This window comes from Geothrix paludis (assembly GCF_022808815.1).
In the GTDB taxonomy this organism is placed as follows: Bacteria; Acidobacteriota; Holophagae; order Holophagales; family Holophagaceae; genus Geothrix; species Geothrix paludis.
In genome coordinates, this window is record NZ_JAKZLC010000005.1 from 112,878 (window position 1) to 224,280 (window position 111,403).

General features: G+C 68.9%; 107 protein-coding genes and 1 tRNA gene (2 of these 108 only partly in view). 70 read left to right on the plus strand and 38 right to left on the minus strand.

The genetic code is table 11. From position 1 onward, the window contains the following. From MLE64_RS13140 to MLE64_RS13170, 7 genes are all read left to right on the plus strand, one after another. On the plus strand, window positions 1–3,095 hold the 3' portion of the coding sequence (locus MLE64_RS13140; protein WP_243318291.1) for a multidrug efflux RND transporter permease subunit. The gene continues 7 nt to the left of window position 1, outside the view; 3,095 of the gene's 3,102 nt are visible here — the last part of the coding sequence; the start codon falls outside the window, past its left edge; its stop codon occupies window positions 3,093–3,095. 231 nt (window positions 3,096–3,326) lie between these two features. Next, entirely contained in the window at window positions 3,327–5,306 is a 1,980-nt protein-coding gene (gene aspS / locus MLE64_RS13145) for an aspartate--tRNA ligase (protein ID WP_243318294.1), read from the plus strand. A gap of 164 nt (window positions 5,307–5,470) precedes the next feature. Then, a complete protein-coding gene (locus MLE64_RS13150; RefSeq protein ID WP_243318296.1) occupies window positions 5,471–6,784 on the plus strand; it encodes an SMP-30/gluconolactonase/LRE family protein in 1,314 nt (437 codons plus the stop codon). Window positions 6,785–6,867: 83 nt separating this feature from the next. Then, a complete protein-coding gene (gene amrB, locus MLE64_RS13155; protein ID WP_243318298.1) occupies window positions 6,868–7,692 on the plus strand; it encodes an AmmeMemoRadiSam system protein B in 825 nt (274 codons plus the stop codon). Beyond that, entirely contained in the window at window positions 7,667–8,248 is a 582-nt protein-coding gene (amrA, locus tag MLE64_RS13160; RefSeq protein ID WP_243318300.1) for an AmmeMemoRadiSam system protein A, read from the plus strand. The genes amrB and amrA overlap by 26 nt, the downstream gene beginning before the upstream one ends. Before the next feature lie 4 nt (window positions 8,249–8,252). Next, on the plus strand, window positions 8,253–9,332 hold the full coding sequence (gene amrS, locus MLE64_RS13165) for an AmmeMemoRadiSam system radical SAM enzyme (protein WP_243318303.1): 1,080 nt from the start codon (window positions 8,253–8,255) through the stop codon (window positions 9,330–9,332). 5 nt (window positions 9,333–9,337) lie between these two features. Continuing rightward, entirely contained in the window at window positions 9,338–9,853 is a 516-nt protein-coding gene (locus MLE64_RS13170; protein WP_243318308.1) for a YbhB/YbcL family Raf kinase inhibitor-like protein, read from the plus strand. 11 nt (window positions 9,854–9,864) lie between these two features. On the opposite strand, the gene MLE64_RS13175 is transcribed toward MLE64_RS13170, so the two are convergent. Continuing rightward, entirely contained in the window at window positions 9,865–10,395 is a 531-nt protein-coding gene (locus MLE64_RS13175; protein ID WP_243318311.1) for a flavin reductase family protein, read from the minus strand. 155 nt (window positions 10,396–10,550) lie between these two features. Here MLE64_RS13175 and MLE64_RS13180 point away from each other — a divergent pair, with 155 nt between their 5' ends. From MLE64_RS13180 to MLE64_RS13195, 4 genes are all read left to right on the plus strand, one after another. After that, complete coding sequence (locus tag MLE64_RS13180) at window positions 10,551–11,009, plus strand: SRPBCC family protein (protein ID WP_243318313.1); 459 nt, start codon at window positions 10,551–10,553, stop codon at window positions 11,007–11,009. Then, a complete protein-coding gene (locus tag MLE64_RS13185) occupies window positions 10,996–11,340 on the plus strand; it encodes an ArsR/SmtB family transcription factor (protein WP_243317071.1) in 345 nt (114 codons plus the stop codon). Before MLE64_RS13180 ends, MLE64_RS13185 begins: the two co-directional genes overlap by 14 nt. A gap of 104 nt (window positions 11,341–11,444) precedes the next feature. Further along, entirely contained in the window at window positions 11,445–11,978 is a 534-nt protein-coding gene (locus MLE64_RS13190; RefSeq protein ID WP_243318314.1) for an SRPBCC family protein, read from the plus strand. Window positions 11,979–12,183: 205 nt separating this feature from the next. Further along, window positions 12,184–12,489 carry a hypothetical protein gene (locus tag MLE64_RS13195; RefSeq protein ID WP_243318315.1) on the plus strand — a complete coding sequence of 102 codons (306 nt, stop codon included), beginning with the start codon at window positions 12,184–12,186 and terminating at the stop codon, window positions 12,487–12,489. Window positions 12,490–12,780: 291 nt separating this feature from the next. Here MLE64_RS13195 and rsmI read toward each other — a convergent pair whose 3' ends face one another. The 5 genes from rsmI to typA all read right to left on the minus strand — a co-directional run bounded on the left by rsmI (window position 12,781) and on the right by typA (window position 18,766). Next, window positions 12,781–13,629, minus strand: coding sequence for a 16S rRNA (cytidine(1402)-2'-O)-methyltransferase (gene rsmI / locus MLE64_RS13200; RefSeq protein WP_243318316.1), 849 nt, complete (start codon window positions 13,627–13,629; stop codon window positions 12,781–12,783). Between the two features lie 72 nt (window positions 13,630–13,701). Further along, window positions 13,702–14,535 (minus strand): hypothetical protein, encoded by an 834-nt coding sequence (locus tag MLE64_RS13205; protein ID WP_243318317.1) that lies wholly within the window; start codon window positions 14,533–14,535, stop codon window positions 13,702–13,704. A gap of 111 nt (window positions 14,536–14,646) precedes the next feature. Beyond that, window positions 14,647–15,348 carry a YdcF family protein gene (locus MLE64_RS13210; RefSeq protein WP_243318326.1) on the minus strand — a complete coding sequence of 234 codons (702 nt, stop codon included), beginning with the start codon at window positions 15,346–15,348 and terminating at the stop codon, window positions 14,647–14,649. Window positions 15,349–15,380: 32 nt separating this feature from the next. Next, on the minus strand, window positions 15,381–16,802 hold the full coding sequence (locus MLE64_RS13215; protein WP_243318327.1) for a hypothetical protein: 1,422 nt from the start codon (window positions 16,800–16,802) through the stop codon (window positions 15,381–15,383). Window positions 16,803–16,939: 137 nt separating this feature from the next. Next, window positions 16,940–18,766 carry a translational GTPase TypA gene (typA, locus tag MLE64_RS13220; protein WP_243294282.1) on the minus strand — a complete coding sequence of 609 codons (1,827 nt, stop codon included), beginning with the start codon at window positions 18,764–18,766 and terminating at the stop codon, window positions 16,940–16,942. A 142-nt stretch (window positions 18,767–18,908) separates the two neighbouring features. Here typA and MLE64_RS13225 point away from each other — a divergent pair, with 142 nt between their 5' ends. Then, window positions 18,909–20,150 carry a type IV pilus twitching motility protein PilT gene (locus MLE64_RS13225; RefSeq protein ID WP_243294283.1) on the plus strand — a complete coding sequence of 414 codons (1,242 nt, stop codon included), beginning with the start codon at window positions 18,909–18,911 and terminating at the stop codon, window positions 20,148–20,150. Between the two features lie 49 nt (window positions 20,151–20,199). Next, entirely contained in the window at window positions 20,200–20,475 is a 276-nt protein-coding gene (locus tag MLE64_RS13230) for an HU family DNA-binding protein (RefSeq protein ID WP_243286548.1), read from the plus strand. A 323-nt stretch (window positions 20,476–20,798) separates the two neighbouring features. Here the strand turns inward: MLE64_RS13230 and MLE64_RS13235 are convergent, their stop codons facing one another. Further along, window positions 20,799–22,238, minus strand: a complete 1,440-nt coding sequence (locus MLE64_RS13235; RefSeq protein ID WP_243318328.1) for a pyridoxal phosphate-dependent decarboxylase family protein — start codon at window positions 22,236–22,238, stop codon at window positions 20,799–20,801. A gap of 45 nt (window positions 22,239–22,283) precedes the next feature. Between MLE64_RS13235 and MLE64_RS13240 the strand changes: the two genes are divergently transcribed. Continuing rightward, window positions 22,284–22,553: a DUF493 family protein gene (locus tag MLE64_RS13240; RefSeq protein WP_243318329.1), complete on the plus strand. Its 270-nt coding sequence runs from the start codon at window positions 22,284–22,286 to the stop codon at window positions 22,551–22,553. 280 nt (window positions 22,554–22,833) lie between these two features. On the opposite strand, the gene asnS is transcribed toward MLE64_RS13240, so the two are convergent. Both asnS and MLE64_RS13250 read right to left on the minus strand, forming a co-directional pair. After that, window positions 22,834–24,135: an asparagine--tRNA ligase gene (gene asnS, locus MLE64_RS13245; RefSeq protein WP_243318330.1), complete on the minus strand. Its 1,302-nt coding sequence runs from the start codon at window positions 24,133–24,135 to the stop codon at window positions 22,834–22,836. A 330-nt stretch (window positions 24,136–24,465) separates the two neighbouring features. After that, window positions 24,466–24,822 carry a response regulator gene (locus MLE64_RS13250; protein ID WP_243318331.1) on the minus strand — a complete coding sequence of 119 codons (357 nt, stop codon included), beginning with the start codon at window positions 24,820–24,822 and terminating at the stop codon, window positions 24,466–24,468. 168 nt (window positions 24,823–24,990) lie between these two features. Between MLE64_RS13250 and pyrR the strand changes: the two genes are divergently transcribed. The 7 genes from pyrR to MLE64_RS13285 all read left to right on the plus strand — a co-directional run bounded on the left by pyrR (window position 24,991) and on the right by MLE64_RS13285 (window position 32,517). Next, entirely contained in the window at window positions 24,991–25,533 is a 543-nt protein-coding gene (gene pyrR, locus MLE64_RS13255) for a bifunctional pyr operon transcriptional regulator/uracil phosphoribosyltransferase PyrR (RefSeq protein WP_243318332.1), read from the plus strand. After that, on the plus strand, window positions 25,533–26,492 hold the full coding sequence (locus tag MLE64_RS13260) for an aspartate carbamoyltransferase catalytic subunit (protein ID WP_243318333.1): 960 nt from the start codon (window positions 25,533–25,535) through the stop codon (window positions 26,490–26,492). Before pyrR ends, MLE64_RS13260 begins: the two co-directional genes overlap by 1 nt. Next, window positions 26,492–26,986: an ORF6N domain-containing protein gene (locus tag MLE64_RS13265; protein WP_243318334.1), complete on the plus strand. Its 495-nt coding sequence runs from the start codon at window positions 26,492–26,494 to the stop codon at window positions 26,984–26,986. The genes MLE64_RS13260 and MLE64_RS13265 overlap by 1 nt, the downstream gene beginning before the upstream one ends. Then, complete coding sequence (gene gpmI / locus MLE64_RS13270; protein ID WP_243318336.1) at window positions 26,983–28,518, plus strand: 2,3-bisphosphoglycerate-independent phosphoglycerate mutase; 1,536 nt, start codon at window positions 26,983–26,985, stop codon at window positions 28,516–28,518. The genes MLE64_RS13265 and gpmI overlap by 4 nt, the downstream gene beginning before the upstream one ends. A 9-nt stretch (window positions 28,519–28,527) precedes the next feature. Continuing rightward, entirely contained in the window at window positions 28,528–30,144 is a 1,617-nt protein-coding gene (locus MLE64_RS13275; RefSeq protein ID WP_243318337.1) for a PAS domain S-box protein, read from the plus strand. Continuing rightward, a complete protein-coding gene (locus MLE64_RS13280; RefSeq protein ID WP_243318338.1) occupies window positions 30,141–30,689 on the plus strand; it encodes an AAA family ATPase in 549 nt (182 codons plus the stop codon). The genes MLE64_RS13275 and MLE64_RS13280 overlap by 4 nt, the downstream gene beginning before the upstream one ends. A gap of 82 nt (window positions 30,690–30,771) precedes the next feature. Continuing rightward, on the plus strand, window positions 30,772–32,517 hold the full coding sequence (locus tag MLE64_RS13285) for an acyl-CoA dehydrogenase family protein (protein WP_243318339.1): 1,746 nt from the start codon (window positions 30,772–30,774) through the stop codon (window positions 32,515–32,517). Here the strand turns inward: MLE64_RS13285 and MLE64_RS13290 are convergent, their stop codons facing one another. Continuing rightward, window positions 32,518–33,210 (minus strand): class I SAM-dependent methyltransferase, encoded by a 693-nt coding sequence (locus MLE64_RS13290; protein WP_243318340.1) that lies wholly within the window; start codon window positions 33,208–33,210, stop codon window positions 32,518–32,520. It abuts the gene before it with no gap. Between the two features lie 135 nt (window positions 33,211–33,345). On the opposite strand from MLE64_RS13290, the gene MLE64_RS13295 reads away from it, so the two are divergent. After that, entirely contained in the window at window positions 33,346–35,130 is a 1,785-nt protein-coding gene (locus MLE64_RS13295; RefSeq protein ID WP_243318341.1) for an acyl-CoA dehydrogenase family protein, read from the plus strand. A 64-nt stretch (window positions 35,131–35,194) separates the two neighbouring features. Here MLE64_RS13295 and MLE64_RS13300 read toward each other — a convergent pair whose 3' ends face one another. From MLE64_RS13300 to MLE64_RS13310, 3 genes are all read right to left on the minus strand, one after another. Next, on the minus strand, window positions 35,195–37,219 hold the full coding sequence (locus tag MLE64_RS13300; RefSeq protein WP_243318342.1) for a DUF6600 domain-containing protein: 2,025 nt from the start codon (window positions 37,217–37,219) through the stop codon (window positions 35,195–35,197). Window positions 37,220–37,320: 101 nt separating this feature from the next. Further along, window positions 37,321–38,016 (minus strand): hypothetical protein, encoded by a 696-nt coding sequence (locus MLE64_RS13305; RefSeq protein ID WP_243318343.1) that lies wholly within the window; start codon window positions 38,014–38,016, stop codon window positions 37,321–37,323. Beyond that, a complete protein-coding gene (locus MLE64_RS13310) occupies window positions 37,992–38,771 on the minus strand; it encodes a TatD family hydrolase (protein ID WP_243318344.1) in 780 nt (259 codons plus the stop codon). Before MLE64_RS13310 ends, MLE64_RS13305 begins: the two co-directional genes overlap by 25 nt. Window positions 38,772–38,845: 74 nt before the next feature. On the opposite strand from MLE64_RS13310, the gene MLE64_RS13315 reads away from it, so the two are divergent. The 3 genes from MLE64_RS13315 (at window position 38,846) to MLE64_RS13325 (ending at window position 43,594) form a co-directional block, all read left to right on the plus strand. After that, window positions 38,846–41,902 carry a sensor histidine kinase gene (locus MLE64_RS13315; RefSeq protein WP_243318345.1) on the plus strand — a complete coding sequence of 1,019 codons (3,057 nt, stop codon included), beginning with the start codon at window positions 38,846–38,848 and terminating at the stop codon, window positions 41,900–41,902. A gap of 73 nt (window positions 41,903–41,975) precedes the next feature. Beyond that, window positions 41,976–43,022 carry a GTP 3',8-cyclase MoaA gene (gene moaA, locus MLE64_RS13320; RefSeq protein ID WP_243318346.1) on the plus strand — a complete coding sequence of 349 codons (1,047 nt, stop codon included), beginning with the start codon at window positions 41,976–41,978 and terminating at the stop codon, window positions 43,020–43,022. Further along, complete coding sequence (locus MLE64_RS13325) at window positions 43,019–43,594, plus strand: NTP transferase domain-containing protein (protein WP_243318347.1); 576 nt, start codon at window positions 43,019–43,021, stop codon at window positions 43,592–43,594. The genes moaA and MLE64_RS13325 overlap by 4 nt, the downstream gene beginning before the upstream one ends. A gap of 40 nt (window positions 43,595–43,634) precedes the next feature. On the opposite strand, the gene MLE64_RS13330 is transcribed toward MLE64_RS13325, so the two are convergent. Next, on the minus strand, window positions 43,635–44,012 hold the full coding sequence (locus tag MLE64_RS13330; RefSeq protein ID WP_243318348.1) for a (2Fe-2S) ferredoxin domain-containing protein: 378 nt from the start codon (window positions 44,010–44,012) through the stop codon (window positions 43,635–43,637). Window positions 44,013–44,298: 286 nt separating this feature from the next. Here MLE64_RS13330 and MLE64_RS13335 point away from each other — a divergent pair, with 286 nt between their 5' ends. From MLE64_RS13335 to adeC, 14 genes are all read left to right on the plus strand, one after another. Continuing rightward, window positions 44,299–44,619, plus strand: a complete 321-nt coding sequence (locus MLE64_RS13335; protein WP_243318349.1) for a c-type cytochrome — start codon at window positions 44,299–44,301, stop codon at window positions 44,617–44,619. A 64-nt stretch (window positions 44,620–44,683) separates the two neighbouring features. Then, window positions 44,684–46,372, plus strand: a complete 1,689-nt coding sequence (locus MLE64_RS13340; protein ID WP_243318350.1) for a DUF3373 family protein — start codon at window positions 44,684–44,686, stop codon at window positions 46,370–46,372. Window positions 46,373–46,452: 80 nt separating this feature from the next. Further along, on the plus strand, window positions 46,453–48,639 hold the full coding sequence (locus MLE64_RS13345; RefSeq protein ID WP_243318351.1) for a molybdopterin-dependent oxidoreductase: 2,187 nt from the start codon (window positions 46,453–46,455) through the stop codon (window positions 48,637–48,639). A 9-nt stretch (window positions 48,640–48,648) separates the two neighbouring features. After that, a complete protein-coding gene (locus MLE64_RS13350; RefSeq protein ID WP_243286571.1) occupies window positions 48,649–49,200 on the plus strand; it encodes a 4Fe-4S dicluster domain-containing protein in 552 nt (183 codons plus the stop codon). A gap of 9 nt (window positions 49,201–49,209) precedes the next feature. Next, window positions 49,210–50,190, plus strand: coding sequence for an NrfD/PsrC family molybdoenzyme membrane anchor subunit (gene nrfD, locus MLE64_RS13355; RefSeq protein ID WP_243318352.1), 981 nt, complete (start codon window positions 49,210–49,212; stop codon window positions 50,188–50,190). Between the two features lie 150 nt (window positions 50,191–50,340). Continuing rightward, complete coding sequence (locus MLE64_RS13360) at window positions 50,341–50,928, plus strand: molecular chaperone TorD family protein (protein WP_243318354.1); 588 nt, start codon at window positions 50,341–50,343, stop codon at window positions 50,926–50,928. 47 nt (window positions 50,929–50,975) lie between these two features. Beyond that, window positions 50,976–52,355 (plus strand): sigma-54-dependent transcriptional regulator, encoded by a 1,380-nt coding sequence (locus MLE64_RS13365; protein ID WP_243318356.1) that lies wholly within the window; start codon window positions 50,976–50,978, stop codon window positions 52,353–52,355. Window positions 52,356–52,366: 11 nt separating this feature from the next. Beyond that, window positions 52,367–52,768 (plus strand): MerR family transcriptional regulator, encoded by a 402-nt coding sequence (locus MLE64_RS13370; RefSeq protein WP_243318358.1) that lies wholly within the window; start codon window positions 52,367–52,369, stop codon window positions 52,766–52,768. A 35-nt stretch (window positions 52,769–52,803) separates the two neighbouring features. Next, a tRNA-Pro gene (locus MLE64_RS13375) sits at window positions 52,804–52,880 on the plus strand. 419 nt (window positions 52,881–53,299) lie between these two features. Beyond that, a complete protein-coding gene (locus tag MLE64_RS13380) occupies window positions 53,300–53,965 on the plus strand; it encodes a TetR/AcrR family transcriptional regulator (RefSeq protein WP_243318360.1) in 666 nt (221 codons plus the stop codon). A gap of 340 nt (window positions 53,966–54,305) precedes the next feature. Then, window positions 54,306–54,965: a TetR/AcrR family transcriptional regulator gene (locus tag MLE64_RS13385; protein ID WP_243318362.1), complete on the plus strand. Its 660-nt coding sequence runs from the start codon at window positions 54,306–54,308 to the stop codon at window positions 54,963–54,965. 72 nt (window positions 54,966–55,037) lie between these two features. Then, window positions 55,038–56,204, plus strand: a complete 1,167-nt coding sequence (locus MLE64_RS13390) for an efflux RND transporter periplasmic adaptor subunit (RefSeq protein WP_480031560.1) — start codon at window positions 55,038–55,040, stop codon at window positions 56,202–56,204. Window positions 56,205–56,216: 12 nt separating this feature from the next. Continuing rightward, a complete protein-coding gene (locus MLE64_RS13395; protein ID WP_243318367.1) occupies window positions 56,217–59,387 on the plus strand; it encodes an efflux RND transporter permease subunit in 3,171 nt (1,056 codons plus the stop codon). Then, a complete protein-coding gene (gene adeC / locus MLE64_RS13400; RefSeq protein ID WP_279343101.1) occupies window positions 59,384–60,841 on the plus strand; it encodes an AdeC/AdeK/OprM family multidrug efflux complex outer membrane factor in 1,458 nt (485 codons plus the stop codon). The genes MLE64_RS13395 and adeC overlap by 4 nt, the downstream gene beginning before the upstream one ends. A gap of 72 nt (window positions 60,842–60,913) precedes the next feature. Here the strand turns inward: adeC and MLE64_RS13405 are convergent, their stop codons facing one another. The 6 genes from MLE64_RS13405 to MLE64_RS13430 form a co-directional block, all read right to left on the minus strand. After that, window positions 60,914–62,287 carry a TrpB-like pyridoxal phosphate-dependent enzyme gene (locus MLE64_RS13405; RefSeq protein WP_243318369.1) on the minus strand — a complete coding sequence of 458 codons (1,374 nt, stop codon included), beginning with the start codon at window positions 62,285–62,287 and terminating at the stop codon, window positions 60,914–60,916. Between the two features lie 27 nt (window positions 62,288–62,314). Beyond that, the gene (locus MLE64_RS13410; protein WP_243286581.1) at window positions 62,315–62,605 is read right to left on the minus strand and encodes a Trp family transcriptional regulator; all 291 of its coding nucleotides are present in this window, start codon (window positions 62,603–62,605) and stop codon (window positions 62,315–62,317) included. A 31-nt stretch (window positions 62,606–62,636) separates the two neighbouring features. Beyond that, a complete protein-coding gene (locus MLE64_RS13415) occupies window positions 62,637–63,329 on the minus strand; it encodes a protein-L-isoaspartate(D-aspartate) O-methyltransferase (RefSeq protein ID WP_243318370.1) in 693 nt (230 codons plus the stop codon). 110 nt (window positions 63,330–63,439) lie between these two features. After that, a complete protein-coding gene (locus MLE64_RS13420; RefSeq protein WP_243318372.1) occupies window positions 63,440–65,818 on the minus strand; it encodes a VIT and vWA domain-containing protein in 2,379 nt (792 codons plus the stop codon). A 66-nt stretch (window positions 65,819–65,884) separates the two neighbouring features. Next, window positions 65,885–66,946, minus strand: coding sequence for a hypothetical protein (locus tag MLE64_RS13425; protein WP_243318374.1), 1,062 nt, complete (start codon window positions 66,944–66,946; stop codon window positions 65,885–65,887). Further along, complete coding sequence (locus tag MLE64_RS13430) at window positions 66,943–67,512, minus strand: RNA polymerase sigma factor (RefSeq protein WP_243318377.1); 570 nt, start codon at window positions 67,510–67,512, stop codon at window positions 66,943–66,945. The genes MLE64_RS13425 and MLE64_RS13430 overlap by 4 nt, the downstream gene beginning before the upstream one ends. A 156-nt stretch (window positions 67,513–67,668) precedes the next feature. Here MLE64_RS13430 and MLE64_RS13435 point away from each other — a divergent pair, with 156 nt between their 5' ends. From MLE64_RS13435 to MLE64_RS13450, 4 genes are read left to right on the plus strand one after another with little or no spacing between them, the layout of a single operon-like run. Next, window positions 67,669–68,802 (plus strand): diguanylate cyclase, encoded by a 1,134-nt coding sequence (locus tag MLE64_RS13435; protein ID WP_243318379.1) that lies wholly within the window; start codon window positions 67,669–67,671, stop codon window positions 68,800–68,802. A gap of 29 nt (window positions 68,803–68,831) precedes the next feature. After that, entirely contained in the window at window positions 68,832–69,593 is a 762-nt protein-coding gene (gene surE / locus MLE64_RS13440) for a 5'/3'-nucleotidase SurE (RefSeq protein ID WP_243318380.1), read from the plus strand. 4 nt (window positions 69,594–69,597) lie between these two features. Further along, on the plus strand, window positions 69,598–69,870 hold the full coding sequence (locus MLE64_RS13445; protein WP_243318383.1) for an acylphosphatase: 273 nt from the start codon (window positions 69,598–69,600) through the stop codon (window positions 69,868–69,870). Window positions 69,871–69,872: 2 nt separating this feature from the next. Continuing rightward, window positions 69,873–70,397, plus strand: coding sequence for an adenine phosphoribosyltransferase (locus MLE64_RS13450; RefSeq protein ID WP_243286589.1), 525 nt, complete (start codon window positions 69,873–69,875; stop codon window positions 70,395–70,397). Window positions 70,398–70,860: 463 nt separating this feature from the next. On the opposite strand, the gene MLE64_RS13455 is transcribed toward MLE64_RS13450, so the two are convergent. Together MLE64_RS13455 and MLE64_RS13460 are read right to left on the minus strand one after the other, a co-directional pair. After that, window positions 70,861–71,811, minus strand: coding sequence for an NAD-dependent epimerase/dehydratase family protein (locus tag MLE64_RS13455; RefSeq protein ID WP_243318385.1), 951 nt, complete (start codon window positions 71,809–71,811; stop codon window positions 70,861–70,863). Between the two features lie 185 nt (window positions 71,812–71,996). After that, window positions 71,997–74,090: a sensor histidine kinase gene (locus tag MLE64_RS13460; protein WP_243318387.1), complete on the minus strand. Its 2,094-nt coding sequence runs from the start codon at window positions 74,088–74,090 to the stop codon at window positions 71,997–71,999. Window positions 74,091–74,128: 38 nt separating this feature from the next. Between MLE64_RS13460 and MLE64_RS13465 the strand changes: the two genes are divergently transcribed. After that, complete coding sequence (locus MLE64_RS13465; RefSeq protein ID WP_243318388.1) at window positions 74,129–75,352, plus strand: DNA methyltransferase; 1,224 nt, start codon at window positions 74,129–74,131, stop codon at window positions 75,350–75,352. An 82-nt stretch (window positions 75,353–75,434) separates the two neighbouring features. Next, window positions 75,435–77,186, plus strand: coding sequence for a B12-binding domain-containing radical SAM protein (locus MLE64_RS13470; RefSeq protein ID WP_243318391.1), 1,752 nt, complete (start codon window positions 75,435–75,437; stop codon window positions 77,184–77,186). Between the two features lie 45 nt (window positions 77,187–77,231). Here the strand turns inward: MLE64_RS13470 and MLE64_RS13475 are convergent, their stop codons facing one another. From MLE64_RS13475 to rpmB, 11 genes are all read right to left on the minus strand, one after another. Continuing rightward, window positions 77,232–77,843: an OmpW/AlkL family protein gene (locus MLE64_RS13475; RefSeq protein ID WP_243318394.1), complete on the minus strand. Its 612-nt coding sequence runs from the start codon at window positions 77,841–77,843 to the stop codon at window positions 77,232–77,234. Between the two features lie 409 nt (window positions 77,844–78,252). Then, window positions 78,253–79,278 (minus strand): cytochrome d ubiquinol oxidase subunit II, encoded by a 1,026-nt coding sequence (gene cydB, locus MLE64_RS13480; protein WP_243318396.1) that lies wholly within the window; start codon window positions 79,276–79,278, stop codon window positions 78,253–78,255. Between the two features lie 11 nt (window positions 79,279–79,289). Continuing rightward, on the minus strand, window positions 79,290–80,609 hold the full coding sequence (locus MLE64_RS13485; protein ID WP_243318398.1) for a cytochrome ubiquinol oxidase subunit I: 1,320 nt from the start codon (window positions 80,607–80,609) through the stop codon (window positions 79,290–79,292). A gap of 35 nt (window positions 80,610–80,644) precedes the next feature. Next, the gene (locus MLE64_RS13490; RefSeq protein WP_243318400.1) at window positions 80,645–81,124 is read right to left on the minus strand and encodes an RrF2 family transcriptional regulator; all 480 of its coding nucleotides are present in this window, start codon (window positions 81,122–81,124) and stop codon (window positions 80,645–80,647) included. A gap of 131 nt (window positions 81,125–81,255) precedes the next feature. After that, window positions 81,256–83,550, minus strand: a complete 2,295-nt coding sequence (locus tag MLE64_RS13495; RefSeq protein WP_243318403.1) for a copper-transporting P-type ATPase — start codon at window positions 83,548–83,550, stop codon at window positions 81,256–81,258. A gap of 92 nt (window positions 83,551–83,642) precedes the next feature. After that, window positions 83,643–84,251: a hypothetical protein gene (locus tag MLE64_RS13500; RefSeq protein ID WP_243318405.1), complete on the minus strand. Its 609-nt coding sequence runs from the start codon at window positions 84,249–84,251 to the stop codon at window positions 83,643–83,645. Beyond that, on the minus strand, window positions 84,248–84,760 hold the full coding sequence (locus MLE64_RS13505; RefSeq protein ID WP_243318407.1) for an RNA polymerase sigma factor: 513 nt from the start codon (window positions 84,758–84,760) through the stop codon (window positions 84,248–84,250). The genes MLE64_RS13500 and MLE64_RS13505 overlap by 4 nt, the downstream gene beginning before the upstream one ends. A gap of 119 nt (window positions 84,761–84,879) precedes the next feature. Then, window positions 84,880–85,338 carry a hypothetical protein gene (locus tag MLE64_RS13510; protein WP_243318409.1) on the minus strand — a complete coding sequence of 153 codons (459 nt, stop codon included), beginning with the start codon at window positions 85,336–85,338 and terminating at the stop codon, window positions 84,880–84,882. A 106-nt stretch (window positions 85,339–85,444) separates the two neighbouring features. Further along, window positions 85,445–85,867: a GNAT family N-acetyltransferase gene (locus tag MLE64_RS13515; protein ID WP_243318411.1), complete on the minus strand. Its 423-nt coding sequence runs from the start codon at window positions 85,865–85,867 to the stop codon at window positions 85,445–85,447. After that, window positions 85,864–86,562, minus strand: a complete 699-nt coding sequence (tsaB, locus tag MLE64_RS13520) for a tRNA (adenosine(37)-N6)-threonylcarbamoyltransferase complex dimerization subunit type 1 TsaB (protein WP_243318413.1) — start codon at window positions 86,560–86,562, stop codon at window positions 85,864–85,866. Before tsaB ends, MLE64_RS13515 begins: the two co-directional genes overlap by 4 nt. A gap of 80 nt (window positions 86,563–86,642) precedes the next feature. Continuing rightward, window positions 86,643–86,834, minus strand: a complete 192-nt coding sequence (gene rpmB / locus MLE64_RS13525) for a 50S ribosomal protein L28 (protein ID WP_243286606.1) — start codon at window positions 86,832–86,834, stop codon at window positions 86,643–86,645. A gap of 132 nt (window positions 86,835–86,966) precedes the next feature. On the opposite strand from rpmB, the gene MLE64_RS13530 reads away from it, so the two are divergent. From MLE64_RS13530 to MLE64_RS13550, 5 genes are all read left to right on the plus strand, one after another. After that, window positions 86,967–87,824, plus strand: a complete 858-nt coding sequence (locus MLE64_RS13530) for a DNA-processing protein DprA (RefSeq protein WP_279343104.1) — start codon at window positions 86,967–86,969, stop codon at window positions 87,822–87,824. Window positions 87,825–87,972: 148 nt separating this feature from the next. Further along, window positions 87,973–90,519 (plus strand): type I DNA topoisomerase, encoded by a 2,547-nt coding sequence (topA, locus tag MLE64_RS13535; protein WP_243318415.1) that lies wholly within the window; start codon window positions 87,973–87,975, stop codon window positions 90,517–90,519. After that, window positions 90,516–91,013, plus strand: a complete 498-nt coding sequence (locus MLE64_RS13540; protein WP_243318417.1) for a hypothetical protein — start codon at window positions 90,516–90,518, stop codon at window positions 91,011–91,013. Before topA ends, MLE64_RS13540 begins: the two co-directional genes overlap by 4 nt. Next, on the plus strand, window positions 91,010–91,351 hold the full coding sequence (locus tag MLE64_RS13545; protein ID WP_243318419.1) for a hypothetical protein: 342 nt from the start codon (window positions 91,010–91,012) through the stop codon (window positions 91,349–91,351). Before MLE64_RS13540 ends, MLE64_RS13545 begins: the two co-directional genes overlap by 4 nt. 578 nt (window positions 91,352–91,929) lie before the next feature. Next, window positions 91,930–92,469, plus strand: coding sequence for a DinB family protein (locus tag MLE64_RS13550; protein ID WP_243318421.1), 540 nt, complete (start codon window positions 91,930–91,932; stop codon window positions 92,467–92,469). Between the two features lie 258 nt (window positions 92,470–92,727). On the opposite strand, the gene MLE64_RS13555 is transcribed toward MLE64_RS13550, so the two are convergent. After that, window positions 92,728–93,255, minus strand: coding sequence for a DinB family protein (locus MLE64_RS13555; protein ID WP_243318423.1), 528 nt, complete (start codon window positions 93,253–93,255; stop codon window positions 92,728–92,730). 595 nt (window positions 93,256–93,850) lie between these two features. On the opposite strand from MLE64_RS13555, the gene MLE64_RS13560 reads away from it, so the two are divergent. The 6 genes from MLE64_RS13560 to MLE64_RS13585 all read left to right on the plus strand — a co-directional run bounded on the left by MLE64_RS13560 (window position 93,851) and on the right by MLE64_RS13585 (window position 99,023). Further along, window positions 93,851–94,441: a hypothetical protein gene (locus MLE64_RS13560; protein WP_243318424.1), complete on the plus strand. Its 591-nt coding sequence runs from the start codon at window positions 93,851–93,853 to the stop codon at window positions 94,439–94,441. Between the two features lie 30 nt (window positions 94,442–94,471). Continuing rightward, entirely contained in the window at window positions 94,472–96,145 is a 1,674-nt protein-coding gene (locus MLE64_RS15855; protein WP_279343106.1) for a tail fiber protein, read from the plus strand. 173 nt (window positions 96,146–96,318) lie between these two features. Further along, window positions 96,319–96,741 (plus strand): Rrf2 family transcriptional regulator, encoded by a 423-nt coding sequence (locus MLE64_RS13570; RefSeq protein WP_243318426.1) that lies wholly within the window; start codon window positions 96,319–96,321, stop codon window positions 96,739–96,741. A gap of 55 nt (window positions 96,742–96,796) precedes the next feature. Next, on the plus strand, window positions 96,797–97,660 hold the full coding sequence (locus MLE64_RS13575) for an SDR family oxidoreductase (RefSeq protein ID WP_243318428.1): 864 nt from the start codon (window positions 96,797–96,799) through the stop codon (window positions 97,658–97,660). 91 nt (window positions 97,661–97,751) lie between these two features. Continuing rightward, a complete protein-coding gene (locus MLE64_RS13580) occupies window positions 97,752–98,207 on the plus strand; it encodes an aminoacyl-tRNA deacylase (protein ID WP_243318429.1) in 456 nt (151 codons plus the stop codon). A 63-nt stretch (window positions 98,208–98,270) separates the two neighbouring features. After that, the gene (locus MLE64_RS13585; RefSeq protein WP_243318431.1) at window positions 98,271–99,023 is read left to right on the plus strand and encodes an SDR family NAD(P)-dependent oxidoreductase; all 753 of its coding nucleotides are present in this window, start codon (window positions 98,271–98,273) and stop codon (window positions 99,021–99,023) included. Here MLE64_RS13585 and MLE64_RS13590 read toward each other — a convergent pair. Then, the gene (locus MLE64_RS13590) at window positions 99,004–99,369 is read right to left on the minus strand and encodes an antibiotic biosynthesis monooxygenase family protein (protein ID WP_243318433.1); all 366 of its coding nucleotides are present in this window, start codon (window positions 99,367–99,369) and stop codon (window positions 99,004–99,006) included. The genes MLE64_RS13585 and MLE64_RS13590 overlap by 20 nt on opposite strands. A gap of 114 nt (window positions 99,370–99,483) precedes the next feature. Between MLE64_RS13590 and MLE64_RS13595 the strand changes: the two genes are divergently transcribed. The 3 genes from MLE64_RS13595 to MLE64_RS13605 are packed head-to-tail and all read left to right on the plus strand — an operon-like array spanning window position 99,484 to window position 101,589. Next, complete coding sequence (locus MLE64_RS13595; protein WP_243318434.1) at window positions 99,484–100,263, plus strand: AraC family transcriptional regulator; 780 nt, start codon at window positions 99,484–99,486, stop codon at window positions 100,261–100,263. Window positions 100,264–100,296: 33 nt separating this feature from the next. Next, complete coding sequence (locus MLE64_RS13600) at window positions 100,297–101,034, plus strand: alpha/beta fold hydrolase (protein WP_243318436.1); 738 nt, start codon at window positions 100,297–100,299, stop codon at window positions 101,032–101,034. 15 nt (window positions 101,035–101,049) lie between these two features. Next, a complete protein-coding gene (locus tag MLE64_RS13605; RefSeq protein ID WP_243318438.1) occupies window positions 101,050–101,589 on the plus strand; it encodes a hypothetical protein in 540 nt (179 codons plus the stop codon). 96 nt (window positions 101,590–101,685) lie between these two features. Here the strand turns inward: MLE64_RS13605 and MLE64_RS13610 are convergent, their stop codons facing one another. From MLE64_RS13610 to MLE64_RS15860, 3 genes are all read right to left on the minus strand, one after another. After that, window positions 101,686–102,528 carry a hypothetical protein gene (locus MLE64_RS13610; protein ID WP_243318440.1) on the minus strand — a complete coding sequence of 281 codons (843 nt, stop codon included), beginning with the start codon at window positions 102,526–102,528 and terminating at the stop codon, window positions 101,686–101,688. Between the two features lie 115 nt (window positions 102,529–102,643). Next, a complete protein-coding gene (locus tag MLE64_RS13615) occupies window positions 102,644–103,258 on the minus strand; it encodes a hypothetical protein (RefSeq protein ID WP_243318441.1) in 615 nt (204 codons plus the stop codon). A 63-nt stretch (window positions 103,259–103,321) separates the two neighbouring features. After that, window positions 103,322–104,551: an MFS transporter gene (locus tag MLE64_RS15860; protein ID WP_279343107.1), complete on the minus strand. Its 1,230-nt coding sequence runs from the start codon at window positions 104,549–104,551 to the stop codon at window positions 103,322–103,324. 62 nt (window positions 104,552–104,613) lie between these two features. On the opposite strand from MLE64_RS15860, the gene MLE64_RS13625 reads away from it, so the two are divergent. The 11 genes from MLE64_RS13625 to MLE64_RS13675 all read left to right on the plus strand — a co-directional run. Next, window positions 104,614–104,919, plus strand: coding sequence for a DUF2164 domain-containing protein (locus MLE64_RS13625; RefSeq protein WP_243318442.1), 306 nt, complete (start codon window positions 104,614–104,616; stop codon window positions 104,917–104,919). A gap of 9 nt (window positions 104,920–104,928) precedes the next feature. Continuing rightward, window positions 104,929–105,297 carry a 5-carboxymethyl-2-hydroxymuconate Delta-isomerase gene (locus MLE64_RS13630; protein WP_243318444.1) on the plus strand — a complete coding sequence of 123 codons (369 nt, stop codon included), beginning with the start codon at window positions 104,929–104,931 and terminating at the stop codon, window positions 105,295–105,297. 8 nt (window positions 105,298–105,305) lie between these two features. Then, window positions 105,306–105,509 (plus strand): hypothetical protein, encoded by a 204-nt coding sequence (locus MLE64_RS13635; RefSeq protein ID WP_243318445.1) that lies wholly within the window; start codon window positions 105,306–105,308, stop codon window positions 105,507–105,509. 101 nt (window positions 105,510–105,610) lie between these two features. Next, on the plus strand, window positions 105,611–107,155 hold the full coding sequence (locus MLE64_RS13640) for a M14 family metallopeptidase (RefSeq protein ID WP_243318448.1): 1,545 nt from the start codon (window positions 105,611–105,613) through the stop codon (window positions 107,153–107,155). A gap of 236 nt (window positions 107,156–107,391) precedes the next feature. Next, entirely contained in the window at window positions 107,392–107,811 is a 420-nt protein-coding gene (locus tag MLE64_RS13645; RefSeq protein WP_243318450.1) for a DoxX family protein, read from the plus strand. Window positions 107,812–107,879: 68 nt separating this feature from the next. Next, a complete protein-coding gene (locus MLE64_RS13650) occupies window positions 107,880–108,218 on the plus strand; it encodes a YciI family protein (protein ID WP_243318452.1) in 339 nt (112 codons plus the stop codon). Window positions 108,219–108,280: 62 nt separating this feature from the next. After that, window positions 108,281–108,706: a YciI family protein gene (locus MLE64_RS13655; protein ID WP_243318453.1), complete on the plus strand. Its 426-nt coding sequence runs from the start codon at window positions 108,281–108,283 to the stop codon at window positions 108,704–108,706. A gap of 44 nt (window positions 108,707–108,750) precedes the next feature. Beyond that, window positions 108,751–109,170, plus strand: a complete 420-nt coding sequence (locus MLE64_RS13660) for a VOC family protein (RefSeq protein ID WP_243318455.1) — start codon at window positions 108,751–108,753, stop codon at window positions 109,168–109,170. A 10-nt stretch (window positions 109,171–109,180) separates the two neighbouring features. Continuing rightward, a complete protein-coding gene (locus tag MLE64_RS13665; protein ID WP_243318458.1) occupies window positions 109,181–109,759 on the plus strand; it encodes a dihydrofolate reductase family protein in 579 nt (192 codons plus the stop codon). A 33-nt stretch (window positions 109,760–109,792) separates the two neighbouring features. Continuing rightward, on the plus strand, window positions 109,793–110,266 hold the full coding sequence (locus tag MLE64_RS13670; protein WP_243318460.1) for a VOC family protein: 474 nt from the start codon (window positions 109,793–109,795) through the stop codon (window positions 110,264–110,266). A 75-nt stretch (window positions 110,267–110,341) separates the two neighbouring features. Then, window positions 110,342–111,403 carry the 5' portion of an RNA polymerase sigma factor gene (locus MLE64_RS13675; RefSeq protein WP_243318462.1) on the plus strand. 213 nt of this gene lie beyond the right edge of the window, so only the first 1,062 of its 1,275 coding nucleotides appear in the window; its start codon is at window positions 110,342–110,344; its stop codon lies off the right edge, out of view.

Consider the following 111,403-nt stretch of genomic DNA (forward strand, 5'->3'; position numbering starts at 1 on the left):
TCTCCACCCCCTTCATCCACCGGCCCGTGGCCACCACGCTGCTGACGGTGGCCCTGGCCCTGCTGGGCGCCATCGCCTACCAGTTCCTGCCGGTCTCGCCCCTGCCCCAGGTGGAGTTCCCCACCATCCAGGTCTCGGCCGGATTGCCCGGCGCGAGCCCCGAGACCATGGCCTCTTCCGTGGCGACGCCCCTGGAGCGCCAGTTCGGCCGCATCGCGGGCATCACGGAGATGACCTCCGCCAGCTCGCTGGGATCCACGAACATCACCCTCCAGTTCGACCTGAGCCGCAACATCGACGCGGCGGGACGCGACGTGCAGGCGGCCATCAACGCCGCGCGCGGCGACCTGCCCTCGAACCTGCCGAACAACCCCTGGTACCGGAAGGTGAACCCGGCCGACTCGCCCATCCTCATGCTGGCGCTGACGTCGAACATGATCCCCCGGGAACGCATGTACGACGTGGCCTCCTCGGTGCTCCAGCAGAAGCTGTCCCAGGTCCAGGGCGTTGGCCAGGTCTTCGTGTGGGGCGGCGCGCTGCCGGCGGTGCGGGTGGACGTGAACCCCTCGGCGCTGAACGCCCAGGGCATGGCCCTGGAGGATGTCCGCCTCGCCATCGCGGCCGCCAACATCAACCGGCCCAAGGGGGACATCGCCAACTCCACCGCCACCTGGTCCCTGTCCACGACGGACCAGCTCATGAAGGCCGCGGACTACCAGCCCCTCATCGTGAGGTACCGGAACGGCAACGCCGTGCGCCTGTCGGACGTGGCCCAGGTCACCGATTCCGTGGAGAACGTCCGCAACCGCGGCCTCTCGAATGGCGTCCCCGCCATCATCATCCCCATCTTCCGCCAGCCCGACGCCAACATCATCGACACCGTGGACCGCGTCCGGGCCATCCTCCCGCAGCTCCAGGCCTCGCTGCCGCCCACCATCGAGCTGAAGGTGCTCATCGACGCCACCCGCACCATCCGGGCCTCGGTGAAGGATGTGCAGCTGGCCATGAGCATCTCCATCGGCCTGGTGATCCTGGTGGTGTTCGTCTTCCTCCGCAGCGTGCGGTCCACGCTCATCCCCAGCGTGGCGGTGCCCATCTCCCTCATCGGCACCTTCGGCGCCATGTACATGCTGGGCTACACCATCGACAACCTCTCGCTCATGGCCCTCACGGTGGCCACGGGTTTCGTGGTGGACGACGCCATCGTGGTGGTGGAGAACATCACGCGCCACCTCGAGGACGGCATGCAGCCCATGGAGGCCGCCCTCTACGGCGCCAAGGAGATCGGCTTCACGGTGGTCTCCATCAGCATCTCGCTGATCGCCGTGTTCATCCCCATCCTGCTCATGGGCGGCATCGTGGGGCGGCTCTTCCGCGAGTTTGCGGTGACCCTCTCCGTGGCCATCCTGGTGTCCATGGTGGTCTCCCTCACCACCACTCCCATGATGTGCTCGCGCCTGCTGCGGCCCCACGCCGAGGAGCGGCACGGCCGCATGTTCATGGCCACGGAGCGGGCCTTCCAGTGGGTCATGCGCCACTACGAGACCTCGCTGGCCTGGGTCCTGCGGCACCAGCGCTTCACCCTGGGCCTGGCCCTGGGCACCATGCTCGCCACCGTGGGCCTCTACGTGGTCATCCCCAAGGGCTTCTTCCCCCAGCAGGACACGGGCCGCCTCACCGGCTCCATCCAGGCCGCCCAGGACATCTCCTTCGCGGGCATGGAGAAGCTGATGACGGGCTACGTGGCCATCGTCCAGGCGGACCCCGCCGTGGAGAACGTCACCGCCTTCATCGGCGGGGGCAACACCGGCCGCATGTTCTGCTCGCTGAAGCCCAACGACCAGCGGAAGGAGACCGCCGATCAGGTCATCGCCCGGCTGCGGGGGAAGACCGCCCACCTGCCCGGCGGCACGCTCTACATGCAGCCCGTCCAGGACATCCGCATCGGTGGCCGGCCTTCCAGCTCCCAGTACCAGTACACCCTCCAGGGCGATGACGCCCGGGAGCTGTTCGACTGGTCCCCGAGGGTGCTCCAGAAGCTCCGCACCGTGCCCCAGCTGGCCGATGTCAACACGGACCTCCAGAACAAGGGCCTGGAGGCCTCGCTGGTCATCGACCGCACCAGCGCCTCGCGCCTGGGCATCACGCCCCAGGCCATCGACAGCACCCTCTACGACGCCTTCGGCCAGCGCTTCGTATCCACCATCTACACCACCCTGAACCAGTACCACGTGGTCATGGAGGTGGACACGCCCTTCATGCAGACCCCCGACGGCCTGCGCCACACCTACGTGCGCGCCACCTCGGGCGACCTGGTGCCCCTCAGCGCCTTCACCCGGCTGGAGCGGCGGAACACGGCCCTCTCGGTAAACCACCAGGGCCAGCAGCCCTCGGTGACCCTCTCCTTCAACCTGCCGCCCGGCGTGGCCCTGGGCGACGCGGTGGCGGCCATCGACGCGGCCCAGCAGGAGATCCGCCTGCCCGGATCGATCCGCGGGAGCTTCATGGGTACGGCCCAGGCCTTCAAGGCCTCCCTGGCGAACCAGCCGCTGCTCCTGGCGGCGGCGCTGCTGGTGGTCTACATCGTGCTGGGCGTCCTGTACGAAAGCCTCATCCATCCGCTGACCATCCTGTCCACCCTGCCTTCCGCGGGCGTGGGGGCCCTGCTGGCCCTGCTGGCCTTCCGCACGGAGCTGAGCGTCATCGCCTTCATCGGCATCATCCTGCTCATCGGCATCGTGAAGAAGAACGCCATCCTCATGATCGACTTCGCCATCGAGGTGGAGCGCCGGGAGGGCAAGACCCCGGAGGAATCCATCTTCCAGGCCTGCCTGCTGCGGTTCCGGCCCATCACCATGACCACCATGGCGGCCCTGCTGGGCGGCCTGCCCCTGGCCATCGGCATGGGCACCGGCTCTGAGCTGCGCCGCCCCCTGGGCATCGCCATCGTGGGCGGCCTCCTCTTCAGCCAGCTCCTGACCCTCTACACCACCCCGGTCATCTACCTCTACATGGACCGCGCCCGGCTGCGGTGGGCACGCTACCGGGCCGGACGGAAGGGTGCGTCACTCCTGGAAAAAGCCCTCCACGAATGACATGAAGGTACCCCAAGGCCACTAATTAGAGCGCTGGTCACGGAAGGCACGGAAGAAAGCTGGAAGACACGGAAAAGGCCTGAGCGCCTGCCTCGGGGCACAGTCCTCCTTCCCGTCTTCCGTGGAATTCCGTGTCTTCCGTGACCAGCCTGGTTTTCCCCTTCGTGTCCTTCGTGGAGATCCGTTCGCCCCGCTTGAGCCTCGCCCCCCAGGGTGCGATCCTGGAAGGCTATGAAACTCGATCGGCTCGGCGACTTCCAACGCACCCACCGCAACGGCGACCTGCGCCTTGACCACGCGGGCCAGACCGTGCGCCTGCTCGGCTGGTGCCGGCGTGTTCGCAACCTCGGCTCCCTCGTGTTCCTGGACCTGCGCGACCGCTGGGGGCTGGTGCAGCTGGTGGCCAACGAGGAGACCGCCGATCCCGAGCTGCTGGCCCGGCTCAAGGCCGTGCGCAGCGAGTTCGTGCTGGCCGTCGAAGGCGTGGTGGCCGAGCGGGAGAGCAAGAACCCCAACCTGCCCACGGGCGACATCGAGATCCGCCTGACGGGCCTCCGGATACTCAACACCGCGGCGCCCCTGCCCTTCCCCCTGGAGGACGAGGGCGTGGGCGAGGATCTGCGCCTCACCTACCGCTTCCTGGACCTGCGCCGGGAGCAGCTCCAGCGCAACCTGGTGCTCCGTAGCGAGGTGGCGAACCTCACCCGGAACCACTTCCGGGAGCTGGACTTCATCGAGGTCGAGACGCCCATCCTCACCAAGTCCACGCCCGAGGGCGCCCGGGACTACCTGGTGCCCAGCCGCGTCCACGCCGGCGAGTTCTTCGCGCTGCCCCAGAGCCCCCAGCTCTTCAAGCAGCTGCTCCAGGTGAGCGGCTTCGAGCGCTACGTGCAGATCTGCCGCTGCTTCCGCGATGAGGACCTGCGCGCCGACCGCCAGCCCGAGTTCACACAGATCGACATCGAGATGAGCTTCGTGCGCCAGGAAGACGTCCAGGGCGTCATCGAACCGCTGATGGTGAAGCTGGCGAAGATGATCGGCCAGGACGTGACCGCGCCCTTCCCCCGCCTCCCCTACCGGGACGCCATGGAGTGGTACGGATCCGACAAGCCCGACCTCCGTTGCGCCATCAAGATCCAGGACGTCACCGGCCTCTTCGCCCAGAGCGGCTTCAACCTCTTCCGGGCCGCCTCCGAGAGCCAGGGCCACCGCCGGGTGCGAGCCCTCTTCTTCCCCGGCGAGGCCGCGGGTTCCCTCAGCCGCAAGCAGCTGGACGAGCTGGGCGAAACGGCCAAGCAGCTGGGCGCCGGCGGCCTGCCCTATGCCAAGTGGGGCAAGGACGGGCTCTCCAGCAGCTTCAAGAAGTTCCTCGAACCCGCGGATGAAGCCGCCCTACGACAGCGCCTCGGCGCGACAGGGGATGGCCTGGCCATCTTCGCCGTGGGACCCGACGCCCAGACCAGCCGCGTGCTGGGCGAGCTGCGCCTCCGCCTCGCCCGCCAGTTCGGGATGCTGGACGAGTCCCGGTTCGACTTCCTCTGGGTCGTGGACTTCCCCCTGCTGGAGTGGAGCGGCGAGGATGACGGGGAGGGCCGCTTCGTGGCCTGCCACCATCCCTTCACCAGCCCGCATCCGGAGGACCTGGACCTGCTGGAGACGGATCCCGCCCGCTGCCGCGCCGTGGCCTACGACCTGGTGCTCAACGGCTTTGAGGTGGGCGGCGGCAGCATCCGCATCCACGATGCAGAGACGCAGCAGCGGATGTTCCGAGCCATCGGCATCGGGCCCGAGGAAGCGCGGGCCAAGTTCGGCTTCCTGCTGGATGCCCTCAGCTACGGCGCCCCGCCCCACGGCGGCCTGGCCCTGGGCCTGGACCGCCTCGTGATGCTGCTGGCGGGTGTGGACAACATCCGCGAAGTCATCGCCTTCCCCAAGACCGCCCAGGCCCGCTGCCTGATGACGGACGCCCCCAGCCCCGTGGACGAGCGCCAGCTCCGCGAGCTGCACCTGATGCAGGAATCCCATCAGACCTACCGGGTGGGCGCCGTGTTCTTCGAGAGCGCCGAAGGCGGAAGTCCGGAGCTGCGCGGCCAGGCCCTCCAGCAGATCAGCCAGATGACGCCCCGCCAGGCCCAGGGCCTCGTCACCCTCGACGCCCAGGGCCAGATCCTCGATGCCCAGACCCTCAGCGGGCCGACCTTCGAGTTCTGAGGCCCTCCGTGGAACCTAACCGGTCGAGCGGCCACCATTCATGGGATCCTCCCGTTCGGCGAGACCCGGTCCACCCTTCCATCACGCTTCGGCCCACAGGGTCTAGTTTTCGGGGAGATTCGATGATCCAGGGATGTCCTAGCCCGGTCGGGGCCGCCGGTTCGATGCGGGCCCGGCTCCTATTCCTCTCCGCCATCCTCTTCCTGAGCCTTGGGGTGGCCTGCTCCGGCCACAAGTCCGCCGACGCCTCCGCCCCGGGCACCCCGCCGGCCATCACCGCCGCCCCGACGAGCGCCAGCACCGTCACCGGCCGCCCGGTCACCTTCACGGTCACCGCCACCGGGGCCGCCACACTGTCCTACCAGTGGGCCAAGGATGGCCAGAGCATCCTGGGCGCCATCAGCTCCAGCTTCACCCTCTTCCAGCCCAGGGTCGAGGATGCGGGCGCCTACACCGTGACCATCACCAATCCCAACGGTACCGTCACCAGCGGCATCGCCACGCTGACCGTGACCGCCGCCGTGATGTTCCCGGCGCCCGTGGGCCTGGCCTACGACGCCTCGGGCAACCTCTTCGTGTCCGACATGAACGACCACACCATCTGGAAGATGGACGCCACGAACCACAAGACCCTCCTGGCGGGCACCTCCGGACTGGCCGGCTCCGCCGACGGCCAAGGCGCGGTGGCGCGGTTCAGCCACCCGGGCGGCCTCGCCATTGATCCCGCCGGAAACCTGCTGGTGGCGGACACGGGCAACCACACCATCCGGCGGATCGCGCCCGACGGCACCGTGACCACCCTGGCCGGTGCCGCGGGACTGCCCGGGACCACGGACGGTCCGGGCGCCCAGGCCCGCTTCAACGCCCCCTTCGGCTTGGCCGTGGACGCCACCGGCGGAGCCTACATCGCCGATACCCAGAACCACACCATCCGCTACCTGGCCGCGGACGGAACGGTCTCCACCTACGCCGGCAAGGCCGGCGCGCCGGGGCTCGTGGATGGGACCGCCACGACCGCCCAGTTCAACCAGCCCAACGGGATCGCCCTGGCGCCGAACGGAACCCTGTACGTGGCGGACTATGGCAATTCCTGCATCCGGGCCATCGCGCCGGGCGCCATCGTGACCCGCCTGGCCGGGCAGGCCGGCACCTACGGCTTCGCCGACGGCAACGGCCTCTCCGCCGCCAAGTTCAATTCCCCCGTGGGGATCGCCCTGGATGCCGCCGGGGTCCTGTGGGTCGCCGACACTCAGAACCACGCGATCCGGCGCATCGGGACCGATGGCACGGTCAGCACCCTCGCCGGGACGGGCGGCTCGGCCGGCAACGCCGACGGCACCGGCACCGCGGCCCTCTTCTACCGGCCCTGCGGCATCGCGATCACCCCCGCGGGCAACCTGGCGGTGGCCGACACGGCCAACCACCTGCTCAGGACCGTGACCCCCGCCGGCATCGCCACGACCTTCCTCATGCCCTGAGCGCGACCCGCTCCCCGCCCTTTCTCTCCGCAACCCCTGGCCCGGTCCGGTCCAGGGGTTATTTTTGCGGCATGGACACGACGATGGATGTCCGTGCGGCCGCGGTGGCCGGAATTTTCTACCCGCGGGAGAGCAGCGAGCTGAGCCAGGCCATCCAGGCGATGTTCGCGGACGCCACCGGGGCCAATCCCTGGCTGGGGCCGCCAAAAGCCCTGATCGTCCCGCATGCGGGCTACGTCTACTCCGGGCCCATCGCCGCCAGCGCCTACGCGTCCCTGCACCGCCTGCGGGGCATCATCCGGCGGGTGGTCCTGCTGGGCCCGGCCCATCACGTGCCCGTGGTGGGCCTGGCCCTGCCCGGCGCCTCGGCGTTCGACACCCCCCTCGGGCGGGTCCCCGTGGATGCTGCGGCCGCGGAGGCCCTCCGGCCTCTGGCCGGCGTGACGACAAGCCCCGCCGCCCACGCGAGGGAGCATTCGATCGAGGTCCAGCTGCCCTTCCTCCAGCTGGCCCTGGGCACCTTCCAGCTGGTGCCCCTGGCCGTGGGCCATGCCACCGCCGAGCGCGTGGCAGAGACCATCGAGGCCGTCTGGGGAGGGATGGAGACCCTGATCGTGGTGAGTTCCGATCTGTCCCACTACCTGCCCTATGAGCGGGCGCAGGCCCTGGACCGCCGCACCTGCGCCAGCATTTCGGACCTGGACCTGCTGGCCAGCCACGACCAGGCCTGCGGCGCCACGGCGGTGAACGGGCTGCTGCTGACCGCCCGGCACCACCGGCTGACGCCCCATCTGATGGACCTGCGCAACTCCGGCGACACGGCCGGGGACCGCGACCACGTGGTGGGCTATGCCGCCTTCGCGTTCGTCCAGGAGGGCGCCCATGACCTATCCGCACACGAGCATTGACTGGGGCCCCACCCTGCTGCGGATCGCCCGCGACGCCATCGCGGAGAAGCTGGGCATGGCGGCGTCGCCGGTCCCGATTGCCGCCTGGCTCGAGGAGCCCGCCGCCACCTTCGTCACCCTCCATCGCCTGGGCCAGCTCCGGGGGTGCATGGGCACCCTGGAGCCCCGGCGGCCCCTCGGCGAGGATGTGGCCGAGAACGCCCGGCAGGCGGCCTTCCACGATCCCCGCTTCCCGCCCCTGGCCCGCAGTGAATTCACCGACCTCCGGGTGGAAGTGTCCCTTCTCTCCGGCCTCGAGCCGCTCCCCTTCAACAGCCAGGCCCATCTGCTGACCCTGCTGCGGCCGGGGGAGGACGGCCTGGTGTTGGAATGGCAGGGGCTGCGGGGCGCCTTCCTGCCCCAGGTCTGGGATCAGCTGCCCGAATCCGAGGACTTCCTGACCCACCTGAAGCGGAAGGCCGGCCTGCCCATGGATTTCTGGGACGACGGAATTCGGATCACCCGGTTCACGGTGACGCGCTTCCACGAGGAGGCCGAGGTGGGCAGTCCGGGGTAACGCCATGGATCCCACCTCCCACTCCGCTCGCTGGTGGCACCGCCTCGACGATGGACGGATCCAGTGCGACCTCTGCCCCCGCGACTGCAAGCTGGGCGAGGACCAGCGCGGTGCCTGCTTCGTCCGGCAGAACCTGGGCGGCGCGATGGTCCTCACCACCTACGGCCGCTCGTCGGGCTTCTGCGTTGATCCCATCGAGAAGAAGCCTCTGAATCATTTCCTCCCGGGCTCGCGGGTGCTGTCCTTCGGCACCGCGGGCTGCAACCTCATGTGCAAGTTCTGCCAGAACTGGGACATCAGCAAAGCGCGGGACATGGACCGCCTCACGGACCGGGCCTCGCCGGAGGGCATCGCTGGGGCTGCCGCCGCCTCCGAGTGCCGGAGCGTCGCCTTCACCTACAACGATCCGGTGATCTTCGCGGAGTACGCCATGGACGTGGCCGATGCCTGCCACGAGCGCGGCCTCCGCACCGTCGCCGTGACGGCCGGCTACATGCACGCCGAGCCCCGGCGGGCCTTCTACGCGAAGATGGACGCCGCCAACGTGGACCTCAAGGCCTTCACGGAGGGGTTCTACGTGCGCCTCTCCGCGGCCCACCTCCAGCCGGTGCTGGACACACTCCTGTACCTCCGGCACGAGACGGACACCTGGCTGGAGATCACCACCCTCCTCATCCCGGGACAGAACGATTCCAGCGAGGAGCTCGCGGCGCTGTCCGCCTGGATCGCCCGGGAGCTGGGCCCCGATGTCCCCCTGCACTTCACCGCCTTCCATCCGGACTACAAGATGACCGATCTGCCCCGGACGCCCGCATCCACCCTCACCCGGGCGCGGGAGATCGCCCTCGCCGCCGGCCTCCGGTACGTCTACACCGGCAACGTGCACGATGCCGCGGGGGGGACGACCCATTGTCCCGGCTGCCAGGCCCCGCTCATCGTCCGAGACTGGTACCGCATCGAGCGGAACCGTCTGGGTCCGGATGGCCGCTGCCCGGACTGCGGCACCGTGATCCCGGGCCACTTCGAGGCCGATCCCCAGTCCTTCGGCCGCCGACGCATCCCCCTTGCCATCCAGGATTTCTGACGCCCATGATCCCCATCCTGCTGCTCCCCGCCCTGCTGGCCATCGCGCCGGTGAAGGAGGCCCGCATGGAACTCCGGATTTCAGCCTTCCCGAACGGCGGCCCGGTCCCCCGCGCCCACACCGCCGACGGCGCCGACCGCTCCCCGGCCCTCCAGTGGGGCGACCCTCCCGTCGGCACCGCCGCCTTCGCCCTGATCGTGGACGATCCGGACGCCCCTGCAGGCACCTGGGTCCACTGGGTCCTCTATGATCTGCCGGGAACGGCCCGGTCCCTGGCGGAGGACCAGCCCCGCACGACGGATCTTCCGGGCGGCGCGCACCAGGGGAAGAACAGCTGGGGCCGCCTGGGCTGGAACGGCCCCTCGCCCCCGCCCGGCAAGCCCCACCGCTACTTCTTCCGGCTCCGGGCCCTCTCGGCACCGCTGGGCCTTCCCGCCGGCGCCAGCCGGGCCCAGGTGGACGCGGCGATGAAGGGGAAGGTCCTGGCCGAGGGCACCTGGATGGGCACCTACGGGCGCTGAGCGGCCCAGCCTCAGGGCTTGCCGGACTTCAACCGGATCGTCTCGCCGTCCACCGCGAAGACGCCATACCCCTGGTGGTGGAGGGTCTTCGGCTTCTTCTGCGCGGGGTCGATCCAGGCCTGCACCACCTCCAGCACGAAGAGGTTGTAGCGGTTCACGAAGCGCGTGTCCGCGACCCGGCACTCCAGGTTCGCGAAGCACTCGGCCACCAGCGGCGCGGCCACCTTCTTCGCCGGCAGGGGCGTGAGGCCGAAGGTCGCGAACTTGTCCAGGTCGCGGCCCGAGGCGTTGCCCACCTTCACCACCTGCTTCACCAGCCCGGCCGCGGGGATCGCGATCACGCACTCCCGCGTCTTCCGCAGGGCCTCGAAGCTGTGGTTGGCGCCGCTCACCAGGCAGCCCACCAGGGGCGGATTGAACTCCATCATCATGTGCCAGGACATGGCCATGACGTTGGCGCGCCCCCGCTGAGCCGTGGTGAGGAGCACCACCGGTCCCGGCTCCAACAAGGTGTACACCTCTGGCAGTGGAAGGGCCCTCATCATGGCGCGTCTCCTTCCCCCGGCCCCCGTCCGGGAGTGACCCGATCCAAGCCTACGCCGAGCCGGAAGGTCCGCATCGGCCCTGGCAAGAAAAAATGCAACCAGGGGGTTGCATCATTCCCCGACTCGCTTAACATGCAACCAGGAGGTTACACGTGACGACATCGAGCACCGACTGCATCCGGAAGGAGATCCATCTCCGTGCGCCCCGGACGCGGGTCTGGAAGGCACTATCGGACGCCGAGGAGTTCGGCACCTGGTTCGGGATGAAGCTGGAGGGTCGCTTCGTGCCAGGCCAGCCGGTCTTCGGACGGATCACCCATCCCGACTACTCGCACATCCAGGTGGAGATGAGGATCGAGCGTATGGAAGCCGAGCGCCTCTTCTCCTACCGCTGGCACCCCTATCCCATGGACATGAAGCGGGACTACTCAGTCGAGCCCATGACCCTCGTGGAGTTCCACCTCGAAGCGGCCGAGGGCGGCACCCTGCTCAAGGTGGTGGAATCCGGCTTCGACCAGTTGCCCCCGGACCGGCGCGACGAGGCCTTCCGCATGAACGATGGGGGCTGGACGAGCCAGCTGGTCAGGATCGAACGCCATGTCACGAGCTGAGGCCCTCTCCCCTACGCGGCTGAAGGATGCGGCCCCGCTCTTCGCCGCCCTGGGGGATGCGACGCGCCTGGGCCTGCTCGTGAGCCTCTGCTCTGGCGGACCGCTCACGGTCACGCGTCTCAGCGGCCAGTTCGACGTCTCCCGGCAGGCCATCACCAAGCACCTCGACGTGTTGGCCGAAGCGGGGCTCGTGAAGAGCAGCCGCCAGGGAAGAGAGCGCATCTGGACCTTCGAGCCCAAGCGCCTCGAGGATGCCCACCAGTACCTGGAGCGCCTGTCCAGGGAGTGGGACGTCGCCCTGGGGCGGCTCAAGGCCTTCGTCGAAACCTGACATCCAGAGGAGGCCCATGCCCCAGTCCTGACCCTATGCAGCCCTTTTCGGGCTCGAGGGACCCGCTGATCGTGCCTGGCGTCATTCCCTTTTCATGTACTGAAATGAACTCGAAACCGATTGATCACCTGCAAATGCGGGTGGAGCGGGCTGTGTCCCGAAAACACAACGGAGGTTCTATGGTCGACATCATTCATCGCGTGGGAATCAAGGCTTCACCGGAAAAGGTGTACTCCGCATTGACGACCCTCGAAGGCCTGGCGCACTGGTGGACTGAAGACACGGAAGGGAATGCGGCGCTTGGCGAAGCCATCAAGTTCTCCTTCCGGTCGCCCGCCGGGGATCTCATCGGAAAGATGGCGATGACGGTCCAGGAGCTCAAGGCTCCCGACGAGGTGCGATGGCTCTGCACCGAGGGGCCTTCGGATTGGTTGGGAACCTTGATCACGTTCCAGCTTTCCCGGCAGGACAATCAGACCATCGTCCTGTTCGGTCACCGGAACTGGGCTGAGTCGACCGAGTTCATGGCCCACTGCAGCATGAAGTGGGCGACCTTCCTCCTGAGCCTTCGCGCCTACGCGGAGGCGGGTGCCGGAAAGCCCTCGCCCGGCGACCTGAAGATCGACAACTGGAATTGAGGGCGGCGAGTGGGGCGTTGAAACCCCGGAATCCGGTGCCGCGGAACCGGGCCCGATCTCTTGATCTGCTCCTACAATCACAAACAAGCCATCGAATCCTCTGGAGAGCAGAAACCTGAACCTCACGCTCCGCCACAAGGCCCAGGCCATCCTCCGAGAGGCGGGATGGGAACTCGCGCCGCCACCTGTGATCTGGTCCCCGCGCATGGCACGGTGCGCGGGGCTCTTCGTGATCGAGAAGGACTCGCGTGGCAAGTGGCATCCGGAGATCCGCCTCAGCATCCCCCTGCTGCGCCGCCGGGACTGGCCCTGGCCCCAGCCGGTCTGCGGGATGAACTGCCACACGCCCGACGACATCCAGCGGCGCATCCTCGAGCACGAACTGATTCACTTCAAGCTCTGGATGGACCGGGAGCGGGACTGGGGCCATACGGAGCGGTTCCGGCAGTTGGCCTGGGAGGTGTTCGGGCACCAGAGCATTACCCACGGCATCGGCTCGGAACCTGATTAGTCCAGCGCGCGAGTTCGGCATGATTCGCTCCTTGTGGGGGCCCCGCTCCGCAGGCTCCCCCGGAGCCTGCTCTGCGACCCACATGGTCAAACTCGCTCCCTGTGGGGCCCCGCTCTGCAGGCTCCCCCGGAGCCTGCTCCGCGACCCACATGGTCAAACTCGCTCCCTGTGGGGCCCCGCTCTGCAGGCTCCCCCGGAGCCTGCTCCGCGACCCACATGGTCGCGACCCACGGCATCGGGCACGAGTCGGGGTGAGGGCTGGGACCGGCCCGCCGGAGGATCCGGTCTTCCCTAGAGGTCGGCCGCCAGGCGGTAGAGCTCGGAGGCGGACACGCCCAGGTGCTTGGCCAGGGGCTTCACCGCTTCGCGGAGGGTCATGCCGCCTTCGCGAGCGGCGGCAAGGTAGGCCTTGGCCCAATCCGGCAGGGTGCCGTCGAACGTCGCCGGCTCGTCGTTGACGACCCGCTTGGCCCCGGCGCCCGCCAGCACCAGCACCATCTCGCCGCGGTCCTCGCGGCCCAGCTGGGCCTTCACCTGGTCCGGCGTGCCGCGGTACCAGGTCTCGTGCAGCTTGGTCAGCTCGCGGCCCAGGGCCATCTCGCGGTCCGGCAGCAGCTCCGCCAGGTCGGACAGGGTCTCGTGGATGCGATGGGGCGTCTCGAAGACCACCACCGTCTCCTCCTCAGCGCCCAGCTTCTTCAGCAGGGTGCGCCGCGGCTCGCTGCGGTTGGGCAGGTAGCCCCAGAAGCTGAAGGCGTGGCTGGGCAGGCCCGAGGCCACCACCGCCAGCAACACGGCCGATGCACCGGGTAGCACGGTGACCTTGGCTCCGGCGGCCCGGGCGGCTCTGGCGATCTCGAAGCCGGGATCATTGATGCCGGGCATGCCCGCGTCGCTGCAGTAGGCCACGGTGCGGCCCGAGGCCAGCTCCAGGCCTATGCGCTCGTAGGCCGCGGCGCCCGCGTGATCGTCGAAGCGCAGCAGGGGCTTCTCGATCCCCAAATGCTTCAGCAGTCCACCGGTGCGGCGCGTGTCCTCGCAGGCCACCAGGTCGGCCTCCGCCAGGGCCTCCTTCGCGCGGTCCGTGAGGTCGCCGAGATTGCCAATGGGCGTGGGAACGAGGATGAGGTGGCCGGCCATGGCTTCATTCTGGCAGGGCAGGCGGAGGGCGCCGCATCCGCAACGCCCCCCCTCCGGTCCGGTTTCCGAGACCTACTTCGCTGCCGCCGCCTTGGGTACGGGCTTGGTCGCCCAGACCTTCCAGAACTCGGGGTCCGCGGCAAGGTCCCCGGCATCCGGGTAGCTCATCTTCGGATCCACGGCCAGCAGCTGGGCGTCCTCCCGCAGGAAGCAGTCGGCGACGAGCTTCGAAAGGCCCTTGAGCTCCTCGAGACCAGCGGATTTGGCCATCTTCTCGTCATCGGCCATGGTCGCATCCGCGTCGGCCAGGCTGTGCAGCGGCACCACCCAGAGGAAAGTGGGGTTGGCGGTACCGGCCACGGCCTGGTACACGGCCCACCGGGGCTTCAGGCCCGCCTTCTCGTAGAGCTCGGCGTATTTCTTCGCGCCGGCCGTGAACTCGGCGTCGTGGCCCGGCTTCACCTGGATCGTGGAGGTCCAGTAGTAGCGGGGCGCCATGTTCCCGATCTCCCGGCTGAGGTCTCCGCGCAGCATGTAGGCCACGCTGCTGTAGGTCGTGATGTACTCGGCATCCTTGACGGCCAGCGCCTCGACCTGGGCCTTGAGGGCCGGGTGCTTCTCCATGTAGGCCTGCTGCGCCTCCATGCCTGCCAGGGAATCGTAGAACCACACCCATGTGGCCTGATTCGCGCCGACGACCGGCACCAGGCCCAGGAAGTGGTAGGGGCTCTTCGCCTGGGCGAAGACCTTGGACCAGGCGAACTCGTTCTTCTGGTGGGCGGCCTCCTTGCCGGGCTTCACGTCCTCCACGCCGATGCGCAGGACCTTGGGCCAGCTCGGGACCGGCGGTTCGCCAGCCACGAGGGTGGCGCCGAGGGAAAGGCAGAGCAGGATCCGGGTGTCCATGGACTCCTCCTTGAGTGAGGCCCATGAGGCTACGCCAAAATGCTCACGAATATATCTTTTTTTAAGATACATTGTCAGCGCCTACACGCGATTCGTGCCAGCCAACCCGAATTACGTTACACGCTTGAGTTGCCGGTCGCTGCGAATCAGGCGGCTGTAGAGCAGGCCCGTGTGGTACCAGTGCAGGAAGAAGGCCTCGAGGGCGGCCCGCCGCCACCACGCCGGGCTTCCGGGCGACGGGGGGCAGCCGGGCGCGGGGCTGCAGCGCACCGCCAGGCCCAGCCCCCGCGCCAGAGCCCCCGCCCGGGCCAAGTGCAGGCCGTCGGAGACCAGAAGGAGGCTCCTCCAGCTCTCGGCCCGCAGCGTCTCCCGCACATGGAACAGGTTCTCGAGGGTGTGCTGGCTCTGATCCTCGGTCCGGAGCGCCTCATCAGGGATTCCCCGGCTGCGCAGCCACGTGCAGCCCGCCTCGGCCTCGCTGATCCGCGCGCGTCCCGTCAGCCCGCCCGCCACGAGGATCCGCGGGGCGAGACCCCGCCGCCACAGGTCCGCGGCGTGGGCCAGCCGCGCTTCGAAGGTCTTCGTGGGGCAGTCCCGCTCCAGCCGCCGGCCCAGCACCAGGATGAGGTCCGAGGGCTCCACGGGATCGCCGCCCGCCCCCCGGAGCACGCGCCGCATCCGCCACCAGACCGGCAGGCCCAGCAGCAGCACCGCCGAACCCGAGGCCAGGAGGAAGGACGCCAGTCCCCCCGGTCCCAACTTCTGCAGGAAGGTGGACCGGGGCGGAGCGGTGTAGGGACGGTCCGGCGCCATGCTTCAGGATGCCATCCCGGCCGGCGCCGGGGTCAGCGGCGGATGGTGGGCGCCACCACAGGAGGCGGCGCGGGGGCCGGCGCAGCGGGTGATGTGGTGGAACGCAGCGCCGGGGCGAGGGGACGCACCGCCTGAACCGGCTCCGGCCCCTTGAACAGGAGCTGAACCGGGACGCTCTTCGCCTTCCCCACCAGCAGGCTCACGGACAGGGGGCCGGGCGTGGCGCGGCGGTAGCGGTCCGGGATCGTGACGTGCAGCACCTTCTCGCCCGCCTGGAGGCTGGCGCCATCGTCGTCCGCGGTCCGGCCCGCGTCTTCGGCGGGAATGGCCATGGCCTCGTCCCCGTTGAACACCACCTTCGGCACCTCCGGCCCAAGGTGCCTGGCATATATCCGGATGCGGAAAGCTGCGGCCCGGTCGCCCACCTTCAGCTCCGTCGGGTTCAGGCGCGTGATCTGCGGCCCAGGGCCGATGATCCCCGGAATCGTGGTGCCCGGATTCGCGGTCCCGGCCTGGGCACCGGGGGCCGCCGTCCGGGCAGCACTCACCGCGGCCGCCTGGGAGAGGGCGGGGACCGCGGGCCGGGCCGAGGTGCGGACCGGGAGGCTGAAGGAGACCACCTTCTCCGGCGTGGCGCCGCTGTCGTCCATCACGGCGATCCGGAGCTGGCCGGGCTTGGCCAGGCGGTAGCGCTCCGGGATGGTCACGTGGATGAGGCCTTCGCCCCCCTTCGTGAAGCTGCCGTCATCGTCGTAGTAATGGACACGGTCCTCCGCAGGCACCGCGCCGTCGCGATCGCCGTTGAAGACCACCTTCAGCGCGTTGGGACTCAGGTGGGTGCCATAGACCTTCAGCCGGTAGGAGGCCTTGGCGTCACCGATCTGGATGTCCGCGGGCACGATGCGCGTGAGGGCCGCCGGGGCGCTGGGCGGAGGCGTCACCACGGGCTTCACCGCGCCTGCCGGCGCCACGTCGATGGTCTTGATGGCGGACCAGGGGCTGGCCATCTGGTGGGACCCGCTGGGATCGTCCGCTCCGTCCGCGCCGGCCGACACCCAGAGCTTCACCTGCAGGTGGCTGCCCGGTTCGCTGAGGAAGCGGGAGGGATCCACGCCCAGCAGGATGACCGTGTCGGTGCAGGCTCCGAGGACCCGGGCCCCGTTGTCCCAGACCGCCGGAACCCAGGGGGTCGCCACGTTCCTGGACGAGACACCGCGCACATAGATGTGCTGGTACCCGCCTTCGGGCCCGGCCGGGTGGCCCATGTCGCGGTCCGGGGGGCCCAGGTTCGCGCCTGTGAGGTAGATGAGCACGCGGCCGTACTCATCCAGCCAGCCCGGGGATCCGGGATAGACCATCTGGGGATCGGCCTTGGCGATGATGGGCATGGGCACCCCCTGGGCGGACCCCAGGGCGGAGAGGGCCAGACCGAGGAAAGCGGCGGCGAGGCGCATGGGGGGACCTCCGGGCCAGAACGCGCCGGAAGGGGTTTGCCCCTCAGCCACGCTCCAGGAAAAAAGGGATGAGCCCTGGAGCATATACGGGAAGCGCCCCGGGACTCAAGCCCCGGGGCGCTTTAGGGTGCCTAATCTCAGGCCTCGGTGCGCTTTTCCGACTTCTTTCGCTCGTTCGTGTCCAGCACGCGCTTGCGCATGCGGATGAAGTTGGGGGTGACTTCCACCAGCTCGTCGGCCTCGATGTACTCCAGGGCTTGCTCCAGGGTGTGCTCCCGGGGCGGGGTGAGGCGGGTGGCCTCGTCGCTGCCGCTGGCGCGCATGTTCGACAGCTTCTTGCCCTTGGCCACGTTCACCACCAGGTCGTTCTCGCGGGCGTGCTCGCCAACGATCATGCCCTCGTAGCAGCGGGTGTTCGGGTGGATGAAGATGACGCCGCGCTCCTCCAGGTTCATGAGCGCGAAGCCCACGGCCTCGCACGACTCCATGCTGATGAGCACGCCGTTCTTGCGGCCCGGCAGCTCGCCCTTGTAGGGGCCGTAGTGGCTGAAGAGGCTGTGGAGGATGCCCTCGCCGCGGGTGTCGGTCATGAACTCGCTGCGGAAGCCGATGAGGCCCCTGGAGGGAATCTTGAAGTGCAGGCGCAGCCGGCCGCCTTCGTTGCCCATGTCCTGCATCTCGGCCTTGCGGTTGCCCATGTGCTCCATCACCACGCCCATGAAGGCCTCGGGGATGTCGATCGTCACGTCCTCGTAGGGTTCCAGCTTCTCGCCGGTCTCGGGATCCGTATGGAGGATCACCTCGGGGCGGCTCACGCAAAGCTCGAAGCCTTCGCGGCGCATGGTCTCGATGAGCACGGAGAGGTGCAGCTCGCCGCGGCCGCTCACCTTGAAGGAGTCGGGGCTGTCGGTGTCCTCCACGCGCAGGGCCACGTTGTGCTGCAGCTCCTTCTGGAGGCGCTCGCGGATGCGGCGGCTCTGCACGTGCTTGCCGTCCTGGCCCGCGAAGGGCCCGGCGTTCACCATGAACATCATGGAGATGGTGGGCTCGTCGATGTCCACATAGGTCAGCGCCACGGGGCTCGCGGCGTCGGCGATGGTCTCGCCCACGCGGATGTCGGGGATGCCCGCCAGGGCCACGATCTCACCCGCGCTGGCTTCCGTCTGCTGGATGCGGGACAGGCCCTCGAAGCCGTAGAGCTGGGTGACCTTGTGCTGCTGGACGCTGCCGTCGCGCTTCACCACCGCCACGGTCTCGCCCACCTTGAGGCGGCCGTTCACGATGCGGCCGATGCCGATCTGGCCGACGAAGTCGCTCCAATCCATGAGGGTGACGAGCATCTGCAGCGGCGCGTCGGGGCTGCCCTGCGGATGGGGGCAGTGCTTGACGATGGTGTCGAAGAGGGGGTCCAGGTTCTCGCTGGCGTCGTTCATGTCCAGCATGGCGTAGCCCTGCTTGGCGCTGGCGAAGACGCAGGGGAAGTCCAGCTGCTCCTCCGTGGCGCCCAGCTCGATGAGCAGGTCGAAGACCTGGTCCTGGGACCAGAGGGGGCGGGCGCCGGGGCGGTCCACCTTGTTGATGACGACAATCGGGCGTAAACCGAGCGCCAGGGCCTTGCGGGTGACGAACTTGGTCTGGGGCATGGGGCCGTCGAAGGCATCCACCACCAGCAGGACGGAATCCACCATGGAGAGCACGCGCTCCACTTCGCCGCCGAAGTCGGCGTGGCCGGGGGTGTCCACGATGTTGAAGCGGTAGCCTCCCCAGTGCAGGGAGGTCGTCTTGGCCAGGATGGTGATGCCGCGCTCGCGCTCCTGGTCGTTGCTGTCCATGGCCCGTTCCTGGACCCGCTGGTTGTCCCGGAACATGTGGGCGCCTTTGAACAGGGCGTCCACGAGGGTGGTCTTGCCGTGATCGACGTGGGCGATGATGGCGATGTTGCGGATCTTCTCGAGCGAGGTCATCTGGCTCCCGGCAGCCCAGGCACAAGCCAGGCAGAACCTTTGATTTTACCAGACGCGAGGCCGATTTCCGAGCCCTGATTGCAACCCCTTCCATTGTCGCGCCAGGGGTCTAAGATAAGCGGACCCTCCTCGGGAGAACCCCATGCATATCAACGAACTGCTCACCGTGGTCTGCGAGCAGGGCGCCAGCGACCTCCACCTCAAGGTCGGCAACCACCCCATCGCCCGCATCAAGGGAAAACTCACGCCCATGACGCAGTTCAAGCGCCTGGTGCAGGAGGACACCATCGCCATGGCCTACGCCATCATGGCCAGCGACAAGCAGAAGGCGAAGTTCAAGGAGAACCTCGACCTCGACATCGCCTATTCCGTTCCGAGCCTCGGCCGATTCCGCTGCAACATCTTCAACCAGCGCGGCACCGTGGGCCTCGTCCTCCGCGTGATCCCCCGGAAGATCTACACCATCGACGACCTGATGCTCCCCAAGGTCCTCAAGACCATCTGCCAGGAGCAGCGCGGTCTCGTGCTGGTGACGGGCACCACGGGATCGGGCAAGTCCACGACCCTGGCCGCCATGATCGACCTCATCAACGCCACCCGGTCCGAGCACATCCTCACCATCGAGGACCCCATCGAGTACCTGCACCGGGACAACCTCAGCATCGTGAACCAGCGCGAGGTGGAGGCGGACTGCAAGACCTTCGCCACGGCCCTGCGCGCCGCCCTCCGCCAGGACCCGGACGTGATCCTCGTGGGTGAGATGCGCGACCTGGAGACCATCGAGACGGCCCTGCACGCCGCCGAGACAGGCCATCTGGTCTTCAGCACCCTGCACACCCTGGATGCCACGGAGACCATCAACCGCGTCATCTCCGTGTTCCCGCCCCACCACCAGAAGCAGATCCGCCTCCAGATGGCGGCTGTGCTCAAGGGCATCATCTCCCAGCGCCTGGTGCCCCGGGCCGACGGCCAGGGCCGTGTGCCCGCCGTGGAGGTCATGGTGGCCACCGAGACCGTCCGCACCTGCATCGAGGACAAGGACAAGACCAAGATGCTGAAGGACGTCATCGCCGCGGGCACGGCCCAGTACGGCATGCAGACCTTCGACCAGAGCCTCTACTTCCTGCTGCGCCAGGGTCTCATCACCGAGGAGGAGGCCCTGCTGCGCGCCACCAACGTGGGCGAGTTCAAGCTGCGGCTCGAAGGCGTCATGGCCACGGCGGACATGGCCCGGGCCAACATGGAGCGCGGCATGTCCATCGCCCAGGGCGGAGGCCGGGAATCCGGCGCGCCGTCGGCCCCGCCCCAGGTCCAGCCCCCCGCCCCGGGCATGCCCATGGCCATGCCTCCGGGCACCGACGTGAAAATCACCCTGGCACGCTGACCGCCCTTCCCCTTATCCTGGCTCTCCCACCCCCGAACCGAGGTCGCCGATGATCAAGATCGACATCGCCAATTCGCTGATGAAGGTTCATCCCTGCTCCCGCGCCACCGCCCTCCAGGTGGTGGACCTCCTCACGGAGCGCCTCAAGGACGCCCTCCTGAACGGGCACCGCATCGAGATCCGGGGCTTCGGCGTCTTCGAGCCCCGTCCCCGCAAGCGCGGCATGGGCCGGAACATCAAGACCGGCGCCAGCGTCCAGATCCCCAAGGGCAAGAGCATCCGCTTCAAGCCGGGAAAGGACCTGCGGGAGATCGAGGTCGGGTAGGCCGCCTTCCGGTGTAGCCCCTGGGGGCAGAAAAAGATCACCACGAAGGACACGAAGGCACCCTGCGGGCTCACACAGACCACGAATGGGTCTCGACACACCTTCGGCATCCCTTTGCGAGCGACAACCATGGCGGCCCTTCAAAGCCGCCTGGGGCCGCCGCCCGCAAAGCCGGTCGCGCTCCCGCGCGCCCGTGGGCGGCAGGCCCGGATGCCCCGTGCCGAAGCCCCGGAACAGACCTTCGTGCCCTCGGTTTTCGCTTCGTGCCCTTCGTGGAGACATTTGAAGGCCCGAACCGCCAGTGTCTGCAGATCAGCGAGGGTCTATCCAACCAGCTCGGAAGCCGCAGCCTGGAGGCGGTCCAGGGCTTCGTCCACTTGGTCCTTGTGGGTGCGGGCGGCGAGGATGGCCAGGCGCAAGTGGAAGGCGCCGTTCAGCTTGGTGCCGCTGAGGAAGACCCGGCCCTCGGCCGTCAGGCGCTGCAGCAGGGCCTGGTTGAAGGCATTGGCGTCGCCGGCCCTGGGCAGGAACCGGAAGGCCAGGACGCTGAGTTGGGGCGCGGGCCCCGGATCCACGCCGGTCATGCCCTGGAGCCGCTCGTAGGCGTACCGGGCCAGGAGGAGCTTCTCCTCCAGGGCGGCGCGGAAGGCCGCCACGCCATGCACCTGGAGGGGCAGCCACAGGCGCAGGGCCCGGGCGTGCTTGCTGAATTCGAGGGTGGTCTCCGAGGGGCTCAGTTCCTCCAGGTCCTCCGGCGGCGAGGGCAGGTAGTCCGCCTGGAAGGCGTGGGCTCGCCGCAGGGGCTCCAGGTGCCGCGTCAGCAGGGCCCCCAGGCCCAGGGGCGCGAAGAGGCCCTTGTGGGGGTCCAGCACCAGGCTGTCGCTGCGCTCCAGGCCCCGGAGAGCGGCCTTCCCCAGGTCCGTCAGAGCGAAGGAGGCCCCGTAGGCACCGTCCGTGTGCATCCAGAGGCCGTGGCGGACGGCCAGGTCTGCGCAGGCTTCCAGCGGGTCCACGGCCCCCGTGTTGGTGGTGCCGGCGGTGGGTACCAGCAGCCAGGGGCGTAGCCCGGCCCGCAGGTCTGCCTGGATGGCGGCCTCCAGGACCTCGGGCCGCAGGCGGAAATAGGCATCCGTGGGGATCTCCCGCACGAGCGCCTCGCCCATGCCGGCGACGCGAAGGGCCTTCACGAGGCAGTGGTGGGCCTGGTCCGACAGGTACACACAGGCCTTCGGATAATCCGCCGCCTTGAGGCCCGCAGCCTCCCGGGCCGTGCAGACGCCCACCAGGTGGGCCATGCTGCCCCCCGCGGCCAGGTTGCCCGAGCTGCCCTCGGGCAGGCCCATCTCCCGGGCCAGCCAGCCGAGAACCTGGTTCTCCATCCGCACGGCGCCGGGCCCCGCGAAGAAGTAGGCCGCATAGCGGTTGGTGAGGGCCGCCAGCAGGTCGCCCAGGGCTCCCGTGAAGAGGGAGGAGGGCGGGATGAAGGCCAGGTGGCGGCCGGAGGCCCCGTTGGCCCCCACGCCATCCACGTGCTCGCCCAAGGCGCTCAGCACCTGGGGGAAGGGGCGCCCCGCCTCGGGGATGGGGAAGTCCGCCAGGCCGGCCCCAGGCCGGTCCTTCTCCACGAACGCAGGGGCCTCCGGCAGGGCCCCGAGGAATCCCTCGGCATAGCCCCGGGCCGCCTCCCACAGCGCCGCCCGCGCCTCCGCTCCGGGGTCCAGCAGCCGCGACTGCGCTTCCAGGTCCTTCAGACGATCCAGCACGGGGGGCCTCCGACCCTCCAGCCTACCAAGGGGTACAATGACGTCATGGAAGCTTGCCGCCGCCCCGAAGTCACCTACCCCAACCGCATCCCCATGAAGATCATCGGGCGCCTGGAGGAACTGCGCCCCGACATGGTCATGGAGCTGATCCTCGCCCACCTGGGGCCCCAGGCCGACGGCGACGAGCAGCACACCGCCGCCTGCAAGGGCGCCTTCATCAGCTACACCTTCTGGGTCACCCTGCCCCACAGCCAAGCCGAGACGCCCCTGCGGGAGGCGATCCAGAAGCTTCCTGGCGTGGTCATGCAGTTGTGAGGGCAGTCCTCAGGGGTCAGTCCTCAGACCTCGGTGGCGTGGGCAGCGCCCGCGCCTGAAAACAAGAACGCGGCCGGAAGGCCGCATCCTTATTCCACTGAAGACTGAGGACTGAGGACTGAGGCCTACGGCCTCAACGTCCCCATCATGCGGGGATACGGAATGGTCTCCCGTGCATGCGGCGAGGGAGGAAGCGGGGTCCCGCCGGCCCGAGTCGGAGCAGGGCCAAGTCCTGCGGAGGCTGCCGTCCGCGAGGAACGAGCGGTGTCGTGGCCGAGCGCTACGGCCTGAGCGTACCCATCATGCGGGGATAAGGGATGGTCTCCCTCACATGCGGCAGCTTGCAGATCCACGCCACGGCGCGCTCGAGGCCCATGCCGAAGCCGGCGTGGGGGACGCTGCCGTACTTGCGGACGTCCAGGTACCACTCGTAGTCGGCGCGACTGAGGCCCTCATGCTCGATCTGGTCTAGGAGGTACTGGAGGCTGGTGGCGCGCTCGCCGCCGCCAATGACCTCGCCGTAGCCCTCGGGGGCCAGCAGGTCGGCGCCCAGGGCCAGGCGGGGATCGAGAGGGTCCGGTTCCATGTAGAAGGCCTTGAAGGCTTTCGGGAAGCGATGCACCCACAGCGGCTTGTCCGTGGCGTTCATGAGCATGGTCTCGTCATCATTGCCGAAGTCCTCGCCCCAGTTGATGTCGCTGCCGAGCGTCTTCAGCTTCTCCACGGCCTCGGTGTAGGTCATGCGGTCGAAGGTGGTGTTCAGGGCCGTCTCCAGGGGCGCCGTGTCGCGCTCGAGGATCTTCAGCTCCTCCTGGCGGCCCTCCAGCACGCGCTGGATGAGGAACTTGGTCATGCGCTCGCCGAGCGCCATCACGTCGTCCAGATGGGCGAAGGCCACTTCGGGCTCCACCATCCAGAACTCGGTGAGGTGGCGGCGGGTCTTGCTCTTCTCGGCGCGGAAGGTGGGGCCGAAGCAGTAGACCTTGCCGAAGGCGGCGATGCCGGGCTCCTGGTAGAGCTGGCCCGACTGGCTGAGGAAGGCCGTGCCCTCGTGGAAGTACTCGGTGCCGAACAGCGTGCTGGTGCCCTCGCAGGCGCTGGGCGTGAGGATGGGCGCGTCCAGCAGCGTGAAGCCGTCGCCGTCAAAGAAGTCGCGAATGCCCTTCACCAGGGTGTGGCGGATGCGGAGGATGGCCCACTGGCGCTTGCTGCGCAGCCAGAGGTGCCGGTTCTCCATGAGGAACTCGGTACCGTGCTCCTTGGGGGTGATGGGGAAGTCCACGCTGCCGCCGACGAGCTCCAGCGACTTCACCAGCAGCTCCGGTTGGCCAGTCTTGGGGTGCTGCTGGACGACTCCGGTCACGATGATGGAGGATTCCTGCGTGAGCTTCCCGGCCAACTCGTAGCTCTCGGGGTCCACCTCGGCGGCGCCGACGACGCACTGGACGAAGCCGGAGCCGTCCCGCAGCTCGATGAAGCGGGTCTTGCTGGTGCGGGCATTGCGGACCCAGCCCCGCAGCCGGACAGTCTCGCCGACCTGGCCGGCGAGGAATCGGACTTCGGTGAAGGGCTGGCTGCTCACGGGGGCTCCTGGGCCTAAACCTCTATTGTGCCCGGGGAAAGGAGCCGGCTCCAGGGCCCCAGGGCCTGTTTTCAAAGTGGGACGCCGCCGCGACGCTGCCCAGCCGCGCTCATGGCAAGGCGACGGCCGAAGGGCGATGCGGGACATCGTTCGAGGCCGGCAACGCAGCCAGGGGTGCGGCTGGTCAGCGTCCCGGAGGGCAAGGGGCGGCGCCCGGCGCGATGCTGCGTCAAGCTCCTCGACGATGGACCCACCATCGCCTTCGTCACTTTCCTTGCCTCGCTTGGGCGGCGCCCCTTGCGCGGCCACGCCCCACGTTGAAAACAGGCCCTAGCCCAACAAGGAGTCGATCTTCTCCCTGAGCGATTCCTGCGTGAACGGCTTCACCACGTAGGTGCTCACGCCGGCCTCGAGGGCCTGGACGATGTCCTGGGTGGCGGCGTGCGTGGTGACCATGAGGATGGGCATGCTAGCGCCCCGGCCCCGCACGGCCCGGGCGAACGCGATCCCGTCCATCTCCGGCATGTCCCAGTCGGTGATGATGAGGTCCACCCCGCCCCGATCCAGCTGCTCCAGCCCGGACCGGCCGTTTTCGCCCTCCACCACGTCCGTATGCCCCAGACGGGAGAGGTTGCCGATGATGATGCGCCGCATGGTCGGGGAATCGTCCACCACGAGGATCTTCACGGAGGCTCCAGGGAAGGGGAGGCGCCCGGGGCGCTCCCGGCATTGTCTCCCAATCAGAACGGTTTGGAACGTCGTCAAATCTGGCCCCAGCGGCCCCCGGTCCGGGATCGGGCTGGGATAGACTGGGTCCCGTGCGCGCGCCCCGCGGGGGCGCACCCCGGAGGTTCCATGCCCGAAGCCCAAGGCCCCTGCCCCATGGACCCCGGCCAGATGGACGCCACCCTCCGGCGGCTGGCCGCAGACCTGGTGACCCGCCTCCGCCCCGAGGAGGAAGTCGTCCTCCTGGGCATCCGCTCCCGGGGCCTGCCCCTGGCCGAGCGTCTGGCCACCCACCTCCGCGCCGCCACCGGGGCCGCGGTTCCCGTGGGCGCCCTGGACATCACCCTCTACCGGGACGATCTCACGGAGATGGTGGGCAGCCCCATCGTCCGGCCCACGGAGATCCCCTTCACCCTGAAGGAGCGCACGGTGGTGCTGGTGGACGATGTGCTCTACACGGGCCGCACGGTTCGGGCGGCGCTGGACGCCCTGCTGGACCACGGCCGGCCCCGCCGGGTGATGCTGCTGGTGCTGGCGGACCGCAGCGGCCGCGAGCTGCCCATCCAGGCCGATCTGGCTGGCCTGCGGGTGGAGGTGCCGCCGGGCCACCGGGTGGCCGTGCGGCTGAAGGAAATCGATGGTGAAGACGGCGTGACCGTGGAGGCCTGCTGATGACGTCCGAACGCTACGTCTTTCCCCATAAGCACCTGCTGGGCATCGAGCCCCTCAGCCCGCAGGACATCACGGCGATCCTCGACCAGGCCCGGGCCTTCGAGGAGGTCTGTGAGCGTCCCAGCATCAAGATCGTGCCGGCCCTGCGCAAGAAGCTGGTGGTGAACCTGTTCTTCGAGAACAGCACCCGCACCCGCAACAGCTTCGAGATCGCCGAGAAGCGCCTCTCGGCGGAGATCATCAACTTCGACGCAGACACCAGCAGCCTGAACAAGGGCGAGACGCTCATCGACACGGCCATGAATCTGGAGGCCATGCACCCGGACCTCATCGTCATGCGCCACAGCGCCCCCGGGGCCCACGCCCTCCTGTCCAGGCACATGAAGGCCAGCATCGTGAACGCCGGCGACGGCGCCCACGAGCACCCCACCCAGGCCCTGCTGGACGCCTACACCCTGCGGAAGCACTTCGGCAGCCTGGAGGGCCTGCGGGTGGCCATCGTGGGCGACATCCGCAACAGCCGCGTGGTGCGCTCCAACCTCTGGCTGCTCACCCGCATGGGCGCCAAGGTCACCCTGGTGGGACCGCCCACCCTGGTGCCTCAGGAGATGGCTGCCACCTGGCCCGGCATCAAGATCAGCCATGACTTCGACGCCGTGATCCCCGAGCAGGACGCCATCATGATGCTCCGGGCCCAGTTCGAGCGCGGCACCGGCGCCTACATCCCCGGCCAGGGCGAGTACAGCCGCTTCTTCCAGCTCAACCCGGCGCGCATGAAGCAGGCGAAGAAGGACGTGGTGGTGCTCCACCCGGGCCCCATCAACCGAGGCCTGGAGATCACCAGCGACGTGGCCGACGGCCCCAACAACCTCATCCTCGACCAGGTCACCAACGGCGTGCCCGTCCGCATGGCCGTCCTCTACCTGCTGTCCCATCCCCACGGAGAGCAGGTGCCCTGATGGCCGCCCCCGTCGAAATCCTCTCCCGCCTGCTCTGGGTCCGTGATGCCGCGGCCCTGCCGGACCAAGCCCTGGCGGATCAACTGGGGCTGGAGACCAAGGCCCTGGCGGCTCTGGTGACCACCCAGCCCGACCGCTTCCCAGAGGCCCTGGTTTTCCACCTGACCGCCGAAGAGCGCCAGCGCATCCCGGACGCGCCTGTGCTGGCCTTCACCGAGGCCGGGGCGGCTCTTCTGGCGGGCCTGGTGCCCGGCCACGAGCCGGCCCTGCTCAAGCTCCTGCCCGCCTTCGCCGAGGCCCGCCACGTGATCACCGCCCAAGCCGAGCTGTCCCTGCGCGTCACGGCCCTGGAGCAGAAGCTGGACACGCTCATCAAGGTCATCCAGGGCGAGGAAGTCGAAGGCGCCCCGAAGCAGCGGCCCATCGGCTTCGTCAACGAAGAAGACCTGCCCCATGGGCTGAAGACCCAGCAGCGCGACAGAAAGAAGGGATGAAGCCCGCCATGATCCCCGGCCCCATCACCCTCCTCATCCTTGACGGCTTCGGCGACGGGCCGAGGAACGCCTTCGACGCCACCTTCGTGGCGGCCATGCCGCTCTTCAATGAGTTGCGGAAGACCTACGCCACCACCCAGCTCTTCACGAGCGGCGAGGCCGTGGGCCTGCCCGACGGGCAGTTCGGCAACTCGGAAGTGGGGCACATGAACCTGGGCGCGGGCCGGGTGGTCTGGCAGGAACTCACCCGCATCGACGCCGCCATCCGGCGAGGCACCTTCCGGGAGAACGCGGCCATGGGCGCCTTGCTGGCCAGCCTCAAGACCTCCGGAAAGCGCCTGCATCTCATGGGTCTGGTGAGCGACGGCGGTGTCCACAGCCACCAGAACCACCTCGTGGCCCTGGCCCAGTGGGCCCAGGCCGAAGGCGTGCCCACCACCATCCACGCCATCACGGACGGCCGGGACACGGGCCAGAAGAGCGCCGACGGCTACCTCCAGTGGCTGACCTTCCAGTTGCGGAACACCCCCTTGGTCACCATTGGTTCCGTCTGCGGGCGCTACACGGCCATGGATCGCGACCAGCGCTGGGAGCGCACCGAGCAGGCCTGGAAGCTCTACGTGGACGGCGAGGCCCCCCAGGCCGCGCCGGACGCCCTGGCCGCCATCCAGGCCGCCTACGGCCGGGGCGAGACGGACGAGTTCGTGGCCCCCACGAAGCTAGACACGTTCCACCCCATCGCCGACGGCGACGGCGTGCTGTGGTTCAACTTCCGGGCCGACCGAGCCCGCCAGATGTGCCATGCCCTCGTCCATCCGGGATTCAAGGGCTTCGCGCCGAAACACCGTCCGGCGGTGAAGCTGGTCACCTTCACGGCCTACGACATCGAGCTGGATCCGTACGTATCCGTGGCCTACCCGCCCCAGAGCCTCGAGCACATCCTGGGCGAGCTCGTCAGCGCGCAGGGCTGGAAGCAGTTCCGCACGGCGGAGACGGAGAAGTACGCCCACGTCACCTACTTCTTCAACGGCGGCCGGGAGGCGCCCTTCGAGGGCGAGGAGCGGCGCCTGGTGCCCTCCCCCAAGGTGGCCACCTACGACCTGCTGCCGGAGATGAGCCTGCCGGACGTGAGCCAGGGGCTCGAGGCCGCCATCCGCTCCGGCCAGTACCGGTTCCTGGTCTGCAACCTGGCCAACCCCGACATGATCGGCCACACGGGCGACCTGAAGGCCGCCATCACGGCCTGTGAGGCGGTGGACGCCGCCGTGGGCCGCATCGTGGATGCCACCCTGGCCGCGGGCGGGGCCCTCTTCATCACCGCCGACCACGGCAACTGCGAGTGCATGCGCGACGAAGGCGGCAACCCCCACACCTCGCACACCCTGAATCCGGTCCCCGCGGTCCTCGTGGCCCAGGGTTTCGAGGCCCGGCAGCTCCGCGGCGGCGGCGCCCTGAACGACGTGGCCCCCACCCTCCTGAAGCTGTTCGGCCTCTCCCAGCCCGAGGTCATGGACGGGAAGAGCCTGTTCTGACGAAACCGCATGACGGATCAGCTGCGTCCTCCCCGGCTCACGCCTCCGACCTTCATCAAGGCCATGGGGGCGCTGCTGGGCCTGTTCAACCTGGTGGCCCTGGTCGCCGCAGTATGGCTGCTGACAATGAACCGCCGCCACCAGGTGGAGCGCGCGGAGTCGGCCACCCGGAACCTCGCAGAGGTCCTGGAAGACAATGTGGCGGACACCATCCAGCGCATCGACCTGGCCCTCCAGGCAGTCCGGGATGAGGAGCGCCACGACCCCACCCATCGGCGGCTGGGGCCTCTGGTCCTGACGCAGTTCCGACGGGTGGAGCTGCTCGCCTCCCTCCAGATGGCCGACGCCGAGGGGAGGGTCCTCCACGCGGCTCCGGCCGGGGCCGGACGGAGCGTGGGCGACCAGCCCTTCTTCCTCAGGCTCAGGGCCGGGACCGGCGACGATCTGGTCATCTCGCCGCCCGTGCGGAGCTCCTCGGGCGCCTGGGTCATCGTGCTGGCCCGCCGGGTGGTCCGCGAAGACGGGCAGTTCACGGGCGTGGTCTTCGCCCAGCTCCCCACCGAACAGCTGGCCCGGGCCATGTCCCGGCTGGACGTGGGCCGGCATGGATCGGTCTCCCTGCGGGGCGCGGACCTGAGCCTCCTGGCCCGCTATCCCGACTTCGAAGGCCAGCAGCGGATGACCGGCGAGACCCAGATCCAGGGGGCCTATCTTGAGGCCGTACGAAGCGGGGCCACCACCTACCACTTCTCCGAGCGCTCGATCCTGGATGGCACCCGCCGCATCTACACCCTGCGCCGCACCGACGATCCCCGGTTTTTCATCCTGGTGGGCCTGGCGGAATCGGAGTACCTCCGGATCTGGCGCCACCAAGTCATCTTCGCGGTGGCCTCGGTCCTGGGCCTGGCCGCCCTCACCCTGGCCCTGGGCTGGCAGGCCCGGGCCTCCTGGATCCGGCAACTGGCGGACCAGGAGCGCCTGGTCGCCCAGGAGGCCCGCTACCGCCTGCTGGCCGAGAACGCCACGGATGTCATCTGGTCCATGGATCCGGATGGCCGCCTCACCTACGTCAGCCCATCCATCCTCCGCCAGCGCGGCTGGACGCCCGAGGAGTTCATGGCGCTCGCCCCCGAGAACCGGGCCCTCTCCCGAAAGGGCAGCGAGATCTTCCGGGAACGGATGGACAAGGCGCGCCAGCTTCCCCCCGGCTCCCAGCCCTTCGAGCAGGACCTGCTCCAGTCGGCCGTGACGCGCAAGGATGGCCGGGAGATCCAGGTGGAAGCCCAGTGGCGAATCGTCTGGAGCAAGGAGGGCCGCCTGCTCGGCTTCCAGGGCGTCACCCGGGACATCACCGAACGCAAGCGCCTGGAGGTGGAGCGCGAGCGCCTGATCCAGGACCTCACCCATGCGCTGGCCGACGTGAAGCAGCTCAGCGGCATGCTGCCCATCTGCAGCAACTGCAAGAAGGTACGCGACGATCACGGCTACTGGAGCCAGATCGAGACCTACCTGTCCGAGCACACCGAAGCCACCTTCACCCACGGCGTCTGCCCCGAGTGCGCCCAGAAGTTTCGGGAAGAGATCCAGGCGCGCCGCGCCCAGAGGACGGAAGGGGACGAGCTTTGAAGATCGCCTTCATCGGCACCCACGGCGTGGGGAAGACCACCCTCTGCTACGAGCTGGCCGCGGCCCTCAAGCGGGACGGCGTCCACGTGGACATCGTGAAGGAGGTGGCGCGCCTCTCGCCCCTGCCCATCAACCAGAAGACCTCGCTGGAAGCCCAGACCTGGATCTTCTTCACGCAGATGGCGGAGGAGATCCGGTCCGGCAGCCAGCATGATGTCGTGGTGTGCGACCGCAGCGTGCTGGACAACTACGCCTACATGATGCTGGCCTTCGGCCGCCAGCTCGCCATCGAGCGCTTCATGCACCACTGGATGAAGAGCTACGACCTGCTCTTCAAGGTCCCCTTCTCCGGCCACCTGGCGGCGGATGGCGTGCGCGACACGGACACGTTCTTCGCCGAGTCCATCGACAAGCTGGTGGACCGGCTCCTGGACGAGCGGAACCTAGTCCACGAGCGCCTGGATCCCAAGGATCGGCCGGGCTGGATCCATCGGGTCAAGGAGGTCGTCCTGAGCCATCCCAAGGGCCAGAAACGGCTGTTTTAGGGAGAATGTGACCCAGGTCCCCCATTCCTGCCTGGAGGGCCCCTGACTCCGGGTAGATGATCAGGAGGTCGGGAGGTCCGTTATGGCCGAGACCAGCATCCTGTCCGTGCGCGGCGGCAGTTTCATGTTCCACCCCGCGGGCACCCTGCCCCAGTTCACCGCCGAGGAGAGCAGCGAGGAGGCCCTCGCCATCGCCGAGGCCGCCCGCGACTTCGTCAGCGGCGAGGTCATGCCGCGCGACGAGGAGATCGATCACCTGGACCTGGAGCTGAACCGCGAGTTGCTGCGCAAGGCCGGTGAGCTGGGCATCCTCGGCATCGAGATCCCCGAAGCCTACGGCGGCCTGGATCTGGACAAGAAGACCGCCCTCCTGGTGCTGGAGGAGATGGCCAAGCAGGCCAGCTTCTCCACCAGCTATGGCGCCCACACCAGCATCGGCACCCTGCCCATCGTCTACTTCGGCAACCACGCGCAGAAGGCGAAGTACCTGCCCAGGCTGGCCAGCGGCGAATGGGTGGCGGCCTACGCGCTGACCGAGGCCGGCAGCGGCTCCGACGCCCTCGGCGCCAAAGCCACGGCCGTGCTGGAGGATGGCCACTGGGTGCTGAACGGCACCAAGGCCTGGATCACCAACGCCGGCTTCGCGGATGTTTTCGTGGTGTTCGCCAAGGTCAACGGCACCCACCTCAGCGCCTTCATCGTCGAGAAGACCGACCCCGGCGTGAGCACCGGCGCCGAGGAGAAGAAGCTGGGCATCAAGGGCAGCTCCACCCGCACCGTCATCCTCGACAACTGCCGCATCCCCGCAGACCGCATCCTGGGCGGCAAGGGCAAGGGCGCCCGCATCGCCTTCGGCATCCTGAACGTGGGCCGCTTCAAGCTGGGCGCCAGCTCCGCCGGGGCCGGCAAGCGGGTACTGGAATACACCCTGAAATACGCCGGGGAGCGCACCCAGTTCGGCAAGCCCCTCACCGCCTTCGGCCTCATCCAGCAGAAGCTGGCCAACATGGCTGTGCGGATCTTCGTGGGCGAGAGCATGAACTTCCGCACCATCGGCTACCTGGACGAGGCCCTGGCCCACACCAGCTGGGAGAGCGAGACCGGCGGCGCCGACAAAATGAAGGCCATCGAGGAGTATTCGGTGGAGGCCTCCATGGCCAAGGTCTGGGGCAGCGAGGCCCTCTTCGCCACGGCCGACGACGCCCTCCAGACCTTCGGCGGGGCGGGCTTCAGCGCCGAGTACCCGGCCGAGAAGATCTACCGGGACTGCCGCATCAACCGCATCTTCGAGGGCACCAACGAGATCAACCGCCTCCTCGTCGCCGGCACCTTCCTCAAGCGCTGCGGCGGCACGGAGGGGCTGCCCCTGGCCGAGGCCGCGGCGGCGGACCTGGACCTGCCCGCGGATCCCCTCCTGGCCACCGTGGCCCTGGCCAAGGCCCGTGCCCTGAAGGTCATCGCCCGGGCCCAGGCCGAGCAGGGGCCGAAGATCCTCGACAACCAGGAGGCCGCGGCCCACATCGCGAACCTGCTGGTGGAGCTCTACGCCATGGAGTCCGCCGCGGTGCGGGCGGGGAAGATGGCCGCCGCCGGCCACCGCTGGGCCCCCCTGGCCCGGGACCTGGCCGAGGTCTACGCCCAGGAGGCCTGGAACCGCGTCCAGTCCGAAGCCCGCATGCTGGCGGGCGAGCTGGCCTCCGGCGCGGCCCTGGACGCCCTCATGGCGGACCTGCTCGCCATGCGCGCCCCGGCCCCGGCGCCCCTCTCCGTCCTGCGGAACCGCATCGCCCTGGCCCTCATGGACCAGGGGCGCTACCCCATCGGATAGCTAGCGAATCCCCGTGTGCAGGGCGGCGATGCCGCCCGTGAGGTTCGTCCAGCCCACCTGCCGGAAGCCCGCGGTCTCCAGCTCGGCGGCCAGGGCCCGCTGGTCCGGGAAGCCGCGGATGCTCTCGGGGAGGTAGGTGTAGGCCGAGGCGTCGCCGCTGATCCAGGCGCCGATGCGGGGCAGCACCCGCAGGCTGTACCAGTCGTAGACTGCCTTCAGCCCAGGCACCACCGGCGTGCTGAACTCCAGGATGGTGAGCTGACCGCCGGGCCTCAGCACCCGCAGGAACTCCCCGTAGGCCAGGGGCCGGACCTCCACGTTGCGGATGCCGTAGCAGATGGTGATCCCGTCGAAAGTGGAGTCCTTGAAGGGCAGCCGCTGGGCATCCGCGTCGCTGGAGGCCCAGATCCGGTCCGCCAGGCCCTTGCGCCGGAACTTGGCCGGTCCCAGGCGCAGCATGGCGTGGGTGAAGTCCGTGCTCACCACCTCGGCGCCGCGACGGGCCAGGGCCACGCTGGAATCCCCGGTACCGGCTGCCACGTCCAGGAAGCGCTTCCCCGGCGCGGCCCCGGCGCGGCGGGCCATGCGCCACCACCACCAGAAGTCCACGCCGCCCGACAGCACGTGGTTCAGGAGGTCGTACTTCCCGGCGATGGCCGAAAACATCTGCTGCACATGACGGCCTTCCGGCATCCAACCTCCTGGGAACCTCCATTGAACCAGAGAGGGGACCTACCTGAGGTATCCCAGGCGTTGACCGAGGGTAGAGGCTAGCCAAGAGCCCTGCGGGCCCCCATCGTGGTCCCTACCCCAATCTGGAGGACAGAGATGAGCACCGCCGCTGCAGAGCAGGTCAAGGGAGGCAGTTTCCTGTTGACCCCCATTGGGGCGCTGCCCCAGTTCACCGCCGAGGAATTCGGCGATGACGCCAAGGAGTTCGCCCGGGCCGCCCGGGACTTCATCGAGGGCGAGGTCATCCCCAAGGACGAGGCCATCGACAAGCTCGACCTCCCCCTCACCATCGAGCTCATGAAGAAGGCCGGCGAGCTGGGCCTGCTGGGCCTGGAGATCCCCGAGGCCTACGAGGGCATGGACGTGGACAAGCGCACCGCCATGCTCGTGCTCGAGGAGATGAGCAAGCAGGGCAGCTTCGCGGTGAGCTACAGCGCCAACACGGGTATCGGCACCCTGCCCATCGTGTACTTCGGCACCGAGGCCCAGAAGAAGGCCTACCTGCCCAAGCTGGCCACCGGCGAGTGGCTGGCGGCCTACGCGCTGACCGAGGCCGGCAGTGGTTCCGACGCACTCGGAGCAAAGGCCACGGCCGTGCTGGACGGGGACACCTGGGTGCTGAACGGCACCAAGATGTGGATCACCAACGCCGGCTTCGCCGATGTCTTCGTGATCTTCGCGAAGGTGGACGGCAAGGACTTCAGCGCCTTCATCGTCGAGAAGACGGATCCCGGCGTGAGCACCGGCGCCGAAGAGAAGAAGATGGGCATCAAGGGCAGCTCCACCCGCACCGTCATCCTCGAGAACTGCCGCATCCCCAAGGACCGCCTGCTGGGTGAGATCGGCAAGGGCCACAAGATTGCCTTCGGCATCCTGAACATCGGCCGGTTCAAGCTGGGCGTGGGCAGCCAGGGCGGCATGAAGCGGATCCTGGAGTACACGATCAAGTACACCGGCGAGCGCTTCCAGTTCGGCAAGCCCATCAACTCTTTCGGGCTCATCCAGCAGAAGCTCGCGGATATGGCCACCAAGATCTTCGTGGCCGAGGCCTTGAACTTCCGCACCATCGGCTACCTGGACGACGCCCTTCATGCCACCAGCTGGGACAGCCCCACGGCCGGCGCCGACAAGATGGCCGCCATCGACGAGTACGCCATCGAGTGCAGCATCTCGAAGGTGTGGGCCAGCGAGGCCCTGTTCAACGTGGCGGACGAGGCCGTGCAGGCCTTCGGCGGCTACGGGTTCAGCGCCGAGTACCCGCCCGAGAAGGCCCAGCGCGACTGCCGCATCAACCGCATCTTCGAGGGCACCAACGAGATCAACCGCCTCCTCATCGCCGGCACGCTGCTCAAGCGCGCCATGAAGGGCGAGCTGCCCCTCATGCAGTTCGGCCAGCAGGTGGCCAAGGAGATCTCCAATCCCATCAAGGCCGAGAGCTTCACGGGCCCCCTGGCCCGCCTCAAGCACGGCGTGGAGCTCAGCAAGCGCCAGTGCATGCTGGCCGCGGGCCTGGCGGTGCAGGTGCTGGGCCAGAAGCTCGTGGACAACCAGGAGGTCATGGCCCGCATGAGCAACATGCTCATGGAGATCTACGCCATGGAGAGCGCCGTGGTGCGCGCCGAGCGCATGGTGGAGTCTGGCCACCGCTGGGCCCAGATCGCCCGCGACATGACCGAGCTCTACGTCAACGAGAGCTGGCACAAGGTCCACGGGGACGCCCGCATGCTCTGCGCGGACGTGGTCGAGGGCGAGGCTCTGCGCCACGCCCTGGCGGGCGTGAAGGCCTTCACCGAGTTCCACCCCACCAGCAGCGCTCGCCTGCGGGGCCGCATCGCCAGCGAGCTGATTCAGAAAGGCTGCTACCCGGTCGAAGTCATCTGAACCAGCGTAGCGGCAGACACGGAATGGGCCCCATCGGGGCCCATTCTGCATTCAGGATGTCGGTTCAGCGCCGGACCTCGCGGCCGCCGCCCCGTCCTTCACCGCCGGAAGGCCGGGAGGGCGCCTGGGTGGGGCGGGACTCGGGAGCCGACTCTCGGCGTTCTTCTCGGGGCGGATCGACCCGCGGCGCGGGGCGGGACTCCCGCTCTGCGGGCCGAGGCGAAGGGTCCGGGCGGCGTTCCTCGCGCTCGATCCGAGGCCGGGGTTCCGCGGGGCGCTCCCGGGGGGCGGCCTCCGGGCGGCGGTCCGGGGCGGAAGGGCGGGACTCGTAGCCGCGTTCCCGGGGCTGGGTTTCCCGAGGCTGGGATTCCCGGGGCTGGGGGTCCTGGCGCCGTTCCTCCACGCGGGGCCTGGGTTCCGCAGGGCGTTCCCGCGTGACGGGCTCCTGGCGCCGATCCTCCGTGCGTCCGCGGGGGTCCGCACCGCGCTCCCTGGGAGCGGGATCAGCCTTGCGGTCCTGGGTGGCGGGCAGCTCGCGCGCCCGGTCCCTCGGCCGATCCTCGAAGCCCCGTTCGCGGGGGGAGGCGGCGGGGCGATCGGCGCCCTGCTGGACCCTCCGGCCGCGGTCCTCGAAGGGCACGCGGGTTACGGCCGCTCCCGGAGCCCCGGGGGCGCCAGCGGTACCAGCGGTGCCCGGTCGGGCCCCGGCCGCGGCGGGGGGCAGCTCCCGGCGGATGATGGTCCGGCCGGTGGTGGCCTGGGCCTGGCGCTCATAAGCCGCGAGGCGCTGGCGGTTCACGTCGCGCTGGAAGACTGGCTGGATCTGGGCCGGGTTGCGGAACTCGGTCGGAGACACCACCAGCGGGGACCGCTGCCAGGGCGCCCGGAGGTCCCGGCCGCCACCGGTCCAGGTGGTACCGCCGGTGGGGCCGTTGAATGTCCGGAGGACGTTGGCGTCGGAGTAGATGCGCCCGCGGACGTTCACGACATTGATGTAGTTCACGGACACCACGTTCCAGGCGTAGCCGCCGCCCCAGGCGCCATAGCCCCAGTGGCAGGGGGTGTTGTAGTAGCCCAGGGGCGCCCAGCCGTAGTAGCCCGGCGTGTAGTTCCAGGCGACCCAGGCGGGACTGTAGTAGATGCCGGGGATCCAGAACCAGCCCACGCCGAGGCTCCAGTGCCAGCGGCCGTGGTGGTAGGCCACGTAGGCCCAGGGCTCGTCGGAAACCCAGGTCATGCCGCCGGAGTAGGGCGCCCAGCGGCCATCGTAGTAGGGCCGCCAGTCCTCGGCCACGCCGGCCGGCTGCCAGACCCAGCCGAACTCGTCGGAGTGGACCCAGCGGCCGTGGTCGTCCAGCTCGTCGGCGTAGTAGCGGATCTCCGGGGGCACCCGGTCCCAGCTCTCGCCGCGCCGGATGACCACGGCCCGCTCGCTCCAGCGGTCGAAGTCGTCGCCGTCATAAGTGTTGAAGTCGCGGATGCGGTCCAGGCGGTCCTGGGGGCTGTACACGGTCAGGCGCTCGCCGGCGGCGATCCGGTTCTCGTCCCGCTCGTTGGCGAAGGAGACGCGGCCGCTGTGGACCTTGAGCCGCACCACGTTGTCACGCTCGGCCTCGATGGTGAAGGAGCCGCTGTCGAAGCAGGTGGCCGTGCCAGAAGGCGTGTCCACCCGGAAGCGCGCATCGGACTGGCCGCCCAGCAGCACGCGCATCCGGCCGTAGTCCAGGCGCAGCAACACCTGCTTCTCACCCTTCTGATTGGTGAAGAGGGCCGCAACGGTGAACCGGGTGGCGCCTCCGAAGGCGATGCGGGTGCCATCGCCCAGTTGCAGAACGCCACGACCGCGGCTTTCCACGACATCGCCCTCTCCGACGGGCGTGCCGCGGCTCAGGGTCTCGTCCACGTCACCCTTGCGGATGTGGACTTCGCCTTCCAGGGCCCGGACCATGGCATAGCGTTCAGGAGCCTCGCCCTGGTAGGTTTCATCGTCCACCGGATTCTGATTGGCGGCCTGCGGAGCGGCGCTGAGGAGGGCGGCAGGAAGCAACAGGGCCGCGGCGTAACGGGAATGGGTGAAGGACGCGTTCATGGGACCTCCGCTGGATTGGATGCCGACTCCCATAGGGTCGGTTCCGGGGGCTACTGAGCCAGGGGCGTGCCAGTTTTGAAAGCCCGACTCTTTTCAGGTTTTCAATCCTTGGGGAAGGGAGCCAGGGCCGTGCCCAGCTTGGGAGCTTCGGCATGGGGTCCCAGGGCCGCCAGCCTCGGCAGCAGGCCCATCCAGGGGATGGACCACTGGCGCGGGGCGCCCTTCTCCACGTCCCCGGCGGCCACCTCGAGGCGATCCGGGAGGAACCGGATCCGCAGGTCGCGCCCCGGCGGCAGGGGCAGATGGACGACCCGGGCCGTGGCGGGATGCACCACGGTCAGGAAGCCTTCGCCGTCCTCCAGCACCCAGAGCAGGCCCCGCAGGAAGGGGCGGAAGTCATCGGCGGCCCAGCGGAGCCCGCCCAGCCCCTGGGTTAGCGGGGAATCCGTGGGAAAGCCCCAGACGCCCCAGGCCGAGGCGAGCGGCACGCCGCCATCCCGCCAGGCCCGCAGGGGTCGCCCGGGCAGCCCCGCCTGTAGGAGGATCAGGCCCCGGGCGTCGCTGACCCGCAGGGTGCCGTCCCCGCTCAGGTGAACGGTCATGGGTCCCTGCGAGGCCGCGGGAACGCCCGGTACATCCGCCGGCGGTGCCCAGGGTTCCGCCTGCCAGGCAAGGGGGGAGGCCTGCTCCCAGGGCAGGCGCGGGTGGCTCTGCGCTCCCAGGGCGGCGGCGGGAGGAAGCTGAGGGGTGGCGGCGGCCAGTGCCGCGCCGGTCAGGAAGAGGGCGCCCAGCCGCACAGGGCCTCCAGGTTACGGGTGGTCAGTTCAGCCAGCTTCAGGGAGGAGATCCCGCGCAGGCCGGCCACGGCCTCGGCGGTGAAGCGCACGAAGCCCGGTTCATTCGGCTTGCCCCGGTAGGGGACCGGCGCCAGGAAGGGCGCGTCCGTCTCCACCAGGATGCGGTCCGCCGGGGCCCAGGCCGCCACGTCCCGCACCGCCTCGGCCTTCCTGAACGTGGCGATGCCCGAGAAGCTCAGGTAGAAGCCCAGGTCCAGGGCCTTCGCGGCGAAGGGCCGGTCCTCGCTGAAACAGTGGATGATGCCCCGCACGGCGTCGGCGCCCTCCTCTTCCAGGATCCTCAGCGTGGCCTCGGGAGCCGAACGGGTGTGGATCATGAGGGGCTTCCGAAGCGCCTTCGCCAGGCGGATCTGGGCGCGGAACACCGCCTCCTGCTCGTCCCTGGGGCTCAGGTCGTAATGCCAGTCCAGGCCCGTCTCGCCCACAAAGCGCACGGCGGGGTCGGCCGCCAGGGCCGCCAGGGCCGGTTCCGTATCCTGAGACCACGTCTTGGCCTCGTGGGGATGCACGCCCAGGCTGGCCTGGACGCCTGGAAGGCGCCGCGCGAGGTCGAGCACCGCGCGGGAATCCTCCAAATCGGTGCCAACGGCGATGAAGCCGGTTACCCCCTCCGCACGTGCCCGGGCCAGGGTGGCCTCCACCTGGCCCTCGGCCAGGTGGGTTCCCGTGAGATGGCAGTGGGCGTCCACAAGCATGCTTTCATAGTCCCATGCCATCCAAGAATCACGTTGCGCGCTTCCGCGCCGATGACTCTCTTGGCCTCGGTTTCATGCGCTCAACACCCCTCGTATTCATCGCCTGGCTCTGGCTGGGACTGGTCGGAGCCATCCTGCCCCTGGCGGGACAGCAGCCCGCGTTCCGGCGTTTCGGGCTGCGGGATGGCCTGCCGCAGAGCCAGGTGACGGCGCTGATCGAGGACCAGCACGGATTCCTGTGGGTGGGCACCAACACCGGTGGCGTCGCCCGGCTGGGCGCCTCGGGCTTCCGGACCTTCGCGGCGCCGCAGGGACTCAAGGCCCTGTTCATCTACGCCCTCATGGAATCCCCCTCCGGAAGCATCTGGGTGGGCAGCCAGGAAGGGGTCTCCGAGATCCGCGGCGACACGGTCCTGAACTACGGCCTCCCCGAAGGAGAAGGCGTCTTCGAGGGTCTGGCCCTCGGCCTGGATGACCGGGATCGCGTCCTGGTGGGCAACCGCCAGGGGCTGTTCCGGCTGGAGGAGGGGAAGTTCCTTCCGGTCCAGCTGCCGGCGCCCTGGCCCGGTGGACCGATCCGGCGCCTGGCCCGGGACCACGCCAAGGGCATCTGGATCCTCGGCAAGGACGGCGCCGTGGCCCGCTGGGACCCGCAGGGCCTCCGCATGTATTCCCTGTCCCCCAAGCATCCAGGCGGCCGGGTCCGCGACCTCCAGGTGGATGTCCGCGGACAGGCCTGGGTGCTGCTCGACGGCGCGCTGCTCCGCATGGACCGGGGCCGGTGGGTGAACGAGCCGCTGACCGGTCTTCCCCGCGTTCCCCGCATGGTCAGCCTCCGGTTCAATGCCCAGGGCGAGGGGTTCCAGATCTCCCTGGGCGGCGATGGCGTGATGGTGCGGGAACCCGATGGGCGCACCCGCATCCTCACCTCCGACACCGGCCTTCCCCGGGACCGGATCTTCGTCGCCATGCGCGACCACCGAGGCGTGCTCTGGGTCGGTTCCGACGGCGACGGGCTGGCGGCCCAGGCGCTGCCGGAGCTGCTGACCCTCGACAGCTCCAGCGTGATCCTGGGCAAGGATCTGGCCGCGGTCTCGGGCATCCTCGAGCTCGATCCCCAGAGGTACCTCCTCGCCGCCAGCACCGGCGTCTACCTGGTCGAGGATGGCCGCAACATCACCGCCCACTGGACCCAGCGCGACGGCCTCCCCGCCACGGAGACATGGGGCATGCTCGCCGATGGCGCCGGCGGTGCCTGGGTGGGCACGGATCGCGGCCTCGCCCGCTGGAGGAACGGCCGGGTGTCGCCCGCGGGCCCGGCGCAGATGTCCAAGGCGGCGGTGCTGACCCTGGTGAAGAACGGCTCCGGCATCCTGGCGGGCACCGACCAGGGCCTGTTCGAGCTGGATGGCCAGGGGCGCCTGCTGGCCCACCACCGCCTGCCCCCCGAGGCCGGCAACGAGACCGTCTCGAACATCCTGCGGTACCAGGGCCGCCTCCTGCTGGCCACGGGCTACGGGCTGTGGGAACTGGCCGGTGGAAAGCTCCAGCGGGCCTTCCCCGACGCGCCCTTCGCCAGTTCCACCGTCACGGCCATGGCCATCGATTCCCGGGGACGGCTCTGGATCGGGACCATGAAGGGCCTCCATCTGTGGCGGGACGACCTGTGGACGAGCTTCGGGCTCAACGAGGGCCTGCCGGACGAGGGGATCAATTTCATCGCCGACGTGGGACGCGGGCACATGGCCTTCGGCCACAACAAGGGCGTGACCCTGCTGGAGGGTCGGAACCTCCACCACCTGAGCCGCAGCCAGGGCCTGATCTCCGAGGAGACCAACCACGACGGCTTCCTGCTGGATTCCAAGGGCCGCCTGTGGATCGGCATGATCGGGGGCGTCTGCATCCTGCAGGACGCCCTGGCGTTCCACAACACGCCCCTGCGGCCCCCCACCCTTCTCGACGTGCGGTGGCCCGGGGGTTCCCAGGCGCTTCCGGACGAAGCGACCGTCCCCCCGCGCCCGGATTATCTGGACCTCAGCTTCGACACCGGCGACCCGCTGGTGCCCTCCCAGCTCCACTACCAGGCCTGCCTCCAGGGCGTGGACGACGGCTGGCAGCCCGTGAACCAGGGCCTCACGCTCCAGTACCGGAACCTCCGGGCGGGCCACTACGAGTTCTACCTGCGCGCCTCCAGCGATGGCGTGACCTGGGCCGAGGCGGCGCCGGTCTCCATCGAAGTCCGTCCCGCCTGGTACGAGCGCTGGCTGATGCGGGGGCTGATCGCCCTGGCCCTGATCGGCCTGCTCGCCTGGGTGCTCTGGTGGCGCGGCCACAGCCTCGCCATGCGCTCCCGCGAGCTCGAGGAGACCATCGAGAACCGGACTCTCATGCTGGACCGGCAGAACCGCGCCCTGGAGCACGCCCACCAGCAGATCAAGCGCAGCCTCGAAAGCCGGCTGAAGCTGCTGGACATGGTCACGCACGACCTCCGCTCGCCCCTCACCACCATCCTCCTCACCCTGGACCGCCTGCGCGAGCTGATCCCCCGCGCCAACCTGAACCTGCTCGACGTGATGGAGCGGGAGGCGAACCGCATCGAGACGCTCCTGCGGAACCTCCTGGACCAGAGCCGCTCCGAGGCGTTGCTGCAGAGCCTCAAGCTGGTGCCCACGGTCCCCTCCGAGGTCACCGAGGGCTTCGAGGATGTGCTGCGCCTGAAGGCCGAGGCCAGGGGCCTCACCTTCCACCTCGAGGTCTCCCCGGACGCCGGGCGGGCGCACATCCTCGCCGATACGGCCACCCTCCACCAGATCCTGCTGAACCTCTTCGAGAACGCCCTCAAGTTCACCCCGGCGGGGGGCGCGGTGGGCGTCAGGTCCTCAGTGGACTGGGAGGCCCGGATCTGGCGCCTCGAGGTCTGGGACACCGGGCGCGGGCTGGATGTCTCGAAGGTCGAGGAGCTGCTCATGCCCTTCCGCCAGACCCAGGCCGGCGACGCCGCCCATGGATGGGGGCTCGGCCTCTTCATCTGCCGGAGCCTCATCGACGCGCACCGGGGCGAGATGAAGATCGACAGCGAGCCCGGCCGGGGCGCCCGCTTCATGGTGGAGCTCCCGCTGCAGGAATCCTGACCCTGTGACCGAGGGCATAAACCCCAGGCACGTCGGGGCCGTTCCGCGCATCCTGGGTGGACCCGGAGACTTTGTGCCCCCCTCTTTCCCCATGCCGATGAACAGCCAGCCCCCCCGGATGCTCAGGCTGAAGGACGGCCTCAAGGATGGCCTGGGCCGGGCCATCACCTACCTGCGGATCTCAGTGACCGAGCAGTGCAACCTGGCCTGCGTCTACTGCAAGCCGAGGACCGGAGCCCAGGAGCGCGCCGAACCCCCGGCCATGAGCCGGAACGAGCTGGTGCAGATCGCCCAGGTCTTCACCAGCCTGGGCATCCGCAAGGTGCGCCTCACGGGCGGCGAGCCCCTGATGCGCCGGGATCTGGAGACCATCGTCGCGGGCATCAGCCCGGAGGTGGAGGGCCGGGTGCACCTCACCACCAACGGCATCCACCTGGCCCGCCGGGCCCGGGGCCTGCGGGACGCCGGCCTGTGCGGCGTGAACGTAAGCCTGGACGCCGCGGAGCGCGGCTCCTTCGAGCGCCTCACCCGCAAGGATGGCCTGTCCCGCGTGCTGGCCGGGATCGAGGCCGCCCGGTCCGCGGGCCTCAAGACCAAGCTGAACGCGGTGGTCCTGAAGGGCTGGAACGAAGACCAGATCGCCCCCCTCGCCCGGCTGGCCCAGGCGGAGGGCATCCAGGTGCGCTTCATCGAGTTCATGCCCTACCAGGGCAATGGCTGGGGGCGGGACCAGTTCATGCCCGCCGGCGAGATCCTGCAAGCCGTCCAGGAAGGCCTCGGGACCTCCCTGGAGGAAGAGCCGGTGGTGGGCCTGGAGGAAGGCCCTGCGCGGATCTTCAAGCTGGCGGGGAGCGAAGGCAAGGTCGGCGTCATCTCGACCCTCAGCGCGGACTTCTGCGACCGCTGCAACCGCGTGCGGCTCACCAGCCGCGGCGAGCTGAAGGCCTGCCTCTTCGGGAACAGGCCCGTGGATCTCCTGGAACCCCTGCGGAACCACGCCTCGCACGAGGATCTCGCGCGGCTCGTCCGCCAGGCCCTCACCGAGAAGCTGGATTGCCACCCCATGCGCCGCGGGGAGGCCCCGGTCCTCTCGAGCGGCATGTGGCAGGTGGGTGGATGAGGTCCACGCGCGCCGGCCTGCTGCTCCTGAGCGGCGGCCAGGGCCGCAGGATGGGCGAGGCCAAGCACGCCCTGGCCCACCCGGCCGGCGGCTCCTGGGGGGCGCGCCTCGTCCAGGTCTTCGAAGCCGTGTTCCCCGGGGCGCCCATCCAGGTGCTGGGGGAGCCTTTGCCCGACCGCCCGGACCTGGCGGTGGTGGAGGATCGCCGCGAGGGTCCGGCCGCGGCCCTCCGGGCCTGGGCCGCGGGGGAGGCGCCTGCCGCCCGCCGCTGGTGGGTGCTGGCCTGCGACCAGGTGCGCTGGACACCGGAGCGCCTGGAGGACTGGATCCGCCGCGCCGAGGCCGCTGACCCCCGGGCCCTCCAATGGGTGATGGCGCGCCACCGCGGCCACCTCCAGCCCCTGGGCGGCTGGGTCGCCAGCGCGCTCCGCCCGGCCATCGCCGCCGCGACGTCCCGCTCGCTCATTGCCCTGGCGGAGTCCCTCCCGCACCTGGTCCTGCCCGCCGAGGGCCCCGAGTGGCTGGACGTGGACACGCCGGAAGAGCGGCGCGCCTTCGAGGATGAGAGCTAAGACTAGGGCTAAGGCTAGGGGCTGGTGACCGCGAAAACGCTCAGCCCAGGCGCTTGCGCACCAGGCGCTCCACGGGCACGCCGCCCTTGAGGTGGCTCTCGATGATCTCGGGCACCTCGGCGGGCGTGACGTGGGCGTACCAGATGCCGTCCGGATACACGAGCACCGCCGGGCCGATGGCGCAGAAGCCCACGGAGCCGCAGTGGATGCACTGCACCTCGCCTTCCCGGTTGCCCTTGTAGAACAGCAGGTTCTCCTCAATCAGGTGGGCCTTGAAAGCCTCCAGGACCGCCTCGGAACCATTGGCCGTACAGCTCTTGCCGGTACAGACCAGCACCTGCCGCTTCAATGCGGGCCCCATCACCGGGGTCACGGCGGCGTCCTGCTCGGGGGTGGGGAGGGGACGGGATGCATCCATGGGGGCCTCGCAACCCTCAAGATAACAGTCCATTCCAGCTTCAATGGCCAGGTTCCAGATCCATGCCAATCGAAGGTTTCGAATCAAATTACTTAGTGGTTATTTAATTATTGGTGACCATAGTCACGTACGACTTGACCTCGTTAATCACCCGTTCATCCTCTATTCAGCGGCGCTCCCATCCGCGCCCGTAGCAAGCTCCCACAGGATCCCCGGGATCCGGTGCCTTCGGCCTGCCTGGCCAGGCGCCATCCCTTCCTCACCCACTCCAGAAAGGACGTGCTCCATGCGGAACACCCTGAAGCTCCTCGCCGTGTTCGCGGCGCTCACGGTGCCCCTCGCCGCTCAGGGCGGCAGCGACACCAAGGGCAAATTCTTCTTCAAGAAGACCTGCAAGTCCTGCCACACCCCCGGCAGCGCCGCCAAGGAGATCACCCCCCTCTCCAAGACCCAGGCCCAGTGGAAGGCCTACTTCGCCGCCGGCAAGCACAAGAAGGGCGCCGAGAAGATCGACTCCGTCGTGAAGCCCGAGCAGGTCAAGGACATCCAGACCTTCCTCGTGAACCACGCCTCGGATTCCCCCCAGCCCGAAACCTGCGGCGGCTGATCCCCGTCCATCCAGCGTTCCTCAGACCCCTACCTCTCAACCCCCCACCCCGGAGACACACACCATGAACTCCAGAATCGCGCTCGCCCTGGTCGCCATGCTGGCGCCCGCGGCCCTCAGCGCCCAGTCCGCCCAGGACCTGCAGAAGCAGATCGAGCAGTTGAAGGTCCAGTTGAAGGCCGTCGAAGAGAAGGCCGCCGCCGCCCAGGAAGTGGACACCCGCCTGACCAAGGTCGAGACCAAGGTCGCCGGCGACAACATCCAGTGGGGCGGAGAACTCCGCACCCGCTTCGACAGCACGCAGCAGCACTTCAAGCCCTACACCCAGTTCATGGGGTTCATGCAGAACACCCCCAGCGCCTCCAATCCGTACCCCTTCGCGCCCATCGCCCAGCCGGTGGGTGCGCAGGATTGGACCAACTCCGTCCAGTGGTCCACCCGACTCCGCCTGAACATGGGCATCACCATCAACGAGAACGCCAAGATCATGGGCCGCCTCGTGATGTACAAGGTCCATGGCGGCGCCGACGTGCCCACCTTCAACGGCACGCCCAACACCATCGCCACGTCCTTCACCACCGGCCAGACGCCCGCTACGGACGCGCTGCGGGTGGAGCGGGCCAGCCTGGTCTACCACTTCAACTCGGTCGCCAGCATCCTGTCCATCGGTCGTCAGAACACCTCCGATGGCCCGCCGTTCGAAGTCCGCGAGGGCGGCGAGCGTCAGGCCACCCCGCAGGCCCTGGCCGTGAACGCCACCATCGACGGCATCGGTTGGAAGTTCCAGCTCGAAAAGATCGGCTTCCCTGAAGGCACCCTGCTGGGATTCTGCTACGGCGTGGGCTACGAGAGCGGGTTCGGCGGCGGCGGCAACGTCAAGTCCAACCAGACCATCGTGGGCATGAACTTCACCAACTTCAACGGGACGAACCCCTCGGCCATCACGCCGGTGGTGGGCAACATCGGGCCTCTGAAGGACACCACGGTGCTGGGCGCCATGTTCGACATGCCCCTGCTCTTCCAGATCGGGGACTCGGTCCAGAGCGCGAACCTGTACCTGGGCTACAACCGCATGGGCAACATGACCGACATCCCCTTCGGGAACACCATCAACTTCCCGATCCCCGGCCAGACGCCTTCGACCCAGTACGTCACCGCCACGGCCAACCTCGGCGACATGGATCAGTTCACGGCCACCTGGAAGCACAAGATCGGTGACACCTTCACCTACTTCGTGAGCGGCGGATATCTCAAGAGCCACCCGAACGGCCAGGTTTCGCAGTACGGCGCCTACTGGACCATGCCGGCCTCCATGGGCGGCAACACCGTGCAGCTGTCCGGCTTCGGCGGCCTGATGGGCGACCCGGTCAACAGCCAGACCGCCACGGCCTATTACGCCGGCGTGCGCTATGACCCCACCCCGACCTTCGGCGTGGGCGTGGAGTTCAACCACGGCTCCCCGCGCTGGTGGACCTACACCCCCGCCACCGGCGAGTACACCGACAAGCTCGGCGCCCGCGGCGACGTGTGGGAAGGCTACATCCAGTGGCGGTTCGCCCACAACGCCGCCCTCCGCCTGGGCTACATCGACTACAAGTACACCACTGCGATGAGCGGCTGGCAGATCGGCCCCTCCGTGCAGCCCGGCCAGGACTGGGTGTCCGCCATGAACCTGGGCAACAACCCCATGCTCCAGTACGCCTACCCGGAGACGGTCAAGAACCTCTACGCCTCCATCGAAGTGCATTTCTAGCACCTGAACCACCCGGGCCGGGGAGGCGACTCCCCGGCCCTTCCTCCACCACCCTTCCTCGCATCACCAGGGAGACCACGATGGGAACGATTCGCATGGATCGCCGGCTGTTCCTGAAAAGCGCGGGCGCCACCGCGGGGGCCGTCGCCGCCACACAGGTGGGATGCCTCAGATACTTCAAGAAGGGGCGCAGCTCCGCCGCAGAAACGAAGGAGATCCCGACGACCTGCGAACTGTGCCCGAACAAGTGTTCGGCCATCGCCGTGGTCGAGGGCGGCTTCGTCAAGAAGCTGAACCCCAACCCCGAGAACCCCAAATCCCGTGACATGCTGTGCGCGCGCGGCAATGCGGCCATCAAGCAGGTCTACGACCCCGACCGCATCAAGCAGCCCATGATCCGCGTGGGCGCCCGCGGCGAGGGCAAGTGGAAGCCCGTGAGCTGGGACGAGGCCTTCGACTTCGCGGCCAAGAAGCTGTCCGAGGTGAAGGACAAGTACGGCCCGCAGGGCACCCTCTGGTCCTCCACCGAGGGCTTCCAGGAGGTCTTCTTCAAGAACCTGGGCCTGGCCTTCGGCTCTCCCAACCTCGTGCGCCACCCGACGCTGTGCCTCGCCTCGGTGAACCTGGCCTACAGCGCCACTTTCGGCACTGTCCCCAGCTTCGACCTGCTGAACAGCAAGTTCGTCATCATGTCCGGCGCCAACCGCTTCGAGAGCATCATCACGCCCGACACCATGGACCTCATCGGCGGGGTGATGGAGCGCAAGGCCAAGCTGGTCTACCTCGATCCCCGCTTCACCGTGACGGCCGCCAAGGCCGACGAGTGGTACCCCATCAAGCCCGGCAGCGACCTCGCCTTCATCCTGGCCATGATCCACGTGATCATCAAGGAGGGCCGCCACAGCAAGGACTTCGTCGCCACCTACACCACCGGCTTCGACCAGCTCGCCGAGCACGTGAAGCAGTACACGCCGGAGTGGGCTGAGAAGGAGACGGAGATCCCCGCCGCGGACATCGTCCGCATCGCCCGCGAGTTCGCCGATGCCGGCGCCCGGGCCCTCTACTACGCGGGCCGCCGGTCCTCGTGGTACCAGAACGACTTCCAGATGCGCCGCGCCCAGGCCATCCTCAACGCCATCGTGGGCAACTGGGACCAGATGGGCGGCATGGTGCCCAACGCCAAGCTGCCGAAGGGCGAGTTCTTGTTCATGCCCTGGGACGAGCCCAAGGCCCCCCGGGTAGACGAGATCGAGACCGCCTTCCCCCTCGCCGCCAAGGGCGACGGTGTCTACCTCAAGCTCCGCGAGAACGTGCTCAGCGGGAAGCCTTACCCCGTGAAGGGCTGGATGGTCTACAAGCAGGACCCCATGAACTCCCTGCCCGACCAGGCCAAGACGATGAAGATGATCGACCAGATGGACTTCATCGGCGTCATCGACGTCCAGATGAGCGACATGGCCTGGTATGCGGACGTGGTCTTCCCCGAGAGCGCCTACCTGGAGCGCACGGACCCCGTGGAGGTGATGCCGGGCATCTGGCCCGCCGTGGTCTTCCGGCAGCAGGTGGTGAAGCCCATCCACGACACCAAGCCGAACCTGGAGATCGTCCAGGGTATCGCCAAGCGCCTGGGCCTCAGCGACTACTTCGACTACACCATCGACCAGTGGGTCGAGGCGGAGTTCAAGGACCTGCCCATCCCCATGGCCGCCGAGCACATGAAGAAGCACGGTGTCTGGGCCGCCAGCGGCCAGCCCAGCTATGGGAAGACCCTGAACTCGGACCACCGCTTCGTCACCAAGACCGGCAAGATCGAGCTCTTCTCGGAGCGCCTCCAGGAGGCCGGCCACGACCCGCTGCCCGTCTACACGGCACAGCCCCAGCCCCGGAACGACCAGTTCCGGCTCATCCTGGGCCGCGTGGGCTACTTCACCCACGCCAACCAGTCCAACAACGTCTGGCTGCACGAGTTCGTGAAGGAGAACGACCTCTGGATCAACCCGAAGCCGGCGGAACGCCTGGGCATCCGGGACGGGGCCTACGTGAACGTCAGTAGCAGCGTGGGCAGCGTGAAGCTCAAGGCCCGCGTCACCGAGGAGATCCGCCCGGACTGCGTGTTCATGCTCCACGGCTTCGGCAAGAAGTCGAAGATGCAGAGCCTCGTCTACAACGTGGGCGCCAGCGATGCCGTGATCCTCGAAACCGCCTGGGACAAGGTCTCCGGGAACGCGGCCTTCCACGAAACCTTCGTCAAAGTCGCGAACGCGTAGGAGCGAGCCATGGCCATCAAGAAGAAGCGCTACGCCCTGGTCATCGACTCCAGGAAATGCATCAACTGCAAGGCCTGCGTCGTCGCCTGCAAGGCCGAAAACAAGGTCCCCGTGGGGAACTTCCGGAACCGCATCAACGAGGAGCGGAAGGGCGAGTACCCCAAGCTGAGCATCAACTTCGAGCCCGAGCAGTGCCATCACTGCGCGGATCCCTCCTGCGTCCGCGTGTGCCCCACCGGGGCCTCCTGGCAGCGCAAGGACGGCATCGTCCTCGTGAACTACGACGAATGCATCGGCTGCCGCTACTGCATGGTCGCCTGCCCCTACGACGCCCGCTACTTCAACGAGGAGGAGGGCGTGGTGGACAAGTGCACCTTCTGCAGCCACCGCGTGGACAAGGGCGACATCCCGGCCTGCGTCGAGACCTGCCCCTCCAAGGTGCGCGTCTTCGGCGACCTGGAGGATCCCACCGCCCGGATCCACGAGCTGCTCTCCACGCGACGCTATCGCGTGAAGGAACCCCAGACGGGCAACGGCCCCCAACTCTATTACCTGCTCTAGGAGGAAGCCATGCACGAGTTCAATTGGGGTCTCCTCATTGTCGTCTACCTGTTCCTGGGTGGCCTTTCCGCGGGGCTCTTCTTCGCCGCGGGCCTGGCGAACTACCTGACCGTCGACGACAAGCCCGTCTACGCCAAGGTCGCCCGCATGGGCGCCCTGCTGGCCCCCTGGCCCGTGGCCATCGGCTCCGGCTTGCTCATCCTCGACCTGGGGAACTGGTACCGCTTCTACAAGCTGTTCCTGCACTTCCGCTGGCAGAGCCCGATGTCCATCGGCTCCTACCTGCTGACCATCTTCACCCTCATCGCCTTCGTCTACCTCTTCGCCTGGCTTAAGGAGGATGAGCGCAAGTGGATCTTCAGCAAGATCCCCGCGACCTGGAAGCAGGTGCACCGCCTGAACGTGGACATCTCCTCCTGGCGCGAGAAGATCGCTATGGTGGGCTTCCCCTTCTCCATCGGCGTGGGCATCTACACCGGCGTACTGCTGGGAGCCGTCTCGGCCCGGCCGTTCTGGAACACCAACCTGGTGGCCCAGATGTTCCTGTTCTCCGCCCTCTCCAGCGGCTCCGCGGCCCTGCTGCTCGCCATGCTGCTGGACCGGAAGAACCCCGTCGAGAAGCACGAGACCAAGTTCCTGGTGACCCTGGACGTGGTGTTCATCTCCCTGGAGCTGTTCATCATCCTGCCCTACATCATCCACGGGCAGCTCTCCTCCCAGGCCGTGAAGGACGCCCTGACCCTCATCCTGGGCGGCCCCTACACCGTGGTCTTCTGGGTGTTCTTCCTCTTCCTGGGTCTGTTGGTGCCCCTGGCCATCGAGGTCTACGAGCTCTTCCCCAGCATCTTCAAGGGCCGCGAGTTCCACGGCAGCCGCCGCATGGCCCTGACCGCCGCGGGCCTCGTGCTCTTCGGAGGCTTCCTGCTCCGGTACATCTTCGTCTACGCTGGCCAAGTGAGCAGCTTCCATCGGATGGGGCTGCTGCGCTGAGGCACGGCTACTGCGTTCAAAGCAACTGATCACCACCAAGCCGCCAAGACACCAAGAACTGCCATTACCTTCGTCCTTCTTGGTGCCTTGGTGTCTTGGTGGTAAATCTTTCTACCCGCTGATTCTGCGTGCTTCAGGAGGAACCTCGACATGTCGCTCGCGCTCCTGGCGGACCTCGCCCAGATCCTCGCCGAAGCCTTCCTGGAGCCCGACGCCGACCTCAAGGAGGGACTGCAGCAGCTGCTGGACGGCTGCGCCAGCCCCTCCCTGGCCTCGCCCCTGGGCCGGATGGCGTCTTCCGTCCTCTCCGCCCAGGACCAGCCCGTGGAATACGCCCGGCTCTTCCTCCACGCCAAGGACACGGATACGGTCCACCTCTTCGAGTCCGTCCAGGCCCGGGGCCACCACATGGCCCCCGAGGTGCTGGAGCCCCTCAAGGCCATCTATGACGAGGCCGACATCAGCCTCCAGGAGGATCTCGGCATCCCACCCGACCACCTGGGCCTGGAGCTTTCCTGCCTCAGCTACCTCCTGGCCCAGGTGATCGAAGGCGACCTGGCGGAGCGCGACCGGTACGTGGAACTGGCCCAGCGCCTGATTCAGGAGCACCTGCGCCCCTTCACGGCGGTGGTGGCCGAGCAGCTGCCCCAGGTGCAGGCCCATCCGTACTACCTGGCCGCTTCGGAATTGGCCGCGGCCCTGCTGCCTGAAACCGGGAAGGCACTGGCGGAAATCTAGGCAACCCCCTGCTGGACAAAGGCTTGCCCCGCGTCCAGCATGGAGCCATGACTGTCCCCACGACCATCCTCCTGGTGGATGACGAGCCGGGCATCCGGCGGTCCCTGGGCGAAGCCCTCAAGGACGAGGGCTACCACGTGGTGAAGGCCGAGCGGGGCGAGCAGGCCATCGACCTGCTCCACAACCCGGATGGCGAGGGCATCCAGCTCATGCTGCTCGATGTCTGGCTGCCGGGCCAGGACGGCCTGGAGACCCTGAAGCAGGCCAAGCAGATCCGCCCCGACCTGCCCGTGGTAATGATCTCCGGCCACGCCAGCATCGACACGGCCCTCCAGGCCACCAAGCTGGGCGCCTTCGACTTCCTCGAGAAGCCCATCGACCTGGACCGCCTCCTGCTGGTGACCGGCAATGCCCTGCGGCAGTCCCGGCTGGAGCAGGAGAACCAGCGGCTGCATGCCGCGGTCGAGGGCGGGCGCTTCTTCCTGGCGGACAGCCCCGCCATGAAGCGCCTCATGGCCGACGTGGCCCTGGTGGCGCCCACGGAGGGCCGCGTGCTGCTCACGGGCGAGAACGGCAGCGGCAAGGAGGAGGTGGCCCGCCTCATCCACCAGCAGAGCGCCCGCAAAGAGGCCCCCTTCGTGGAGGTGAACTGCGCGGCCATCCCCGAGGAGCTCATCGAGAGCGAGCTGTTCGGCCACCAGAAGGGCGCCTTCACGGGCGCCGTCCGTGACCAGAAGGGCAAGTTTCGCGAGGCCGACGGCGGCACGCTGTTCCTCGACGAGGTCGGCGACATGTCGCTCAAGACCCAGGCCAAGGTCCTGCGCGCCCTCCAGGAGGGCCGCGTGGAGCCCGTGGGCGGCGGCGGCGCCGTGGGCGTGGATGTGCGCGTCATCGCCGCCACCAACAAGGACCTGGCCGGTGAGATCACCAAGGGCCGCTTCCGCGAGGACCTCTACTTCCGGCTGGCCGTGGTGCCCCTGCGCATCCCGCCCCTGCGCGAGCGCCCCGAGGACATCCTGCCGCTGGCGGAAGCCTTCATCAGCCGCATCGGCCGCCAGTATGGGCGCCCGCCCCGGCACCTGGGCCCCGAGGCCAAGGACACCCTGCTGCGCCACGACTGGCCCGGCAACGTCCGCGAGCTGAAGAACCTCATGGAGCGCGCCGTCATCCTGGGCCGCGGCGCCGAGATCGGCCCCCGCGACCTGGGTGCCCTGGCCGCCCGGCATCTGGCCGAGACCGATCCCTTCTCCTTCCCCGAGTTCCCCAGCCTCAGGGAGGCCCGCGACTGGTTCGAGGCCCAGTACCTGCAGCGGGAGATGAAGCTCCAGAGCGGCAACATGACCCGCGTGGCCGAGCGCGTGGGCGTGGATCGCTCCAACCTGTACAAGCGCCTCAAGGCCCTGGGCATCGAGCCCAGGGAGAGCTAGGCAGGGTCCCGATGGCGGACAAGAAGTGGTTCAAGATCGGTGAAGCCGCCCTACTCATCGGCGTCGGCCCCAAGGACCTGCGCTACTGGGAAGACGTCATCCCCGACATCAAGCCCCGCCGCAGCAAGGGCAACCTCCGCTACTACCACGTGGACGAGCTGCCCCGCCTGAGGCGCATCAAGGCCTGGCTGGCCGAAGGCCTCACCGTGGCTGACTGCGCCGAGTTGCTGGCCCACGGCCACCTCGTGCAGCGCCTCGACCTCGGCCTCGACGCAGAGGAGCTTCCCGCAGCCCCCGCCGTGAGGCCCAAGCCCACCATCCCCCGGCTTCTGCGGACCAGCTCCGACCTCCAGCCCATCCTCAAGTCCGTGCGCGCCCTGCACGAACGGCTGTCCCATCCAGTCAAACCTTGACCTGAGGCCCCACCCGGTCTAGAGTCAATGATTCACGGCGCGTGGCGCAGCCTGGTAGCGCACTACCTTGGGGTGGTAGGGGTCGGAGGTTCGAATCCTCTCGCGCCGACCAAAACACCAGAGGGGCCCTCGAAAGAGGGCCCTTCTGGTGTTTTGTCCCGTCGGGGCGCGTGGGTTCGAACCTCCGAGTGGGATCGTGGAGGCGCCACTAGATGTGGCGCCGGAGCGAGACCGGCGACTGGCGCAGCCAGGCGCAGTTCGAATCCCGCCCCGATGGGTCGATCCCAACAACGGAGCACGGCCCACCTCCGTGTGGGACCGCCCGAGGCGTGCCTTGATGGCACGCCGAAGCGGGACCGGCGACTGGCGCAGCCAGGCGCAGTTCGAATCTCGCCCCGATGGGTCGATCTCAAATACGGAGCAAGGCCCACCTCCGAGTGGGATCGCGGAGACAGCCCGTGCGCACGCCGGAGCGGGTCCGCCGCAGCCAGACGCAGTTCGAATCCAACTGGGGATATCCTGGGGACCGGTATGGAACCCAAAACCTCAGACACGCGCACATCGCTGCTCCAGGCTGCCCTGGTGTGCTTCGCCGACCACGGATTCGACGGCACGAGCATGCGGATGATCGCGGAGAAGGCGGGCCGGCCCCTTTCGCTCCTTTCCCATCACTTCGGGAACAAGGAGGGGCTGTACCTGGAGGTGTTCAAGCACATCTTCGAAACCTCCGCGCCGCAGCTCCCGAATCCCGCGCTGTCCTCGGGCCTGGAGCAGCGGGACCCGCAGGCGGCCATCCGCCTGCTGCGGGAGCAGATCCACTTCATGTATCAGCAGGCGGCTCCGGATGCGGTCGCGGCCAGGCCTCTCCAGGACCATCGGGCCCGCCTCTGGCTGCGGGAGTTCCGCTCCCCCCGAGCCAGCCTCCGTCCGCTCATCCAGCAGTACCTGGGCCCCGCCACCAACCTGATCCGAGACTGCATCCAGGTGCTCCGCCCCGAGCTGAACGCCGCGCAGGTGGCCTTCCTCGGCGCCACGATCATGGGCCAGGTGGCCGGCCACGGGACGATGTCGGGCCTCAACAAGGTGCTGTGGGGCGAGTACCCACCCTTCGGCAGCCACTTCCAGGAGGCGGAGCTGCTGGTGGATTTCTGTCTGCACGGCCTGGGGACCAGCCTCACGATCTCCCGCGAAGGGTGATGAAGCGCCGCACCCGGCGTCCGGGGTGCCATCCGCGCTTTCCTGGACAGGCCGTGTCGACCTTCGCCATACCGAGGCTGTTCCGGTTCCGATGGAAAGCGGATCTCCGGCCAGCCACGCAGGCTGGCTGGCTGGTAGGTAGAGGTAGTTCAGGCCATCATTCGATTTAGCAGTACGATTGATCAACATTCATTATTGCATTTATCAATACCATGCAATTTTATTTTAATTTACAAATATATTTATTTATTGAATTGAACGTTTTTAAAAATCGGACTTGCCAAAATTGATCAATCGGTTGATTCTATTGGTCGGTCGAACGACTAAGGGTAAATGCCGCATGTGCCCCTCCGATGCCACCCCATCCCCCGACACCCGCGATGCCCTGATCGAGGCGGCCCTGGCCTGCTTCGCCAAGTACGGCTACGAAGCCACCTCCATCCGGCTCGTGGCCTCCATGGCCGGAAAGAACTCCTCGCTCATCTCCTACTACTTCAAGAGCAAGGAGGGCCTGTACCGGGAGGTCTTCCGCTATGTGCTGGCCCACTTCGCCGCCAAGACGGGCGACGGGGGGCCCCAGGACGCGGATCCAGCCACGGTGGACCCCCGGGATGGGCGGGCACGGCTCCGCGCCCACATCCAGAGGGTCCTCCACGACGTGGACGCCCACTTCGACACCTCGGATCCGCTGCGGGAACCGGCCTGCCGCCTGTGGATGAACGAGCTGCAGGCCCCCCGGCACGAGGTCAAGGACCTCCTCCAGGCGCGCATGGAGCCCTACGTCCGCGAAGCCCGGGCCTGCCTCCGCGCCATCCGCCCCGACCTGTCCCCCGAGGAGATCGACTTCTGGGGCATCGCCCTCCATGGCAGCTGCATCCACCAGACGCTGATGCACGAGATCAAGCACCTGGCCTGGACGTCGGCCGACCCCTCGCTGACCCTCGAGGTCATGGCCGACCGCCTGGCTGATTTCACTTATCACGGCCTCCGTCAGCGTTGATACTGACGATCCGCCGTTCCTGATTCCCCCTCAGGCAACCAGATTTTTCTCAGCCCTTCCTGGAGCACTCCCATGCAGACTCCCTATCGAGGTGGAATGATCGTCGTCGCCGGCGCCCTGGTGGCAGGTGCGCTGACCATCGGTTGCGGCAAGAAGGAGCAGGCGAAGGCCACGCCCGAGGTCTCCGTGGTGACCCTGCAGCCGGAAAAGGTCGCGATCACCTCCGAGCTGCCGGGACGGACGTCCGCGTTCCTCGTGGCCGAGGTCCATCCCCAGGTGAACGGCATCGTCCAGCAGCGGCTCTTCACCGAGGGGGCCGACGTGAAGCAGGGCGACGTGCTCTACCAGATCGACCCGAGGCCCTACCAGGCCGCCTACGACACGGCCGCCGCCGCACTCGCCCGGGCCGAGGCCAACCTGCCCGCCATCCGGAAGCGCGCCGAGCGGTTCAAGGAACTGCTCGCGGTCCACGCCGTGGGCCAGCAGGACTACGATGACGCCTCCGCCGCCCTCAAGCAGTCCGAGGCCGAGGTCCAGTCCCTGAAGGCCGGCGTCGAGTCCGCCCGCATCAACCTCGGCTACACCCGCATCACCGCGCCGATCTCCGGGCGCACGGGCAAGTCCAGCGTGACGCCCGGCGCCCTGGCCGCGGCCTACCAGGGCGCGGCCTTCACCACCATCCAGCAGCTGGACCAGGTCTACGTGGATTCGCCCCAGTCCAGCGCCATCCTGCTCGGCATCCAGCGGAACCTGGCCGCCAACCGCATCAAGGGCAGCGCGGATTCCGCCCGCGTGAAGCTGCTGCTGGAGGACGGCACGCCCTATCCCCAGACGGGGATCCTGAAGTTCTCGGACGTGACCGTGGATCCCAGCACGGGCTCCCAGCTCCTGCGCATGGTCTTCCCGAACCCCCGCCATGTCCTGCTGCCGGGCATGTACGTGCGCGCCATCGTCGAGGAGGGCGTGGCCGAGCAGGCCATCCTGGTGCCCCAGCAGGGCGTCACCCGCGATCCCAAGGGGAACGCCATCGCCATGGTGGTGAACCCGTCCAACAAGATCGAACAGCGGACCCTCAAGGTGGACCGCGCCATCGGCCCGAAGTGGCTGGTCCTTGAAGGACTCGCCGCCGGGGACCGCGTGGTCGTGGAAGGCCTGCAGAAGATCCGCCCGGGCAGCGCCGTGAAGGTCGTGCCCGCGTCGACCTCCACATCGGCCACCGCCCCCGCGGCTGGCAAGTAAGAGGAGCCGTCCATGGTCAATTTCTTCATCGACCGGCCGATCTTCGCCTGGGTGGTGGCCATCGTCATGATGCTGGCGGGCCTCCTGGCCATCAAGACCTTGCCCATCTCCCAGTACCCGCCCGTGGCTCCGCCCTCCATCTCCGTGGATGCCTTCTATCCCGGCGCCTCCGCGAAGACCGTGGAGAACACCGTCACCCAGATCATCGAGCAGAAGATGACGGGCCTGGACCGCCTGCTCTACATGTCCGCCTCCAGCGACTCGGCGGGCCACGGCAGCGTCACGCTCACCTTCCAGCCCGGCACCGATCCCGATGCCGCCTGGGCCAAGGTCCAGAACAAGCTGGAGCTGGCCAAGCCCCTGATGCCCCAGGTCGTGCAGCAGATGGGCATCGCGGTCACGAAATCCACCAAGAACATCTTCATGATCCTGTCCATCACCTCGACGGACGGCAGCATGAACGCCGAGGACCTGCGCGACTACCTGGCCTCGAACGTGGAGAACGTCATCAGCCGCGTGGAGGGCGTCGGCGAGGTGCTGTCCTTCGGCACCCAGTACGCCATGCGCATCTGGCTGAACCCCGACAAGATGGTGGGCTACCACATCGCCCCCGACGACATCCGGCAGGCCGTGAAGGCCTACAACGCCCAGATCTCCGCCGGCCAGGCGGGCGGCCTGCCGGCCGTCAAGGGCCAGCGCCTGAACGTGACCGTGAACGTGCAGGAGCTCCTCCAGACGCCCGAGCAGTTCGCGGCCATCCCCCTGCGCATCAACCCCGACGGCTCCACCATCCGCCTGCGGGACGTGGCCCGCACCGAGCTGGGCACCGAATCCTACGAGAGCGACACGCGGCTCGACGGCCAGCCCGCCGCCGGCATGCTCATCCGCCTGGCCTCGGGCGCCAACGCGCTGGACACCTCGAAGCTCATCAAGGCCAAGCTCAACGAGCTCTCCCCCTATTTCCCGCCGGGCGTGAAAGTCGACTACCCCTACGAGACGACCCCCTTCGTGTCCGTGGCCATCAACGAAGTGGTGAAGACCCTCATCGAGGCCGTGATCCTCGTCTTCCTGGTGATGCTGCTCTTCCTGGGGAACTTCCGCGCCACCTTGATCCCCACCATCGCGGTCCCCGTGGTGCTCCTGGGCACCTTCGCCATCCTCCAGTACGTGGGCATGTCCATCAACATGCTCACGATGTTCGCCATGGTGCTGGCCATCGGCCTCCTGGTGGACGACGCCATCGTCGTCGTCGAGAACGTCGAGCGCATCATGCACGAGGAGGGCCTGTCTCCCCTGGCGGCCACCCGGAAGTCCATGGGCCAGATCACCAGCGCCCTGGTGGGCATCGGCCTAGTACTGTCCGCCGTGTTCGGCCCCATGGCCTTCTTCGGCGGGTCCACGGGCATCATCTTCCGCCAGTTCTCCTTCACCCTCATCACCGCCATGATGCTGTCTGTGGTGGTGGCCCTGGTCCTCACGCCCTCCCTCTGCGTCACCTTCCTCAAGCCCGTCGAGAAGGGCCACGAGGCCGCCGAAAAGGGGTGGAAGGTCACCCGGCCCTTCTTCCTGTGGTTCGACCGGGTCTACTACCAGCTCAACCACATCTTCGTGGGCCAGCTGGAGCGGGTGCTCTCCAAATGGGGCCGCTACGTCGTCATCTACGGCGTGATCGTGGCCGGCATGGGCGTGCTGTTCCTGCGCCTGCCCACCGCCTTCCTGCCGGAGGAGGACCAGGGCATCATCATGACCCTCGTCCAGCTTCCCGCCGGATCCACGCTGGAGCAGACCCAGAAGGTCATGTCCGAGGTCCAGCACTACTTCCAGGACGACGAGAAGGAGGCGGTGGCCTCCTGCCTGACCGTGGGCGGGTTCAGCGTGGCCGGCCGCGGCCAGAACAATGGCATGGCCTTCGTCAAGCTCAAGGACTGGCACCTCCGGGACCGCTCCGAGCTGAAGGCGGAGGCCGTCATCCGCCGGGCCATGCGCACCTTCTCCTCGCGCCGGGACTCCATGGTCTTCGCCGTGGCCCCCCCCGCCATCCTGGAGCTCGGCAACGCCACGGGCTTCGACTTCCAGTTGCAGGATCGCGCGGGCGTCGGCCACGCCAAGCTCATGGAGGCCCGCAACCAGCTGCTGGGCCTGACGGCCCAGGATCCCAACCTCAAGGCCGTGCGCCCCAATGGGCTGGACGACCAGCCCGAGTACAACGTCAAGCTCAACCAGGACCGGGCCGGCGCGCTGGGTGTCCCCCTGCCGGTCATCAGCGATACCCTCGCCAGCGCCTGGGGCGGTTCCTACGTGAACGACTTCATCAACCGCGGCCGGGTCAAGCGCGTCTACATGCAGGCCGACGCGCCCTTCCGCATGCAGCTGGAGGACCTGAACAAGCTCTACGTCAGGAACACCGCCGGTGCGATGGTGCCGTTCTCGGCCTTCTCCGCCGGGGAATGGAGCTACGGATCCCCCAACCTCCAGCGCTACAACAGCTTCCCGTCCGTGAACATCCAGGGTGAGCCCGCCGCGGGCAAGAGCACCGGCGACGCCATGCTGGCCATGGAATCGCTCGCCAAGAAGCTCCCCGCCGGCATCGGCTTCGAATGGACGGGCCTCTCCTACCAGGAGCGCCAGGCCGGCGCCCAGGCCCCCGCCCTCTACGCGGTCTCGATCCTGGTGATCTTCCTGTGCCTCGCGGCCCTCTACGAGAGCTGGACGATCCCCTTCTCGATCCTGCTGATCCTGCCCCTGGGCATCTTCGGCGCCGTCCTGGCCACCTGGTCCCGCGGCATGTCCAGCGATGTCTATTTCCAGATCGGCCTGCTGACCACGCTGGGCCTCACCGCCAAGAACGCCATCCTCATCGTGCAGTTCGCCGAGGAGCAGATCGCCCAGGGCGCCGGTCTCCTCGAGGCGGCCATGGAAGCCTCCCGCCTGCGGCTCCGGCCCATCCTGATGACCTCCCTGGCCTTCACCTTCGGCGTGCTGCCCATGGCCCTCACCCGGGGCGCCGGCGCGGCGGCCCAGAACGCCATCGGAACCGGCGTGGTGGGCGGCATGCTGTCGGCCACCTTCATCGCCATCTTCTACATCCCCCTGTCCTTCGTCCTGGTGAGCCAGCTGTTCAGGAAGAAGGCCCAGGAGCCCGCCCCGGCGCAGGCCGCGGTTTCCGAGGAGGGACAGCCATGATGTCGCCCAAAGCCTGGTCCATGCTTCCCCTCGCCCTGGCCATGACCGGGTGCGTCTCCATGGCCCCGCGCTACCGGACGCCGGAGCCGCCCGTGCCGAAGGCCTGGCCGGAGGGCCCCGCCTACAAGGGCGCCACCTCGTCAGGCCAGCCGGCCGCGGACCTCCCCTGGCAGGCCTTCTTCGCGGATGAGCGGCTGCGGAAGGTGCTCGACCTCGCCCTGCGCAACAACCGGGACCTCCGGATCGCGGCCCTGAACACCGAGAAGGCGCGGGCCTACTACCGGATCCAGCGGGCCGAGCTGTTTCCCACGGTCAACGCGGTCGGCTACGGGAACCGCCAGCGGCTGCCCGCCAGTGTCTCGGGCACCGGCCAGCGGATCGTGGCCGAGCAGTACGCCGCCAACGTGGGCATCAGCGCCTGGGAGCTGGATTTCTTCGGGCGCGTCCGGAGCCTGAAGAACCGGGCCCTGGAGCAGTACCTCGCCACGGAGCAGGCCCGCAACAGCGCCCAGGTCTCCCTGCTGGCGGAAGTGGCCAACGTGTACCTCGCCCTCGCGGCGGATCGCGAGAGCCTGAAGCTCGCCCAGGAGACCCTCGCGAACCAGGAGGCGGCCTACCGGCTCGTCCGCCGGCAGTTCGACGTGGGCGTCGTCTCCGAGATCGACTCGTACCGCGCCCAGGTGAGTGTGGAGACCGCGCGGGGCGACATGGCCCGGTACACCCGCACCGTGGCCATGGACCAGAACGCCCTGCAGCTTTTGGTGGGCTCGTCGGTGCCCGCGGAATGGCTGCCCGACGCGCTGGGCAGCGTGACCGCCCTGGCCGACGTCGCCCCTGACCTACCCTCCGAGGTGCTGGCCCGCCGGCCCGACATCCTCATGGCCGAGAACCAGCTCAAGGCCGCCAACGCCAACATCGGCGCGGCCCGGGCGGCCTTCTTCCCCCGGATCTCGCTCACCACGAACGTCGGCACCATGGACCGCCAGCTCTCCGGGCTGTTCCAGTCCGGCTCCGATGCCTGGACCTTCTCGCCCCAGATCGTCCTCCCGATCTTCGACACGGGCGCGCGGCGGGCCAACCTCAAGGCGGCGAACGCCGACCGCGACATCGCCCTGGCCCAGTACGAGAAGGCCATCCAGGTGGCGTTCCGGGAAGTGGCCGACGCCCTGGCCCAGCGGGGCACCCTCGACGACCAGCTGGCGGCCCAGGAATCGCTCACACAGGCCCTGGAGGGCACCTACCGCCTCGCCCAGGCCCGCTACACCGCGGGCATCGACGGCTACCTGGGGGTCCTGGACGCCCAGCGGTCCTACTACGCCGCGCAGCGGGGCCTCATCGCCCTCCGGCAAGCCAAGTACGGCAACCTCGTCAGCCTCTACAAGGTCCTGGGCGGCGGCTGGGACCGCCCCGGCCGGCCCGCGCCCGCAAAGGCTCCCGCGACGCCAGGCTCCTGAAGCGCTCGCCTCAAGCCCAAGGCCCCCACGAACCCGACCGGGAACCGTGGGGGCCTTGGCCGGAAGGCGTCCTCAGAAGGCCGCGGGCCGCGGCAGGCCCTCCAGGCAGGCCAGGCTGCGGGCCATCTCCGCGTCGGAGAGGGCGTGGTCCGAGAGCTTGCCGTCGAGGAAGTCGGCGTAGCCGTTCAGGTCCATGAGGCCGTGGCCGCTGAGGTTGAAGAGGATGACCCGCTCCTTGCCCTCCTCGCGGGCCTGCTCAGCTTCGCGGATGGCCTGAGCGATGGCGTGGCTGGATTCGGGCGCGGGGATGATGCCCTCGGTGCGGGCGAAACGCACGGCGGCATCGAAGCACTCCAGCTGCTGGATGGCCACCGCCCGGGTGAGGCCCTCCACCACCGTCTGGCTCACCAGGGGCGCCATGCCGTGGTAGCGCAGGCCGCCGGCGTGGATGCCCGGCGGCATGAAGGTGTGGCCGAGGCTGTGCATGGCCATCAGGGGCGTCATCTTCGCCACGTCGCCGTGGTCGTACACGTAGGGCGCGCGGGTGAGCGTGGGGCAGGAAGCCGGTTCCACGGCGATGATGTCGATGTCCGCGCCCGCGATCTTCTCCTTCACGAAGGGGAAGCTGAGACCGGCGAAGTTGCTGCCACCGCCCACACAGCCGATGACCTTGTCGACCTTCCTCTCGCCCAGGGCGGCGAGCTGCTTCTGGGCCTCCAGGCCGATGATGGTCTGATGCAGCAGCACATGATTGAGCACGCTGCCCAGGGTGTAGCGCGTCTGGCCCGTGGGATCTGTCACGGCGGCCTCCACGGCCTCGCTGATGGCGATGCCCAGCGAGCCGCGGCAGTCGGGATCCTCCGCCAGGATGGCGCGCCCCGCCGCGGTCTCGGGGCTGGGGCTGGCCACGCAGTCCGCGCCCCAGGTGCGCATCATCATCTTGCGGAAGGGCTTCTGGTCGAAGCTCACGCGCACCATGTAGACCTTGCACTCCAGGCCGAACTGGCCGCAGGCGAAGGCGATGGAGCTGCCCCACTGGCCCGCGCCGGTTTCGGAGGTGATGCGGCGGATGCCGGCCACCTTGTTGTAGTAGGCCTGGGCGATGGCGGTGTTCACCTTGTGGCTGCCCGCGGGGCTCACGCTCTCGTTCTTGTAGTAGATCCGGGCGGGCGTCTTTAGCGCCGTCTCCAGGGCCCGGGCGCGGTGCAGGGGCGTGGGGCGGTAGCGCAGCAGGATCTCCAGCACCTCGTCCGGGATGCTGATCCAGCGCTCCTGGCTCATCTCCTGCTCGATGAGGTTCATGGGGAACACGGCCGCCAGGGCCTCCGGGGCCACGGGCTGCCCGTCCGGTCCCAGAGGCGGCAGCGGCGCGTGGGGCAGGTCCGCCGCGAGGTTGTACCACTGGCGGGGGATGTCCTGGTCGGAAAGAATGGCGCGGCTTGACACGGGGTGCTCCTTGAACGGGAACGGGACTCAGCCCTGACGTCGGTGGCGGTCCAGCATGGCCCGCAGGGCCGAACCGGGTTTCTTCAGCTCCCGGGATCCCCGGGTGATCTTGCATAGGCTCAGGCCGAGCTCCGCGGCGATGGCGCGCTGGCTTTCGCCTTCGTCCAGCCGCTTCACCAGTTCCCAGCGGGAGCTGATGCCGTGGATCTCCGAGGGCGTGAGGATCTCCCGCAGGAACTGCTCGACGAGGCGCGGATCCCGCGCCTCGTCGAAGAGCGAGGCCAGCTCCGGCAGACGGTCCAGACTGTTTCTATGCATAGAAACAGTTCATCAGACGATGGCGGCCTCGTCAATGGCCTTTCACCATCGGCACGAACCGCACCGGCAGCACCCCCTGGCGCCTCAGCCCCGTGGCCGTCTTCCGCAGCAGGTACAGCTCCTGGGCCCCCCACTGGGAACCCACGGGGATGATCATGCGGCCGCCCACCTTGAGCTGGTCCACCAGCGGCTGGGGCACGTCTTCGGGCGCGCAGGTGACGATGATGGCGTCGAAGGGCGCCGCCTCGGGCCAGCCGAGATGGCCATCCCCGGCACGGACCTTCACATTGGCGTAGCCGAGGCGCTTGAGGTCGGCTTCGGCACGCTGGGCCAGCGGCTCCACGATCTCCATGGTGTAGACCTCGGCCACCAGGCCCGCCAGCACGGCGGCCTGGTACCCCGAGCCCGTGCCGATCTCCAGCACCCGGTCCCCGGGCCGCGGCGCCAGCGCCGCCGTCATGAAGGCCACGATGTAGGGCTGGGAGATGGTCTGGCCGTAGCCGATGGCCAGAGGCCAGTCCTCATAGGCCTGGCTGCGCACGGCGGCCGGGACGAATTCGTGCCGGGGCACCCGGCCCATGGCTTCGAGCACCCGGGGATCGGCGACGCCCCGGGCCACGATCTGCTCGCGCACCATGCGCATCCGTGCCTGCGCGAGCGCCGCATCCGCCACTGGAACAGCGGGCCGGGCGGGTTCCGGGTCACAGCCCCCGAGGGTCAGCATCAAGGTCACTCCCAGATGCCATCGCATGGTTCGAAGGTATCCCGTACGGGGGTCTGCGCCAGCGCGCATCCCGGGCAGTCCCGGGATGCGCGTAGGTCGAAGGTTTGATATCAGCCGAGGGTGAGCTCGAGCTGCCCGGCCAGGCCGCCGGTCCAGCTCCGCAGGCGCCAGGCCAGGATCAGGGCCTTGGCTTTCGCGGCCCCCGGGAAGGGCTGGCTGAAGGTCACGGCGGTCACCTGCCCGGAGGCGTCCACCTTGAGCTCCAGGTCCGTGGCGGAGGGAAGGCTGGCCAGGGCCGCCGCCAGGGCCGGATCCATCAGCCGGGCCTCCAGTTCGCCCCGCAGAGAGCGTGGATCCGACGTCCCCGTGAGGCCCGAGAAGGCCAGGATGCGGAGCCGGGGTGCGGCCTTGACCCCCTTGGCCCGCTCGCGCCGGGCCTGATCCTGGGCCACGACTTCCGCCGCCGCGGCGGCGGGCGCCTCCAGGGACATCATCCGCGGCGCCGGAGCGTAGGCCATGGTCTTGGTGGCCACGCCGCCCATGCTGCCCACGGCCGCGTCGGACACACCTTCCGGCAGGGGCAGGGGCTGGGTGACGGTGGTGGACGTACCGTTCGCGTTGCGCACCTGAGTGTCCACCGCCACGAAGGAGGTGTAGGCCGTGAGGAGGTTGTAGGCCAGGCCCAGCCGCGTGACCTCGGCCTTGCGGCCTTCGTCCGCGCCGAACTGGTCGTAGTCCGACAGGGCCTGGATGCGCTGGCGGGCCCAGAGCTGGCGCAGGGCGCCGTGGTCACGGTCCTTCACCTTCCCCACTTCGAAGGTCTGGCTCCAGGGTCCGGCCGCGGTCATGCCCGAGAGTGTGACCGTGCCCTTGGCTTCGCCGGTCCACTTGCCCAGGCAGATGACGGGCCGGTCCGCCAGCACATCAGGAAGCTGCAGGGGTTCGAGGTCCTGGATGTGGAACCCGTTCGTGGTGAGCTTCACATTCGTGAGCACCGGCGACGAGACATAGGCGCGGAAGCGCTCCGCCTCGGCCGCGGCCTGCTCGGGCCTGGTGATGACGAAGGCCTCGCCCTGCCCCGCGTGAGCCATGCCCTCGATGAGGTGGCGGTTCACGGAGCTGCCGATGCCGAAGGCGAAGAGGTTCGCGGCGCCCAGGTTCTTGCGGATGAGGTCGAAGACCTGGCCGTCGGCGCTGATGTAGCCGTCCGTGGACACCACGAAGGTGCGCGAGATGCCGGGCACCCGGGGCAGGCCCAGGGCCTTGCGCAGCGCGCTGCCCAGCTCCGTGCCTCCGCCGCCGTGCTGGGAGCCCACGAAGGCGAGCGCCTGCGCCGCGGCTTCGGGCGTGGCGTGCTGGGACCCCTTGGGCGACCAGAAGGCCGAGGTGCCCTCGAAGACCATCACGTTGAAGAGATCCTGGGGCCGCAGGCCCTGGATCATCTCCTTCATGAGCACCTTGGAGACTTCGATGGGAAAGCCCATCTGGCTTCCAGAGACGTCCATGATGAAGACGTACTCGCGGGGCGGCAGATCCTTCGGCGTCACGCGCTTGGGCGGCTGGGCCATGAGCAGGAAGGTGTTCTCGTCCCGGCCCTCACGGTGGCCTTGATCCAGCAGGAGTCCCGACTGCACGGCGTTTCCGGCCAGCTGGTACTTCACGATGACGTCGCGGTTGCCGCCGTGGGCCTCGCTGGGATCGAGCTTCAGCGTGGCCTCGGCCCTGCTGTCGTAAGCGATGGACGTCTTGTGCGTGTCGCAGGCCATGCGCTGGATGGGCAGGCCCGCCGACAGCTTCACCTCCAGGTCGAAGGTGGTGGCGGGCTTCTCGCCGGCGTGGGTATAGGGATTGGCCACCCAGGGCTCGCCCGTGGACGAATCCGTGCCCGCCTTGCCGGCGTAGCGCGGGCCCACCACCGTGGGATAGACGAAGCTGTAGGTGCCGTCCGTGGGCGCCAGCAGCTCGGTGTAGCGCAGCTCCACGCGGATCTCGTCGCCGGGCAGGATGTTCGCCACGTTCATCTGGAAGACATTGGGCCGGTGCTGCTCCAGCAGGGAGGCGCTGCGGCCCTGGGCCTTGGCCTGCTCGTAGTCCGCCCGGGCCTGCCCGCGCTCCTTGATCTGGGCCTTCAGCAACCGCTCGCCGATGCGCATGGTCATGCCGTAGACCGCCGAGCGCGTGGAGCCCGGGAACACGTAGAGGGCCTCCAGCGGCTTCGTGCCGGTGTTGCGGTAGACCTGGGTCACCGTCACGTCGGCGATGACGCCCGCGATGGCCACCTTGGCGGAGGTGGATTTGAGAGGCAGCCGATCCAGGGCGGCATCCTCGCCCTTCACGAAGAAGTAGGGCGAGAGGGTGCGGTCCGCGGAAGCCTCGCCCTGGGGGTCGGGGCGGAAGGCCGAGGGGTTCAAGGGACGGCTGCGGGCGCAGGCCAGGGGCGTCAGCCCCGTCCAGCAGGCGAGCATGAAGGCGGTGGCGCGGTGCGACATGGGATCCTCCCGGTGGCCGCGCGACAGCGCGGTTCAGGAGGGAATGCCGCCTCCGTCAGATCCCTTTCACGGAACAGGATCTTTTTTCTCGGCGGGGAAGATGCGCGCCCGGAAGCCCGCCACGGGGCCCGTCTCCGGCAGCTTCGCGGGGTCCGCGACGGGATGGGTCAGCACATAGAGGTCCAGGGCGTCCCCCGCGTTCAGCCGCACCTGGTAACGCCGCTGGGCCTCCCGGACCTCCTTGAACGCCACGGCGCGGTCCGGGAGGACTTCCACGCCCCCGCCCCCGCGCTTGAGGAGCCACACCTGCGTCTGGGGCGGGGCGGTGACGGTCACCAGGGTGGTCCCGTCCGGCTGGGGCGTGAGGGTCCAGGTGGGGGGCTCCGGGACCGGGGCGCCGGTGAGCCGGCCTTCGGCCTTGGCGGCCTTGGCCCGGGCCGGGGCCTGGGAGGCGGTGGACCGGACCTCCATCAGCACCTGCGGAGCCAGGCGATCCTGCAGGGCCCCGGCCGGCCCCTGGGCGTTGCCCTGGACCACTGGAACCGGGCGTGGGGCGGGTGCGGCCACCGGCACCGGTACGGGCACGGGCGGGGGCGGCGGTGCTGCGGGCGCGGAGGCGGCATCCGCGGAGATGCCAGCGGCCGGCGGGGGTGCGGCCTCTGGCTCAGTGGCTTTCTTCGGGGCCGGAGGTGTCGGCGCACGTCGCTCGAGTTTCGGTTCCGCGGGCGCCTCCGGGGAAGCCTCGAAGGGCAGGGCCTTCGGGCTCGCGGGCGCCTGCCGGGCCGGAGGTGGCGCCTGCCGGGCCGGAGATGGCGCCTGGGGATTCCGCAGCCAGGTCAGGCCCGCCAGGGAGGCCATCAGCACCCCGGCCGCCGCACCCAGCACGCCGGGCCGCTTCCAGAAGGGCACGACCTTCGCCGAAGCCGGATTCGGGGCCGCGAGGGCGGCGAGCACCTGGGCCCGGGCCGCGGGATCTGCCAGCAGCTCCCTCAGGGCCTCCTCGTCGGCCAGGGCGTCAAAGAGGTCCTGGTGCGCCAGGGCCGCCTCGAACAGCGTGCGCCGCTCCTCGGCGGTGAGGGTGCCGGTGGCGTAGCCGCCCAGGAGCTTCTCGGCCGTGGCGCGCTTCACGACGCCCCCCTCCCCGGCCCTTCCCACCGGCCGCCCAGGGCTTCGAGCAGCTGTTTCCGGCAGCGGTGGTCCCAGGTGTAGACGGTGTTGAGGGTGGCGGCGCCCATCAGGCCTTGGATCTCGGGGAAGCTCCGCCCCTCCAGCTTCAGCCGGAACAGCTCCCGGCAGCGCTCGCCCAGGCGGGAGATGCCGCCCATGAGCCGGGTGAGCAGCTCCTTCCGCTCCAGCATGGCCGCGGGATCCGGCGCGTTCGAGGCGGGCGGGAAGGCATCCACGTCCACGGCGTCGAACTCGCCCCGGCGGGCCGCCTTGCGGAAGTGGGCCCCCAGCTTGAAGCGCAGGATCTGGAAGGCCAGGGGCACCAGGTCCTCCGCCCGCTCCAGATGGCCGTACTTCGTGTGGATGAGCACCAGCACCTCCTGCGCCAGGTCCTCCGCATGGGCGCCTGCACCCCGGGATGCCGCGAAGGCGACGATCCTTTCACGGAGGCGGGCCAGGACCTCGAGCCGCCCCGGCGCCGCCACGTCCCCAGCCTCCCCGTCGGGGATCGGGAGGGCGGAGGTCATCGGGAGGTCGGGATCCATGGCGGGGATGGGGCGCGCTCCATCCTGGCAGGAAAACCGCCAAGGCTGACTGGCCTGGGCAGGGGTGCGGACGGCAAGATGGATACGAGCCGGTCCTGATCCGAGAATGACCCGTCCCCGCCCCACTCCGAGAATCCCATGCCCCTGGCACTGTCGATCTTCGTGGTCCTCCTCGCCTCCGTCCTCTCCGGGCTGCTGGGCGCCCTGGCCGCGCGCCTGTGGTACCGGCGGCGGCACCGGCCGGCGGATCTGATCGATCCCGACTGCCAGCACCAGCTGGAGGCCATGGCCCGGGCCCGGGAGGCCAGCGAACGGGCGAACGCCGAGCTCCGGCGGGCGCTGGACCAGCTGGAGCGCACGGCCGCCACAGACCGCCTCACCGGGACCTGGAACCGCCGCTGGCTCGAGGACGGCGCCGCCCAGCTCGTCGCCGCCGCCGGTCGCGGCGAGGCGCCCATCAGCCTCATCCTGTACGACCTGGACCACTTCAAGCGCGTGAACGACTCCTTCGGCCACGAGGTGGGCGACGAGGTGCTCAGGTCCGTCACGGAGGCTGTCCGCGGCCAGCTTCGCGCCTCGGACGCGCTGGCGCGCTGGGGCGGCGAGGAGTTCATCGCGCTATGCCCGGCCACCACCCTGGCGGGGGCCACCATCCTGGCCGAGAAGATCCGCCAGGCCGTGGAGGCCCGCGTCACCCCGCAGGTCGGCGTGGTGACCATCAGCCTGGGCGTGGCCCAGCGCCAGGAGAATGAACCGCTGGAAGGCTGGATCCGCCGCGCCGACGAGGCCCTCTATCGAGCCAAGGGCCGGGGCCGGAACCAGACCGAGGCCTCCCTCGACGTGGGCGTGGCCGACGGGGAGGACCGGCCATCCTTCCTGACCCTCGTTTGGGATCCGGTGCTGGCCTGCGGCGAGGCCCTGATCGACCACCAGCACCAGGAGCTCTACCGCCTCTCCAACGGCCTCCTGGCCTCCATCAACCAGGGCCGGTACCCCGAGGAAACGAAGCTCCACATGCAGCTCCTCATCGCCCACGTGGCCCAGCATTTCCACGACGAGGAGGCCATCCTGGCCCGGGTGGGGTACCCGGAGTTCACCGCCCACGCCCAGGAGCACGGCCGCCTCCTCGCCAAGGCCAAGACCCTCCAGCAGCAGATGGGAGGCGATAGCGCGGACCTGCCGGCCATCCTCGGGTTCCTGGCCCTCGACCTGGTGAAGGGGCACATCCTCGGCTCGGACCGGGATTACCACAAATACCTGGCCCAGGACTGAAGCCTCGGCCCGGCGGGTACACTGGTTCCATGTCCGAACGCCTGATCCTGCTCACCAACGACGATGGCCTCTGGGCTCCGGGGCTGGCGGTCCTGGCCCGGGTGGCGTCCCGCTTCGGCCGGGTGGTCACCGTGGCCCCCGACCGCAACCGCTCGGCCATCTCCTCCGCCCTGAGCCTGCACAACATCCTCCGCTTGCACGAGATCGGACCCGACCGCCACGCCTGCGACGGCACCCCCGTGGACTGCGTGCTGCTGGGCGTCTGCGAGGTGCTGGACCGCCGCCCCGACTGGGTGCTCTCCGGCATCAACCACGGCTTCAACCTGGGCGAGGACGTGTTCTACTCCGGCACCGTGGGCGCGGCCTTCGAAGGCCGCCTCCAGGGCGCGCGCGCCGCGGCCTTCTCCATCGATCCCCGGGGCTCCCTGGAGCAGGCGGAGCCCTGGATCGGCCGCTTCCTCGAACGCTGGGAAACCATGGACCTGCCGGCCAACCGCATCTGGAACGTGAACTTCCCCAAGGGCGAGCCCCAGGGCTTCCGCCTCACGGGCCAGGACAGCCGCGCCTACCACGACCTGGTGGAGCGCCGGGCCGATCCCCGGAACACCCCCTACTTCTGGATCGGCGGCGACGCGGGCCCCACCTACGCCAAGGCCCCCGGAAGCGACGCCGAGGCCGTGTTCGAGGGCTGGGCCAGCGTCACGCCCCTGCGCCTGGACCTGGGCTGCCCCGAGACCCTGGCGCGGCAGGCCGACTTCGACTCGGCCTTCAATGGGCCGACGGGGGACTAGTCCCGTGCCCATTCGCTTCCGCGTCCACGGCGCCGTCCAGGGCGTGGGCTACCGTCGCTTCGCCGAGCGGGAGGCCCGGGCCCTCGACCTCGCGGGCTGGGTGCGCAACGAGCTGGATGGATCGGTGAGCGGCGAAGTGGAAGGCCCCGAGGCCGCCCTGGCGGCCTTCCGCGCCCGCCTGGCGGAAGGCCCGGCCTTCTCGGCCGTGGGGCGGCTGGACTGGGAGGCCCTGGATGTGCGATCCTCGCTTCCCCTTCCTTTCCAGATCATCAGGTAGCCATGACCCTCACGACTCCCCTCACTGCCTTCGTCCGCGATGTCCCGGACTTTCCGAAAGCCGGGATCCTCTTCCGGGATATCACGCCCCTGCTCTCCCACGCCGAGGCGTTCGGGGAGGCCGTGGAGGCCATGTCCCAGCCCGTGCTCACCCTCCAGCCCACCCACGTGCTGGGCCTGGAATCTCGGGGCTTCATCTTCGGCAGCGCCCTGGCCCAGAAGCTGGGCGTGGGCTTCGTGCCCGCCCGCAAGCCCGGCAAGCTGCCCATGCCCACCCACAAGGAGGCCTACGGCCTCGAGTACGGCAGCGATGCCCTGGAGATCCACAAGGATGCCTTCGGCCCCGGCGACCGGGTGCTCATCGTCGACGACGTCATGGCCACGGGCGGCACCGCCGCCGCCGCCCAGCGCCTCGTGAACCGCACCGGCGCCCAGCCCGTGGCGCTCACGGTCTTCATCGAGCTGACCTCCCTGCCCGGCCGCGAGAAGGTCGAGGGGCTGCCGGTGTTCAGCGTGCTGCGGTACTGAGGAAAAGGCAGAACGCGAAGCGCGCGAAGAACAGCGCGAAGACCGCGAATGGATGCTCGGTTCAAATAGGACATCCTGGCCATCGGCTTGCCTCCGCCTGAAAGTCTGAAGCCGCATGTGTCGCAGATGGGCGCAGAAAAGGCATCCATAAGCGGAGGTTTGCGGAGGAGCCGAGGACAGCGGAGGAAAGAGCATGCACCGGGCGCTCCAGCCAGGGCATCCGGGCCTCCGGCCCCAGGTCGCGCTTCGCGCGGCCTGCTTCGCGGGCGGCGGCCATGGCGGCCCCTGGAAGCCGCCCGGAGCCGCCGCCCGCGAAGGGATGCCCACGATGGGTTGTGCCCCTTCTGCGCCCTCCGTGTGTGCCCAACGGGCGCTTCTGTGCCTTCCGTGTCCCTGCTTTTCCGGTTGAGGCTCGCCGATAACCAGGTACAAGGAAAGACACCCTTCAACCTTCGCGCTTTTCTTAGCGCCCTTCGCGTTCCGCAGTTGTCTTTTCCCCTGGCGGGCTTCCACCCATCAGCCCCATCTCCTCCAGGCTGTCCCGGATGCCGGCCTCCGGCCCGCGGGGCGTCACACCCAGGTCACGCACCAGGCGCGGGGTGAGCACCCGCCGGGACTCCCGCAGGAAGGCCAGGAGGCCCGGGCTCATGGTGCCCTGGGCCTCCGCCCAAGTGACTTCCCGGGGGGCGGGCAGGCCCACCAGGGCCGCCACCCGCGCGGTGAAGGCGGCCATGCCCTCCGGGCAGCCGTCCGCCACGTTGACCACGCCCGCCACCGGCCGCGCCAGGGCTGCCTGGCAGGCCGACACCAGGTCGTCCACGTGGATGCGGTTGCCGGGACCCGAGTCCTCGGCCCGGAGCACCGGCTCGCCGCGGCGCAGGCGGTCCAGGGGCAGGCGGTGGGGCCCGTAGATGGCCGCCACGCGCAGGATCACGCAGCGGGCATCCCGCGCCTCGCACCAGCGCCGGGCCTGACCTTCCGCGTGCAGTCGCTGGCGCGCGCGGTCATCCGCAGGCGCCGGCGGGGTGGACTCATCCACCGCCGCGCCGCCCGTGTCTCCGTACACGCCGGTGGTGCTCACGTACACGAGCACCCGGGGCCTGGCCGGGCCGAGGGCCGACAGGAAGCGCCGGACCCGCGCGTCCTCGCCGTCCGGTCCGGCCGGGGGGGCCAGGTAGACCACGGCCGAGAGGTCCGGCGGAACGGGGAACGCCGCCGTCCCGTCGAAATCCGTCGGAACGGCCTGGATGCCCTCGCAGGCCAGGGCTGCGGCGGAGGCCGCCGACCTCACGAGGGCCAGCACCGGGCCCTGGCCGACCAGATGCCCGGCCAGGCTCCGGGCCAGGCGCGCTCCCGTGTAGCCGCAACCCGCGATGAGGCAGGTTCCCGCCGATCCAGCCAGTCCATGCGTCATCCGGCCAGCATACCCGTCCGTCGTGAGAGGCTGGTCGGGGCCTCGCCCCCATTCGGAGTCCCAGTGTCCCCCCTGTTCAAGATGGTCGTGCTGGCCTGGCTGGTGATCGGTCCCGTGGGGCTCTGGCTGCGGCGCCGCCACCGGCGGACCACCTGACCCGGCGAGGCCGCCTCGGGGCCAGTACCTCAGAGCTGGGGCGGCAGGGCCAGGCTGAAGCGGCTGCCCCGAGCCAGGGGCTCGTACCAGGCGTCCCCGCCGTGGTCGTGGGCGATGCGGCGCACGATGGCCAGGCCCAGGCCCGTGCCCTTCCACTTGGTGGAGAAGTAGGGCTCGAAGAGCCGGTCCCGCTCCGCCTCGGCCACGCCGGCCCCATCGTCCTCCACGTCGAAGCGCAGCCGCCCATCCGTATCGGTGAGCGACATTGAGACGTGGCCCTGGCCCTCGACGGCGGCCACGGCGTTGTCCACCAGGTTGATGAGGGCCCGCTTCACCATGTCCGCGTCCCAGAAGGCCTCCCGGGGGCCCTGGGGGAAGGTCAGGGTCCAGCGGATGCCCGGCTGGTTGGGCTCGTAGAGGGCCAGCACCTGGCGCAGCAGCTCCGCCGGATCGCAGGGCGCGAACTGGGGCGAGGGCAGGCGGGCAAACCGGCTGAAGCTGTCCACCAGGCGCGAGAGGCTGGCGACTTCCGCCAGGATGGTCTCCGCGCCTTCCTGCACGGCTTCGGGATCCAGGCGCCCTTCGCGGGTGCGCCGCAGCAGCCGCTGGGCCGTGAGCTGGATGGGCGTGAGGGGGTTCTTCACCTCGTGGGCCATGCGCCGGGCCACCTCCTGCCAGGCCGCGCGCTTCTCGGCCTGGGCCAGCAGGGAGAGGTCCTCCAGCACGGCCAGGACGCCGCCGCCCTCCAGCGGCTCGAGGATGGCGCGCACGGGGCGGCCCTCGCCCTCGCCGCCGAGGCGCAGCTCCTCCTGCACGCCTCGGCCGGATTCGCGGACCGCCGCCAGCAGCTCGGGCAGGCGGCCCAGCCGCGGCAGGGCCGCCACGGAACCCCAGCTCTCCTCCGAGGGATCGAAGGACTCGAGGCCCATCCAGGTCTTGGCCGCGGCGTTGAAGGTGCGCAGCTCGCCGTCCGCCCGCCAGCTCATGACGCCCACGGGCAGGGCCGCCAGGATCTGGCCCAGGTAGGCCCGCTGCTGCTCGATGCGGCTCGCCTGGGCCTCGATGGCCGCCCGGCTGGTCTTGAGGTCGCGGATCATGGCGTTGAAGGTACGGGCCAGGAAGGCCAGCTCATCCTCACCCATCTCCGGGATCTGCACCTCCAGGTCCCCGCTGCCCACGCGCTGGGCGGCCTTGGCCAGGGCGCGGATGGGCTCGCTCAGGGACTTGGCCAGGGCCAGGCCCGACCACACGGCGAAGAACAGCGTCAGCAGGGTGAGGAAGAGGAAGGTGCTCTGGGGCAGGGTCTGGAGCGTGGCGCGGGCGGCCCGGATCTGCTGGCTCTCCCGGTAGCGCTGCTCCAGGGCCAGCACCCGCTCGAGGGTCTCCCGCGGCATGAGGATGCCCACGGCCCAGGTCCCGTCGCCCCGGGGCACGGTGCGCAGCAGCCAGAGGCCCGCGCCCGTCTCGCGCGCGCCCTCAGCCCCCAGGCCGGCCAAGTCCGGCGGCTCAAGGCCGGCGCGCAGGTCCATGGCCTTCACGCCGCCCTCGCTCCCCTTCCCGCCTTCGCCGGCCCTGGGCCCGAGGAAGGCCACCAGGTCGAGGTCGGTCGCGGTGCGGAGGGCGGGCGCCTCCGCCGAAGGGGATTCCAGCAGGCGGCCCGCGCCGAAGTCCAAGCGGGCCTCGGCGGCGGCGCGGAGGTCGCCGGCCACCTTCTGGCCGTCGCGGATGGCCACCTCCGTTTCGGGGCTGAACCAGCGCTCCACGTTCTTGTTGATGAAGTTCCGGCCCACCAGGAAGAGGATCAGGCTGGGCACGATGCCCACGATGAAGAGGGTCAGCACCATGCGGGTGCGCAGGCGGGAGCCCAGGATGCCGCTCTTGCGCTCGAAGTAGAGCTTGGCCAGGCTGCGGGCCACGATGAAGAGCAGGGTCCCGATGGCCAGCACGTTGGCCAGGCCCAGGGCGATGAGGGCCCAGCGCGAGGGCGCGTCCAGCCCGCCCTCTGCCACGCGGTTCCCCACGGCCTTGTAGCTGAGGATGATCATGACGATCAGCACGCCCAGTCCCACCGCCACGTAGAGTCGGGTCAGCTCGGGGTGGCGCTTGGGCGGCTTGGGGACCATGCCAGCAGGCTATCCTGGTTGATCAGGGAAGGGCAGGGATGGAGAAGGAGACAGCCGCGAGCAGGGCCTTCCTGGCCGACCTCGCCCCGGTGGAGGACGCGGCCTGGGACGAGGTGGAGACGGCCTCCGGCCGGCGTCCCCGCCTTTCGGCCGAGTTCTGGACCTCCCGCCAGCGGCAGGCCGCCAACCTCCACGAGATCTCGTACCGGGCCTGCTACAAGCCCCAGCTGCCCCGCCACTTCATCGAGCGCCTCACCCTGCCCGGCGAGCGTGTCTACGATCCCTTCAGCGGCCGGGGCACCACCGCGCTGGAGGCGGCCCTCATGGGACGCCGCGTGGCCGCCAACGACCTCAACCCCCTGTCCCGGATGCTGGCGGAGCCCCGCCTCACGCCACCCGAGCCCGCCGCCGTGGCTGCGCGCCTGGCGGACATCCCCCGCGCCGGCGCCTCCGGCGGGCTGGACCTGTCCATGTTCTTCCATGCCGACACCGAGGCCGAGGTCTGCGGCCTGCGGACCTGGTGCCTGGCGCGCGAGACCGCGGGCGAGCTGGATGCCCTGGACGCCTGGATCCGCATGGTGGCCACCAACCGCCTCACGGGCCACAGCCCCGGCTTCTTCTCCGTCTACACCCTGCCCCCCAACCAGGCCGTCAGCGCCGAGAAGCAGCGCCAGATCAACGCGAAGCGCCAGCAGGTGCCCCCCTACCGGGACACCCACGCGCTCATCCTGAAGAAGACGCGGCAGCTCCTCTCCGGCCTCGACACCCTGGCCCTGCGGAACCTCGCCACCGCGGCGCAGGACGCACGGTTCCTCACCGGCGAGGCCCGGTCCACGCCGGACCTGGCGGACGGCTCCGTGACCCTCACCGTCACCTCGCCGCCCTTCCTCGATGTGGTCGACTACGTGGGCGACAACTGGCTGCGCTGCTGGTTCAACGGCCTGGACGCCCAGGCCATCGGCCGGGGCCTCAGCACCCACCGCACGGTGGAGGGCTGGTCGCAGGCCATGGGCGAGGTCTTCGCCGAGCTGTTCCGCGTCACCCGGCCCGGCGGCTTCGTGGCCTTCGAGGTGGGGGAGGTGCGGGGCGGCAAGCTCAAGCTCGACGAGGTCGCCCTGCCCCTGGGCCTGGCCGCGGGCTTCCGCGCCCACGGGGTGCTCGTGAACACCCAGGTCTTCACCAAGACCGCCCACATCTGGGGGGTGGACAACAACGACAAAGGCACCAACAGCAACCGCATCGTGCTGTTCGAGAAGGCCTGATTGGCCCGGCCTATGCAGGTTGGCGCGGTGCCCGGGAAGGACCGACCCTGATCCCGGTTTCTGAATCAGAAAGGGGGCGTGATTGGGACTCAGAGTCCTGCTGGTCTATCCGGAAATGCCGCCCACCTACTGGAGCATGCGCTACGCCCTGCCCTTCATCGGCAAGAAGGCGGTCTTCCCGCCCCTGGGCCTGCTCACGGTGGCGGCCCTGCTGCCCGCCGACGTCGAGGTCTCCCTGGTGGACCTGAACGTGGCGCCCCTGCGTGACGCTGACCTGGCGCGGGCGGACCTCGTCTTCATCTCCGCCATGATCGTGCAGAAGGAATCCATGGCGCAGGTCGTCCGACGCTGCAATGCGCTGGGCAAGCCGGTGGTGGCGGGCGGGCCCTACCCCACCAGCTGCCATGACCAGATCCAGGGCGTGGCCCACTTCGTGTTGAACGAGGCGGAGGTCACGCTTCCGCTGTTCCTCCAGGACTACGCCCGGGGCGAGGCCAAGCCCCTGTACGCCAGCGCGGAGAAGCCCGACCTCACGCGCACGCCCGCGCCGCGCTTCGACCTGGTGCGGCGGAAGGACTACGCGGAGATGGCCTTGCAGTTCTCCCGCGGCTGCCCGTTCGATTGCGAGTTCTGCGACATCATCGAGCTGTTCGGCCGCCGCCCCCGCACCAAGACCCCGGCGCAGTTCCTCCACGAGCTGGAGCTCCTCCACCGGGAAGGCTGGCGGGGCCCCCTGTTCCTGGTGGACGACAACTTCATCGGGAACCGCCGGGAGGTGAAGGCCCTGCTCGCCGAGCTGATCCCCTGGCAGCGGAGGCACCACCACCCCTTCTCCTTCTTCACCGAGGCCAGCCTGGATCTGGCCGGCGACGAACCCCTGATGGACCAGATGGTGCAGGCGGGCTTCAACATGGTGTTCCTGGGCATCGAGACGCCCGACCTCTGCGCCCTGAAGGCCGCCGGCAAGCAGCAGAACCTCCGGGCCGACCTGCTGGCCAGCATCCGGACGATCCAGCGCAAGGGCATGGAGGTCTGCGGCGGCTTCATCGTGGGCTTCGACAGCGACCGCGGCGACATCTTCGAGCGCCAGGCCCGCTTCATCCAGGAGGCCGCCATCCCCACGGCCATGGTGGGCCTGCTCACCGCCCTGCCCCGCACCCGCCTCCACCGGCGCCTGGCGGCGGAGGGCCGCCTCACGGGCGATTCCGGCGGCGGCAACAACACCCACGACCTGCGCCTCAACTTCCGCCCGACGATGGAGCCCCGCAAGCTCGTCGACGGCTACAAGCGCCTCCTGGCCGAGATCTACCACCCGGACCACTACTTCGACCGCTGCCTGCGGCTTCTGAAGACCCTGAAGCCCCACCGCACCACGCGCCGGAAGCTGCACGCCATGGAGCTCCGGGCCTTCGTCCGGTCCCTCCTCGTCCAGACCTTCTCGCGCTACGGCTGGGCCTACTGGCGCTTCCTGGTGAAGGGCTTCTTCGCGCGGCCCCTCATGGTGCCCGAGACCGTCACCCTGGCCGTGAAGGGCCACCACTACTTCAAGATCACCCGCAGCCTGCTCGAGTTGGAGCGGTTCAAGGCCAGCCTGCAGGAGCTGACGCGAGCCTTCGAAGCACGCCTCCAGACCGCCCGCGCCCAGGACGTGCCCCAGCGCCTGGCCGAGCTCAGGGCCGCCCGCGACCGGGTGCTGGCCCAGGTGCAGGCGCGGTACCGGAGCCTCCCCCAGGACTTCCGCGCCTACGCCGACGACGCGGTGGCCGCCTTCCGCGCCACCCTGGACGAGCGCCTCGCCCGCGTCGCAGGCGAGGCGCCGATCCCCATCTCCTGAGCTGGTTCCGAGGACTCAGCGTGTAGCCTACGTCCTCGGACAGCATTAAAACCGGTAGCCGACGCCCACCCCGAACAGGAACGGATCTACCTTCACCGTGGTGACTTTGGCGCCGGCGGTGGTCTTCACGTCGCTGCGGATCTGCGCGACCTTCGCATCCAGGTTGATGAAGCACTGCTTCGCTACTTTGAAGTCCACGCCCACCTGGGCGGCCAGGCCCACGCTGGTCTTGTCCAGGTCCAGGGCGCCACCCGCCAGCTTCACGTCAGAGATCAGGGTGAGGTTCAGGCCCAGGCCCACGTAGGGATCCACCGTCTGGCCCGGGAGGAAGTGCCACTGGGCCGTGAGGGTGGGCGGCAGCTCCTTGAACGTGCCGATCTTCGTGCCGGACAGGGTGACGTCGTGCTCCTGGGGAACGGTGAGCACCAGTTCCGCGGCGAGGTTCTTCGTGAAGAAGTAGCTGATGTCCACCTCGGGGATGGTCTTCGAGCTGACGTGGATGGCGTCCGCCGGAAGGCCGGAGGCCCCGTCGGACTTGTCGGCGGGCTGGAGCGAGACGGCGCGCAGGCGCACCATCCACGGGCCCTCCTGGGCCTGGAGCGGGGCAGAACTCAGCAGCCCGGCGGCCAGAGCCACCGGCAGGATGAGGGACTTCATGGGACATCTCCTTGGCATCGCCCCGGAAGCGGGGCATGGGACACAAAGGCCCCCCACCCCGCCATGGGGCGGGGAGCTGGTTCAAACGCGGTGGATCTGGTCAGTTCAGGCAGGACCGAGGGTGAAAAGCCTCCACGAAGCACACGAAGAAGAACTCAAAGGCCACGAAGGCAGGCGCTGACGTCCCGTCTAAGGACATCCGGGCCTGCGGCCCCCGGCCGCGCGTGGCGCGGCCGGCTTCACGGGCGGCGGCACCGGGCGGCTTCCAGAGGCCGCCATGGCCGCCGCCCGCGAAGGGATGTCAGGGATGGGTCGAGCCCCTTTCGCGCCCTTCGTGCGCCCAAAGGGCGCCTTCGCGTCCTTCGTGGTGAGCTTTTCCTGGCCTGGATTCGCCGATAAACAAGTGGGTTCAATACGCTGGGCCACGTTCGATGCTCTCGGCGGTCACGGTGTCCCGGAAGGTCAGGTACACCCACAGCTGGTAGCCGATCACCACGGGCAGGAAGCAGAGCACCACGCCCAGCATGATCTTCAGCGTCAGGGGGCTGGAGGCGGCGTTGAAGGCCGTCACGCTGGCCGCGGGGTCCAGGCTCGAGGGGAGCAGGTTGGGGAAGAGGCCCGCCACGCCGAAGAGCACGGCGCCGAGGATGAGGGCCGACGAGGCGAACCAGGCCTTCCACCACGCGCCCTGCCCTGCGAAGACCCGCGTCAGCAGGAGGCCCGCCACGGCCAGCAGAGGCAGAATCAGCAGCACGGGCTTGGCCAGCACGTTCTGCCAGAGGCGGGTGCTGAACCAGGTCAGGACCAGGAAGGCCACGGCCACGACGACCTCCATCAGCCAAAGGGACGTCGCCATGCGGCCGGCCCGGGCCTGCAGCTCGCCTTCGGTGCGCGCGGCCAGCCACAGGGCGCCGTGCACGGCGAAGATCACCACGAAGAGCCCGCCGCCCAGCAGGCCGTAGGGGTTCAGCAGCGTGAGCAGGTTGCCGTGGAAGAGGCCCGCAGCGTCCAGAGGCAGGCCCTGGAAGATGTTGGCGAAGGCCACGCCCAGCAGCAGCGCGGGCAGGAAGGAACCCACGACGAGGCAGGCGTCCCAGGTGGCGCGCCAGCGGGCGCTGTCCACCTTGCCCCGGAACTCGAAGGCCACGCCCCGCAGGATCAGCGCGAAGAGCAGCAGCATGAGCGGCGTGTAGAGACCGCTGAACATGATGGCGTAGGCCCGCGGGAAGGCCGCGAAGGTCACGCCGCCCGCGGTGATGAGCCACACCTCGTTGCCGTCCCAGAAGGGCCCCATGGCGTTCACGAGGATGCGCTTCTCGGTTTCATCGTTGGCCAGAAAGGGGAACAGCGTGCCCAGGCCCAGGTCGAAGCCGTCGAGCATGAAGTAGACGGCCCAGGCCACGCCCCAGATCACGAACCAGATGGATTCCAGCATGGTCGCCTCCCTCACTTCGCGGCCGCGGCGGCGGCGTCAGGGCCCTTGCGGGCGAACGTGAACAGCAGGTAGATGTCCACGGCGCCCAGCAGCGCGTAGACGAGGAAGAAGGCCGCGAGCGAGGTGCCCACCTGCGAGGTGGCCAGGGGCGAGACGGCGTCGGAGGTCTTCATCAGGCCGTAGACGATCCACGGCTGGCGGCCCAGCTCCGCGAGGGTCCAGCCCAGCTCGTTGGCCAGGTAGGGCAGCGGGATGAGCCAGGGCAGCACCTTCAGGAACCGCGACTGCTCCTCGATGCGATCGCGCTTGAGCCAGGCCCAGAGGCCCAGCGCCAGGAAGAGCATGCCCAGGCCCACCATGGCGCGGAAGCTCAGGAACACGGGCAGCACGGGCGGCCGCTGGTCGGCGGGGTAGTCCTTCAGGCCCTTCACCTCGCCGCCGGTGGAGTAGGTGGCCAGCAGGCTGAGGCCGCTGGGCACGGAGAGCGACTGCACGGCGTTGCGCTCGTTCGCGGCGTCGGGCCAGGCCAGCAGGTGCATGGGCACGTTGCGGCCGGTCTCCCAGTGGGCCTCCATGGCCGCCAGCTTGGTGGGCTGGGCGGTGCTGAGGATCTCGGCATTCATGTGGCCCTGGGCGATCTCGAACAGCGCGAAGATCAGCGTCCAGGCCGCCGCCAGGCGGAAGGACTTCTTGAAGAAGGCCGTCTCGTGCTTGCGGATCAGGTGCCAGGCCGAGATGCCCAGCACGAAGAAGCCCGCGGTGATGTAGGCGCCGCCCAGGGTGTGGATGAACTCCAGGATGGCGAAGCGCTGGGTGATGACGGCGAAGAAGTCCGCCAGCTCGGCGCGACCGTTCCGCAGCACGAAGCCCGTGGGGTGCTGCATCCAGGCGTTGGCCACGAGGATCCAGAAGGCCGAGAGGTTCGAGGCGATGGCCACCAGCCAGATGGTCACCGCGTGGGCCTTCTTCGACAGCTTGTTCCACCCGAAGTGCCACACGGCGATGAAGGTGGACTCCAGGAAGAAGGCCGCCGTGGCCTCGATGGCCAGCAGCGAACCGAAGATGTCGCCCACGTAGGCCGAGTAGCGGGACCAGTTCGTGCCGAACTGGAACTCCAGCGTCAGGCCCGTCACCACGCCGATGGCGAAGTTGATGAGGAAGAGCTTCCCCCAGAACTTGGCCATGCGCTTGTAGTCCTCGTCCCCGCTGCGCACGTACTGCGTCTCCATGAGAGCGACGAGCATCGAGAGGCCCAGCGTCAGGGGCACGAACAGGAAGTGGAAGTAGGTGGCGACCGCGAATTGCAGGCGCGACAGGGCTAGGACATCCAAGGTGTCCTCCTTTCAGGGGGGGTTGGGTGGGAGCGCTAGGAGACGTTACAGGCCGACGCCGCCGTCCGGACGGCGGCGTGGCGGGAGAGGTGGGCGCTGAGGTGCGCCTCGGAATCGTGGGCCAGGGCGTCGAAGCGCACGCCCGCCAGGTGATCGCGCAGGGCCTGCGTGGCGGCGGCCCAGGCGCCCTGCACGGGGCAGCCCTTCGACAGGGGGCAGATGTGCTTGCCGTCGAGGCACTGGTTGAGGACGATGCCGCCCTCCACCGCCTCGATGATGTCGAGCAGCGAGATCTCCGCGGCGGGCCGCGCCAGGCTGATGCCGCCCCCCGTGCCCCGGGCCGTGCGGAGGATGCCCGCCTTCACGAGGCTGGCGGACAGGCGGCGCACGAAGGCCTCCGGCAGGAGGCGGAGCTGGGCGATCTCGCCGATGGAGACGCGCGTGCCGGGCTCGAGCGTGGCCAGGTGAAGCACCAGCCGCGCCGCGTAGTCCGTCTGTCTGGAGATGCCGATCATGGGGCCCCGGAATGTGACTGTTTCACTAACATTACCCAACCAGTCACATTGGTCAATACCCATGGGTCAACAATTTTGAGGATGATTGAGTCCCCTTCTCAATGCCTTCGGCGCGTGGGCTTCGCGCCCCCCTACAGCTTCACCGACCGCAGCCGTAGCGCGTTCCCAATAACCGACACCGAGGACAGGCTCATGGCGGCGCTGGCGATCATGGGGCTCAGCAGCAGCCCGAAGACCGGGTACAGCACGCCCGCGGCCAGGGGGATCCCGATCACGTTGTAGATGAAGGCGAGGAACAGGTTCTGCCGGATGTTGCCCAGGGTGGCGCGGCTCAGCCGGATCGCCCGCAGGATGCCGCGCAGGTCGCCCTTCACCAGGGTGATGCCGGAGCTCTGCATGGCGGTGTCCGTGCCCGTGCCCATGGCGATGCCCACCTGGGCCAGCGCCAGCGCCGGGGCGTCGTTCACCCCGTCGCCCGCCATGGCGACGACGCGGCCCTCGGCCTGGAGCCGCTTCACCACGTCCCCCTTGCCCTGAGGGAGGATCTCCGCCTCGAAGGCCTCGATCCCCAGCCGCGCCGCCACGGCCGCCGCCGTGGCCTGGCTGTCGCCCGTCAGCATGACGATGCGGAGGCCCTCCTTCCGCAGCAGGGCGAGGGCCTCGGGCGTGCTCGGCTTGATGGGGTCCGCCACGCCGATGAGGCCCGCCGGGCGGCCGTCCAGGGCCACGAGCATCACGGTCTGGCCCTCGCGGCGGAGCGCCTCGGCCTTGGCCTCCAGGGCTTCAGGGTCGACCCCTCGGTCGCGGAGCAGGCCGGCGTTGCCGAGGAGCACCGCATGGCCCTCGACGGTCCCCGTCACCCCCAGGCCCGTGACGGACTGGAAGCCTTCCGCCGACGGCAGGACCAGCCTCCGGGCCTCGGCCCCCTCGACGATGGCGGCGGCGAGCGGGTGCTCGCTCCCCCGTTCCAGGGCCGCGGCCAGTCGCAGCAGCGCGGCGTCGTCCTGGCCTTCGAGAGGCGTCACCGATGCCAGCCGGGGCTTGCCTTCGGTGAGCGTGCCGGTCTTGTCCACCAGGAGGGTGTCCACCTTCTCCATGGCCTCCAGGGCCTCGGCGTCGCGGATCAGCACCCCCGCACGGGCCCCGGCCCCGGCCCCCACCATGATGGACATGGGCGTGGCGAGGCCCAGGGCGCAGGGGCAGGCGATGATGAGCACCGCCACGGCGTTGAGCAGCGCGTAGGCCAGGCGGGGCTCGGGCCCCCGGAGAGCCCAGACCAGGGCCGTCGCCGCGGCGGCGACCACCACGGCAGGGACGAACCAGGCGGCCACCTGGTCCGCCAGCCGCTGGATGGGCGCGCGGCTGCGCTGGGCCTCGCTCACCTGCTGCACGATCTGGGCGAGCAGCGTGTCGCGGCCCACGCGCTCGGCGCGGATCAACAGCCCGCCGGTCCCGTTGAGGGTCCCCCCGATCACCTTCGAGGCGGGGGCCTTCTCGGTGGGGATGGATTCGCCAGTGACCATGGATTCGTCCACGGCGCTCGCGCCCTCCAGCACCACGCCGTCCGCGGGGACCTTCTCGCCGGGGCGCACCCGCAGGCGGTCCCCCACCTGGACCTCCGCCAGGAGCACGTCATGCTCGGCGCCATCGGCCTCCACCCGCCGGGCGGTCCGGGGGGCGAGCCCCAGCAGCGCCTTGATGGCGCTCGACGTGGCGCTGCGGGCCTTCAGCTCCAGCACCTGCCCCAGCAGTACCAGGGTGACGATGACGGCGGCGGCTTCGAAGTACACGGGGACCATGCCGCCGTGCCCCCGGAAGCTGTGGGGCAGCGCCTCCGGGAACAGGGCCGCGAACAGGCTGTACACGTAGGCCACGCCCGTGCCCAGGGCGATGAGGGTGAACATGTTCAGGGAGCGGTTCCGGATGGAGGCCCAGCCGCGCTCGAAGAAGGGCCACCCCGCCCAGAGCACCACGGGCGTCGCCAGCGCCAGCTGGATCCAGGTGAAGACAGCCGCCCCGAGGCGGGCGCGCACGGGGTCGCCCGGGATCAGCTCGGACATGGCCATGAGGAACACGGGAAGCGTCAGGGCCGCGCCGATCCAGAAGCGGCGGGTCATGTCGGCCAGCTCGGGATTCGGCCCCTCCTCCAGGGCCGCGGCGCGGGGCTCCAGCGCCATCCCGCAGATAGGGCAGGTGCCCGGCCGGTCCCGCACCACCTCCGGGTGCATGGGGCAGACGTACTCCGTCGCGGCTTGCGTCGGGACTTCGGGCTCCAGAGCCATGCCGCACTTGGGGCAGGTGCCGGGCCGATCCCGGCGGATGTCGGGATGCATGGGGCAGACGTACCAAGACGCGGAGGGCCCCGCCGGGGCAGCCGGGGTGGCGTCAAGCGGAGCCGGATGAGGGTGCCCGTGTTCGTGAGCCATGGAAGTCTCCCGCGGCAAGCGATCCAGGGCACTCTATCCCGTTTCAGGGCTTCCGGCCGCCGCCGGTTCCGGAAGCCCCTCGCGCGGCCTGCTCAGCCCTGCCCGCCCCATCCCGGCGGTTCGACGAGGACATAGGCCCGGCCGTTCTCGTTCCAGGCCTGGGCCCGGTGTCCCTCGGCGGCGATCCGGCGAGGCTGATCCGAATCAAAGGGCAGGCCCCGGAGGGTGCGGTCGAAGACGTAGATGGCGCGGCCATCCTGGAGGTAGTAACAGACGGCGCGGCAGGCCTCCATGTCGCACACGCAGCCCCCCTTCATGGCCTGCCCGGCCAGGCACTTCGGCAGCGCGGCGGAGAATCCGGCGGCCTGCGCGGACCATCGCCGGCCCTGCTCCCCGGAATCTGGACCGGAGGCCTCCGCGGTGAACGCCATGCGCGGGGCCTCCCTGAACATCTGGATCGCGGCCCGGCCGAGCCGCGGGCCTTCCTGGCCGCGCCCATGGACCATCCACCCCCAGGTCCCCCCGCCCAGGAGGACCATCAGCAGGGCGGCAATCCCCAGGGCCGGCCATGTCCAGCGCGAACGCCGCTTCCCGGCCGCGCGCAGCAGGCTGCGCCGCAGGTCGTCGGGGGCGGCGCCGGGGCGCAGGGCGTCCCTGAGTTGCTGGTCGAACCCAGGGGTGGGGGCCGTGTTTCGGGTCATACCACACCTCCCTTCACGGAGATCCCTTCTTCCGCCATGGCTGCCTTCAAGGCCGCCTTGGCCCGGTGGATCCGGCTCTGGACGGTGCCCAGGGGAAGGTCCAGGAGGCTGCCGATCTGGTCGTAGGGAAGCTCCTGCTGGTATCGCAGGAGCAGGATGGACCGTGCCGCCTCGGGAAGCCGGTCGAGGGCGGCGGGCAGCGCCGCGAGCAGCGAAGGGTCCACGGTTTCGTCGACCTCGGGGCCCGGAAGGTTCTCGAAGGCCTCGTCGTCCCAGACCTCGAACCGGGCGCTGGCCCGGAACTCCATGGCGATCTCGTGGCGGAGGATGGACAGCAGCCAGCCGCGGGCCGCCAGGGCGTCCCGAAGCTGGCTGAGCTTCTCGAAGGCCTTGAGGAAGGTCCGCTGCACGAGCTCCCGGGCGAGATCCTCCTGGCGGAGCTTCGCCCGGGCATAGGCGTACACCGCGTCAAGATGCGCCTCCACCAGGGATTCCGATGTCAGGTCCAAGGGATGTCCTGCATGCCGTCCTCGACGCGCCTGCCCTGGGCATCAACCCCGCGCGGCGCCCCCGCAAGGGCGACCGGAACGGTGGCGGAGCGGGCCATTCCACCAAAGCACGGGACGGATCAGGACGGCAAGTACCAGGCGTCGACGGGATTTTCGGCAGGGGCGGACTTGGCGTGGCTGGACTGCTCCCCGGCCTGCTCCCCGGCCTGTTCCATGGTGCACGGCGTCTCGCAGCAGGCCATGGTTGCCACCGCCGCGCTGGCGCCTTCCTCCGCAGTCGGCAGGTACCAGGAGGCGGCTGCGCCGTCCTGCTTCGCCGGGGCCGCGGTGCTTTGCGTCTCATCGCAGGCCATGGTGCCGTTCGACGCGGCGTTCGCCTCCTCCCAGGTCGGCAGGTACCAGGATCCGGTCGCCTCCGGAGCGGGCGCGTCGTGGACGGCTTTCGCCATGTCCATGGTGCACTGGGATGCCTGGCAGGCCGTGGCCTGATGGGCGGGCAGCGTTCCGGCATCTCCGGCGAAGGCGGTGGTGAATGCGGCAAGCGCCAGCATGGCAAGCGGGGTTCGAGTGATCGTCATGGCATCTCCAGTGAGACCGGCCGATTCAGCGGCTCACAGGAAGGGATGCACGAAGGGACGCTTTGTTCCCTCCCATTTTGCCGGCCTGCGGTCCCGGCGGCCCGGTTCAGCCCAGGCGCTGGTACAGCAGCGCGTCCTCGCCGTCGGCGTAGTAGCGGGGGCGCCGGCCGCAGGGCGACCAGCCGCAGGCCTCGTAGAGCCGCACGGCGGCCTCGTTCGAGGGGCGCACCTCCAGGTACAGGCAGTCCATCCCGTCCGCCGCCAGCTCCCGCTGGCTGGTCATCAGCAGGGCCCGGCCCAGGCCGCGGCCCCGGGCCGCCGGGGCCACGACGATCCGCACCAGCTCGGCCTCCCCCGCCCGGGGCGCCCGCGACCACAGGGCGAAGCCCACCTCCGGCACCATCCACAGGGCCTCGTGGCCAGCCAGGTCGCCCCAGGGCTCCCCGAAGGCCTGGCGGTCCAGGGCCACCACCCAGGGCGGCAGCGGGGCCCCCTCCAGGAGCCGGTGGACCGCGTGGGGCCGGGTCATCGCGCCACGCCCCTCCGCAGGGCTTCCGGCAGGTGGGCGGCGGCGTGGGGAAAGTTCACCTCGGCGTCGGTCTCCCGCAGGTAGAAGGGCTTGAGGGGCGCTTCCGGCGCGCCCTGGGACACCCGCCGGGCCAGCGCCACCAGGCCCGCCAGGGTGGCCGCGCCCTCGTCGGCCAGCGCGATGCGGTGGTCCGGCAGCACGGCCGCCACCTTCGGCGCGAAGGCCTCCGGCGCCCACCAGGCCTCATCGCCCACGCGCCCGGGCAGGTCCGCCAGGGGATGCTTGGCGGCGGGCTCCGTGGGGCCGTCCGCCCCCCAGCGCTGGTGGAAGGCTTCGCCTCGCTGGCCGTCCAGGAGGATCCACAGGGGCCCGGTCACGCTGGCTTGACGCAGCGCCTCGGCCCGCAGCGCGAAGGCGGAGAAGCCCCAGGTGGGCAGGCCCGTGAGGCCGAAGCCCTCGGCCGTGGCCACGCCGATGCGCAGGCTCGTGAAGCCCCCAGGGCCCAGGCAGGCGGCCACGCCGGCGAGGTCGCCCGGGGCGGCGCCGGCCTCGGCCATGAGCTCGTCCAGCGTGGGGATCAGGCGCTCGCTGTGCCCCCGTCCCACGCCCGAGACCACCCGTCGCGTCCACGCGTGGTCCCCCCGGATCAGCGCCAGGTGCAGGATTTCCGTGGTGGTGTCGAGGGCGAGCAGCATGGGATCAGTCTGACAGGCGCGCCGCGCCCATACGCGAAGCGGCGGCCGGTCGGCCGCCGCTTCGCGTATCGAGAAAAGCCCTAGACCGCCTTCAGGACCTTGCCGGCCTGGATGCAGGAGGTGCAGACGCGCAGGCGCTTGGGGGCGCCGCCCACCAGGGCGCGCACGCGCTGGATGTTCGGATTCCAGCGGCGCTTGGTGACGTTGTTGGAATGGGAGACGTTGTTCCCGAACTGGGGCTTCTTGCCACAGACTTCGCACTGACGGGACATGGGAACCTCACGGGCCGGAAAGGGAAATAGCCAAGAGACCCAGTGTAATCGGATGTCTGGGAAATGCAAGGGGAAAGGGCTTGCACCGCGCGCCCCGCCCCATCCAGGATAGCCTCCACGCCCGGGAATCCCATGGACCTCGCCCTCTGGGCCCTAGCCTTCACGGTTCTGGACTGGCCCGAGCGCCAGAAGGCCGAAGCCTGGGCGGCGGTCCAGGCCGGGGTCGAGCCAGCCTTGTCCCCCGACCAGGTCACGGCCCTGGTCCGCCTGGAGGCCAGCCTGCCCCGGCGGCGCCAGGAGGCCCTCAACCGCGGCGCCCGCCTGCTGCTGCCGGGCGACGAGGGCGCCGACGCCCTGCTGGCGCCCCTGCCCTACCCCGTGGCCCTGTGGGTGCGGGGGAACCTGCCTCCGCCGGTGCCCGGCGGGACGCATAGCCTGGCCATCGTGGGCAGCCGCCAGGCCAGCCGGCACGGCCGGGACCGCGCCCGGAGCTGGGCCAAGGTGCTGGCCGAGGCAGGCGTGGCGGTGATCTCCGGCCTGGCGCGGGGCATCGACGTCGCCGCGCACCTGGGGGCGCTGGACGCGGGCCCGGGCGGCGCGGGCACCTGGGGCGTCCTGGGCTCGGGCCTGGACCATCCCTACCCGCCGGAGCACGCCCCCCTCATGGACCGCATGGTGGCCGCCGGAGGCGGCGTCATCACCCCCTTCCCGCCCGAGGCCCCGCCCCGGAAGTGGCACTTCCCCCGCCGGAACTGGCTGCTGGCGGCCTGGTCCGAGGGCGTCCTGGTGGTAGAGGCCCGGTGGCAGTCCGGGTCCATGGTCACCGCCCGCCTCGCCCTGGACCTGGGCAAGGACCTCTGGGTGTGCCCCGGGTCTCCGGAGGATCCTTCCGCCGAAGGTCCGAACTTTTTATTAAGGGAAGGCGCTGCACGGGTTTGCCTATCCCCGGAGGGCCTGTTGCAGGACCTGGGCCTCCCCCCCCGCACTTGACAAACCGGCAGGGCCAGGATCCATCCTTAGGGGCCGTTCGGGGCGGATGGCGTTTTTCGGGCGGCCCCGGGGCGGGCCCTGCGCCCCCTGGCTTTTGAGAATGTCCAAGTGCTGTGAATGGGAGGCCTGGCCTCCAAGGAGAAGTGCCGTGACCAGAAAGCCGAACCACGACGATTCGAGTTCGCTGCCAAGTTCTGGTTCTGCGAAGCAGGGCCAGAAACTCGTGATCGTCGAAAGCCCGTCGAAGGCGAAGACCATCACCAAGTACCTCGGCAAGGGGTACAAGGTCATGGCCTCCGTGGGCCACATCCGGGACCTCCCGCGCAAGCTGGGGGTCGACATCGAGAACGGCTTCCAGGAGGAATACGAGATCAGCCCGGCCAAGGAGAAGGTGGTCAAGGAGCTGAGGGCCGCCGCCAAGACCGCCGACGAGCTGGTGCTCGCCACCGACCCCGACCGCGAGGGGGAGGCCATTTCCTGGCACCTGCTGGAGGCCATCAAGCCGCCCAAGAGCCTGCCCGTCAGCCGCGTCCTCTTCAACGAGATCACCCCGGCGGGCATCCAGAAGGCCATGGCCGCGCCCACCTCCATTAATAAGAAGCTGGTGGACGCCCAGCGGGCCCGCCGCGTGCTGGACCGCCTCGTGGGCTACAAGGTGAGCCAGGTGCTCTGGGACAAGGTGCGCCGCGGCCTCAGCGCCGGGCGCGTCCAGAGCGTGGCCGTGCGCATCATCGTGGACCGCGAGAAGGAGATCCAGGCCTTCAACCCCGTCGAGTACTGGGTGCTGAAGGGCAAGTTCGCCGCCAAGCTGCCGCCATCCTTCTGGATGAAGCTGGTGAAGGTGGGGGGTGAGGCCCTGCAGCTCGGCAACAAGGAGGCCAAGCGCCGGGTGGCGGACGCCGCCCAGGCCAAGGACCTGAAGACGAAGCTCGAAAAGGCCGCCTACAAGGTCACCAGCCTGGAAACGAAAGAGAAGAAGCGGAACCCCGCCGCCCCCTTCACCACCGCCAAGCTCCAGCAGGAGTCGGCCCAGAAGCTCAAGATGAGCGTCAGCCGCACCATGCAGAACGCCCAGCGGCTCTATGAAGGCGTGGACTTCGGCGAAGGCCCCGTGGGCCTCATCACCTACATGCGCACCGACTCGCCCCGCATGGCCCCCGAGGCCGTGGAGGCCACCCGCGAGCTCATCGCCAAGAAATACGGCAAGGAATACCTGCCCGCCAAAGCCCGCGTGTACACGGGCAAGGCCGGGGCCCAGGACGCGCACGAGGCCATCCGCCCCACGGATGTCGCCCGCACCCCCGAGAGCCTGCGCGGGCACCTGGAGCCCGACCAGTTCCGCCTCTACGCCCTCATCTGGCGGCGCACCATGGCCTCGCAGATGGAGGCCGCGCGCTTCGACGAGACGGTGGTGCAGACCGAGGCGGAAGTGGGCAAGGAGACGGCCCTCTTCGAAGCCAAGGGCGAGATCGAGCGCTTCCCCGGCTGGCTGGCGGTCTACCGCGCCGAGAAGACGGAAACCGAGGCCGAGTCCATCGCCGACGCCACCAAGGATGGCACCCGGGATGGCGAGGAGGACGAGGACGAGGAGCAGCTTCCGGCCCTGAAGCTGGGCGAGGCCCTGAAGCTGGAGCAGCTCGACGCCGACCAGTCCTTCACCAAGCCCCCGGCGCGCTTCAACGAAGCCACGCTGGTGAAGGAGCTGGAGGAGGACGGCATCGGCCGGCCCTCCACCTACGCCAGCATCATCAGCACCATCCAGGACCGGGACTACGTGAAGAAGCACGAGGGCCGCTTCAAGCCCACGGAGCTGGGCATGGTGGTCACCGAGCTGCTCATCCAGGGCTTCCCGCGCCTGCTGGACAGCAAGTACACCTCGGGCATGGAAGGCAACCTTGATCTCATCGAGGACGGCAAGCTCACCTTCAAGAAGGCCATGACCGACTTCTACGGCCCCTTCGAAAAGGCCCTGGCCGCCGCCGGCACGGACATGCAGAACCTCAAGGCCGGCGTGCCCACGGGCGGGAAGTGCCCCAAGTGCGGCGACCGGAAGAAGCACCCGGGCGTGCTGCTCAAGCGCATCGGCCGCAACGGGCTCTTCGTGGGCTGCACCAACTACAGCGCCGAGAATGAAAAGGACAAGTGCGACTACACGGCGGACCTCGAGAAGATGGAGGAGCCCGAGGACGCGCCCGAGTGCCCGCTCTGCGGCACCACGCCCATGAACCTGCGCAAGGGCCAGTGGGGCCCCTTCTGGGCCTGCCCCAACTACCCCAAGTGCAAGGGCATCGTGAAGGCCGATCCCAAGGGCATCCCCGTGCCGCCGGACGAGCCCATCGGCGAGAAGTGCCCCAACTGCGGCAAGGACTTCGTCAAGCGCCACGGCCGCTACGGCGAGTTCATCTGCTGCATCGACTACCCCACCTGCAAGACCGTGAAGAAGGAGATCCTGGCCGTCCCCTGCCCCAAGTGCGGCGGCGGCCTCAGCCCCCGCAAGACCCGCTTCGGCAAGGTCTTCTACGGCTGCGTGAACTACCCCAAGTGCGACTTCACCGCCTGGGACAAGCCCGTCCCCGTCACCTGCCCCGCCTGCAAGAACCCCAGCATGGGCGAGAAGACCCGGAAGCCGCGGGGCAAGGATCCCATCCAGGTGCTGCTCTGCCCCAAGTGCGGGCATGAGGAGATGATGGGGTGAGCACCTATTGGCTCATTGAGAATTTCCTCAATCAACATGTTAATCCCTATGTTGCAATTATTGCAATAATTGGTTTTATTATCCAAATTAATCAATTCAGAAAACTCAAGAAAACAGCCGAAACACACCAAAATGCTGTTAATAAAACAATTTCCTTCACCAAAGAACAATTGCTTCATGACCATCTATCTAACATCAAAAACTATTTTGATTATCTTTTCAAATGTATCCAAAACAAAGAATTTGAAGCCGCGAGATTTGCCTGTTTGATTATTTTAGAAAAACTCATTCATTCCAAGCACTATTACCCCACAAAATTAGAACAAGTTCAGATGTTAATTGATAAAATTAATACAATAAAAGACATGATCGATCAAAAAGTAATCAACAAAAAATATGATTTTGATTTTTCCCTAATGGCTAAAATTATTAATGAAATTCAATTAAAAATTTTAGAGCTTACCAACCCCATCTCGCGATTGGAGGAATCATGATTAATGGCGAACTATTAGCCCTAATACCTGCCTTAGCCGAAAATACAAAAAATGGTCAGATTACATGGAAATTAGCAAACAATAGGACCGCATTTATTTCAAATTTTGGAGAATACTCCGTTGTTGTAGATTATCAAGATAATGCAGGACCAATTTCTCCAATAGCATTCGGACTATTGAACAATAAACTTGAATTTATCGAGAAAATTGAAATAAATTCATTAACAAACCCCAAAGAGTTCAGATTAATTCTTAATTTGTATCAACAAGCAAAAAACTCAGCCACAGACATAGGCAAAGCAATTCTATCCATCAAATCCAAATTAAAGCTTGAATAATCAATCAGTGAGGAATGGTGAACAAACAGACCCTTCCTACTGTTACTCATAGATCCCCTTAGCGTTCCCATCCGTGGTTACCCCAGGCGAATCCAGTTCTTCGGCTGGTTGCTCGCTTCCTGGGATACTGGTCCATGCTCCAAGTCACCCCCTCTTTCCTCGCCCACTTGCGCAATGCCCGGCCCCGCACGGTGCGGGTGCTGTAGGCGCTGGCGCCCGAGGATCTGGAGTGGGCGCCGGCGCCGGGGGCCTTCAACTTTGGCGACCTGTTCCGCCACTTGGCGGGGCTGGAGCGCTTCATGTACACAGAGAACGTACAGGGCCTTTGATTCCAACTCTTAGGGTATGAAAAGCGGAACACCGATGAGCACCGATAAATGCTGATAAACACCGATAAAGACAAAGCATGGCTTCAGGTCGCTCTGCTTTATCGGTGTTCAACATTCAGTTCTCGGTGTTCATCGGTGTTCTTCTTTTACCAGTGATGCACGGTGATGAACAGTGATGGGCACCACCCTTCTTTTCATCACCGTCTATCGCTGTTCATCACCGGTTTCTCTGTCTTGAGATAATCCTCCATGCTCCCGGACACGCCCTCCTTCCTCGCCTACTGGCGCAACGCCCGGTCCCGCACGGTTCGGGTGCTGGAGGCGCTGACGCCGGAGGACCTGGAATGGGCGCCCGTGCCGGGGGCCTTCACCTTCGGCGACCTGTTCCGCCACCTGGCGGGACTGGAGCGCTTCATGTATGCGGAGAACGTGCAGGGCCGCCCCAGCGCCTACCCGGGCCACGACTCTGATCTGGCCGCAGGGCTCGACGGCGTGCGCGCCTACGTGGACCGCTGCCACGCCGAGTCCCTGGCCATCTTCGGCACCCTCACGGACGCGGACCTGCTGGCCCCCTGCGTGAACCCGGCCGGGGCTTCTATGGCCACATGGAAATGGCTCCGCGCCATGGCCGAGCACGAGGCCCACCACCGCGGCCAGCTCTACCTCATGGCCAGCCTCCGCGGCCGCCCCGTCGCCCCCCTCTTCGGCCTCACCGAAGAACAGCTCGCCGCCGCATCCACGTCCGGGGAAGGCAAGAACAGAACACCGATAAAGACTGATAAACACTGATCAAGACAAAAAACTGAATGAACCGGTGATGGACAGTGATGAACGGTGATCAGACCCATTCCATCACTGTTCATCACCGTTCATCACTGGTTCCCTTGCCTTTCTAGCCCGGCCACACCCGGGGAAGGCAAGAACAGAACACCGATAAAAGCTGAATGAACCGGTGATGAACAGTGATGGACGGTGATGAAAGAAGTCCTATCACCGTTCATCACTGGTTTCCATGCTTTCCAGCCCTGGATCCGTGTTCCTCCGCAGCTACACGATGGCCATGAGCAGCCGCTGGAGCTGGTCCAGGTGCAGGAGGTCGTGGCCCGCGAGCATGGGCAGGAGCTGGCCCAGGGACTCGGGGCCGCGCTCGCTGTGCCGGCCGGCGCGCGCGAGCTCCTGCGGTGTCAGGCTCCGCCAGAGGCGCAGGTTGTGGGGGCGCAAGGCACGGAACGTCTCGACGAGCTCCCGGGGATCGCGCTCGTTGTAGCGCTGCCCCACCACCCACTGATCCTGGTCCATGACCTGCATGGGCGGGTTCTCCTCGCAAAGGATGAGCCGGGTGCGGTAGCCGTAGACCCACTCGCAGTCGCAGAGGTGGCCGATGACCTCGCAGGGCGTCCACTTCCCGGCGATGGGCCGGGTCTGCAGCCGCTTCCCGGCGTGGTCCCGCACCAGGCCGGCCAGCACATCGCCCGTCGAGCCGAGCACCTCCAGCGGATCCCGGTCCCCCAGGAAGCCCAGGATTCTCGCCCGGTAGGCGGCTGTGGCGTCCTGCGGTTCCGGGGTGGTCGCCATGGGGTCCTCCGTGGGGGTGGGGAGAGAGCCTACCCAGGAACGGGGACTCGCGAAAGGGGCCCCGCCTGCGACGCCTGCCCCTCGTCGGCCTCACCGAAGAACGGCTCACCGCCCACGTCCAAGCCGAAAGGCTGAATCAGCCGCCGATTGAAAAGACCTTTAGCCACCGATTTCGCTGATTTCAGTGATTCCCCGCGACCAAGCAGCGTGGGCGGAGCCGGGGGGGGGGGGGGGGGGGCCCGGGGGGGGGGGGGGGCCCCCCCCCCCCCCCCCCCCCGACTCCCTTCCGGCCACGCCGGAAGCCGTCTCCGGCGGGCCCATGCGGAAAATTCGCGGCGCGAAATCAGCGTCATCGGCGAAATCGGTGGCGAAAAAGGCCCTTGTAGATGCAGTTACAACGGGGTTCCGATCCGAGGCGGATGGCGATGACTTCATCCTCAATTCACCCCAAGTCAGCAGTTAGTCTGGCAGGTTACAGCTTGTTTACAGAAGCCCGTCGTTGCTGAATACAACTATTAAAAAATGATCATTCATCGTCTTGACATACGCCAATGGATCTAGGAAGAATAAGACCTTCCACTGCTGAAAGATTTCTATGCGCATACGCCATCGACTCGCGGGCGCCGGTCTGGTTGCCGGTCTGCTCCTCCCCCTCCTGGCCTGCTTCGGCAACGGCCGACCGGCCGCCACGGCCGGCGGGGCCTTCCTGGCGCAGGTGAGCCCGGGGAGCCTGAGCATCCCCGCCGGCGGCGGCGGCTACGTCTCGGTGACCACGGCCCGCGCCCTGCCCCACTTCCCCAACCTCCAGGGCCCCCTGACGCTCAGCCTGGACCAGGCCCCCGCCGGCGTGACCGGCAGCGGGACCATCCCGGCGGACCGGGCCACGGGGACCTTGTCGCTCTGGGTGGACGCGTCCGTGTCGCCCCAGGCGCTCCAGGGCCTCCGGGTGAAGGTCACCGCGCCGGGCCTGGCCACCGTGGCCACCTTCGACCTGACCGTGACCGCGCCCCTGCCCCCGGGCCAGCTCCGCGCCGACCTGGTGCAGGCCAGCGGCCAGGCCCAGCAGGGCGGCACCTACGCGAACACGCCGGTGGTCCAGGAGCCCGTGGCCGCCCGGCCCGCCTCGGACGCCGCCCAGGTCCAGACCCTGCGCCACGGGTTCCACCCCGCCGCGCCCGCCAACTGATCCCTTCCACCCCCTTCCCTGCGAGCCGCCATGCCCTTCCGCCCCTTCCTTCTCACCCTGGCGCTGACCGTCGGCCTGGCCCCCAGCCTGATTCCGGGCCTCCACGGCCAGGGGACGCCCGCCCCCACCGTCGCGGCCCCGGCCCCCCAGGTGGCCTACCAGGGCCGTCTGACGGAAGCCGGCCTGGCCGTCACCGGCACCCGCAGCTTCACCTTCGCCATCCTCGACGCCCAGGGGACGGAGCTGTGGACCTCGGGCCCGCAGGACGTTTCCGTGAACAACGGCCTCTACGCCGCGGTGCTGGGCGGCACGGGCCAGCCCACCATCCCCGCCGCCCTGCTGGGCACGCCGAACCTCAAGCTGCGCGTGGCCATCAACGGCGTGGCGCTCACCCCGGACACGGACCTGGTCCCCGCCCTCCAGGCGCGCAGCGCCTTCGAGTTCTCCGGCCCCCTGGCCGGCGATGTCACCGGCACCCAGAACGCCACGGTGGTGCTGCGCCTTAACGGCATCCCCCTCGACGCCGCGGCCCCCGCCGCGGGCCAGGGCCTGGTGTTCAATGGCACGGCCTGGACACCCGGCACCGTGGCGGGCGTGCCTGGCCCCGCGGGACCCGCCGGCCCGGTGGGTCCCGCGGGCCTCACCGGTCCGCAGGGCCTGCCCGGCATCCAGGGCGCCACCGGCCCCGCAGGTGCCATGGGCCCCATGGGCCCCGCCGGCGCCACCGGAGCCACGGGCGCGGCCGGTCCCACCGGACCCATGGGCCCCCAGGGCCTTCAGGGCTTCCAGGGACTCACCGGCCCCGCAGGCCCGACGGGACCCATGGGTCCGTTCGGCCCCGCCGGACCGCAGGGCGCCACCGGCCCCCAGGGCCCCATCGGGCCCCCCGTCTCCTTCAAGAACGCCTGGAGCGGCAGCACCGTCTACGCCATCGGCGACACCGTGGCGGAAAACGGGTCGAGCTACATCGCCCTCACGGCCAACCTCAATGTGGATCCCGCCCTCGACGTGGCCGGGTCCGGCACCACCTGGGCGCTGCTGGCAGCCCGGGGCGCGGTGGGCCCCGCGGGCCCGCAGGGTGCGACCGGCGCCACCGGTGCCACCGGCCCTCAAGGCCTCCAGGGACCGCAGGGACTCACGGGCCCCGCCGGGGCCACCGGTGCAACTGGCGCCACAGGCGCGACCGGCGCCACCGGGCCGATGGGCCTCCAGGGTCCCATGGGACCGATGGGGCCGACGGGCGCCCAGGGTCCCACCGGCCCCGCGGGCACGGTCACCGTTGGCACCACCACCACCGGCGCGCCCGGGGCCGCCGCTTCGGTGACCAACTCGGGCACCTCCACCGCGGCGATCCTGAACTTCACGATCCCCCAGCCCCCGCTCATCTCGACCATCCCCCTCGGCGCCCAGCAGATCGGCACGGTCAAGGCGGTGGGACTCAACTACATCATCGCGCTGGTGGGGATCTTCCCGCCCAACTCCGGCAGCGGCAGCACCAGCTACTCGGAGCAGATCATCGGGGAAGTCCGGCTCTTCGCCGGCAACTTCGCGCCGGACGGATGGGCCTTCTGCAATGGACAGATCCTGTCCATCGCCCAGAACACCGCCCTGTTCTCCATCCTGGGCACCACCTACGGGGGTAACGGGTCCACCACCTTCGCCCTGCCCGACCTGAGGGCCGCCGTGCCCATGGGCCCCAAGTAGCGGCCTCCGACCCGCCCCCTTCCTCCGGGAGGCCCGTCGACAACCCCACCTGTGATGCCTCCGGCGGCTCCGCTAGCGGCTGGCTGCTGAAGACCGTCACCAGCGCTCCGCTGGGCCTCCGCCCTTGACAGGATCCCAAATCGAAACCATCATGGTTACGATTTGGGATCCGCATGACCAACACCCGCTACACCGTCGCCATCCACGTGCTCACCCTGCTGGCCTACGCGGGGCCCGAGGCCCTCACTTCGGAATTCATCGCCGGCAGCGTGAACACCAACCCCGTGGTCATCCGCCGCATCCTGGCGGGCCTGCGGGAGGCTGGCCTGGTGCGCAGCCAGGGCGGCCCCGGGGGCGGCTGGCAGCTGCTCCGGGCCCCGGAGGCCGTGAGCCTCCTGGACGTGCTTCGGGCCGTGGACACGGAAGCCTCCTTCCCCCTGCACGCCACGCCCCCGAACCTGGCCTGCCCCGTGGGCCGGTCCATCCAGGCCATCCTCACGGGCCACTTCCGCACCGCCCAGGCCGCCATGGAACGGGAGCTGGCCCGCGTCAGCCTCCGCGACCTGCTGGAGGACGTGAAGGCCCAGCCCGCCTGATTTTTTTGTGTTCAAATCCGCAACCGATTCGGTTGCATTATCCACAGGAGATCTCATGCCCGCCCCCCTCGTCGTCACCGGCGCCACCGGCCAGCTCGGCCGCCTCGTCCTCCAGTCCCTCCTGAAGCAGGTTCCCGCGGGCCAGCTCGTGGCCGCCGTGCGGAGCCCAGAAAAGGCGCAGGACCTGGCCGCCCTGGGAATCCAGGTGCGCCGCGCCGACTACGGCCGCCCCGAGACCCTGCTTGAAGCCTTCCGCGGGGCCGAGAAGGTGCTGCTCATCTCCTCCAGCGAGCTGGGCCAGCGCTTCACCCAGCACCGCGCGGCCATCGACGCGGCCAAGGCCGCCGGCGTGCCGTTCCTGGCCTACACGAGCCTGCTGCGCGCCGACACCTCGCCCCTGCCCGTGGGTCTGGAGCACCGCCAGACGGAGGACTACCTCAAGGCCTCGGGCCTGCCCTTCGCGCTGCTGCGGAACGGCTGGTACACGGAGAACTACATGGCCAGCATCCCCCCCGCCCTGCAGCACGGGGTCTTCCTGGGGAGCGCCGGGGAGGGGAAGATCGCGTCGGCCGCCCGGGCCGACTACGCCGAAGCCGCCGCCGCCATCCTGCTGAAGCCCGATCAGGCGGGCCGCGTCTACGAGCTGGCGGGGGACTCGGCCTACACGCTGGCCGACCTGGCCGCCGAGGTTGCCCGCCAGGCCGGGAAGCCCGTGGCCTACCAGAACCTGCCCGAGGCCGAGTTCATGGCCATCCTGACCGGCGCGGGCCTGCCGGAGCCCATCGCCCGCCTCCTGGCCGAATCGGACACGGGCGCGGCCAAGGGCGGCCTCTTCGACGACTCCCGCACCCTGAGCCGCCTCATCGGCCGGCCCACCACGCCCATGGCCGCCTCGGTGGCCGCGGCGCTCAAGGGCTGAATCACGCGGGCCTCCCGCCTGGTAGCTCTCCGGTGGCCCCCCGCCGCGTTCCGCCCATCCTTGGGGGTGCGCTGTGTCGAAGGAGGCTGCCATGGCCACGACGAAGCTGGAGGAATTCCTCAACCAGAACGGGGTGGTCCACCAGATCATCCATCATCCGCTGGCCTTCACAGCCACTTCGGTGGCAGGGGCCGCCCACATCAAAGGCAAGGAGATGGCCAAGACCGTCATGGTGAGCCTGGACGGCCACCTGGCCATGGCGGTGCTGCCCGCCGACCGCAAGGTGGACCTGGAGCGGCTGCGGCAGGCCACCGGGGCCGTCAACGTCGAGCTGGCCGACGAGCGGGAGTTCATCGGCGACTTCCCCGAGTGCGAGCCCGGCGCCATGCCACCCTTCGGGAACCTGTACGGCATGGATGTCTACGTGGAGCCGCACCTGGCGGCCGACCCGGAGATCGCCTTCAACGCCGGCTCCCACACCGAGCTGATCCGCATGGCCTACAAGGACTTCGAGCGCCTGACCCACCCGAAGCTCGTGGACATGTAGATCCGCAAAGATCGGCCTTTCCCGGGCGGCGCCCGGCGCGCCGGGCCCTGTGAGGAGGTTCCCATGCGCCTGAAGGGCAAGTCCATCCTCATCACCGGCGGCGCCAGCGGCATCGGGCTGGCCACGGCGGGGCGCTGCCTGGAGGAGGGCGCCGGCGTCGTCCTCGCGGACCTTCCCACCTCCCAGGGCGTGGCTCACGCCAAGGACCTGAACGGCCGTCACGCGGGCCGCTGCCTGTTCCTGCCCTGCGATGTCACCGCCACGGACCAGGTGGACCGGCTCATCGCCGACACCGTCAAGGAGTTGGGCCGCCTGGACGGCGTGTTCAACAACGCGGGCATCGGCGGCATGAGCCTGGCCCACGCCTACAGCGACGAGGACTTCCTGCGGGTGATCGACATCAACCTCATCGGCGTGTTCCGCGTGGCCCGGGCCGCGCTGCGCCAGATGTACCCGCAGGGCAGCGGCAGCATCGTGAACTGCGCGTCCATCCTGGGCGTGTTCGGCCAGACCATGGTGGCGGCCTACTCGGCGGCCAAGGGCGGGGTGGTGAACCTCACGCGCACGCTGGCGCTGGAGGCCGCCGGCAAGGGCGTGCGGGTGAACGCCGTGGGGCCGGGCTACATCGACACGCCCCTGCTCTCGGGCCTGGACCCCGACGTGCGCCAGGCGCTCATCGACCTGCACCCCCTGGGCCGCATGGGCCGCCCGGAAGAGGTCGCCCACGCCGTGGCCTTCCTGCTGAGCGACGAGGCCAGCTTCACCACCGGCTCCCTCCTGATGGTGGATGGCGGCTTCACGGCCGGGAAGTCCTGACCTCGGCGGCCTGGTAGATCCCCCGCACCATCTCGACGCCCCAGCCCTTCAGGGCCGCGGGCAGGTCGAACCCGAGCCGCTGGTAATGGGCGCGGACCTCGCGGCCCGCCGCTTCATAGGCTTCGCGGCTGGCCCAGGCGGCGAGGGTCACGAGGTTGAAGGCGGACGCCCCGTCCCGCTGTTCGAGGACCAGATGGCCCCGGAAGCCGGGCAGGGTGCGGATGAAGGCCAGGTTCTGCTGCATCCGGTCCGTGAACGCCGCCCGGTCGGCCTCGGGCACCGTGAAGGCGTCGTGCAGGAAGTAGAGCCCGGGCTCGCGGTCGAGGTCGATGGAGAAGGTGGACATGGGGGTCTCCTGGGGAATGGCGGAACGGATCGTACCGCTCCCTGAATGCTTGTCGCGACGGTCATCTGGAACTTGTATGAATTCAGGAACTCCAGGCAGGAGTAGGATCACCCCATGCAGGTCCACGCCTTCGCCCCGACCGAGGCGCTTGCCCTCTTCGTCCGCGCCTTCGAGATCATCGAGGCGGACGGCGCCATGGAGAAGCTGCTCATTCCGGAGACGGGGCTGATCCTCGGCTTCCGCTACGCGGGCTCGTCGAGCCTGGTGGAAGGCGCCACGCGGCTCGAGGTCCCGGACCACGTCGTGACGGGCCTGCGGGCCACGGCCCGCCGCATGGTCACCGCCGCCGGCAGCGGGATCGTCCTCGCGAAGTTCCGGGACGGCGCGGCCGGAGCCTTCTTCGATCCGCCGCTGCATCAGCTCTTCGGGGCCACCCTGCCCCTGGAGGAGCTGGTGGACCCCCGGGCCGTGGAGGCGGCCTCCGCCAGCATCCGGGCCGCCCGCGACCACCGGGCGCGCGTGGACGCCCTCGAGCGGTTCCTGCTGGCGCAGAGGGCGCGCCGGGACTGGCCCGGGGACCCGGTGGTGGGCGCCGCGCTCCGGGCCATCCGCGCCGACCCATCCCTGCGCGTCGCGCCCCTCGCGGGGGACCTCGGCCTGAGCGTGGATGGGCTGGAGAAGCGTTTCCGCCGCAGCGTCGGGGCCTCCCCCAAGCAGGTGGCCTCCATCCTCCGCCTGCGGCGGGCCCTCGGCGCCCATCGCCCGGGGACGCCCCTGACCAGGCTGGCCCTGGACGCGGGGTACTACGATCAGGCCCACTTCATCCGCCAGGTCGTGGCCGCCGTGGGCGTGGCGCCGAGAGCCTTCCTGCAGGCCGCGGCGTTCTGCCTCTGAGGCGCTCCCGCGCGAAGCTGGGATACTGCCCCCATGTCCCTCCCAGGTCCCGATCCTTCGCCGGCCCCCGCTGAGCGCCCGCTCCTGGTGCTCCTGCCCGGCCTGGACGGCACGGGGCTCATGTTCGGACCCTTCGTGGCGGCCCTGGAGGCCGCGGGCTTCGAGGCGCGGGTGGTGCGCTATCCGCCCGCCCTCGTGTCCTACCCCGCCTGCGCCCACTTCGCGCACACGCTGCTGCCCCGGGACCGGCCCTTCCTGCTGCTGGGGGAATCCTTCTCGGGCCCCGTGGCCCTGGCCCTGGCGGCGGAGGCGCCGGAGTACCTGGTGGGCGTGGTGCTCTGCGGCACCTTCGCGAAGAACCCCCGGCCCGGCCTGGGCCGGCTGGCGCCCCTGCTGCCCATCCTGCCCAACCGCCTGCCGCCGGCGGTGATCCGCTTCTTGCTCCTGGGCCGCTGGGCCACGGCGCCGCTCCTGGACCTGCTGCGCGCCCTGGTCCCGCAGGTGCCACCCGCCACGGTGAAGGCCCGCCTGCGCGCCGTGGTGGCCGTGGACCAGACGCCGCTGCTGGGCCGCCTCCGCGTGCCCGTCCTGGCTCTCGTCGCCGCCCGGGACCGCCTGGTGCCCCCTTCTGCCACCGCCTGGCTCCGCGCCCGCCTGCCCAACCTGGACATCGTGCGCCTGCAGGGCCCGCACTGGCTCCTGCAGACGCGCCCCGATGCCTGCGTCCAGGCCATCGAGGCCTTTCTGGGCCGCCTGCCGAAGCCCGGCTGATGGGATACTCGCCCCATGCCCTTCCTCGCCCGCCCCGCGATCCGCTGGTCCGTCCTCATCGCCCTCTGGGCGGTGGTGGGCGCGGTGCTGTGGATCCTGCTGGTGCAGGTCTTCCTGCTGGCGCTGAATCCCTTCTGCCACGCGCAGCGGCCCGGCGTGGCCCATGTGGAGGTGCGCAGCGTGGACCGGGATCTCGACAGCCAGATCACGGACTTCGTGACGGTGAAGCACGGGGACTCGGAGCAGGTGCTCAAGATGGCCAAGGCCGAGGCCGCGGAGCTGCGCCCGGACGACGAGGTGTGGATCCTCGACGCCTGGTACGCCGACGGCCTGCGCCCCACCCAGTTCCGCCTGACGCCCCTGCGCGTGCTGCTGGAATACCCGGTGCTGCTGCTGCTGCCCGCTGCCTGGGGCCTGTGGCGGGTGCGGAAGGCGAAGCGGGTGGCCGACGCCGCCCCGCCCCCGCCCGTGCGCCGCGTCTTCACGGACGACTTCCACCTCCGCGCCCAGCGCTTCGCGAAGCCGGCTGAAGAGAAGAAGGAAGATCAGCCATGAATGAACACGGATGAACACGGATGAGGTGGACCTGCGCTCATCCGTGTCATTCCGGGGCTTCCGTCGCTTTTCGACTCAGAATGACGAGTTTCCCGCCTACTTCGTGGCCGCCGGCGGCTTGACGGTCCAGAAGGCGGGGTCGCTGGCGATGACGCCGGGACCGGGGTAGCTCAGCTTGGGGCTGAAGGCGAAGAGCTGGTTCTCCACCCCGTTGACCGTATCCACGAACGCCTTCTGCATGGCCTTCTGGCCCTCGTCGCCCAGGGCGTCCATGAAGGCCTTGTTGGCGGCATCCATCACATCCATGTCCGCCAGGGACTTCATGGGCCGCAGCACCACGTAGGTGGGCGACCAGGTACCGGCCTCGACTTCATAGAAGGCGAAGGACGCCGGGAAGTGGCTCTTCTCGTAGGCGGCGAGGGCCGTCTTCACGCCATCCTCGAAGACCTTCCCCATGCCCTGCTTGATGCGGAAGGTGCGCACCCGCATGTAGCGCATCTTGCCGATCTCCACCGGAGGCCCGAAGCTCAGGTCCTTGCGGAGGGTGCCCAGGAAGCTGCGCGTCTCGCTCAGGTGCTCGCCATCCTTCTGTGCGATGGCGTCCACCTCCTTCTTCAGGGCCGGATTCTTGTCCGCCTCGTCCTGCTTGGCCTCCCAGTCCGCGTAGGAACCGTAGCCCATGATGAACCAGGCCTCCGAGGGCCCCGTGAGCGAGCTCATGCCCAGGTAGTGGTCCGTGGACTTGCCCTTGGTGAGGATGTGGCCCCAGGAGGCTTCCGTGGCGGCATGGGCCGCGCCGTGGCCCGGCTTGACCGCCTCGCGGTAGAACATCATGAGCGGGGGCGGCGGCTGGGGACCGCTCTGGGCCCGCAGGGTCGCGAAGGATGGGGCCAGGAGGGCCGGGACCGCGAGGACGAGGGAGAGGAAGGAACGCTTCATGGGAGCCCACCTCCAGAGGGCGGACCCGAGAGTAGCCCCCATTCATTGCTCCTATCTAGTATTTTTTATGTATCAACATGGATATTGAATCGTTTTAATCCTATCCCCTTTGCGATCACGAACCTGGAGGCCGGTGACCGGAAGCCTCCCAGGCCCGCCGAAGCCGGCTCCTGAAACGTTGGACGGCAGCGGGGTAGGCGACCTTGTCGCCGTAGAGGTGGTACTCCGCGGCGGGCGTGGGCGCCAGGTCGCGCAGGCGGGAGCCGTACTTCGCCTGCAGCAGGGCCAGGACCTGCTCGTAGCGCCAGAGGGCCTCGTAGCGGACCGGCTCGCGCCAGATCTTGCGCTCACCCAGGCGGATCACCACCTCCTCGCCCTCCTGGTCCCAGGCCAGGTCCAACACCGGCTCCGTCAGGTCGGGCAGCTGGCTGGCGAACCGCAGCTTCATGCGGTTGAAGCGCTCCCGGCCGTTCTCGATCTGCCCGATGTAGGTCCGCTCGCCGGGGGAGAGCTGCGCGGCGTGGGCCTGCCATTCCTCCAGGGTCGGATAGGGCAGCACGGCCAGCATGGGTGCGCTCGCGGAGCCGTGCTCGCCGGGGCACTGGCAGTCCTGCAGGGAATCGTAGAGTTCCGTCAGACCCTCCTCGAAGGTGCCAGTCCACCCGCAGGCGGGGCAGGTGAGGCGGCGGGTCTTCCAGTCGCCGAAGTAGTCCAGGATGATCGCGACCACGGGTGCCTCCATGGATGGGCAGATTCCAGTCTTCCGCCACGCCATGGACACCAGCTGTCCAGTTCACGCCCCTTCGGACTTCCCCACATCCGAAGCCTTGAAGCTCCGGTAGAGCAGCAGGTCGTAGAGGATCTTCAGGCCGCCGGCGATGAGGAAGGGAACCCCGGCCAGGGCGGGGACGGCCAGCAGGTGGCCCGCCAGGACGGGCGAGACGGCGGCGCCGGTGGTGCGGGCGATGCCGGTGACGCCGGCGGCGGCGGAGCGCTCGTCCGGCGCCACCACGGCCATGGTGTAGGCCTGGCGTGTGGGCACGTCCATCTGGGAGATGCTGAAGCGCAGCAGCAGCATGGCCACGGCCAGGGGCAGGTTCGGCATGAGCGGCACGAGGATCAGCAGCACGTTCGAGGGGACGTGGGTGAACACCATGGTGCGGACGAAGCCGATCCTCCCCGCCAGCTTCACGGCGTAGAGGCTGGAGAGGCCCGCCAGGATGTTGGCCGCGAAGAAGATCGATCCCAGGGTCCCCGGCGCCACCCCGAACTTCACGTGGAACCAGTAGGCCATGATGCTCTGGATGACGAAGCCCCCGGCGAACGCGTCCAGCGAGAACAGGGCCGAGAGGCGCAGCACCACGCCCTTGGAGGCATGCAGGCCCCAGCGGCTGGCGTGGGCCGCGGCGGGCGGCGCCTCCACGGCCGCGGACATCCGCGTGAACAGCACGGCGAGGAGCAGCCCCACGGCGGCGTAGGCGAAGACCAACACGCGGTAGCTGGCCACGGGGGTGTGGCCCGCGGCCTGGAGGGCCTGGGCGGACCAGCCCCCGGCCAGGGCCCCGAGGGCGGTGGCGAAGGAGCCTGTGAGGTTGTACCAGGCGAAGACGCCGGTGCGGCGTTCCCCGGGCAGCACCTGGGAGAGGGCGGCCTGCTCGATGGCCAGGAAGGGCCCCACCTCGTTGCCGGAAGGGCTGATGACGCCGAAGGTGGCCGCCAGCACCAGCACCGTGAAATCGCCGCTGAGGGCGAAGGGGATGCCCGCGGCCACCATGAGGGCCGCGCCCACCATCAGCATCTTCTTCCGGCCCAGGCGGTCGGCGTGGAGGGTGATCCAGAGCGAGATGAGCGTGTCGCCCACCAGGGTCAGCGTGAGCAGCAGGCCGATGCGCCCCTCGCTGAAGCCCAGGCCCGCCAGGTAGAGCACCAGCACCACGGACAGGAAGCCGTACGAGAACATCCGCGCCGCGCGGGTGAGGAAGAGGAGGCGGCCGTCGGCGTCCAGGCGGGCATTCGAGGGCATGGGACCTCCCGGAGAGTCCCCACTGTACACTTGCCCGGCCGCCCGTCGGCAGAAGGTCGCCCATGGACATCAAGCTCTCCCCCGACATCGAGAAGCGCCTGCGCGGCCCCATCCAGCGCTTCGTGAACGAGGAATACGGCGTGAGCCTCGGCGACCTGGGAGCGGACACCTTCCTGCGCTTCTGCCTGGTGGAGCTCGGCCCGGCCATCTACAACCAGGCGGTGGCCGATGCCCAGGCCTGCGTGCAGGAGCGCGTGAGCGAGCTGTCGGACATCTGCTTCGCCGACGAGTCCGACTACTGGGACAAGGGCGCGAAGAAGAAGGTGGCGCGCAAGCCCCTGGCGGGAAGGCCCCTCGGGGGAAGGTAGGAGCCGGCCATGCCCCACTGCATCCTCGAAGCCTCGGACAACCTGCTGGACGCACCGGACTGGGCGGGCCTGCTGGAGCGGCTCCATGGAACCCTGACGGCCACGGGCCTCTTCCGGGAGGAGGACCTCAAGAGTCGGGTCATCCTGCACCGGACCTTCCGAGTGGGGGACGGCGCGCCCGACCGCGCCTTCGTCACCCTGGACCTGCAGATCATGGAAGGCCGCGAGGACGCGGTGAAGGCACAGCTCAGCGAAGCTCTGATGGCCCTCCTGGCCAATGCCTTCCCCCGCACCTCGGCGGCCATGCGCCTGAACCTCACCGTGCAGGTCAGCGAGCTGCACCGCGCCAGCTACCGCCGGCAGACCAGCGAACCCTAGGAGCCCCTGTGGCCGAACCCATCACGCCCCGCCAGAAGATGCTGCTGCAGCTGGTGGCCCAGCACCCCGACGTGGCCCGGGACCACCTGCTGAAGGCCGGGGCGGCGGAGGCCGACCTGGCCTACCTGGAGCGCCAGGACCTCATCCGCGAGCGTCCGGTCGGGCACTACCGCGTGTCCCACCTGGGGCAGCAGGTGCTCAAGCGGATGTAGGCCTGGCGGCCTTCTGCGGGAATGCCCGACCCCGGACGGGCCCTCCCGATGGACGCCGGCTGGCCGGGGCGTGAGAATACCCCTCCACTCCCGGAGCCCCCATGTCCCTGCCCAGCACGCCGCTCACCCGGGCCGAAGCCACCCGCTACGAAGAGACCAGCCGTCACGCGGACGTGATGGCCTTCATCGCGGGCCTCCAGGCCAAGGGCGACAAGCGCCTGCACGTCACCAGCTTCGGCACGAGCCCCCAGGGCCGTGAGCTGCCCCTGCTGGTGCTCTCGGCCCACGGCGCGACGACGCCCGAGCAGGCCCGCAGCCTGGGCCTTCCCGTGGTGCTGGTCATCAGCGGCATCCACGCCGGGGAGGTGGAGGGCAAGGAGGGCTGCCTCATGCTGGTGCGCGACCTGCTGGACGGCAAGCCGGGCCTGGACGCGGGCCAGCTCCTGGAGAGCCTCACGCTGGTGGTGGTGCCGCTCTTCAACCCCGATGGCAACGACGCCATCGACCCCGGCAACCGGAAGCTGCACCTGCCCAAGCTCACGGGCCAGCTCGGGCCCGACAGCGGCGTGGGCACCCGCGTGAACGCCGCCAAGATCAACCTGAACCGCGACTACCTGAAATACGAGGGCGCGGAGATGCGCCTGCTGCAGACCCGCGTGTGCCAGCCCTGGGCCGCGGACCTCACCATCGACAACCATGCGACGAACGGCTCGGTCCACCGCTTCTCCATGACCTACGACATCCCCCACACCGTGGAGAGCGGCAGAGGCGAGCCCATCGAGTACATGCGGAACCGCCTACTGCCCCCCGTCACGGCGGCCCTGAAGGCCAACCACGGCCTGGACGCGGGCTGGTACGGCAACTTCGTGGAGGACGAGCGCGCCCTGGACGCGGACCGCGACGCCGAGCCAGGCGCCCCCGTGCGCGAGGGCTGGATGACCTACCCGCACCACCCGCGCTTCGGCAGCAACTACCGGGGCCTCACCAGCCGCATGGACCTGCTGCTGGAGTGCTACAGCTACATCCCCTTCTCCGAGCGCGTCCGCACGGCCTACGCCTTCATGCTGGAGACCTTCAAGTACGTGGCGGCCCACCGGGACGAGGTGGTGCAGACCGTGGCGGAGAGCCGCGCGCCCCGGAACCGCATCGCCGTGCGCTACGACCTGAAGACCTTCCAGCAGCCCGTGGAGATCCTCACGCGCACCCCCCGCACCCTGGAGGGCGCGCCCAGCGCTGTGACGATCCCCCACCTGGGCCGCTTCGTGGGTAGCCTGGTGGTGGACCGCCCGGCGGCCTACCTGGTGCCCCCGCCCGTGGCCGCCCACCTGCGCCTGCACGGGCTCGCGCTCCAGGAGGCCCTGGGCACCTTCGATGTGGAAGTCCCCGTGGTGGAGGCCCTGGAGACCGAAGGCGGGCGGGCTATCCTGGAGGCCGCCGCCGTGGGCGAGCTGTCCGTGTCCTGGCGGCGCGGCCCGCGGAAGGCCCCGGTCGGCTGGTCCCTGGTGCCCACGGACCAGCCCCTGGGCGCCATCGCCGCCTACCTCTGCGAGGCCGAGAGCGATGACGGCGCCGTGGAGAACGGCCTCCTGCCCGCGCCCACCCCCGGCGACGAGCTGGCCCTCTGGCGCGTGCCCGATCTGGGCTGAACGCCTCCCTCCTCCCTTCCGGGAAGGCGAATGAATGGCTCCGGCTTAAGCCGGCCGGAGAATCCATGTGTTTATTTGCATCAAATAAATGGCTTAACAATTAATCTCAAAAAAGTTTCAAAGCCTGTCGATTCCGCCGCCTCCCGTTCGTCGCATGAGTAGAATCCGGGATCTGCCGCCATCCGTGCGGAAGCCACCCCGCGGTTCCCACCTGAAGCGCGTCCAGCGGAGGCCCCATGACCACCAGTACCCCACCCGTCCCCACCCCGGCCCCCACCCTGGCCCGATGGCTCTGGACGGGCCGCATTCTCAGCGCCTTGCCTGTCCTGCTCCTGGCCTTCGACGGCGTCGCCAAAATGATGCGGCTCCCGCCGGTCCTCGAGGGCTGCGCCAAGCTCGGCTACTCGGAAAACGTCGCGGGTCCCCTCGGCATCACCCTGCTCGCCTGCGTCGTCCTCTACGCCGTCCCCAGGACGTCCGTGCTCGGAGCCATCCTGCTCACGGGCTACCTGGGCGGCGCGGTGGCCACCCATGTGCGGGTCGGCGATCCCCTGTTCTCCCACATCCTCTTCCCGACCTATGTGGCCGCGCTGGTGTGGGGAGGGCTGTACCTGCGCGAGGCGCGGCTCGGGGCGCTCCTCCCGCTCCGGAAGTAGCTCCGCGCCAGGCACCCCGCGCGAGGCATCCCGCCCCCGAATCCCACCCCGAATCCGGGAGACCCACCATGCGATTTCTCTGCCTCTACAAACCCAGGCGACCGGAAGGCACCCCACCCAGCGACCAGGAAATGGCCGGGATGGGCGCCTTGATCAAGGACATGCAGGCCTCAGGCGTCCTGCTCGCCACCGAAGGCTGCATGCCGAGCGCCCTGGGCGTGCGCGTCCGCCTCTCGAACGGAGCGTTCTCCGTCACCGACGGCCCCTTCACGGAGTCCAAGGAGCTGGTGGGGGGCTTCGCGCTGATCCAAGTGAAAACCAAAGAAGAGGCGATCGAACATACCAAGCGATTCCTGCGGACGGCGGGCGACGGTGAGAGCGAGATCCGCCAGGTCTGGGAACCCTGATTCCCGTCCATGCCCCAGACGATCGACTTCCCCAACCTCAACCTTTCCAAGGAGGAATGAACATGCGCGTCATGGTCATGATCAAGGCGACCCAGCACACGGAGGCGGGCGTCCTCCCCGACGAGAAGCTGCTGGCCGACATGGGCCGCTACAACGACGAGCTGGTGAAGGCAGGCGTGATGCTGGCGGGGGAAGGGCTCCACCCCAGCTCGAAGGGCGTGCGGGTGCGGTTCTCCGGCGCGGCGCGGACCGTGATCGACGGGCCCTTCACGGAGACGAAGGAGCTGATCGCCGGCTTCTGGCTCTGGCAGGTCCGGTCGATGGCGGAGGCCGTGGAATGGATCAAGCGCTGCCCGAATCCCACGGGGGAGACGGCCGAGATCGAGCTCCGCCAGGTCTTCGAAGCCGAGGACTTCGGTCCCGAGTTCACGCCCGAGCTGCGGGAGCAGGAGGAACGCCTGCGCGCCCAGATCGCCGGGAAAGCCTAGTCGCACCAGCCCCACCTCCGCCACGCCACCAGGGAGAGCCTCCGATGCCAAAGATGATCTTCGTGAACCTGCCCGTCGCCGACCTCAAGACGTCGATGGCGTTCTACACCGCCCTCGGCTTCACCAACAATCCCGCGTTCTCGGACGAGACGGCGGCCTGCATGGTCTGGAGCGAGGCCATCTACGTGATGCTCCTGACCCATGCCAAGTGGCGCACGTTCACCACCCGGGCCATTCCTCCAGCCACCTCCAGCGAAGTGATGCTCTCCCTCTCCTGCGAGAGCCGGGAGGCCGTGAATGCCATGAACGCCGCCGCGGCCGCGCATGGTGGAAAGGCCGACATCAACCCCATTCAGGACCTCGGCTTCATGTACGGCCGCGATTTCGCCGACCCGGACGGGCACGCCTGGGGGCCGGTGTGGATGGATCCGTCGGCGATCCCCCATGACCAGCAGGCCGGTTGAAGGGGCTCCCATGAGAAAGCTCAAGATCATCGAACACATCTCGCTGGACGGCGTGATCCAGCATTCCGCCGATGACGACGGTTTCCGCCACAGCGACTGGACCGTGCCGTACCGGTCACCCGCGGGCCGAGATGCCATGCTGGCGGCGTATGGCGGGAGCTTCGATCTGTTGCTTGGCCGCCGCACCTACGACCTCTGGTCGCGCTACTGGCCGAAGGCGCCGAGCAGCCCCATGGCCGACGGCCTCAATGCGGCCACCAAATATGTGGCGACCCACCGTCCGAAGAGCCTTGAATGGGGCCCGTTCGAGGGCCTTGGGCCGGACGTCGTGGAGGGCATTCGCCGCATCAAGGCCCAGGACGGCCCGGACCTCATCCTCTCGGGCAGCTCCACGCTGACCTCGGCGCTGCTTGAACATGGGCTTGCGGATGAAGTCCTGCTGGCCGTCTATCCGGTCCTGCTGGGCACGGGAAAGCGCTTCTTCGCGGCGGGAACCCCACCCCGTTCATTCGAGCTCGCCAGCACGAAGGCCTTCCAGTCCGGCATCATCTTCAACACGTACAAGACCGCTGGACCCTTGAAGACCTAACCCCCGATCGTCACGATCCAAAGAGGCTGCCACATGAGCAAGAACACGATCTGCATATGGTTCGAGCGCGACGCCGAAGAGGCCGCCCGCTTCTACACAGAGACCTTCCCGCAGAGCCGTCTCGGAGCCATCCACAAGGCCCCGTCTGACTATCCGGATGGAAAAGCCGGCGACACCCTGGTCGTGGAATTCGTCGTCGCCGGCATCCCGTGCATCGGATTGAACGGCGGGCCCCAGTTCAAGCACAGCGAGGCCTTTTCCTTCCAGATCGCCACGGAAGACCAGGCGGAGACGGATCGGTACTGGAACGCGATCGTCGGGAACGGCGGCCAGGAAAGTCAATGTGGCTGGTGCAAGGACAAGTGGGGCATCAGCTGGCAGATCACGCCTCGCATCCTGACCGACGCGATGGCCAAGGGCGGCCCAGCCGCGAAGCGTGCCTTCGAAGCCATGATGCCCATGACGAAAATCGACATCGCTGCCATTGAAGCGGCCCTCCGGGGTTGATTCCCACCCCTCGGAAAGGTTGAGGCGCCCCGGGAGGTTGCGGCCCGCCGAGGAAGCTGGTCTGATTCCCGTGTGATGACATCCGACGTCCATCGAGCCATCGACGCCGTCTGGCGGATGGAATCCGCGCGGCTCATCGGGGGGCTCCTGCGGATGGTGCGCGACCTGGACCTGGCGGAGGAGCTCGCCCAGGACGCCCTCGTCGCCGCCCTCGAGCAGTGGCCCGGGACGGGGGTCCCGGAGAATCCCGGGGCCTGGCTCATGGCCACGGCCAAGCGTCGGGCCATCGACCGGCTGCGGCGGATCAAACTGATGGAGCGGAAGCACGAGGCCCTGGGCCGGGAGCTCGAGGCCCAGCAGGAGACGGCCATGGAGGCCTTCGACGCCGAGCTGGACGATCCCATCGGGGACGACCTGCTGCGGCTCATGTTCATCGCCTGCCATCCGCGCCTCTCGCCCGAGGCCAGGACCGCGCTCACCCTGCGGCTGCTGGGGGGCCTGACCACCGGGGAGATCGCCCGCGCCTTCCTTGTGCCGGAGCCCACCGTCGCGCAGCGCATCGTCCGGGCCAAGCGGACCCTGGCCGAGGCGCGGGTTCCCTTCGAAGGGCCCCGCGGGGCCGAGCTCCGCGACCGCCTGGACTCGGTGTTGGAGGTGATCTACCTCATCTTCAACGAAGGCTATTCCGCCACCGCCGGCGAGGATTGGGTCCGCCCCGGGCTCTGCGAGGAAGCCCTGCGGCTCGGCCGCATCCTGGCCGGGCTGGCCCCGCAGGAGCCGGAGGTCCACGGCCTGGTCGCCCTCCTGGAGATCCAGGCCTCCCGGCTGCGGGCGCGGGTGGGGCCCGAGGGCGAACCCATCCTCCTGCTCGACCAGGACCGCGGGCGATGGGATCAGCTCCTCATCCGGCGCGGCCTGGAAGCCCTGGAGCGGGCCCTGGCCCAGGCCGTGAAGTTGGGCGAGCCCCCGGGGCCCTTCACGCTGCAGGCGGCTATCGCCGGCTGCCACGCGCGCGCCCGCACGGCCGCCGACACGGACTGGGCGCGCATCGCCGCCCTCTATGGCGAGCTCGCCCATGTCACCCCCTCTCCCGTGGTGGAACTCAACCGCGCCGTGGCCCTCGGCATGGCCTTCGGC

Bases quoted from the DNA above. Each gene is read 5' to 3' on its own strand.
- MLE64_RS13395 (WP_243318367.1), top strand. From the start codon at position 56,217: ATGGTCAATTTCTTCATCGACCGGCCGATCTTCGCCTGGGTGGTGGCC.
- MLE64_RS13335 (WP_243318349.1), top strand. From the start codon at position 44,299: ATGCGGAACACCCTGAAGCTCCTCGCCGTGTTCGCGGCGCTCACGGTG.
- MLE64_RS13560 (WP_243318424.1), top strand. From the start codon at position 93,851: ATGCGCATACGCCATCGACTCGCGGGCGCCGGTCTGGTTGCCGGTCTG.
- adeC (WP_279343101.1), top strand. From the start codon at position 59,384: ATGATGTCGCCCAAAGCCTGGTCCATGCTTCCCCTCGCCCTGGCCATG.
- MLE64_RS13230 (WP_243286548.1), top strand. From the start codon at position 20,200: ATGATCAAGATCGACATCGCCAATTCGCTGATGAAGGTTCATCCCTGC.
- MLE64_RS13455 (WP_243318385.1), bottom strand. From the start codon at position 71,811: ATGACGCATGGACTGGCTGGATCGGCGGGAACCTGCCTCATCGCGGGT.
- gpmI (WP_243318336.1), top strand. From the start codon at position 26,983: ATGAAGCCCGCCATGATCCCCGGCCCCATCACCCTCCTCATCCTTGAC.
- MLE64_RS13495 (WP_243318403.1), bottom strand. From the start codon at position 83,550: ATGGCTCACGAACACGGGCACCCTCATCCGGCTCCGCTTGACGCCACC.
- MLE64_RS13605 (WP_243318438.1), top strand. From the start codon at position 101,050: ATGCCCTTCCTCGCCCGCCCCGCGATCCGCTGGTCCGTCCTCATCGCC.
- MLE64_RS13655 (WP_243318453.1), top strand. From the start codon at position 108,281: ATGCGCGTCATGGTCATGATCAAGGCGACCCAGCACACGGAGGCGGGC.
- MLE64_RS13550 (WP_243318421.1), top strand. From the start codon at position 91,930: ATGCTCCCGGACACGCCCTCCTTCCTCGCCTACTGGCGCAACGCCCGG.
- MLE64_RS13345 (WP_243318351.1), top strand. From the start codon at position 46,453: ATGGGAACGATTCGCATGGATCGCCGGCTGTTCCTGAAAAGCGCGGGC.
- rsmI (WP_243318316.1), bottom strand. From the start codon at position 13,629: ATGGCCGGCCACCTCATCCTCGTTCCCACGCCCATTGGCAATCTCGGC.
- MLE64_RS13190 (WP_243318314.1), top strand. From the start codon at position 11,445: ATGAACTCGAAACCGATTGATCACCTGCAAATGCGGGTGGAGCGGGCT.
- MLE64_RS13215 (WP_243318327.1), bottom strand. From the start codon at position 16,802: ATGCGCCTCGCCGCCGCTTTCCTCGGTCTGGCCCTCTCCGCCCTGGGG.
- MLE64_RS13610 (WP_243318440.1), bottom strand. From the start codon at position 102,528: ATGAAGCGTTCCTTCCTCTCCCTCGTCCTCGCGGTCCCGGCCCTCCTG.
- MLE64_RS13570 (WP_243318426.1), top strand. From the start codon at position 96,319: ATGACCAACACCCGCTACACCGTCGCCATCCACGTGCTCACCCTGCTG.
- MLE64_RS13340 (WP_243318350.1), top strand. From the start codon at position 44,684: ATGAACTCCAGAATCGCGCTCGCCCTGGTCGCCATGCTGGCGCCCGCG.
- MLE64_RS13315 (WP_243318345.1), top strand. From the start codon at position 38,846: ATGCGCTCAACACCCCTCGTATTCATCGCCTGGCTCTGGCTGGGACTG.
- MLE64_RS13290 (WP_243318340.1), bottom strand. From the start codon at position 33,210: ATGCCGGAAGGCCGTCATGTGCAGCAGATGTTTTCGGCCATCGCCGGG.
- aspS (WP_243318294.1), top strand. From the start codon at position 3,327: ATGAAACTCGATCGGCTCGGCGACTTCCAACGCACCCACCGCAACGGC.
- MLE64_RS13265 (WP_243318334.1), top strand. From the start codon at position 26,492: ATGGCCGCCCCCGTCGAAATCCTCTCCCGCCTGCTCTGGGTCCGTGAT.
- MLE64_RS13150 (WP_243318296.1), top strand. From the start codon at position 5,471: ATGCGGGCCCGGCTCCTATTCCTCTCCGCCATCCTCTTCCTGAGCCTT.
- MLE64_RS13350 (WP_243286571.1), top strand. From the start codon at position 48,649: ATGGCCATCAAGAAGAAGCGCTACGCCCTGGTCATCGACTCCAGGAAA.
- MLE64_RS13545 (WP_243318419.1), top strand. From the start codon at position 91,010: ATGATTAATGGCGAACTATTAGCCCTAATACCTGCCTTAGCCGAAAAT.
- MLE64_RS13460 (WP_243318387.1), bottom strand. From the start codon at position 74,090: ATGGTCCCCAAGCCGCCCAAGCGCCACCCCGAGCTGACCCGACTCTAC.
- MLE64_RS13625 (WP_243318442.1), top strand. From the start codon at position 104,614: ATGGACATCAAGCTCTCCCCCGACATCGAGAAGCGCCTGCGCGGCCCC.
- amrA (WP_243318300.1), top strand. From the start codon at position 7,667: ATGACCTATCCGCACACGAGCATTGACTGGGGCCCCACCCTGCTGCGG.
- MLE64_RS13330 (WP_243318348.1), bottom strand. From the start codon at position 44,012: ATGGATGCATCCCGTCCCCTCCCCACCCCCGAGCAGGACGCCGCCGTG.
- tsaB (WP_243318413.1), bottom strand. From the start codon at position 86,562: ATGCTGCTCGCCCTCGACACCACCACGGAAATCCTGCACCTGGCGCTG.
- MLE64_RS13580 (WP_243318429.1), top strand. From the start codon at position 97,752: ATGGCCACGACGAAGCTGGAGGAATTCCTCAACCAGAACGGGGTGGTC.
- MLE64_RS13410 (WP_243286581.1), bottom strand. From the start codon at position 62,605: ATGCATAGAAACAGTCTGGACCGTCTGCCGGAGCTGGCCTCGCTCTTC.
- MLE64_RS15855 (WP_279343106.1), top strand. From the start codon at position 94,472: ATGCCCTTCCGCCCCTTCCTTCTCACCCTGGCGCTGACCGTCGGCCTG.
- MLE64_RS13450 (WP_243286589.1), top strand. From the start codon at position 69,873: ATGACCCTCACGACTCCCCTCACTGCCTTCGTCCGCGATGTCCCGGAC.
- MLE64_RS13240 (WP_243318329.1), top strand. From the start codon at position 22,284: ATGGAAGCTTGCCGCCGCCCCGAAGTCACCTACCCCAACCGCATCCCC.
- MLE64_RS13420 (WP_243318372.1), bottom strand. From the start codon at position 65,818: ATGTCGCACCGCGCCACCGCCTTCATGCTCGCCTGCTGGACGGGGCTG.
- amrS (WP_243318303.1), top strand. From the start codon at position 8,253: ATGGATCCCACCTCCCACTCCGCTCGCTGGTGGCACCGCCTCGACGAT.
- MLE64_RS13490 (WP_243318400.1), bottom strand. From the start codon at position 81,124: ATGATCGGCATCTCCAGACAGACGGACTACGCGGCGCGGCTGGTGCTT.
- MLE64_RS13660 (WP_243318455.1), top strand. From the start codon at position 108,751: ATGCCAAAGATGATCTTCGTGAACCTGCCCGTCGCCGACCTCAAGACG.
- MLE64_RS13510 (WP_243318409.1), bottom strand. From the start codon at position 85,338: ATGACGATCACTCGAACCCCGCTTGCCATGCTGGCGCTTGCCGCATTC.
- MLE64_RS13430 (WP_243318377.1), bottom strand. From the start codon at position 67,512: ATGACCTCCGCCCTCCCGATCCCCGACGGGGAGGCTGGGGACGTGGCG.
- MLE64_RS13575 (WP_243318428.1), top strand. From the start codon at position 96,797: ATGCCCGCCCCCCTCGTCGTCACCGGCGCCACCGGCCAGCTCGGCCGC.
- MLE64_RS13390 (WP_480031560.1), top strand. From the start codon at position 55,038: ATGCAGACTCCCTATCGAGGTGGAATGATCGTCGTCGCCGGCGCCCTG.
- MLE64_RS13205 (WP_243318317.1), bottom strand. From the start codon at position 14,535: ATGGACACCCGGATCCTGCTCTGCCTTTCCCTCGGCGCCACCCTCGTG.
- MLE64_RS15860 (WP_279343107.1), bottom strand. From the start codon at position 104,551: ATGCCCTCGAATGCCCGCCTGGACGCCGACGGCCGCCTCCTCTTCCTC.
- MLE64_RS13170 (WP_243318308.1), top strand. From the start codon at position 9,338: ATGATCCCCATCCTGCTGCTCCCCGCCCTGCTGGCCATCGCGCCGGTG.
- MLE64_RS13600 (WP_243318436.1), top strand. From the start codon at position 100,297: ATGTCCCTCCCAGGTCCCGATCCTTCGCCGGCCCCCGCTGAGCGCCCG.
- rpmB (WP_243286606.1), bottom strand. From the start codon at position 86,834: ATGTCCCGTCAGTGCGAAGTCTGTGGCAAGAAGCCCCAGTTCGGGAAC.
- MLE64_RS13285 (WP_243318339.1), top strand. From the start codon at position 30,772: ATGGCCGAGACCAGCATCCTGTCCGTGCGCGGCGGCAGTTTCATGTTC.
- cydB (WP_243318396.1), bottom strand. From the start codon at position 79,278: ATGCTGGAATCCATCTGGTTCGTGATCTGGGGCGTGGCCTGGGCCGTC.
- MLE64_RS13500 (WP_243318405.1), bottom strand. From the start codon at position 84,251: ATGACCCGAAACACGGCCCCCACCCCTGGGTTCGACCAGCAACTCAGG.
- MLE64_RS13175 (WP_243318311.1), bottom strand. From the start codon at position 10,395: ATGAGGGCCCTTCCACTGCCAGAGGTGTACACCTTGTTGGAGCCGGGA.
- MLE64_RS13530 (WP_279343104.1), top strand. From the start codon at position 86,967: ATGGACCTCGCCCTCTGGGCCCTAGCCTTCACGGTTCTGGACTGGCCC.
- MLE64_RS13650 (WP_243318452.1), top strand. From the start codon at position 107,880: ATGCGATTTCTCTGCCTCTACAAACCCAGGCGACCGGAAGGCACCCCA.
- MLE64_RS13380 (WP_243318360.1), top strand. From the start codon at position 53,300: ATGGAACCCAAAACCTCAGACACGCGCACATCGCTGCTCCAGGCTGCC.
- MLE64_RS13385 (WP_243318362.1), top strand. From the start codon at position 54,306: ATGTGCCCCTCCGATGCCACCCCATCCCCCGACACCCGCGATGCCCTG.
- MLE64_RS13585 (WP_243318431.1), top strand. From the start codon at position 98,271: ATGCGCCTGAAGGGCAAGTCCATCCTCATCACCGGCGGCGCCAGCGGC.
- MLE64_RS13640 (WP_243318448.1), top strand. From the start codon at position 105,611: ATGTCCCTGCCCAGCACGCCGCTCACCCGGGCCGAAGCCACCCGCTAC.
- MLE64_RS13295 (WP_243318341.1), top strand. From the start codon at position 33,346: ATGAGCACCGCCGCTGCAGAGCAGGTCAAGGGAGGCAGTTTCCTGTTG.
- MLE64_RS13415 (WP_243318370.1), bottom strand. From the start codon at position 63,329: ATGCTGACCCTCGGGGGCTGTGACCCGGAACCCGCCCGGCCCGCTGTT.
- MLE64_RS13515 (WP_243318411.1), bottom strand. From the start codon at position 85,867: ATGACCCGGCCCCACGCGGTCCACCGGCTCCTGGAGGGGGCCCCGCTG.
- MLE64_RS13465 (WP_243318388.1), top strand. From the start codon at position 74,129: ATGGAGAAGGAGACAGCCGCGAGCAGGGCCTTCCTGGCCGACCTCGCC.
- MLE64_RS13475 (WP_243318394.1), bottom strand. From the start codon at position 77,843: ATGAAGTCCCTCATCCTGCCGGTGGCTCTGGCCGCCGGGCTGCTGAGT.
- MLE64_RS13300 (WP_243318342.1), bottom strand. From the start codon at position 37,219: ATGAACGCGTCCTTCACCCATTCCCGTTACGCCGCGGCCCTGTTGCTT.
- MLE64_RS13325 (WP_243318347.1), top strand. From the start codon at position 43,019: ATGAGGTCCACGCGCGCCGGCCTGCTGCTCCTGAGCGGCGGCCAGGGC.
- MLE64_RS13665 (WP_243318458.1), top strand. From the start codon at position 109,181: ATGAGAAAGCTCAAGATCATCGAACACATCTCGCTGGACGGCGTGATC.
- MLE64_RS13630 (WP_243318444.1), top strand. From the start codon at position 104,929: ATGCCCCACTGCATCCTCGAAGCCTCGGACAACCTGCTGGACGCACCG.
- MLE64_RS13225 (WP_243294283.1), top strand. From the start codon at position 18,909: ATGCATATCAACGAACTGCTCACCGTGGTCTGCGAGCAGGGCGCCAGC.
- MLE64_RS13195 (WP_243318315.1), top strand. From the start codon at position 12,184: ATGGCACGGTGCGCGGGGCTCTTCGTGATCGAGAAGGACTCGCGTGGC.
- MLE64_RS13365 (WP_243318356.1), top strand. From the start codon at position 50,976: ATGACTGTCCCCACGACCATCCTCCTGGTGGATGACGAGCCGGGCATC.
- pyrR (WP_243318332.1), top strand. From the start codon at position 24,991: ATGCCCGAAGCCCAAGGCCCCTGCCCCATGGACCCCGGCCAGATGGAC.
- MLE64_RS13275 (WP_243318337.1), top strand. From the start codon at position 28,528: ATGACGGATCAGCTGCGTCCTCCCCGGCTCACGCCTCCGACCTTCATC.
- MLE64_RS13185 (WP_243317071.1), top strand. From the start codon at position 10,996: ATGTCACGAGCTGAGGCCCTCTCCCCTACGCGGCTGAAGGATGCGGCC.
- amrB (WP_243318298.1), top strand. From the start codon at position 6,868: ATGGATGTCCGTGCGGCCGCGGTGGCCGGAATTTTCTACCCGCGGGAG.
- nrfD (WP_243318352.1), top strand. From the start codon at position 49,210: ATGCACGAGTTCAATTGGGGTCTCCTCATTGTCGTCTACCTGTTCCTG.
- MLE64_RS13310 (WP_243318344.1), bottom strand. From the start codon at position 38,771: ATGCTTGTGGACGCCCACTGCCATCTCACGGGAACCCACCTGGCCGAG.
- MLE64_RS13555 (WP_243318423.1), bottom strand. From the start codon at position 93,255: ATGGCGACCACCCCGGAACCGCAGGACGCCACAGCCGCCTACCGGGCG.
- MLE64_RS13435 (WP_243318379.1), top strand. From the start codon at position 67,669: ATGCCCCTGGCACTGTCGATCTTCGTGGTCCTCCTCGCCTCCGTCCTC.
- MLE64_RS13595 (WP_243318434.1), top strand. From the start codon at position 99,484: ATGCAGGTCCACGCCTTCGCCCCGACCGAGGCGCTTGCCCTCTTCGTC.
- MLE64_RS13360 (WP_243318354.1), top strand. From the start codon at position 50,341: ATGTCGCTCGCGCTCCTGGCGGACCTCGCCCAGATCCTCGCCGAAGCC.
- typA (WP_243294282.1), bottom strand. From the start codon at position 18,766: ATGACCTCGCTCGAGAAGATCCGCAACATCGCCATCATCGCCCACGTC.
- MLE64_RS13210 (WP_243318326.1), bottom strand. From the start codon at position 15,348: ATGGCGCCGGACCGTCCCTACACCGCTCCGCCCCGGTCCACCTTCCTG.
- MLE64_RS13590 (WP_243318433.1), bottom strand. From the start codon at position 99,369: ATGTCCACCTTCTCCATCGACCTCGACCGCGAGCCCGGGCTCTACTTC.
- surE (WP_243318380.1), top strand. From the start codon at position 68,832: ATGTCCGAACGCCTGATCCTGCTCACCAACGACGATGGCCTCTGGGCT.
- MLE64_RS13645 (WP_243318450.1), top strand. From the start codon at position 107,392: ATGACCACCAGTACCCCACCCGTCCCCACCCCGGCCCCCACCCTGGCC.
- MLE64_RS13370 (WP_243318358.1), top strand. From the start codon at position 52,367: ATGGCGGACAAGAAGTGGTTCAAGATCGGTGAAGCCGCCCTACTCATC.
- MLE64_RS13260 (WP_243318333.1), top strand. From the start codon at position 25,533: ATGACGTCCGAACGCTACGTCTTTCCCCATAAGCACCTGCTGGGCATC.
- MLE64_RS13670 (WP_243318460.1), top strand. From the start codon at position 109,793: ATGAGCAAGAACACGATCTGCATATGGTTCGAGCGCGACGCCGAAGAG.